This is a genomic window from Ciceribacter sp. T2.26MG-112.2 (assembly GCF_900492205.1).
GTDB classification, from domain to species: Bacteria; Pseudomonadota; Alphaproteobacteria; order Rhizobiales; family Rhizobiaceae; genus Allorhizobium; species Allorhizobium naphthalenivorans_A.
This window is the reverse complement of the sequence record NZ_UEYQ01000006.1, coordinates 57672-167701: the sequence shown is the minus strand read 5'-3', so window position 1 is coordinate 167701 and position 110030 is coordinate 57672. Positions and strand designations below refer to the sequence as shown.

Genomic DNA, 110030 nt, shown 5'->3' with positions numbered 1-110030 from the left:
ATCGACGCCGAGATCGCCGAATTCGTTGATGATCAGCGCGATCTTCTTGCCGCCGGCATTCATCAGCATGTTACGGATGATGGTGGTCTTGCCGGCGCCGAGGAAGCCGGTGATGACGGTCGCGGGGATCTTCTGTTGCAGCATGGTCAACCCTTCATTTTCAGCGGCAAGCCGGCCGCGACAAAATAGACTTCCGCGGCACGCGCCGCGATCTGTTGATGGAGCCGTCCGGCATGGTCGCGGAATTCGCGCGCCATGCGGTTTTCCGGCACGATGCCGAGCCCGACCTCGTTCGATACCAGGATCACCCTCGCCGTGAGCTGCGGGAGAGCCGTGGCGAGTTCGGCCGAGCGGGCCGCGACGTCATGGTTTTCCAGCATCAGATTGGTGACCCAGAGCGTCAGGCAGTCGACCAGCACGACACGGGACGGATCATCGATCCGCTTGAGCTGACCGACCAGATCGATCGGCTCCTCGTGGGTCGTCCAGCCGTCGCCGCGATCGCTCCGGTGTTTCGCTATCCTGTCGCGCATTTCGTCGTCGAAGGCGCGACCGGTCGCGACATAATGGCGGTCAGCCACGCAATCGAGGGCAAGACCTTCGGCAAAGCGCGACTTGCCCGAGCGGGCACCGCCGAGAACGAGAATCGAAGAAGGTTCGCCGGTCATGGCTCAATGCCTGCCGGCAAGAATGGAAAGAATACCGCAACGGCGCTCGTGCAGCGGGAGGCGCAGGCCGCCGGATGAGGGCCTTCGTGGACCGCCAGAGGCGACGCGGCCATCGCAAAACCGGACCGAACGATGCGCGCGCGCACGGAATCCGGGGATTCCGGTCTTCAAATCTGTCGCCACGACAACCTCCGTGCTGGCAACAAGGGGAGCCTCCCCTTTCAAAAGGTGTGGGCTTGATGCCCGGCACGGGTGGCAGGTCTCCTGGCTCGCGGGTCGTGGTGCCAAAGATGCACCGGCGGATCTTCCTTGCCTTCCCGGAGGTAGATGCGGCGCGAAAGGGAGGACGATTCGTAGATGATAGAGGCGTCCGGCCCCGGCTGATCGCGCAGCCCTCCAGTGGCTTTTCCGGCTCAGGCCTCAGCTTGGATCGTCCGCACCACGCGAACCGCCATCCTTCGTCGAGACCTATGCCGGACGGAAGACCCTCGCCGCTCTACAGTCGCGGGGTCGGCTGCGATTTGCGGTCCCGGTCTGGATCCCCGCCGTCGCATTCCCTTTTGCTTCCCGAGCCGAAAATCGCCGGCCCGGAAACCATCCGTAATCTCTGGAATAGGTGGAAGCCGTATCCGAGTCAATCGAACGCTAAAGCCTGTCGCGATCTTTCAGATTCGCTCCGCAGGTTTGAGGTTCTGGCTCTTTTCGCATGTCCTCTTCCCGAAACCGGTGTCCACTTTCGCGAGACATGCTCTGGAACGGCTCAGGGCTAGGGCGCGGTGCAGTTCGCGTCGTTGGCCGGGTCGCAAGGGACGATCGGGGCCGCGCCGCCGAGCTTTACCACGCCGCTGGCACCCTCTTCGATATTCGTTTCGATTGCCCCGGCGGGGATTGCCGGGGGTGCCGGAGGAACTGCCGGGACGGGTTCGGTCAGGATCGCGGCAGAGGGTGCAACGACCGCGGGCGCTTCAGGGGCCAAGGCCGTCTTCAGACGGGTGGATTGCGTGCGCGGCGGCCGGACCACCTTGCGCAGCGACGGCGCGGCAAGCGAGAAGGCGAAGCGCACGCGGCTGGCGATCTCCTCGGCCAGGCTCTCCTCGGCCATCATCGGATCGTTGGTCGGATTATTGACCAAGAAGCTTCCCGTCGCGACCGGATGGCCCGTCTCCACCGAGACGGCGGTGACGGAGAAGCGTGCCGTCTGGAGCTTCCGGCGGGCGTTGAACCCAAAGCCCAACCTTTCGATCCGCACGAGAACGACCACCCGCTCGGCACCGGCCGGCGGCCGTGTCGCGGCGATAGCGGCAGACACCCGCCGATCGACGCCGGCCATGATCCGCGTCGGGACAGTCGCATCGGCGATCACGGTGACGTCGCGCACATGATAGCTGAGCGGCCGCGTGATGGGCCGGCTGTTGGTGAGGGTGCAGGAGGCCAGTGCGCCGAACAACAACAGCGCGAAGCCAAGCTTGAAGAAGCGCGCAAACATGGAAAACCCCGGACGGATGATTCTATTCCGCCAGAGGGTCCCACTTTTATGGTTAGCGGACCGTTAATCCGTGACGCGCAGCGCCTCGAGCATGGCCGCGGCGGCGGCGATTTCGGTGAACCGCTTGGCGCGGCGCGCCTCGGCTTCCGCATCGACGCCCCAGTGCTCGTCGGTCCAGTCCTCGTCGAGATGGGCAAGCGCCCAGACCTCTTCGAGCGTCAGGTGCCGGTCGCGAAGGGCCAGCGTCAGCATGGCCGAGCCGGTGATGGTCGTCATGACATGCAGACAGGACAAGGCCAGCGGCGAGCGCTCCGTCTGAAGTGCCGCGGCGAAGGCGGCCACGGCCTCCGCCGGCTGTTCCTGGTGGATCACGCCCTCGACCAGGATGAACCGGGCCCAATGGGTCTCGGCCAGCCAGGACAGAACCGGATCCCAGCGATCACGCTGGCGGTCGACCAGTTCCTGCGGGCCGTCGGCGCGGTAGCACAACAGATCGCTTCCGCTGTAGCGTACGATATCTTCGAACACCGCCTCGGCCTGGTCCGCCACCGCATCGATCGCCGTATTGGCAAGGCGGGTCGCCGGCATGTCTTCGGGATTGATGGTCTCGCCCTGGGCGCGCCATTCGGCGGCAACCAGTTCGGCGGCAGTGCGGGTCGGAAGCGCCAGAGGCTTCTTGCCCGGCGTCTTGACGGCACGTCCGTCGAGCTTGACGGCAAAGGCATCGCCCTCCGGTTCGACCGTCACCTCCGTATAGAAGCGCTTGGCCTGCGGCTTCTTCATCTGGATCTGCGCCCGGCGCACCGGATCGGCATCGCTCTGTTCGGGGACGAAAACGCTCAACTCGTCGCGCATCGGTATAACCTCAGTGAATGTAAGTCAGGATGTCGGCCGGGCGGTCGACCACCGCATCGGCGCCGGCGGCCCACAATTGCTCGACGCTAGCATAGCCCCAGGACACGCCGATCGCGGTCGCGCCTGCGGCCTTCGCCATCTGCATGTCGTAGACCGCATCGCCGATGACGACGGTATCGGCCGGCACGATGCCCGCCTGGTCGCAGCACTCGCTGACCATGGCCGGGTGCGGCTTGGACGGGCAGTCGTCGGCCGTGCGGAAAACAAAGAAATGGGACGTGAAGCCGTGGGTTTCAAGCACCATGTCGAGACCGCGGCGCGACTTGCCGGTGACCGCGCCGATCAGCACGTCCTCGCGCGCCGAAAGGGCGGCAATCAGGTCTGCAATGCCAGGGAAGAGCGGCTCCTGGAAACCGAGCTCGCCGCGGACGCCGAGAAAGATGTCCTTATAGTGGGCCATCATCGCCACGGCTTCCGGGTCGGCATGCGGCTTGCCGTCGATGCGGGCAATCGCGATGTCGAGGGTCAGCCCGATGATCGCCTTGGTGGCGGCGACCGAGGGCTCGGCCTTGCCGAAATGGCGGAAGGTCCGCACCATGACCTCGTGGATCAGGGCGACGCTGTCGACGAGCGTACCGTCGCAATCGAACAGGACGAGTTTCATTCTGCCTCGCCGTCCCCGTCGGCCTGGTCGAAGCCCAGCAGGTTCCACGTCTGCACCATGTGGGGGGACAGCGGCGCGGTGACCTTCAGGCGCCCGCCGTTCGGATGCGGGATGTCGATGCGGCGCGCATGCAGATGCAATCGCTTCTGGACGCCGCCGGGGAAATCCCAGTTGTGGTCGTCGATGAAATACTTCGGATCGCCGATGATCGGATGGCCGATATGCAGCGCATGAATGCGCAACTGGTGGGTACGGCCGGTATAGGGCTCCATTTCCAGCCAGGCGAGATTCTGCGCGGCGGTATCGATGACGCGGTAGTAGGACACGGCGTGATCGGCGCCGTCCTCGCCGTGCCTGGCGACGCGCATCCGGTCGCCCTCGTCGGTCTGGTCCTTGACCAGCCAGGTGGAGATCTTGTCCTCGTGCTTGCGCGGCACACCCTTGACCAGCGCCCAGTAGGTCTTGTGGGTATCACGCTCGCGGAAGGCGGCGGTCAGTTTCTGGGCCGCACCGCGCGTGCGGGCAACCACCAGGACGCCGGAGGTGTCGCGGTCGAGCCGGTGCACAAGGCGCGGCTTCTCGCCCTTCTTGCTGGTCCAGGCTTCGAGCATCTTGTCGATATGACGGGTCAGGCCCGAGCCGCCCTGCACGGCAAGCCCGGCCGGCTTGTTGAGCACGAACACCTTTTCGTCCTCGTGCAGCAGCATGCGCGACAGAAGCTCGCCATCCTCGGAATGTTTCAGATCATGCGCGCCGATCGGCCCGGCCTTGATCTTGAGGTCCACGTCCAGAGGCGGGACGCGCACCACCTGTCCCGGCTGCACGCGGGCATCGGTCTTCACCCGGCCGCCATCGACACGCACCTGGCCGGAGCGCAGCAGCTTTTGCAACTGGCCGAAGCCGAGGCCGGGGAAATGCACCTTGAACCAACGGTCCAGACGCATGCCTGCCTCGTCGTTCTCCACGGTGATATGTTCGATGCCTGCCATAGCCAATCTTTCGGTCACTGCTGCGGAAAAGCCCGCAGATCTCGTCTTAAGCAGGGCTTTAGAGCATTTCGACCGAAGATGGAAACAGGAAAACCGGTCAGAGCAGTGAACGCATCAGGCCAATGCCGGCGATCGCGGCGGCAATGGAAGCGCCGATGCTGAGGACGAGGTAGATGGTGGCCGCGAGCGAAGCGCCCCGCTCGAACAAGGTGACGGCATCAAGCGCGAAGGCGGAGAAGGTGGTGAAGCCGCCGAGAAAACCGGTGATCAGCAGAAGCCGCAGCTCGGCGGAGGCGCCGAAACGGGCGACGATCAGTTCGGCCAGCACGCCAATGGCAAACGAGCCGGCGACATTGACGGTGAGCGTACCCCAGGGGAAGGACGGACCCATGAGCCTCAGCGCGCCGATGCCGACCAGATAGCGGCAAACGGAACCAAGAGCCCCGCCAAAGGCAACCAGCAGGATGTGATTCATACGTCCTCACTTGCCCGGTCCGCCTATTCGACGAACAAGAAAGAGCCGCCGGCCGAAGCCGGCGGGGAAACGATCAGGCCTTCGCAGCGGCCAGAAACTGCTTGGTGAAGCCTTCGAGCGCCGTCCAGTCGGTGAACTCGTGGATCTGCTTGACGTCGGTCGGTGCGCCTTCGCGCTCGGCCAGGCGTTTGGCCATCCAGCGCTTGAAGAAGTCGTATTCCGTGTAGCGAAGGGCACCGGCCGCATGGTGAACCATGCCCGGCGTCCAGCCGGTCTGCGCCATCAGCGCGTCGGGGAAATGCATGGCTTCCTCCCGCTCTTCGGCAAACTCGCTGCGAATGAAGAGCGAAACCGACACAAAAGCGCTCGGCACGGATTTCAGCCAGTCGCGCTCCCGCTCGACGAAGTCGACGAACGGTGCCGGGTAACGACCGGCGTGGATGGGTGCGCAAAGAATGACCGCCTGCGGATGGTCGACGCCATATTCGGCACCGGTGACCACGTTGAACAGGACGGCGCGATCGCCGCCTTTTTCGATCTGGGCGGCAATCGTTTCGGCAATCTTCTTCGACTGCCCCTCGATGCTCACATAGCCGACGAGAATGATCATGCTTGCTCCCTCCCCCCATCCGTCGCCTGGCTGGCGCCGGGGGCCTGAATGTTGTCTCTCAGAACAATTGCGACGAGCGCAAATTCAGCTGGAAAATGACAGATCGCACCGCAATTGCAAGCGCATCGGCGGGTTCGGGGGGCCTGCTGCACGTAATAATTCAACACTGAACAATATCACATCGCCTCATAGTATTTTAGTAAAACTAGACCTTTCGATTTAAAGAAGCGGAGACCCGCATGGTGTAGCATCGCTCGATCAAATAATGGATTGGTGAAGCCAATGACCCAGGTCGTCACAGTCTCGGCCACGACAGCCGCCTATGCGATGGAGAATTCCAAACCGCCGCAGCGGACCTCGCGCAACGCCTTTGTCGAGGAGAGCACCCGCCTGCTCGCCGAGAAGGCCGCCACCAGCGAGGACTTTCAGCTCAGGGCGCTCGTCAATATAGTGCAGCCGCCGGCGCTGGCGCTCTACTTCCTGACCGCGAGCCAGAAGAACCTGGCCCAAGCCAGTCTCAAGGACACGCTCGAGGCCTACAAGAACTCGGCCGCCTGAGGCCGGATCGGGGACAAGCCACCACATGAAAGGGGCCACGGCGGAAAACCGCCGCGGCCCTCTCGGTATTCCTGCCTGCATTACATGCCCTTGACCGGCCCGATCGGCAGAACGACGTCGACTGTCCCGGCCTTTTCGAAGGTCAGCTTCACGGAGACCTGGCCCCCTTCGACAAAAGGCTCCTTCACGTCCATGAACATCAAGTGCAGGCCACCCGGCTTCAGCTCGACCGTCTCACCGGCCGGGACCGGAATTCCGCCCTTCAGCTGCCGCATGGTCATGACATCGTTCACCACGGCCATTTCATGCAGTTCAACGCGGCCGGAAGCCGGAGATTCGGCGGCGATCAGCACGTCATCGGCCGAACCGGTGTTCTTGATGGTGATGAAACCGCCGCCGACGGGCTGGTTCGGCAGCATGGCTCGGGTGTAGCCCGCCATGAGTTCGATGTCGCCGAGCTTGACGACCTGCATCGTTCCGGGATTGGCGCCAACCATGCCCGTGCCATCCATCGCGCCGTGGCCTTGCATCTGATGGCCTTCCATCTGCGCGACGGCAGCGGACGCAAAGAGGGCGACGAGGGTGAGAGTTCTGAATACGTTCATTTTCGTTCTCCAGCGGTTTCGTGCGTGGCCTTCCACGGCCACGATCTTCCGCGACTTGCTTGATTTCACTTGAAGGCGAGAGTGCAAAATCAGGCAATTGCAGGAGGAGCACGCGCTCGCTGGCGCAGGCTGGTACGGCGTTCAGGAAGGTTTCGCGGCTCCCCCAGCTGATTCTCCAGCGAAGCGAAGCTGCTCAGGAGCCAGGCTCCCTCATCCGGTAGCGGCAACAATGCCGAGGAGGCCAGCAGACATGCTTCGCAGAACTGGCGCACCATCGGATGCTTGGTCGCCGCATCGCCGATGCACATGTCAGCATAAGTGCCATCCGGCAACTGCAGCGAAATCGCCGCATAGGCGGCGGCCATGACCTGCGGCGGCTTGTGGGCGAAGGAAAGCGATAGAAGAGCGAATGCGCAAAGAATGCGCAGCAGACCGCCCCTCATCAACTGTACCTTCGACATCGCATTCCTCCGAACGAGCCGATTCCTTAGCGGCTTTCGGCCGGAAATCAAAGCCCTCGTGTTTGCGGGCGCCCCCTTGTCGCGGATTGGCGCCACCACGTCTTTGATCCTTCGCAAACAGTGACGACCGGCCGGACGCGCCGCTTGCGCGAACGCATGCATGAAGCGGCAGCGACAAATATTTGTTCTCAGGCGACCTTTGCCTCTTGCCAAGCGACCGTTCGGCCCGATAATTGCCGCATCCCTGCAGGGAGAAACCGGTTCACTCCGGTGCCGAAGGAGCAACCGCCCCGGAAACTCTCAGGCAAAAGGACCGCAGGGCGTCGACTTGAACTCTGGAGAGAAACCTTCCCGCCATGGAAGGGTGCGCCGAAGGGATAACAATCTCAGGCAAACGGACAGAGGGGGCTCATGACACCGGCACAACCGTGCCACGACCTTGAGCCGGCGCGCCTGCGCCAAAGACGGAGACGCCCCTTGGACCAGTCCGCCGAACTCCTGAAGACCCCGCTTCACGACCTGCATATCGAACTCGGTGCGCGCATGGTGCCGTTTGCCGGCTATGACATGCCCGTGCAATATCCCGCCGGCGTCTTGAAGGAACACCTCCACACCCGGGCCAAGTGCGGCCTGTTCGACGTTTCGCACATGGGCCAGGTTGAGATCCGTGCCAAGTCCGGCGCTTACGAGGATGCGGCGCTTGCGCTCGAAACGCTGGTGCCGGTCGACATTCTCGGCCTGAAGGAAGGCCGGCAGCGCTATGGCTTCTTCACCGACGAGAACGGCTGCATTCTCGACGACCTGATGTTTGCCAATCGCGGCGACCATCTGTTGGTCGTCGTCAACGCCGGCTGCAAGCAGGCCGACATCGCCCATATGAGGAAGCATATCTCCGACCGGGTCGACATCACCTATCTGGAGGACCGGGCACTTCTGGCGCTCCAGGGGCCAAAGGCCGAGAAGGTGCTGACCGAGCTTTGGGCGGGGCTCTACGCGATGAAGTTCATGGATGTGCGCGAGGTCGCGCTTCACGACATTCCGGCCATCGTCTCCCGCTCCGGCTATTCCGGCGAAGACGGATTTGAAATCTCCGTTCCGGCCGACAAGGCCGAGGAGTTGGCGCGCATCCTGCTCGATCATCCGGACTGCGAGCCGATCGGTCTTGGCGCGCGTGATTCGCTGCGGCTGGAAGCCGGGCTTTGTCTCTACGGCAACGACATCGACACCACGACCTCGCCGATCGAGGCGGGCCTCGAATGGGCGATACAGAAGGTTCGCCGCACGGGCGGCGCCCGCGCCGGCGGTTTCCCCGGTGCCGATCGCATCCTGTCCGAACTGGAAAACGGCACCAGCCGGCGCCGCGTCGGCCTCAAGCCCGAGGGCAAGGCGCCGGTGCGCGGGCATGCCAAGCTCTATGCCGATGCCGAGGGCAAGACGGAATTGGGCGAAGTGACGTCCGGCTGCTTCGGCCCGAGTGTCGAAGGCCCCGTCGCCATGGGCTATGTCGCCGCCAGCCATGCCGAGCCCGGCACGCGGATCCATGCGGAAGTGCGCGGCAAATACCTGCCCGTCACCGTCGCCGCCATGCCCTTCGTCACCCCGACCTACAAACGCTGAACCCATGACCGAGATTGCCCCTCATCCGGCTGCCGCCACCTTCTCCCCGTCCTGACGGGGAGAAGGATGCATGCCGCAAACGCCTGCCCGATCCCCACTCCCCGCCTGCGGGGAGTGGGTCAGGGTGAGGGGCAAATCGCTCGCACCACACCAAGAGAGGAACATCACATGCTGAAATTCACCGCCGAACACGAATGGCTGAAGCTCGAGGGCGATATCGCCACCGTCGGCATCACCACCCATGCCGCCGAACAGTTGGGCGACCTGGTCTTCGTCGAACTGCCGGAAGTCGGCGCGACCTTCGACAAGGGCGCGGATGCCGCCACCGTCGAATCGGTCAAGGCGGCCTCGGAAGTCTATTGTCCGCTCGACGGCGAGATCACCGAGATCAACCAGGCGATCGTCGACGATCCGTCGCTGGTTAACTCCGACCCTCAAGGGGCCGGCTGGTTCTTCAAGCTGAAGCTCAAGACCCCGTCCGACGCCGACGCCCTTCTTGACGAAGCCGCTTATAACGAGCTGATCGCATGACCACGCCGACCGAATTCCAGTTCACCGACTACCAGCCCTACGATTTCGCCAACCGCCGCCATATCGGCCCTTCGCCGGCCGAAATGGACGAAATGCTGAAGGTCGTCGGCTACAGAAACCTCGACGCGCTGATCGACGCCACCGTACCCTCATCGATCCGCCAGGCGGTTCCCCTCACCTGGGAGGCTGCCATGACCGAGCGCGAGGCGCTCGACAAGCTGCGCGAGACCGCAAACAAGAACAAGGCGCTCGTCTCGCTGATCGGCCAGGGCTATTACGGCACGATCACGCCGCCGGTCATTCAGCGCAACATCCTGGAGAACCCCGCCTGGTACACGGCCTATACGCCCTACCAGCCGGAAATTTCGCAAGGCCGCCTCGAAGCGCTGCTCAACTACCAGACCATGGTCTGCGACCTGACCGGGCTTGACGTCGCGAACGCCTCGCTGCTCGACGAGGCAACCGCTGCGGCCGAGGCCATGGCGCTTGCCGAACGCGTTTCGAAATCGAAGGCCAAGGCCTTCTTCGTCGACGAAGGCTGCCATCCGCAGACCATCGCCGTCATCCAGACCCGCGCCGAGCCGCTCGGCTGGCAGGTCATCGTCGGCAACCCATTCACCGATCTCGATCCGGTCGACGTGTTCGGCGCGATCTTCCAGTATCCCGGCACGCACGGCCACATCCATGACTTCTCCGGCCTGATCGCCCGCCTGCACCAGACCGGCGCGATCGCCGCGGTCGCCGCCGACATCCTGGCGCTCACGCTGCTGAAATCCCCCGGCGAGATGGGCGCCGACATCGCCATCGGCTCGACCCAGCGCTTCGGCGTGCCGGTCGGCTATGGCGGCCCGCACGCCGCCTATATGGCGGTCAAGGACGCCATCAAGCGCTCCATGCCCGGCCGTCTCGTCGGCGTTTCGGTCGATGCGCGCGGCAACCGCGCCTATCGCCTGTCATTGCAGACCCGCGAGCAGCATATCCGCCGCGAGAAGGCGACGTCGAACATCTGCACCGCGCAGGTTCTGCTCGCCGTCATGGCCTCGATGTATGCCGTCTTCCACGGCCCCAAGGGCATCAAGGCGATCGCCCAGCAGGTGCACCAGAAGGCCGTGCTGATGGCCAAGGGCCTGGAAAAGCTCGGCTACAAGGTTGAACCGGAAACCTTCTTCGACACCATCACCGTCGAGGTCGGCCACATGCAGGCCCTGATCCTGCGCGCGGCGGTCGCCGAAGGCGTCAACCTGCGCAAGGTCGGCGAAACGCGTATCGGCATCAGCCTCGACGAGCGCACCCGCCCGGCGACGCTCGAAGCCGTCTGGCGCGCCTTCGGCGGCAGCTTCGTCGTCGCGGATTTCGACACCGGCTATCGCCTGCCCAAGGATCTGCTGCGCACCAGCGACTACCTGACGCATCCGATCTTCCACATGAACCGCGCCGAAAGCGAGATGACCCGCTACATCCGCCGGCTGTCCGACCGCGACCTCGCGCTCGACCGGGCGATGATCCCGCTCGGCTCGTGCACGATGAAGCTCAATGCGACGGCGGAAATGCTGCCGATCACCTGGCCGGAATTCTCCGAGATCCATCCCTTCGCCCCCGCAGACCAGGCGCTCGGCTACAAGGAGATGATCGACGACCTCTCGGAAAAGCTCTGCTCGGTCACCGGCTATGACGCGATCTCCATGCAGCCGAACTCCGGAGCGCAGGGGGAGTATGCGGGCCTGCTGACGATCCGCAACTACCACCTGTCGCGCGGCGATACGCACCGCACGATCTGCCTTATCCCCACCTCGGCGCACGGCACCAACCCGGCCTCCGCGCAGATGGCCGGCATGACGGTCGTGCCGGTCAAGGCGCGCGACAACGGCGACGTCGATCTCGACGATTTCCGCGCCAAGGCCGAGCAATATGCCGACACGCTGTCCTGCTGCATGGTCACCTACCCCTCGACGCATGGCGTGTTCGAGGAGACGGTGCGGGAGATCTGCGAGATCACCCACGCCCATGGCGGCCAGGTCTATCTCGACGGCGCCAACATGAACGCCATGGTCGGCCTTGCCCGTCCCGGCGACATCGGCTCCGACGTTTCCCACCTCAACCTGCACAAGACCTTCTGCATTCCGCATGGCGGCGGTGGTCCGGGCATGGGACCGATCGGCGTCAAGGCGCATCTGGCGCCCTTCCTGCCGGGCCATGTGGCGACCGACGGACGTCCGGGCGCGGTCTCGGCGGCACCCTATGGCTCGCCGTCGATCCTGCCGATCAGCTGGTCCTACTGCCTGATGATGGGTGGCGAGGGCCTGACGCAGGCAACCAAGGTGGCGATCCTCAACGCCAACTACATCGCAGCCCGGCTCACCGGCGCCTATGAGGTGCTCTACAAGTCCGAGGCCGGCCGCGTGGCGCATGAGTGCATCATCGACACCCGGCCGCTCGCCGAAAGCTCCGGCGTCACCGTCGACGATGTGGCGAAGCGCCTGATCGACTGCGGCTTCCACGCGCCGACCATGAGCTGGCCGGTTGCCGGGACGCTGATGATCGAGCCGACGGAATCGGAGACCAAGGCCGAGATCGACCGCTTCTGCGATGCCATGCTGGCGATCCGCGAGGAAGCCCGCGACATCGAGGAAGGCCGCATGGACAAGACCGACAACCCGCTGAAGAATGCCCCACACACCGTGGAGGATCTGGTCGGCGAGTGGACGCGTCCCTACACGCGCGAGCAGGCCTGCTTCCCGCCCGGCGCGTTCCGGGTGGACAAGTACTGGTCGTCGGTCAACCGCGTCGACAATGTCTACGGCGACCGCAACCTCGTCTGCACCTGCCCGCCGATGAGCGAATATGCGGAAGCCGCGGAGTAAGCCGCTCAAAACGCACTACGGGAGCGCCGCCCTTGGGGGCGCTCTTCATTTATGGAGACGCGTGGAAAGATCCTGTGATGGAACGGAATGGGCCGACGCCCGTTTTCATCCTGTTCAACACAGGAGAACCGACATGCGCAAGACCCTTATCCTCGCCGGTACAGCGGCACTGATGACGCTCACCGCGTCGGCCAACGCGCAGGAGACCGTCATCATCCGCCAGGACCCGGTCGTCACGCAGTCGACCGTCGTGGTGCCGGCGCCGGTCCAGACCTATGTCATGCAGCGCGAAGTACGCTCCGTGCCCTATGAGGGCGACGTTCTGATCGGCCGCGTGATCGACGACCCGGTCGAACTCTACCCGGTCGACGGCTATGACAATTATTCCTACACGGTGGTCAACGAGCGCCGCGTGATCGTCGACCCGCAGACCCGCCAGATCATCCAGATCGTCGAGTAACAGCCATTAGACATAGATTGTGAAACCCGGCGCGGTCCGCCGGGTTTTTCGCGTCGGCTCGTGAAGCGAGCCAAAGTCGGCGTCATGCAGGTGACGGCCTGCAGTCCCGCTTTGTGTCACATCGGAACACGCTCGCCGATCGGGTCAATCCATAAGGAACCATAGATCTTCAACCTTCGCTCACGGGCAACGCCTATGCTTCGAGGCTGGAACTCCACAAGCGCAGGACACGACAATGAGCCTTTCCGCCGTCATGGGTATTTCGCTGTCGGGCATGCAGGCGCAGACGACGCGTGCGACGGCGACGGCCAACAATATCGCCAATGCGATGACGCCGCGCTATGACCGACTGGAGACCGATTTCTCCAGCGGAGACGCCGGTGGCGTCAGGGCCTCCGTGTCGCCTTCGGGTGCCGCCACCTTCGACGAGGGATCGAATGTCGACCTCGCGCGAGAAGTGGTATCGCTGATCGAAAGCGAGATCGGTTTCAAGGCCAATGCTTCCGCGTTCGAGACCGGCGCCGACATGTGGGACGTGCTGATCAGCATCAAGCGCGATTGAACGGCCACCGGAAGCGGACAGTCGCCGCCTAGCCGCCGGCGAGAGCCCTCACCCCCATGCCAATCGCCACCAAACCAAAGCCGATCAGCACCACGCCGGAGATCCGCGACACCCAGAGGGCAAAACTCTCCGGCAGGCGGTGATGCAGCAGCGCTACCGTGCCGCTCAGAAAGATCCACCAGAGCATGGAGCCGGCAAAGACGCCGGCGACGAGCGATCCCGCCGACCAGCCATCACCTTGCGATGCCAGACCCAGCCCGGCGAAAATCGCGGCAAACGAGAGGATGGTGGCCGGGTTGGTGATGGTCAGCAGGAAGGTCGCGCCCGTGGTGCTGAGGAGATCTCGCGCGCCGACCCTGGCGGCGGTCGCCGGCGGCTTCGGCTGAAAGCTCTTCCAGCCGAGCCAGAGAAGGAAAAGACCGCCGAAGATCTGCAGTGGCACCGATATCGTGTCGAGCAGGATGGCAAAGGCGGCAAAGCCGGCGGCGGCCATCAGCGCATAGGCGCCGTCGGCGAGCGCGGTTCCAAGGCCACCGGCGACGCCTGCCCAGAAGCCGCGCTCCAGCGTACGGGAAATGCAGAGCGCGCCGATCGGCCCGAGCGGGGCGGCGATGGCGAGCCCGAGCAGGATGCCCTTGCCGAACAGGAGAAGGCTCATCCTTCAGACCTCCGCCGGGGTGAAGCCGCGCTCGACGGCGGTCGACAGCGCGATCATGGTTTCGCTACGCGCCAGGAAGCGCCGCGTCTTCAGTTCTCCGAGGAAGGTTTCGACGCCGGCCAGATCGGCCAGGCGGACCTTGAGCAGGTAGGACCAGCCTCCCGTTACGTGATGGCATTCCGCAACGGAAGGATGCGCCGCGACGAAGGCCTTGAAAGCCTCCTCCCCGGCATCGTAATCGAGCCCGACCAGAACGAAGGCAGTCACGCCGAGCCCGAGCGCTGCGTGATCGGCATCGACGGTAAAGCGCTTGATCGCGCCCGAGGCGGTCAGACGGCGGATGCGTTCGTTGACGGCCGACGGCGACAATCCCACGGCCTCGCCGATATCGGCGAGCGAGCGGCGAGCGTCTTCGGCGAGCAAAGCGGTGATTTTCTTGTCGATTGTATCCATGGCCGCAGCATACCCGGCAAACGAAGACAAATCCAGATATTTTGCGTATTTTTGCGGAGCGCCCGCATATCCTGCGCCACCTTGATATGATCGCCGCAAAATAAATGGCCCGGTCGGTAACCGGGCCATTTTCAGACAATGCTCGATCTGCGGATCGCCTAGCCGGCGAGCGCCGTTTCCTGCTTCTGGCGCGCGAGTTCGGCCAGGTCTGCCGCCTTCAGCTCGACCGATTCGCCACAGCCGCAGGCTGACGTCTGGTTGGGGTTGGTGAAGGTGAAGCCCGAGCGCAGTGTGGTCGTCTCGAAATCCATCCGGGTGCCGAGCAGGTAGAGCACGGCCGAGGGCTCGACCCAGACGGTGGCGCCATCGTGCTCGATCATGTCGTCCTTCGGATTTGGCTCCCGCACCAGGTCGATGGTATATTCCATCCCGGCGCAGCCGCCTTTCTTGATGCCGACGCGGACGCCCTTGGCGTCCGGACCGGAATTTTCGACGATCGCACGAACGCGGGCGGCGGCCGCATCCGTCATGGTCATCACCTGAAAGCCCATCTCGTTCTCCTGTCACGACCGGGTTCAAGGCCCGGCGCTTCGAGTCATGTAAATGTAGTGGGCGACTTGGCTTCTATCAATACCAGCCGATGGCGACCTGGGCTTCTTCCGACATGCGGTCCGGGGTCCATGGCGGATCGAAGGTCATCTCGACCTCGACGCCCGAGACACCCTCCACGGCGCTGACCGCATTCTCCACCCAGCCGGGCATTTCGCCTGCCACCGGGCAGCCGGGTGCCGTCAGCGTCATCATGATCTTGACCATGCGATCGTCGTCGATGTCGATCTTGTAGATCAGCCCGAGTTCGAAGATGTCGGCCGGGATTTCCGGATCATAGACGGTCTTCAGCGCGGCGACGATGTCGTCGGAAAGACGGGCAATCTCGTCCTGCGGGATGGTCGACTGGACGATGCCTTCGCGGACGTCCGGCTTCTGTTCGCTTTCGTTGACGCTCATCGACGTATCCTCACGCGAAGAAGGTGCGGGCATGATCGAGCGCATCTGCAAGCGCATCGACTTCCGCACGGGTGTTGTAAAGACCAAACGAGGCCCGGCAGGTCGAGGTGACCCCGAAACGGGCAAGCAACGGCTGGGCGCAATGGGTACCGGCACGAACCGCCACACCGCGACGGTCGATCAGCATCGATACGTCATGGGCATGGATGCCGCCGAGCTCGAACGAAAAGATCGCCCCTTTGCCCGGCGCATTGCCGATGATCCTCAGCGAATTGATCGCCGAAAGCCGTTCATCGGCATAGGCGCGCAGGCTCTCCTCGTGGGCGGCGATAGCCTGCCGCCCGAGGCCTTCGATATAGTCCAGCGCATAGCCAAGCCCGATCGCCTGAACGATCGGAGGCGTGCCGGCCTCGAAGCGGTGCGGCGGGTCGTTGTAGGTGACGGTGTCTTCCGTCACCTCGACGATCATCTCGCCGCCGCCCATGAAGGGCTGCATGGCCTTCAGGCGGTCCATCTTGCCGTAGAGCACGCCGATGCCCGACGGGCCGTAGAGCTTGTGGCCGGTGATCGCATACCAGTCGCAATCGAGATCCTGGACGTCGACCGGCATGTGGACCGCGCCCTGGCTACCGTCGACCATGACCGGAATGCCGCGTGCATGGGCGATGCGGCAGACGTCCTTGATCGGCACGACGGTGCCGAGCGCGTTGGACATGTGGGTGATGGCGACGAGCTTGGTGCGCTCGGTCAGGCACTTCTCGAAGGCTTCGAGGTCGAAGGCACCGTCATCGGTGACCGGCGCCCAGACGAGCTTCGCGCCCTTGCGCTCGCGCAGGAAATGCCACGGCACGATGTTGGAATGGTGCTCCATGATCGACAGGACGATCTCGTCGCCCTCGCCGATATGGGTCATGCCCCAGCCATAGGCGACCGTGTTGATCGCCTCGGTCGAGGACTTGGTGAAGACCAGTTCGTCGATCGAGCCGGCATTGAGGAAACGGCGCACTTTTTCGCGCGCGCCTTCATAGGCATCCGTCGCGGCGTTCGACAGGAAGTGCAGGCCGCGATGGACATTGGCATATTCGTTCGAATAGGCGTGGCTGATCGCGTCGATCACCTGTCGCGGCTTCTGCGCCGAGGCGGCGTTGTCGAGATAGACGAGCGGCTTGCCGTAGACTTCGCGCGACAGGATGGGGAAGTCGCGGCGCACCGCCGCGACGTCATATCCAGCCTGGGCGGAGAGATGATCAGCCATGATTGTCCAGCCAGTCGGTGATGATCTCTTCCAGCGCCTCGACCAGCGCCTCGTCTTCCAGTTCCTCTACCACCTCCGCGACGAAGGCATTGATCAGCAGGCCGCGCGCCTTCTTTTGCGGAATGCCGCGCGCCATCAGGTAGTAGAGGTGATTGTGATCGATGTCGGTCACCGTCGCGCCATGGGCGCACTGCACGTCGTCGGCAAAAATCTCGAGTTCGGGCTTCACCGAGAACTCCCCGTCGTCCGACATCAGCAGCGTGTTGCAGGCCATGCGGGCATCGGTCTTCTGGGCGTCGGGGGCGACCCTGATCATGCCCTGGAACACGCCCTTGGCGCGGTCGAACACCACGCTGCGGACGATTTCCGTCGACGTGGTGTTCGGCACGTCGTGGCCGAGCGTCATGGTGAGGTCGGTATGGGTCTCGCCACCGAGCAGATTGACGGCGCGCAGCTTGAAATCCGAGCCTTCGCCCGCCGTGCGCAGGTGGACTTCCTGGCGCACCAGCTTGCCGCCGGCATTGACGACGAACAGGCGGAACCGGGCATTGGCGCCGAGTTCGACCTTGATCTGGCCGAGATGGGTGTCGTCCGGACCTTCCGTCTGCAGGATGATCCAGGTGACCTCCGCGCCGTCGTCGATCTTCAGATCGGCGACGCTCGAGACGAGGCTTGCCCCTGCCCCATTGCCCAGATGGCGCTCGATTACCGTCGCGCGGCTTTCCTTGCCGAAGCGGGCGGGAAACCGGACATGCACCGGGCCGCTGGAATGAACGCTCTGCAACTCGATCGGCGCGTCAAGGCTGGCGCCGTCTTCGATTTGCAGTTCGATGCCGTCGCGCACGAAGCTGCCGTTCAGACGGCCGATCGTATCATCGCCATCCCGGGCGAAAAGCTTGGCGGCAGCGGAACCGTTCGCCAGGCTGTCGCGATAGGCGGCGGCCTGGACACCGTCCGGCATCGGGCCAAGGTCGGCCCTGCCCTGCACGAGAGAAAGCACGGTGGCGCCGGCAACGACCGGTGCCACCACGGTGGCGGTGGCGGACAGGTCGAGGGCCGGGACACCACGCATCAGCGCCTTGAGGTCGGTATAGTGCCAGGCCTCGATGCGGCGGGTCGGCAGGCCGGCCCGCTTCAGTTCGTCGAACAGGCGGTCACGGGCGACGAGCACGTCGCCATCACCGGGCAGCCCGCCGATCTGGTTCGTATAAGCCTCGATCAACTGGGTTTCGGCCGCCGTCAGGCGGTTCGCTGCTTGCAGTGTCATCGTCGGAACTCCTTTCCGGCCGATCAGGCCGCTTCCCCGATGATGTCGGCATAGCCGTTGGCTTCGAGTTCGAGCGCCAGGCTCTTGTCGCCGGTCTTGATGATCTGGCCCTTGTAGAGGACGTGGACGGTGTCCGGAACGATGTAGTCGAGCAGGCGCTGGTAGTGGGTGATGACGATCACGGCGCGATCCGGTGACTTCAGCGCGTTGACGCCGTCGGCAACGATCTTCAGGGCGTCGATGTCGAGGCCCGAATCGGTCTCGTCGAGCACACAGAGCTTCGGCTCCAGGAGCGCCATCTGCAGGATCTCGGCACGCTTCTTCTCGCCGCCGGAGAAGCCGACATTCAGCGGCCGCTTCAGCATGTCCGGGTTGATCTTCAGCTCGGCCGCCGCTTGCTTGACTCGGCGCATGAAATCCGGGGTCGTCAGTTCGGCTTCGCCGCGCGCCTTGCGCTGCTCGTTCATCGCCACCTTGAGGAACTGCATGGTGGCGACGCCCGGGATTTCGACCGGGTACTGAAAGGCGAGGAAGATGCCCTTCGCTGCCCGTTCGGCCGGGTCCAGCTCGAGGATGCTTTCGCCATTGTAGAGGATGTCGCCTTCGGTGACTTCATAGTCTTCGCGTCCCGACAGGATGTAGGACAGTGTCGACTTGCCCGAGCCGTTCGGGCCCATGATGGCGGTCACTTCCCCGGCCTTGACCGTCAGGTTCAGGCCACGGATGATTTCGGTGCCGTCTTCGGCGATGCGGGCATGGAGGTTTCTGATTTCGAGCATGGTCTTTTCCTGTTTATCAACGCGCGAGCAAGCTCAGCGCTCCATCTGTCATCTATTCAAAAGAGTGCGCGCATATTGGGTAGGATGAAGGCCGAAATCGCTCCGGCCACCAAGCCTATGGCAACGCGCGCGAGCCTGTTCGACACATTCGGTGAGAAGAGGGCGACGCCGCCGCACACAACCGCGTAGTAGATCAGGCCGATCGCATCCATTACCCCACGCTCCCCTCGAGCGAGATGCCGATCAGCTTCTGCGCCTCGACGGCAAATTCCATCGGCAGTTCCTGGATGACCTCACGGACGAAGCCGTTGACGATCAGCGCGATCGCCGCTTCCTGCGGAATGCCGCGCTGCAGGCAGTAGAACAGCTGGTCCTCGGAGATCTTGGAGGTGGTCGCCTCGTGCTCGAACTGGGCGGTCGCGTTCTTCGCCTCGATATAGGGCACGGTATGCGCGCCGCACTTGTCGCCGATCAGAAGACTGTCGCACTGGGTAAAGTTGCGGGCATTCTCCGCCTTGCGGTGGGCCGAAACCTGGCCGCGATAGGTGTTGTTGGAGAAGCCGGCGGAAATACCCTTGGAGATGATGCGGCTCGACGTGTTCTTGCCGAGATGGATCATCTTGGTGCCTGAGTCGATCTGCTGGTGGCCGTTCGACACGGCGATCGAGTAGAACTCGCCGCGCGAACCGTCGCCGCGCAGGATGCAGGACGGGTATTTCCAGGTGATCGCCGAACCGGTCTCGACCTGGGTCCAGGAAATCTTGGAATTCTTGCCGCGGCAGTCGCCACGCTTGGTGACGAAGTTGTAGATGCCGCCCTTGCCTTCCTTGTCGCCCGGATACCAGTTCTGGACGGTGGAATACTTGATCTCGGCATCGTCCAGCGCCACCAGCTCGACCACGGCGGCGTGCAGCTGGTTCTCGTCGCGCTGCGGCGCGGTGCAGCCTTCGAGATAGGAGACGTAAGCCCCCTCCTCGGCGATGATCAGCGTGCGCTCGAACTGGCCGGTGTTCTTCTCGTTGATACGGAAATAGGTCGACAGTTCCATCGGGCAGCGAACGCCCTTCGGCACGAATACGAAGGAACCGTCGGTGAAGACCGCGGTGTTGAGCGTCGCATAATAGTTGTCGGTGACCGGTACGACCGAACCGAGATACTTCTGCACCAGCTCGGGATGCTCGCGGATCGCCTCCGAGATCGACATGAAGATCACGCCGGCCTTCTTCAGCTCTTCCTTGAAGGTGGTGACGACCGAGACGCTGTCGAACACGGCATCGACCGCGATCTTGGAGGTCTGCACGCCGGCCAGGATCTCCTGCTCGCGCAGCGGAATGCCGAGCTTTTCATAGACCTTCAGCAGTTCCGGATCCACCTCGTCGATCGAGGTCGGGCCGGTCGTGCTCTTTGGCGCGGCATAATAATAGAGGTCGTTGAAGTCGATCTTCGGATAATTGACGCGCGCCCAGGTCGGCTCTTCCATGGTGAGCCAACGCTTGTAGGCGTCCAGACGCCATTGAAGCATCCAGTCCGGTTCGTTCTTCTTTGCGGAAATGAAACGGATGATGTCTTCCGACAGGCCCTTGGGCGCCTTGTCGACTTCGATCATCGTCTCGAAACCATATTTGTACTGGTCGACATCGATCTGGCGCACCTGATCGATCGTTTCCTGCACGGCAGCCATTCGCGTTCTCCAATCTTGCCGGATCAAAGGCCGGCAGCTTGTCAACGTATTGAGCGGAAACCCGCCCTTATGTAGTTGCCAGAGGCGTGTTTTTCACCCTGGCGGCAAGGAGAAAAATGGTTATTGCCAATTTTTCCCGGTCTTTCATGCGGCCTCGCCGGAGATTTTCCGGCGCCCCGCGATCTTCGCAAATATCTCGACCGTGCGGTCGATATCGTCTTTCGTCGTCGTCGCCCCGAGCGAGATGCGCAAGGCGCCCGTCCTGGCGTCCTGCCCCATGGCGGTCAGCACGTGGCTGGCGCCGAGTTTGCCGGACGAACAGGCAGCCCCCGCAGAGAGCGCAACGCCCTCCAGATCGAAGGCGATCTGGCCGGTTTCCGCCTTCAGACCCGGCAGGGTGAAGAAACTCGTATTGGCGACCCGCCCGACAGCCTCGCCATGAATGATGAGATCGGCGGCCGCGTTCCGCATGCCTTGTTCCAATCGGTCGCGCAAGGCGCCGATTGCCGCATTTCTGGCCTCGATCCCGGTTCGCGCCCAGACGGCGGCGGCACCGAAACCGGCGATCGCAGCCACATTCTCGGTCCCCGCCCGATGGCCCTTTTCCTGGCCGCCGCCGCGGATCAGCGGGGCGGGCATCAAGGTCTCGCCACGGGCGATCAGTGCGCCTGCCCCCTTCGGTCCACCCAGCTTGTGGGCGGAAAGAATGAGGAAGTCGGCACCGATCTCCTGCACATCGAGCGCGATCCGCCCGGCCGCCTGCACCGCATCCACCAGCAGCAGGCCGCCGTGCCTGTGTACGATCTGAGCGGCGTCGCGGATCGGTTGGATGATGCCGGTCTCGTTGTTGACCGCCATTACAGCCACCAGCGGCAGGCCCTTTGTCGCATCATGGGCCGAAAGCAACCGCTCCAAGGCTTCGAGATCCGTCAGCCCGGCAGCGGTGACCGGAATTTCGCTGATCTGCTCGGCGCCGAATCGTCCACCCTCGCGCACGGCCGGATGCTCGATCGCCGAGACGTATAGCCGGCCGATCGACAGCGGCGCCTTGCCCATGCGGAAAGACGGCGTCAGCACCAGATTGGCGGCCTCGGTGGCGCTCGCCGTGAAGATGACATTGGCGGCCGTGGCACCAACGAGGGAGGCCACTTCGCGGCGCGCCGTTTCGATCACCGCCCTGGCGGCGCGGCCCTCGGCATGCACGGAATTGGGATTGCCCGTCAGAGCGAGTGCATCAACCATGACGGAGCGCGCCGCCTCCATCAGGGGGGCGGTGGCATTCCAGTCGAGATAGATGCGCTCCTTGGCCATATCGGGTCCGTGTCGCGCCCGCTGGCAGCCAGCAAGCGCATTTTCCTTGAAATTTCCGTCGGGCTTGTCCTATGACACCTTCGACCTTGGATGGACAGCCACCCAGTTTCGAACAATTCTAAACTGGGTTTTATGAAAGTTGACTGACTTCGTCAAGTCAGCTGACAGGAATGCTTGTCCAGGAACCACAGAAATTTGCACGGACCGGAGTTTCAATGCCTGAAGTGATTTTCAACGGCCCGGCGGGCCGCCTCGAAGGACGGTACCAGCCGTCCAAGGAGAAAAGCGCGCCGATCGCGATCATCCTGCATCCGCATCCGCAGTTCGGCGGCACGATGAACAACCAGATCGTCTACCAGCTCTTCTACATGTTCCAGAAGCGCGGTTTCACGACGCTGCGCTTCAACTTCCGCGGCATCGGCCGCAGTCAGGGCGAATTCGACCATGGCGCGGGCGAACTGTCGGATGCGGCCTCGGCGCTCGACTGGGTCCAGAGCCTGCATCCCGATTCGAAGAGCTGCTGGGTCGCCGGCTATAATTTCGGCGCCTGGATCGGCATGCAGCTTCTGATGCGCCGGCCGGAGATCGAGGGCTTCATCTCGATCGCGCCGCAGCCCAACACCTATGACTTCTCCTTCCTCGCCCCCTGCCCGTCGTCCGGCCTGATCATCCATGGCGACGCCGACAAGGTCGCGCCGGAAAAGGACGTCCAGGGCCTGGTCGACAAGCTGAAGACGCAGAAGGGCATCCTGATCACCCAGAAGACGCTGCCCGGCGCCAACCACTTCTTCTCCGGCCAGACGGAAACGCTGATGGCCGAATGCGAGGACTATCTCGACCGTCGCCTCGAGGGCGAACTGGTACCGGAACCCGCCGCCAAGCGCATCCGCTGATTGGCGGCCCGCGAACTTCCAAGAGACGCCGGTCGACAGACCGGCGTTTTTTGTTGCACGGATTCTGCCGGCAAGGGGCAGGATCGGCACAACCGGCGTTGACAAAGCACGGCAAGATTGTTCTGACTTGAACAATAGTCACCTGATTTTTCAACACGTCCTCAGATCTGCCAATATGCCCGACGCCCTGTCATTCGATGCGATCGGCTTTGCCGGTGGCGGAAACCGCTGCTACTGGCAGAGCGGCTTTTTCCTGTCGCTGAACCTGCGCTATCCGCAGCGTCCATCCTACTACGTGGCAGTGTCGGCGGGCGCCTATCACTGCGCGATGAACCTGGCCGGTATTGGCGAGCGGGTCCGCAACGCGGCATTCAGCTTCGCCGAACGCAATATTCCGGACCTCGACTGGGCGGCGCTGAAGGAGCGCCGTTCGCCGCTCGTCGTCGGCGGCCTGTACCGGCAGTTCTTGGCAGAGCAGTTCGGCGAGACGGAACTGGCGGCACTCAAGGCCGCGCCGCGAATGCTGATCCAGGTGGCGCGCCCGCCGGACTGGATGCCGGGCGGCCTTGCCGCGCTCGGCTCGATCGCCGCCTACCAGATCGAGAAACGCCTGACCGGCGGCGCCCATTCCAAGGCCGGCCGTTATCTTGGACTGAAACCCGTCTGGATCTCGACCCATGAGATTCCGACCGCCGCCGATCTGGTCGACGCGATGATGGCGACCTCGTCGGTGCCACCCTTCATGCCGGTCGGACGGATCGCCGAGCGCGACCATCTCGACGGCGGGCTGGTCGACAATCCACCGACGATCCGGCTTTCTGAGACCGAAGCGTCGGGCGGCCGGACGCTGCTGCTGACCACGCGCTACGGCCGCCTGCCGCCGGCCTCGCCCAACCGCGTCGCGGTCGGTCCGAGCGAGGACATCCGCGTCAACAAGTTTACGGTTTCGGATGCCGCCGGCCTGAGGCACGCCTTTGAGGTGGGCCTGAGAGACGGCGCGACCTTCGCCAAGACCATGCCGAGACTATTTGACCGCTGACGGCGACCGGGCCTCGGCACGCGCCAGGACACCGCCGGTCACCGGCGCCTTAACCCCCGTGGTGCCGGGGAAGGTAAGCGGCAATCGTTTCAGCGAGCGCACGGCAAGATAGGCCCAGGCCTCGGCCTCCGTCGCGTCGCCGTCGAAACCGGCCTCTTCCGCCGTCAGGACGGTCGCGCCGCCTCGCGCGGCGATCTCGGTCAGGTCGGCCATTATGGTGCGGTTGAGCCGCCCGCCGCCGCTGATGATGTAGGTTTGCGGCGCATGGGGCAAATGCCCCGCGGAACGCAGAATGGCTGCGGCTGTCACATAGGCCAGTGTGCGGGCGCCGTCGTGCAGCCCCGCTTCATCCGATTGCGGCGGGCGAAAATCACTGCGGTCGAGCGAACGGCGCTGGTCGGTGGTGAAGAAGGGATGGTCGAGATAGCGCTCGGCGAGATCCATGAGAACCTGGCCTTCGGAAGCGATCCTCCCGCCCTGGTCGAAGGGCACGCCGGCATTGACCTCCACCCACTGGTCGATCAGCGCATTGCCCGGACCGCTGTCGAAGGCGAGGATTTCCCCCTCGGCACCGATATAGGTGAGGTTGGAAATGCCGCCGATATTGACGAAGCAGATCGGGCGGGCGGCCTGTTTGAGCGAGGCGGCGAGTGCCGCGTGATAGGCGGGCACCAGAGGTGCGCCCTGCCCGCCATGTGCCATGTCGTTGGCACGCATGTCATGGACCACGTCAATGCCGGTTTCCCGCGCAAGCAGCGCACCGTCGCCGATTTGCACGGTCAGCCCCTGGTCCGGGCGATGCAGGACGGTCTGTCCGTGAAAACCGATCACGTCGACCTCACCCGCCGACAGATTATGGGCACCGAGGAAGGCCTTGACCGCCCCCGCGTGACGAAGCGTCAGGTCGTGTTCCAGTTCAAGGAGACTACCCGGACGCGCCGAGCGCTCGGTCATCGTCCTGGCGTCTTCCAATCCCTGCTTCAGGCGATCACGAAAGGCCGGGTCATAGGGAATGATGAGAAATGGCCCTCGCTCGACGAAGCTTTCGCCGTCCGTTTCCAGCATGGCGACGTCTATCCCGTCCATCGAGGTGCCGCTCATCAGTCCGATCGCCCGCATCCTGCCACCCACAAGGTCTCTCCATCGATTCGAATGAATGTCATCAGCGTTATTCATGGCCGAAACGGGTGCACATTTCAAAAAACAATGCTAAAGCCGCCGGCAAATTCCCATTCCCGATACATTCCAGAAGGCCTGAAGGTCATGACGAAGTTCAAGTCCGATTTCCTCCGCACCATGCAAGAGCGCGGCTTCATTCATCAGATTTCCGATGAAAGCGGCCTCGACGACCTGCTCGCCAAGGAAAGCGTGACGGCCTATATCGGCTTCGACCCCACGGCGCCGTCGCTGCATGCGGGCGGCCTTATCCAGATCATGATGCTACACTGGTTCCAGGCCACCGGCCACCGGCCGATCTCGCTGATGGGCGGCGGCACCGGCATGGTCGGCGACCCTTCGTTCAAGGAAGAGGCCCGCCAGTTGATGACCGTCGAGACGATCGAGAGCAACATCGCCTCGATCAAGCGCGTCTTCGCCAATTACCTGGACTACGACAAGGGACCCAAGGGCGGCGCCCTGATGATCAATAATGCCGAATGGCTGCGTTCGCTCAACTATCTGGAATTCCTGCGCGACGTCGGCCGGCACTTCTCGGTCAACCGCATGCTGTCCTTCGACAGCGTCAAGACACGCCTCGACCGCGAACAATCGCTGTCCTTCCTCGAATTCAACTACATGATCCTGCAGGCCTACGACTTCGTCGAACTGGCCAAGCGCTACGACTGCCGCCTGCAGATGGGCGGCTCCGACCAGTGGGGCAATATCATCAACGGCATCGACCTTGGCCATCGGATGGGCACGCAGCAGCTCTACGCGCTGACCTCGCCGCTCCTGACCACGTCTTCGGGCGCCAAGATGGGCAAGTCGGTGAACGGCGCTGTCTGGCTCAATCCGGACATGCTCTCGGCCTATGATTTCTGGCAGTACTGGCGCAATACCGAGGATGCCGACGTTCCGCGCTTCCTCAAGCTCTACACCACCCTGCCGATGGCTGAGATCGGCCGTCTGGCGAGCCTCGGCGGTTCGGAGATCAACGAGGTGAAGAAGATCCTCGCGACCGAGATCACCGCGATGCTGCACGGTCGCGATGCCGCCGAGCAGGCGGCGGAGACCGCGCGCAAGACCTTCGAGGAAGGTGGGCTTTCGGAAAACCTGCCGTCGATTGACGTTCCCACAGCCGAACTCGAGGCCGGCATCGGTCTCCTGTCGCTGATCGTGCGCGCGGGCCTTGCCGCCTCGAACGGCGAAGCCCGTCGTCATGTCCAGGGCGGCGCCGTGAAGATCAACGATGCCGCCGTCAGCGACGAACGCATGGCGATCGGCATGGGTGAGATGACCGGAGACGGCGTGATCAAGCTGTCACTCGGCAAGAAGAAACACATGCTGGTGCGCTCCGTCTGACAGGATGGCGCCGGGCGTTTCCCCGCTCGGCCATCGCCACGGAGTGGCGAGGCGCCACGACATGCTGCGGCCGGCCCGACCAAAAAAAAGACGTCGTCCGGAAAATAAATTTATCGGCCTTCCGACCCGATCAGCGCCTCGCTCCGCACTCTTGCTGTGTGAGGCGCAAATCCGGTCGCACGACAAGCGTCGGCTGCTCGCCATTCCGCAACCCGCGCATCGCCGGCCACCACTCTGTCGGCGCCCCGCGATTTTCTATTTTTCTCTTTTCGATCAGAGCCTTATATCCTGTTTCGCTCCAGCCGACTTGTGCCGGTTCGTTAAAATTCGAGCTAAACTTTCGACAAAATATAATAAAATACAATTTCAATTTTATACTTGTTTTATTCTCGTTCTCCGTTGTTTTGATTAGATTTAACCTCGGTTTTTACTTCGCAATTTTGCGAGAGATCAAAATCTCCCTGTCATTGTCTCCTCAACACGGGGAGACGACCAATGACAACAAAAAGAACTCTGGGTATTGGACTCTTGGCCATCGCAATGTCCGGCGCTCTCGCGCTTCCGGCCATGGCACTGCCGGCAAATATGCGGGTTGTCGGAAAGGCAAATCCGCCGATCGGCCACTATGAATTCTGCAAGACCTATGGCGGCGAATGCGTTGCGGCGAGCCGGGATGGCGGCCCAGCCCAGCTCACCGAAACGAGCTGGAAGACCCTGCTCGACGTCAACTATACGGTAAACAGCTCGATCACGCCGCTGACCGACCAGGACATTTACGGCGTCGAGGAGCGTTGGGCCTATCCGCGTACGGTCGGCGATTGCGAAGACTTCGCGCTGCTGAAGCGCAAGATGCTGATCGATCGCGGTTTCGCCCCGTCCGACCTCCTCCTCACCGTCGTCCTGCAACCGAATGGCGAAGGCCATGCCGTGCTGACGGTGCGCACCGATCACGGCGACTTCGTCCTCGACAACATGCGCAACAAGGTCATGCTGTGGTCCGAGACGGAATACACCTATCTCAAGCGCCAGTCGTCTGACGATCCGGGACGCTGGGTCAAGCTCCAGGACGGCCGGGCTACGGCCGTCGGTAGCGTCAACACGAACTGAGGCCGCCGCCCGACGCGGCAGCCCTCGAGCCCCTGGCCCGGTCCGTCCCCCGCATACCCCGTCCCCGACCGGAGCCAACGAGCCGGTCCCGCCATAAGCGGGGCCGGTTTTTCTTGCGCGCCCTTGCCCTGCCCGCACAGGCCTTAACCGCCCATTAACCATAGTCGCCGAGTGTCGATCTTATCGCGAAGGCGAGAATCGGCGGGGCGCGACGGTCGCCACCCGGAACGATACTGGCCCTTCGTTTGCCGTTGCCTCGGGGGCAGAACCATGGAAGCAACCCGCACCGCGAAAGAAACCGAAGATCAGGCACCTCTGGTCTCCGTTCGATTTCTGATCATTCTGACGGCGGCCGTCACAGCCCTTGCACTTCTGTCTCTGGCCATCAGCCTGCTCGGTGATCGCATCGGCGAACGCTGGTCACTGGCGGGCCACAGCGCCAGTGCCGAGCCTGTCGACGTCTCGATCGGCCTCGATCGCCTGCGTGTTCCCTCCAATGCGATCCGCTTCGAGGATCAGAGAAGGAGCGGCAGATCCGAGCGCCTCGACCTTTTCGTGCTCTGGCCGGAAATGACAGGCTACAGCAGGGAAAACCGCCGGCGTTTCGATGACCTTGCGCACGCAAAATCGCTGATCTTCCTGCAACTGTCGCAAAGCACGATGTCGCGCGACATGTCGGGACGGGTCGATCCCATTTACTCGCATCTCTTCACTGGAACTCCGGAAAGCGGCCCTTTCGGTCTTTCCCTCCATCGGTTCCGGGCCGGCACGGGGTATGATCGCGAAGTCCTCCTGACCGCGCCGCGGCCGGGGCAGGCCGACTACGCGGTGCGCTGCCTGCTGCCAGAACCCGGCGACCTGCCGAGCAATAGCGATTGCCAGCGCGACATTCATGCCGGACGCGACCTGACGGTACTCTACCGCTTTTCCAGCGAACTGCTTTCCGACTGGCAGCAGATCGACAAGGCCATCGAGGTCTATATCCGCGACCGTATCGTCAGCGGACCAACGTCCCCCAATCTGCCAATGCGCGGCAATTCGGCAACGAAAGATTCATTATAAACCTCTTGGTAAGGCTGTTTCCGTACTTTGGTCGGAGTGGTCGCGTGGGGGTGCGTCCGATCCGAAATTCAGCATGTGAAGAGTCTTGCGGTGAAAAATACATTCCGACGCCTTAATCTCGCTTCCCAGATGCGCAAACTGGCAGTTGCCGCCCTGGTATTCGTGACTGCATTGGGCATGAGCGCCTCACTGGCCGCAGCAAAGCCGACCTATGGCGGCATCGTCGTCGACGCGAAGACCGGCAAGGTTCTCTACAGCGAGAATGCCGACAGTCTGCGCTATCCGGCATCGCTCACCAAGATGATGACCCTTTACCTGACGTTCGAAGCTCTCGAAGCGGGGCGGATCCGCCTGGGCGACAAGGTGCCGGTCTCGGCCAATGCCGCCAAGGAGCCGCCGTCGAAGCTCGGGGTCGGCGCCGGTCGCTCGGTCACCGTCGAGCAGGCCATCCTGGCTCTCGTTACCCGTTCAGCCAACGATATTGCCACCGCGCTCGGCGAATTTCTCGGCGGCTCCGAACAGCGTTTCGCGCAGATGATGACCGCCAAGGCCCGCAGCCTCGGCATGACCAAGACCACCTATCGCAATGCCCACGGCCTGCCGAACACGGCGCAGATGACCACCGCCCGCGATCAGGCGCGTCTCGGCATCGCTCTTCGCCAGCACTTCCCGCAGTATTACGGCTATTTTTCCACCCGCAGCTTCAAGTTCGGCAAGCAGACCATCGGCAACCATAATCGCCTGCTCGGCGCCGTGCGGGGCGTTGACGGCATCAAGACCGGTTTTACCCGCGCCGCCGGGTTCAACCTGGTCACCTCAGCCCAGGCGGACGGCCGCTCGATCGTCGGCGTCGTCATGGGCGCGCCCTCGGGTGCCAATCGCAATGCGCGCATGACAAAGCTGGTCCAGGCCTATCTGCCGAAGGCTTCGCGCTCGGGCGGCGGCGACCTGATCGCCAAGATGAACACGTCGGTCGCACCGGCAGCCGCCGCAATGGCCGCCGAAGCCCCGAATATGGCTCTGGGCGTGCCCTCCCTGCCGTCCACCGGACCGCTGCCGGAAGTGCGCTACGAGGCAGCACCCGTCGCTTCGGCCTATGCCGCACCCGCCAGCCCCTCTGCCGCCGCGGCGGCGCTCGACGCCACGCGTGGAGCCGGACCCCAGCCGCTCGGCGCAGGCATGCCTGTCCCGCAGCCGGCCCCGGCCTATATGCCCGACAGCCAGGCCTCGATCGCGCCTGCCAGCGCGCCTCAGCCGGCGGCCCAGCCGGAAGCTGTGGCATCCGCAGACATCGACCAGACGACAACCGCCTCCACCCAGCCCTCCGGATGGGTGATCCAGGTCGGCACCTCGCCGGACCGGGAACAGGCCATGACCCTTCTGCGCAATGCGCAGGACAAAGGCGGAAAGGTATTGCGTTCCGCCACCCCCTTCACGGTCGCTTACAAGACCGGATCCGAGCAGCTCTATCGCGCACGCTTCGGCGGGTTCGGCGACCAGAAGATGGCCGTCAACGCGTGCAAGTCGCTGAAGAAGATAGGCATCGGCTGCTGGGCGGCGTCGCAGTAGCAACCGGTTTTCCACCTCGATTTTTGTATCGTGTACGAGGTATTCGCAATGGCATCGAACGAGAATCACTTCGATCTCGCCCCGACCCAGGACAATAGCGGCAAGGACGGCCGCTACAGCCTGCACCCGCTGCATGAGGCGGCCTATCGCCTCGCCGATCTCGGACTCCAGCGCAAGCGGGGCTCGCGGACCAAGGACCTGATCGGCCTGCTGCTCTGCCATGGCGCCCGCGCCTGGCGCTATTCGCAGCCGGAGGCAAGCATCCATCTTCATGTCTCGACGCATGGCGGCCGTCTTCCCGTCGTCCTGCGTCTGCGCTGAACCTCTCATTCTGGCGCCCGAGGAGGAAACCATGCCGCTCTATTCGCTGGGCAATCTCACGCCCAAGCTTCCGCCCTCGGACCGGTTCTGGATTGCGCCCGGAGCCCATGTGATCGGCCAGGTCGAGCTTGGCGAGGATGTCGGCATATGGTTCGGCGCCGTGCTTCGCGGCGACAACGAGCCGATCGTCATCGGTGCCCGCAGCAATATCCAGGAAGGCGTGATGATCCATACGGACCTGCACTTTCCGGTCATGATCGGCACCGGCTGCACGATCGGCCATCACGCCATCATCCATGGTTGCACGATCGGCGACAATTCCCTGGTCGGCATGGGAGCGACGATCCTCAACGGCGCGAGGATCGGCAGGAATTGCCTGGTCGGCGCCAATGCGCTGGTGACGGAGAACAAGGAGTTTCCCGACAATTCGCTGATCGTCGGCTCTCCGGCCCGGGTCGTGCGCAGCCTCGACGAGGCGGCGGCTGCAGGCCTTGGCCTTTCAGCGGAGAACTACGTGCACAACTGGCAGCGCTTCGCCCGCGATCTCAAGGAAATCTGACATCGCGCTCGCAGGCCTCTTCAGGCTTCAGACCGCACAGGCGGCGCACACGCCCCGCAACTCGATCGTCGTTTTTTCAGCCTTGAAGCGCTTGGACTTGGCCCAGTCCGCCAGCCGATGATCAATGGCGTGGTCGTGGAATTCCTCGACCCGACCGCATGTGTTGCAGATGGCGAAAGCCACCGTGCCATGGGCGCAGCAGTCGCTCTTTTGATGGGCGCAGGCGACGAAGGCGTTGATGCTTTCCAGCCGGTGCACCAAGCCGAACTCGACGAGCTTGTCGAGCGCCCGGTAGACCTGCAAAGGTGCCCGGAACCCCTTGTCGCGCAAAAGGTCGAGTATGCCGTAGGCCGATAGCGGCGCGCCGGTCTGCGACAGCGCATCGAAGACGAGCGACTGGTTCTTCGTCAGTTGCGGCTGGGTCATGGCATCCTCACGAGGCGGAATCGCCGCGCTGCCGGTAGGGCGACGGCAGGAGGCTGAACAGGAACAGAATGAGCGCCGCGACCACGATGGATGGGCCGGACGGCGTGTCATAGGTCAAGGAGCCGAACAGGCCGAGCACCACGGCGACAGCGCCGATCAGCGAGGCGAGGATCGCCATGACCTCCGGCGTCGTGGAAAAGCGCCGTGCGGCAGCGGCCGGGATGATCAACAGCGAGGTGATCAGCATGATACCGACGATCTTCATGGCGATGGCAATGACGAGCGCCATCAGCAGCATGAAGGCAAGGCGGGCGCGCTCGGGATGCAGGCCCTCGGCTTCCGCCAGTTCGGCATTGACGGTCGCGGCCAGAAGCGGCCGCCACAGCCAGGCGATCAGGGCCAGCACCAGCGCGCCGCCGCCCCAGACCACCGCAATGTCGGTGGTGGTCACCGCCAGGATGTCGCCGAACAGGAAGGCGATGAGGTCGATCCGCACCCAGGACATGAAGGCGACGAGGACGAGGCCGATCGCCAGCGTCGAATGGCTGAGTATGCCGAGCAGCGCGTCGGCTGACAGCGCCTGTCGCTTCTGCAGCACCAGCAGCAGCAACGACACCATCGCCGCCACGACGAAGACGCTGACCATGAGGTTCAGCGAGAGCAACAGCGACAGCGCGACCCCAAGCAGGGCCGAATGGGCCATTGTGTCGCCGAAATAGGCCATCCGGCGCCAGATGACGAAGCAGCCGAGCGGTCCCGTGGTGATCGCCAAGCCGATGCCGGCAAGGATGGCGCGCAGGAAGAAGTCGTCAAACATCGCGTGTCCCCGCGGCAGTCACGGCCTTGGGCGTCGGGTGCTCCGCATGGACATGATCATGGTTGGCGTGACTGTGGCCGGCGTGACTGTGGGCGGCGGCGTCATGGGTTGGCGGACCGTGCCCATCCTTTCCATCGCCGGGTCCATGGGAATGGTCGTGCCCCAAATGATCCTGGACCGGATGATCATGCGGGACGCCTCCGGCGTGCTGCGTGGGGGAATGCGCATGGGCGTGATCGCCATGGTCATGGTGATGACCGTCGCCGGCATGGCAATGGTCGGTGATCGTGCCATCCTCATGGCGCACCCGCCCGTCGGGCAGATGGGTGTGATCGTGGTGATGGCTGTAGACGGCGAGCGTGCGACCGGCGGCAGCGCCGAAGAGGCGCATATATTCCGGGCTGCGGCTGACGGCGGCCGGCGTTCCCCGGCAGCACACATGGCCGTTCAGGCAGATGACGGTATCCGTCTCGGCCATCACGACATGCAGGTCGTGCGAGATCAGCAGGATGCCGCAGCCGGCAGAATTGCGGATCGAGGTGATCAGATCATAGAGCGCAATCTCGCCGGCAAAATCGACGCCTTGCACCGGCTCGTCGAGAACCAGCAGGTCCGGCTTGCGGGCGATGGCGCGCGCCAGCAGCGCGCGCTGGAACTCGCCGCCGGAGAGATGCTGGACTTCGGCACCGGCGAGATGGCCGATGCCGACCGAATCGAGCACGGCGGCGATCTCCTTGTCGCTCAACCGCATGGTGAGCGTCATCAACCGCTTGACGGTGAGCGGCATGGTCCAGTCGACCGCCAGCTTTTGCGGCACATAGCCGACGCGAAATCCGGGCTGGCGCTCTACCCTGCCCTCGTCCGGCGACAGCACGCCGATCGCCATCTTGGCGCTGGTCGACTTGCCCGAGCCATTGGGACCGATGAGGGTGACGATTTCTCCGCGCCGGACGGAAAAGTCGACGCCGCGCACCAGCCAGCGGCCGTTGCGCCGGACGCCGGCACCCAGAAGCGTCACAAGGGGGGGCTCAGTCTTCAATGTCAATGCGGTCATGTTCGACCCGAAAATTTGCTGTTGCATGACCCTATGCCACACGTTATAGCATTACGCAATTCATGTAATGTTATTACATAGCAAACACAAGATGGAGCCGCTCCCATGTCGCTTTCCCGGTATCGCCTTTTCGCCTCTGCCGCAGCCCTTTTTCTGACCCCCACCCTGGCGTTTGCCGCCCCTCAGGTCGTTGTCTCGATCAAGCCGGTGCATTCGCTCGTGGCGGCGCTGATGCAGGGTGTCGGCGAGCCGTCGCTGATCGTCGAAGGTACGGCCTCCGCCCATACCTACAGCCTGAGGCCGTCGCATGCCCGTGCGCTGGAGAACGCCGACCTGGTCTTCTGGGTCGGGCCTGGCCTCGAGGCCTTCCTCGAGAAGCCGCTCGACGCCTTGGCGGGCAAGGCGACGGTGGTCGAGCTCGAAGACGCGCCGGGGCTGGTGCGCCTGCCCTTCCGCGAAGGCGGCGCCTTCGAGACACACGAAGACGAAGGTGAAGATGCCCATGCCGGCGGCGAGGATCATGCGGCACAGGACGACCACGATGCCCCTGAGGATCATGCGACCGAAGACCATACCGGCGATGAGCACGGTCATGCGCATGAGCACGAAGGCTTCGACATGCACTTCTGGCTCGATCCGATGAATGCCAAGGCCATGGCCGCCGAGATCGAGAGCGCCCTGGTTACCGCCGATCCGGCCAATGCCGCCCGCTACAAGGCCAACGGCCTGGCCCTTGCGCAGGAGATCGACACGCTCGACAAGGAAATCTTCAGCGCCCTGGCGCCCGTGAAGGACAAGCCCTCCGTCGTCTTCCATGACGCCTACCAATACTTCGAGAACCGCTACAAGGTGCGCATCGCCGGTTCGATCACGGTGAGCCCGGAAACGATGCCGGGCGCCGAGCGGGTCGCCGAGATCCATGCCAAGGTGAAAGAACTTCAGGCAGTCTGCGTCTTCGCAGAGCCGCAGTTCGAGCCCAAGCTGATCTCGGTCGTGACCGAGGGAACCGATGCGAAGGCCGGCAGGCTCGATCCGGAAGGCGGCGCTCTTGATGCTGGCCCTGCCCTCTATCCCGAACTGATGCGCAATCTCGCAAAGTCCCTTATCGATTGCCTGTCGAAGTAAGGGCATAAGGACGGCACCGGGGCGGACCTCGCGGTTCGCCCCTTTTTCCGCCTCCTCATGTAATACTATTACACCAACAGAAAGGTTTGTTCCATGGACAAGCTTCCCGTCACCGTGCTCTCCGGGTTCCTCGGCGCCGGCAAGACCACGCTCCTCAATCATGTCCTGTCCAATCGCAGCGGCCTCAAGGTCGCGGTCATCGTCAATGACATGAGCGAGGTCAACATCGACGCGGCGCTGGTGCGCGGCGGTGAAGCGGCGCTGTCGCGCACCGATGAGCAACTGGTCGAGATGAGCAATGGCTGCATCTGCTGCACGCTGCGCGACGACCTCTTGAAAGGCGTGCGCATCTGGCCGCCCAGAACCGCTTCGACTATCTGCTGATCGAAGCCACAGGAATTGCCGAACCTCTGCCGATCGCCACGACCTTCGATTTCCGTGACGAGGAGGGTTTCAGCCTTTCCGACATTGCCCGCCTCGACACCATGGTGACGGTCGTCGATGCCGCGAATCTGCTGGCCGACTATTCCTCCGTGGATTTTCTCTCCGATCGTGGCGAGACCGCTGCCGAGGGAGACAACCGTACGCTCGTCGATCTGCTGGTCCAACAGATCGAGTTCGCCGACGTGATCATCCTCAACAAGATCGGCATGGCGGCGCCCGAACAGAGGGACGCCGCGCGCAAGATCATCGCCGGGCTCAATCCCGACGCCCGCCTGATCGAGACCGATTTCGGTCGGGTGTCACCGCGCGACATCCTCGGCACGGGCCTGTTCGACATTGCGCGAGCCGAGGCCCATCCGCTGTGGTTCAAGGAACTGCACGGCTTCCGGGACCATGTGCCGGAAACCGAGGAATACGGCATCCGATCCTTTGTCTACAGGGCCCGCCAACCCTTCGATCCGCAGCGGTTGCAGGCCTTCATCGGCCGCACCTGGCCGGGCGTCATCCGTGCCAAGGGCTTCTTCTGGCTGGCGACGCGGCCTGACCATGTGGGTGAACTCAGCCAGGCTGGCGCGATCGTCCGGACCGGGCGGATGGGACTGTGGTGGGCGGCGGTCCCGCGCCGGCGCTGGCCGGATGATCCCGATTTCGAAAGGGCCATGGCTCCCTATCTTGATCCTGTCTGGGGAGACCGCCGCCAGGAGATCGTCTTTATCGGCGCCGATCCGATGGATGAAGACGCGATCCGCGCCGAACTCGATGACTGCCTCCTAGACGCGACCGCCTATAAGCCCGCTGCGTGGAACCAGCTCAAGGATCCCTTTCCGCCGTGGGGATGAGACGGCGTTGGCACGCAGCCGGTCCGGCCATCGCCTCTAGATCCGTCCACGTCTCCGCAAAAGATCCAGCACGATGCGGCTCCCCTCGACGCCGGCGGGCTTCTCGGTCTGAAGCCGTAGCCAGACGAGTTCGAACCCTTCGAGCATGGCGCGTCGCTGCGAGGTGTCGGCGGCAAGCCGCTCGGCCATGCGCAAAAGATTGCCGGGGCGAACATAGTCGTTGAGAAATTCCGGTACGAACGGATAGTCGGCGATGAGGTTGGGGAGCGCCCCGGTCCAGGTCTTGATGCGGTGGCTCAGCATCGTCATCAGCCAGTCGGTCTTGTAGGTCGAGACGACGGGTACCGTCGCCAGCGCCAGTTCGAGGATCACGGTGCCCGATGCGGCAATCGCCGCATCGGCCTCGGCAAATGCCCGCCATTTTTCCTCCTCGCCCATGAGCACGTCGGGCTTGAGAGGCCAATCGGCAATCATCTGCCGCACACGCGCCTCCTGGCGCGTAACGGTCGGAAGCAGGAAGCGGGTCGGGCCGTTGCGTTCGACGAATTCGACCATGGCCTGGCCGAAGATCGGCAGCAGTGTCGCGATCTCCGCGCCGCGCGAACCGGGCAGCAGCAGGATCGTCTTTGCCTCGTCGAGACGCTTGGCCGGCTTACCGGCCCGCGCCGCGCGCGTCTGCAGCAGCTTCTCGTTGGTTGCCAGCCGATGGCCGACAAAATGGGTGGGCGGGCCACCGAGATCGCGCATCACCTGCGGTTCAAACGGCAGCACGGCCAGAACCTCGTCGACAAAGGCGAGCATCGCCTTGGCGCGGTATTCCTTCCACGCCCAGACGCTCGGGCAGACGTAATCGACCACGGGCAGATCGGGCAACGCCTGGCGCACCTTCTTGGCTACACGGTGGGTGAAATCGGGGCTGTCGACGATCAGCAGGAGATCCGGCTTTTCCGCGATAATCGCCTTGGCCGTCAGGCCGATCAGCCGGATGAAACGCGGCAGGCGCGACAGCACCTGGGTGAGGCCCATCACCGACAATTCGGCAAAATCGAAGAGCGAGTTGAGGCCCTGTCGTTCGAGCGCATCGCCGCCAACCCCGACAAGTTCGATCGGGCCGCCATGGCGTTCCTTCAGCGCGACGATCAGGTCCGCGCCGAGCAGGTCTCCCGACACCTCGCCGGCGATGACGGCGATCTTGAGGGGCTTCACACTCATGGCGTTCCTCGCGCAAGCCCGCGATCGACGCCGATGACGAACAGGCCTGCCTCGTTGGCCGCCTTGATCACCGCCTCGCGCTCGATCACCAGCGCCCGACCAGCCTCGACGGCGATGCCGGCCAGCCCGGCGCGCCTGGCATTTTCGATGGTCGAGCGGCCGATCGACGGCAGGTCGGCGCGCACATCCTGCTGCGGCTTGCAGAGCTTGACCAAAACGCCCTTGCGGTGCTGCGAGATGCGCTTCTCCGCCCGCAGATGGGCGACGCGCTCCAGCATGGCGTCAGTTCCCTCGACGCCCTCGAGCGCGACGATGCGGCCGCCGACGGCCACCGCTCCCTGCCCGACATCGAGCCTGCCAAGCGCCTCGGCGGCCTCTGCCCCGCGCGCGATGTCGCGCCAGTCATCGGCGGAGGGTGAAACTGCACCGATCGGCCCCGTCTCGGCCAGTAGGTCGGGGGCAATCTCATGCGCACCAATCACATGGCAACCTTGCGCCTCGATCAGGCCGATCACCATCTTCAGCACGACGTCGTCGCCGCCGGCAAGCAGGGTCTTCACCGCCATGGGCAGCTTCAGCAGCGACTTCAGATTGGCCCTTATCTCGCCGAAGGCCGGCCGTCGCTTGACACCACCGGACAACACGACGCGATCGATCGCGTTGGCCTTCAGCAGCGCCGACAGGCCCGCCATGTCACCGACGCCGATCACTGCCGAATCAAAGCCCTGCCATTGCTGATCGGCTTCATTCTTGAGGCGGAGGATGAAGGGATTCTCGCCGGCTGCCCGTGCGGCTTCTGCGACGTAGAGCGGCAGGAATCCGCCACCGGCGACGATCGCCAGGCGGCCTTTGCGAGCCCCGGTCGGCGCCACGGCGATCAGCTCTTGCCGCGGAACGGCGATGACAGGGCGCGATCGCTCTCGGCCGCGATGAAATCAAGGATTTCAATGACCGGCGGGCAATCGAGATACTCGTCGCGGATAGCGGCGGCATTGACGCGGGCCGAAGCTTCGCCCTCGAAGATCTGCTTGAACGCGCGGCGCACCTGATGGATGACCGAGCGCTCGATACCGGCGCGCGTCATGCCAACGACGTTAAGCCCTCCGAGCACGCCCGGATTGCCGTTCAGCATGCCAAAAGGGATGACGTCGTAGCTCACGGCGGACAGCCCGCCGATAAAGGCCTGGCGACCGATGCGGGTAAACTGGTGCACGGCCGAACCGCCCCCGAGAATCACCCGGTCCTCGACCTTCACATGGCCGGCGAGCATGACATTGTTCGACAGGATGATGTTGTCGCCGAGCTGGCAATCATGGGCGACATGCGAATTGGCGAGGAAGAGGTTGTTGCTGCCGACCACCGTCTTGCCGCCACCCTCGGCGGTTCCGGTGTTCATCGTCACGCCTTCGCGCATCGTGCAGTTGTCACCGATGGAAAGCGTGGTTTCCTCACCCGCATGGTGAATGCTTTGCGGATCGCCGCCAATGACGGCGCAGGCATGAATCCTGGCATTGCGCCCGATCGTCGTGCGACCGGTAACGACGACGTTGGAGAGAAGCTCGCAACCGTCGCCGAGCGTTACCTTCGGCCCGACATGGCAGAAGGGACCGATCTTCACATTCGCCCCGATCACGGCCCCGTCCTCGACGACGGCCATGGGGTGAATGACGGCACCTTGCCCGATCTTGCTCATTTCTCGTCCTTGCGCATGATCATCGCGCCAATATCGGCCTCAGCCGCCAGAGCGCCATCGACCTTGGCTTCGCAATGGAATTTCCAGATATTGCCGCGCTGCTTCTGCTTGACGACATGAAATTCGACGCGATCGCCCGGCACTACGGGCCTGCGGAACCGCGCATTGTCGATGGTCATGAAATAGACGAGGTTGCCGCCGCCGCCCTGTTTGCGCGTACAGATCGCGCCCGCGGTCTGGGCCATGCCCTCGACCAGCAGGACACCGGGCATGATCGGCGATTCGGGAAAGTGACCGGTGAAGTGCGGCTCGTTGGCGGTGACGTTCTTGATCCCGATCGCCGAATTGTCGCCGTCGATCTCGATGATCCGGTCCACCAGGAGGAACGGATAGCGATGCGGCAACAACTTCATGATTTCGATGATATCAACGGAACCAAGTTCGGTCTTTGCCTGATCAGTCATTCTTTCCACTCTTCTGCTTGCGGCTCTCCGACTGGCTCAAGGCAGCCGCCACGTCTTTTAGAAAATCCTTCATCGGTCGGGCCGGAACGCCGCCATAGCGCTCGCCGGCCGGTACGTCGGACAAGACGCCGCTCATCGCGGCGATCTGCGCGCCGTCACCGATGGTAATATGGCCGTTCACGCCACAGGCGCCACCGATCATGACGCCGTCGCCGACCGTGGTGCTGCCGGCAATGCCGACCTGGGCGACGATGCCGCAGTGACGACCGATGCGAACATTGTGTCCGATCTGCACCAGATTGTCGATCTTGGTGCCCTCGCCGATCACGGTATCGTCCATCGTGCCGCGGTCGACCGTCGTGTTGGCGCCGATCTCGACATTGTCCTGTATGATGACCCGGCCGATCTGCACGATCTTCAACATGCCCGCCGGGCCGGGCGCATAACCGAAGCCATCCTGGCCGATGCGGGCACCGTTGTGAATGATGACATTATTTCCGATCAGCGCCGACTGGATCGTCGCACCGCCCGCAATCGTGCAACCGCGCCCGATGCGAACACCCGCACCGATCACAGCACCTGCGCCGATCCGGCTACCCGCACCGATTTCGACATCCGCACCGATGACGGCCATGGGCTCGACCAGCACGTCCGCCTCAAGCCGCGCCGATTTATCCACGAAAGCGGCCGACGAAACACCGGACGCTGAAGGCGTGACTGCGACAGGACGAAGTGCTGCCGGAAACAGCAGCGCTCCGGCCAGCGCAAACGCAGTGGCCGGCGAAGACGACAGAAGAACCGGAATATGCTCGGGGATAAGCGATTTCAGCGCCTTGTCGCACAGGATTGCCGAAGCCTCGCAGGTCTTCAGCTCTTCCTTGCTGCGGCGCGACAGGATGTAACAAATGTCACCCTGCTTAGCCCTATAGACCGGCGCGACCGAGCTGATAACCCGCTCGCCCGCGCCCGCATCCGTCAATTCCGCCCCGATCTGCGCCGCGAGCGACGCAAGGGAGACCCCGTCCTGGGGCGGAAAGAAATGTTTATGCTCCATTAGCCAAAGCCCCAGAACGTCAAACTACCAGCAGCTCTGGACCGCGAACTTAGAACGCATTCGCCATGCTGAAGCGGAAGTTCTGAACCTCGTCGAAGTCTTCCTTGGCGACCGGAACCGCATAGTCGAAGCGCAGCGGGCCGAACGGCGACAGCCACAGAATACCGGCACCAACAGAGGCGCGCAGAGACATGTCGGTCCCCACCGCACCGGCGCTGTTGCCGACATCGTTGCCATAGAGCGTGCCGGCATCAGCAAACACCGTACCGCGGATGTTGAGATCCTGCGGGAAGAGCGGGAGCGGGAAATTCGCTTCAGCCGAGGCGGTGAAATAGGTCGTGCCGCCAAGCGCATCGCCCTCAAGCCGCGGGCCGATACCGCTGCTTTCGAAGCCGCGCAACTCCTTGCCGCCGATCTGGAACTGATCGAACACGTTCAGGTCGCCGCCGGTGGAAACGACATGGCCGGCACTGGCACTCAGCGAACCGATCAGATCGAACTCGTCGGACAAGGTGTGATAATAGCGGAACTTCGCATAGGCCTTGTAATATTCGGAATCACCGCCGAGACCCGCATATTCGTGCGTGAAGCTGGCGTAAATGCCCTCACGCGCCATCAACCGGTCGTCGAGGCTGTTATAAACGATCGAATGGCCGACGATCGACTGCTTCCACGGGCTGTTCTCGATCAGGTCCATATACGGTGCCGAGACGTTGTCGTCCGCCGTGTAAGGCGTATCGTCCGCGCCATAGGCGCCGTCTTCGGTATACTTCAGTTCCTTGTAGGTATAGCGAACCGTCGTCGCCAACTCTTCGGTGATCGGCGCCGTCACACGCAGCGTCGCGCCGGTTTCCTCGTAGTTGTAATCGGAATTGCTGCTGGTCTCGCTGCGGAACACGTCGAAGCCCGCGGCCAGACGATAGCCGAGGAAATAGGGCTCGGTGAACGAGAAGTTATAAGTGCGCGCGTCATCCAGACCGCCGCCAACGGCGACACGGATGAACTGACCGCGACCGAGGAAGTTCTTTTCCTCGACCGAGGCTTCGAGCACGAAGCCATCGCCACCCACCGAATAACCGGCGCCGATGCTGAACGAACCGGTCGGCTGATCGACGACGTCGACCACGACCACGACGCGGTCGGACGCGCTGCCGGGGGCCGTCGAGATGTTCACGGTCGTGAAGTAGCCCAGAGCCTCGAGGCGGCGCTTTGCACGGCTGATCGTTTCCTGGTTGAAGGCATCGCCTTCGGAAATATCGAACTCGCGGCGAATGACATAGTCACGCGTGCGGGTGTTGCCGCGGATTTCGATCCGCTCGACATAGGCGCGTTCGCCCTGGTCGACCAGATAGGTCACACCGATCGTGTTGTTCTCGAAATTGCGGTCACCGCGCGGCACGACGCGCGCAAACGGATAACCCGCCGCCGAGACGCGTTGCGAGATCGCTTCCATCGACTTCTGCACGTCACGGGCGCTGTAGGTATTGCCCGCACGGGTTTCGACCAGGCGCTCGAGCTCCGCACCATCAATACCCTCGACGGTCGATTCGACGGCTATATTGCCGAACTTGTAGCGCTCACCCTCGTCGACGGTGATCGTGATTGCATATTCATTGCCCGTCTCGTCGAGCGTCACGTCCGAGGAAATCACACGGAAGTCGGCATAGCCGTGATTGTAATAGAACTGGCGCAGCGCTTCTTCGTCAGCGCGCAGCTTGTCCTCATTGTAGACGTCCTTGCGGGTCAGGAAGGACAGCATGTTGGAACGCTTGGTCTGGATCAGCGCGGACAGACGGCCATCACCATACGCATTGTTGCCGACGAAGTTGATCTTGTTGATCTTGGTGCGATCACCCTCGTTGACGACGAAGGCGAGATTGACGCGGCCTTCAGCGACCGGAACGACCTGGGTCGTCACCTCGACGTCGCTGCGCCCGATGCCGGCATAGGCTTCCTTGATCCGCTCGATGTCGGCCGAGATCAGGCTTTCGCTATAGGGACCCATCGGCTGCGTCTGAACAACGCCGCGCAGCTTGTCGTCCTTGAGCTTGCGGTTGCCGTTGAACACGACCTGGTTGACGAGCTGGTTCTCACTGACGTTGACCACCAGCGTGCCGCCGGACACGGAAATGCGCACATCCGAGAAGAAACCGGTCGCGTAGAGCCGCTTGACCGACTCGTCGATGTCGACATTGGAGAAACTCTGGCCGGGACGGATGGTGATATTGGAGCGAACCGCATCCACACCGACGCGCTGGGCACCACGGACATCGATACGCTGGATCACCGCAGCCTCGGCAACAGCCGCAGACGCGAGAACAGCCATGCCTGCGCCCGAAGAAACAACACCAGCAGACAGCGCGATCGCCGATACCGCGTTCAAAAATCTTGAACCAGCCTTCATGTGTATTCTCAACCTTCTTCCATTGTCCCGCAGTCGTTCCCGACTCCGGCCCGTGTGTGGTTTTACCGGCTTTTACCCTACAAGCAAGTACGGACGTTAAATTCTATTTACTTCATTTGCAGCCGTGGCCCAATCGCCACTATGAGTTTGAAACATCGTAAACAAATCCTTTTCGCCGGAGCAAGCCGAAACGCTAGCCGATTAACCGGCTGATATCATTCCATGTTGCGAACACCATCAGCGACAGGATCATGGCCAGACCGACCCGGAAAGCAATCTCCTGCGCGTTCTGCCCGACTGGCTTCCCGCGAATTGCCTCCAGCGCGTAGAGGACCAGATGGCCGCCGTCAAGGACCGGAACTGGCATCAAATTGAGAAGCCCCAGCGAAACCGAGAGAACGGCCGCCAGATTGAACAGGGCCACGATGCCGAGGGTCGCCATCTGGCCCGAAGCCTGCACCACCCGAACCGGTCCGCCCAGCTGATCCGCGTTCATTCGTCCGGTAAAGAGATTGGACAGGTAGTCGAACGTCCCGGTTACGATATGCCAGGTCTGCAAGCCCCCCTCGCCCACCGCCTGCAGCGGCGTCAATTCGACGATGCGGAAATTGCCGCTCTGCTGATTGGTGACGATGCCGATCTGACCCACTTCCATCTCGTTACCGAAGCGGTCGGTGGTCACGGTGCGCCGCGGCACCATGTTGAGATCGACCTCGCTTTCGTTGCGGCGCACGGTCACGACGACCGGCATTTCCGGCCGCATGCTGATGTAGCGCACCACCTCATCGAAGGTCTCGATCCGGTCCCCGTCAAGCGCGACCAGCACATCGCCGGGCTGCACGCCGGCCTCGAAGGCCGCACTGTCGGCCTTGACCTCGGCGACGACCGGATCGGCGACAGGCTTGCCCTGGGTGGCGAACAAGACGGCGAAGATGGCAATTGCTGCGAGGAAATTGGCGATCGGGCCGGCCGCGACCGTGACGGCGCGCTTCCAAAGCTTGGCGCCGGCCAGCGTCTGGGCGCGCTCGGCCAGTGACATCTCGGCCAGTTCATCGCCATCGGCAAGGCTTGCCGCGTCGGCATCGCCATAGAAACGCACATAACCGCCGAGCGGGATGGCGGAGAGCTTCCACCGCGTCCCGTGGGTGTCCGTATAGCCGACGATCTCCGGCCCGAAGCCGATCGAAAACGCCAGAACCCGGATCCCGGACCAGCGCCCGGCCAGATAGTGTCCCATCTCGTGCACGAAGACGAGCAGCGACAGAACGACCACATAGGGAAGGATGTAACCGGCAAGAAAGCCGAAGAAGGCGGTCAATTGATCCATCATTCGATCCTGTTCATGGTGCCTTTCGGTCGTTCAGAGACCGAAGAGAAAAGCACCGAGCGAGTCGACAGCCCCCATGCCGACCGCGGAGAAACCTATCGCAAGAAAGAATACAGCGAAACAGGCAAAGACAAGTGCGTCAACCCGGTCCATGACGCCGCCATGACCGGGGATGAGATGACTGGAATCCTTCACGCCGAAACGCCGCTTGATGAAGGATTCGAACAGGTCGCCGATCTGGCCGGCAACCGACAGGAACAAGGCCACAAGGGGCACCCACAGGCCGTTCCACTGGAAGAAGGACAGCGCCACGGCGACACCGCCCAGGACGCCGGCGATCGTCCCGCCGATCGCACCGGACCAGGTCTTGCCGGGAGAGATGCGCGGCGCAAGCTTCGGACCGCCAATGGCGCGGCCGACGAAATAGGCCAGGATGTCGGTCGACCAGACAACGGCAAAGACGAAGATCGTCGCGGCAAAGCCGAGCTGATCGTCGCCGCGGATCGCCGCAAGCGAGACCGCGCTCAAGCCCGAATAGAAGATGCCGCCGGCCTGCCACCAGCTCCAATTGCCGACGAGCGCCGGCAGGGTCGCGGTCAGGACCAGACCGGCGAAAAGCGGAACCGTCAGATCCGGCTCGCCGAACAGCATGTTGGCGACGATCGCAGCCATGGAGAACCAGCCGAAGGCATGGCCACGCATGCTGCGCTCGCCAAGCTTGGTCATCGATGACCATTCATAATAGACGAGCAGTCCGATCGCGCCGGCAAGAATCCTGAAAGCCAGACCGCCGAACCAGGTTGCCGCCAGGACGACGGCGACCATGACGATGGCGGAATAGATGCGGAGGGTGAGTTCCCGGCTCATGATCGCGCCTTAGGACCCGAGCGCCACGGCTTTGGCCGACAGGCCGCCAAACCGCCGGTCACGCGCGCCGAAGCGCTCCAGCGCCGCAAAGAACACTTCGCGACTGAAATCGGGCCAGAGTTCCGGCACGAACATCAATTCGGAATAGGCGGCCTGCCACAGCAGGAAGTTCGACAGCCGTTCCTCGCCGCTGGTGCGGATGATCAGGTCGGGATCGGGAATGTCACTGGTGTCGAGCCGCTCGTCGATCATCCGCGCATCGATGTCCGACACCTTGAGGCGGCCGGCGGCGACGTCCGCGGCCAGGCTCGAGGCGGCGCGGGCGATCTCGTCGCGGGCGCCGTAGTTGAAGGCGATCACGACGGTCAGGGCCGAATTGCCACGGGTCGTCTCCTCGGCCTCGAGCAGCAGCGAGCGGATGTCGTCGCGCAGATTGGCCCGATCGCCGATGATGCGGATCCGGACGTTCTCGCGATGCAGTTCGGCCAGGTCCCGCCGGATGAAGGTCTTGAGAAGGCCGAAGAGGTCGTTGATCTCCGATTCCGGACGGCGCCAGTTCTCCGAGGAAAAGGCAAACAGCGTCAGGTAGCGAATGCCCGCCTCGGCTGCTGCCTTCACCGTTTCGCGCACCGCCTCGACACCCTTGCGATGACCGAAGGTCCGCGGAAGCCCGCGCGCACTTGCCCATCGACCATTGCCATCCATGATGATGGCAACATGCTCGGGTGCGGCGCGGTTCTCAGCTGTCGACATATTCGGTCCGGTTCAAGGCATCCTGGGCGGGCAAACGAAACGCGCATGCTAGATCTGCATGATTTCCTTTTCCTTCTCGGCGAGCAAGCGGTCGACATCCGAAATCGTGTCGTCGGTCATCTTTTGCACTTTCTCGGAGGTGGCGCGGCTTTCGTCCTGACCGATTACGCCGTCCTTCTCGGCCTTTTTAAGGCCGTCCATGCCATCACGGCGCACATGGCGAATCGCCACCTTGGCCTTTTCGGCATATTCGTGGGCGATCTTGACCAGCGACTTGCGGCGCTCCTCGTTCAGTTCGGGAAGAGGAATGCGCAGGTTCTGGCCGTCGACGATCGGGTTGAGGCCGAGATTGGCCTCGCGAATGGCGCGGTCGACGGCATTGACCATCGACTTGTCCCAGACGGAAATGCCGAGCATGCGCGGCTCCGGCACGGTGACGTTGGCGACCTGGTTCAGCGGCATGCGCGAACCATAGGCTTCGACCGTCACCGGGTCGAGAATGTTGGCCGAGGCGCGACCCGTGCGCAGCGACGCGATGTCGTGCTTGAACGCGTTGATCGCGCCATCCATGCGGCGCTTGATGTCGTTGAGATCAATACCTTCGCTCATGATGAACTCCTTTTTCGCTGAGCCTGGGGACCGCAAGACCGGTCGCCTGCCCTCAATTGTCGCTGACGATGGTCTTGCGCCCACCGCCGGATAGGATCTCGCCGAACCCACCCTTCTCATGGATGGAAAAGACGATGATCGGAATGGAATTTTCCCGCGCCAGGGCAACGGCCGCGACATCCATCACGGCGAGACCCTTGTCCAGCACCTCGCTGTGGGTCAGCTGATCGAAGCGCGTCGCGGTCGGATCCTTTTTCGGATCGGCCGAATAGATGCCGTCGACCTGCGTTCCCTTGAAGATCGCCTCGGCGCCGATTTCGGCGGCGCGCAAAGCGGCGGCGGAATCCGTGGTGAAGAAGGGGTTGCCGGTGCCGCCGGCGAAAATCACCACGCGGCCCTGCTCGAGATGATGCAGGGTGCGCAACTGGGTGAAGCTCTCGCAGATTTCCGGCATGGCGATCGCCGAGAGAACGACCGTGTCGATGTCGAGCTTGCGCAGCGAGGTGGCAAGCGCCAGCGCGTTGATCACGGTTGCCAGCATGCCCATGTGGTCGCCGGTCACACGGTCCCCGCCCTTGGATGCGACGGCCACGCCGCGGAAGATGTTGCCGCCGCCGACAACCACTCCGACCTCCACGCCCATGGCGCGGGCCTCGGCGATGTCACTGGCAATGCGGTCGGCAACCGCGACGTCGATACCGAAGCCCTGGCTGCCCATCAGGGCTTCGCCGGAGGCTTTGAGAAGGACGCGCTTGTAGAGTGGCTTGGAAGTCATGCTGTATCCTCGGATAATTCTGAAGCCGGATACACGAAGGGCACCGCGTTGTCACGCGATGCCCCGACTTTTCCCTAACAAGGTCGATCGATGAAAAGGCGATCAGCCCTTGGCGACGGCTGCCACTTCCGCAGCGAAATCGCTCTCTTCCTTCTCGATGCCTTCGCCCAGCAGCAGGCGGGCCATGCCGGTCACTTCGATCGGCGCGCCGGCTTCCTTTTCGGCTTCCTTGATGGCGGCGCCGACGGTCAGGTCCGGATTGACGACGAAGGCCTGGCTCAGAAGCGCGACTTCTTCGAAGAACTTGCGCATGCGGCCGTCGACCATCTTTTCGATGATCGCGTCCGGCTTGCCCGAAGCGCGCGACTGCTCGATGAAGACGTTGCGTTCGCGCTCGGCAACCGTGGCGTCGACTTCTTCCGCGCGGATGGCGAGCGGGTTGGTGGCAGCGATGTGCATGGCGACCTGGCGGCCGATGGCGGTCAGGACATCCTTGTTGCCGGTCGACTTGAGGGCGACCAGCACGCCGAGCTTGCCGAGACCGTCGGAAACGGCATTGTGGACGTAGGTGGCGACAACGCCGTCCTCGACCGACAGCAGCGCGGCGCGACGCAGGGTCATGTTTTCGCCGATATGGCCGATGGCGTCCTTGATGGTGTCGGAAACGGACTTGCCGGTTGCCGGATAGTTGGCAGCAGCGATCGCATCGACAGTACCGTCGGTCGAAAGCGCAACCGAAGCAACGCCGCGAACCAGTTCCTGGAAGGCATCGTTGCGGGCAACGAAGTCGGTTTCGGAATTGACTTCGACGACGACGGCCGAGGTGCCGGCGCCGGCGATGCCGATAAGGCCTTCAGCCGCGGTGCGGCCCGACTTCTTGTCGGCCTTGGCGATGCCCTTGGCGCGCAGCCAGTCGATCGCGGCTTCGATGTCACCGTTGTTTTCGGTGAGCGCCTTCTTGCAATCCATCATGCCTGCGCCGGACTTTTCGCGCAGTTCCTTAACCAGTGCTGCAGTGATTTCAGCCATTATGTGCCTCTTGTCTGTTCAGGCGGTGCCAGTCATCCGCGAGATTCCTGGACTGCACCCTGTTTGGGGGACGAAATGTACCCGGAAATATGACAGCGTGATGAAGCAAAGCCACCACGGACATGGTCGTCGCCTTGTCCGTCCGGCACTGCTCGACGCCGGACATCAAAGGGACAAGGCCGCCTGTCAGCCCTTGGCTTCCAGGCGGCCGTTCCCAATCGGGAAAGCCGGCCGGCCCTCAAAGGACCGGCCGCGCGGCGCGATCAGGCGCCGGCTTCTTCTTCGAGTGCCGGCTCGATCGGAGCTTCGGCGGCGGCGCCGATGTCACGACCCGAGGCGCCCTGCTGGCGAGCGATGCCGTCGATGGCGGCGCGAGCGATCAGGTCGCAGTAGAGCGAGATGGCGCGCGAGGCGTCGTCGTTGCCCGGGATCGGATAGTCGATCAGGTCCGGATCGCAGTTCGAGTCGATGATGGCGACGACCGGGATGCCGAGGCGCTTGGCTTCGTCGATCGCGATCTTTTCCTTGTTGGTGTCGATGATGAACATCAGGTCCGGGGTGCCGCCCATGTCGCGAATACCGCCGAGAGCCTTTTCAAGCTTCTCGCGTTCGCGCTCGAGGTTCAGGCGCTCCTTCTTGGTGAAGCCGGACGCATCCGAATTCAGGATCTCGTCGAGCTTGCGCAGGCGAGCGATCGAGTTCGAGATCGTCTTCCAGTTCGTCATCATGCCGCCGAGCCAGCGCGAATTGACGTAGTACTGGGCCGAACGCTTCGCCGAGTCGGCGATCAGTTCGGACGCCTGGCGCTTGGTGCCGACGAACAGGACGCGGCCGCCGCGAGCGACGGTGTCCGACACGACCTGCAGGGCGCGCGACAGCATCGGAACGGTCTGGGCCAGGTCGATGATGTGGATGTTGTTACGATCGCCGAAGATGTACGGCTTCATCTTCGGGTTCCAGCGATGAGTCTGGTGGCCGAAGTGAACACCAGCTTCAAGAAGCTGACGCATGCTGAAATCAGGCAATGCCATGCCTTTTTCTCCTTTTCCGGTTGAACCCCCGCGAGACAAACAGCACCTTTTTCAAGGATGCCACCGGCGGAACCTTCCGGATGTCTCCCGGTCGATCCCAAGTCTCGCGTGTGGAATGCTGGTGGCCTTATAGCGACTCTTTCGGAAAATCAAGGCATTTCCGGCAGAAATCTGGTTCGACCCGGGCTTGGCGGATATTCACCGGCACTCGCCCGAGCCGAGCACTTCCAGCTTGGTCAGCTTGCCGGTGAGAACGAAATCGCCGTAGTCGAGCGTCAGGTCGCGGGAGATACCGTTCTCGTAGAGCTTGAACGACTGTGTGTAGATCGGCAGCAGGTCACCCGAAGCCTTTTCGTCGAAATAGGCGATCGACACCGGCCAATAGGCCTCGGCCGCCATCGCTCCGGCCGACTTGTCGGCGGCCTCAAGGGAGGTCGGAGTGTGCGCGCGGCCGACGACGGTGGTGGTCAGATAGCTCTTGTCGCCGTCCTCGGACCCGTCGAAGATACGGGCTTCGAACAGGGACTTGCCCTTGCGGGCGTTCGCGATCACATCCATCATGTGCGCGGTGGGAAAGCGGCTGTCGGCAAGTTCGACCGCACGAGGCTCGGGCTCCTCGATTTCGATCCTGACCTTACCATCCTCGTCCTCCGCGGCGCCGCTCACATCCTTGTCCAACTGGTCGTCGGTGAACGACTTGGTCTCGAAGCGGAATTTTCCGGCTGCCAGATCCTCGAAGGTCATGCTCTGCTGATCGGTGACGCGGATCTGCTCACCGGTGTCGATGCGGGTGACGAAGCGGAAATTGGTGGTGAAGCCCTGGCATTCGGAGCCGCTGAACTCATAGACCATGCGGCCACGCATGCCCTCGATACCGGACCGTTCCGAGGCCTGCTTGAGCTGGATGTCGTAGACCGCCCGGTGCGGCACGAGACCGCCCGCCCCCGCCGCACTGGCAATGGCTGCCGAAAGGCCGACGGCGGAGCCCGCAACCACGACCACGGCTAAGCTCGAACGAAACATCGACATCCTCCTGTTGCACATGGCGGCGATGTTATAAGAACAGATCCGGCAAAAGCGAGACAAGCTTTTGATGGGAACGCGATTCTTTCAACAATTTTACGCAGACCGGGAACCGAACATGTCCGATACGATCGACGGCCGCCTCAACGCCATGGGAATCACACTACCCGAGGCGGCAGCCCCTGCCGCCAACTATGTGCCCTATGTCATCAGCGGCAACCTTCTTTATCTGTCCGGCCAATTGCCGATCGAAGGCGGCAAGATCGCCGTCACCGGCCTGGTCGGCAGCGACGTTGCGCTCGCCGACGCGCAGCGGGCCGCCGAACTCTGCGCCATCAATATCCTCGCCCAGACGAAGTCGGCCCTGTCGGGCGATCTTTCCCGCATCGTGCGCGTCATCAAGCTCAACGGCTTCGTCGCCTCGGCTCCGGGCTTTACTGAACAGCATCTCGTCATCAACGGCGCATCCAACCTGATCGCCGGCGTGCTCGGCGATGCCGGCAAGCATGCGCGCGCCGCCGTCGGCATGGCCGCGCTTCCGCTCAATGCCGCCGTCGAGATCGACGCGATCCTGGAGATCGCCCTGTGAGTGACGTCAGCTGGATCAAGGACGTTCCGGTCGCCCATCGCGGCTTCCACGACCAGAACAAGACGGTATGGGAAAACACGCTCTCGGCCTTCCAGCGCGCCATCGATGCGGGCTTTGCCATCGAGTGCGACATCCAGCTGTCGTCGGACAGTGTGCCGATGGTATTCCACGACCATGACCTGCAGCGGCTGTGCGGACTTGCCGGCGCGGTGCGTGAGCGCACGGGCGGCGAGCTTGGTCTGCTGTCGGTTGGCGGCACGGCCGACAAGATCCCGTCGCTCAAGAAGATGCTGGCCCTGGCCAAGGGTCAGGTACCGTTGGTGATCGAGCTCAAGGGCATTGATGCGGAGCAGGACGACGGCCTGGCGGAGGCCGTGCTCGAGGTGCTGGAGGGCTATCAGGGCAAGGTCGCGCTGATGAGCTTCGACTACTGGCTGCTGCGGGACCTCAAGAAGCTCGACTGCCCCTACCCGGTCGGATTGACCGCGGAAGGTGTGAAGCCGGAACAGCTCGCAGCCCACGAAGAGGCCATGCAGCTCGGCCTCGATTTCATTTCCTATTGTGCCCCTCACCTGCCCAACAGCTTCGTGGCGGCGCAGCGCGAGCGCGGAATTCCGGTGATAACCTGGACCGTCAGGGATGAAACCATGCGCGCGCATACCTATACTCATGCGGACCAGATGACCTTCGAGGGTTTTGATCCCCGCGAGGTGGCCATCGCCAGCGCATGATGGGAGCCGCATGCCAGGAGACGTGACGATCCGGGTCGAAAGATCCCTTGCCGGAATTTCTCCTGAACGCTGGGCGAGCCTCGGCGGCGCCAGACGCGGCGCGGACGGCTATAACCCGTTCACCTCGCACGCCTTCCTGTCGGCGCTCGAGGAGTCCGGCTCGGCCGCGGCCGAAACCGGCTGGCTCGGCCATCACCTGCTCCTGGAAGACTCAGCCGGCCACCTGCTCGGCGCCATTCCCTGCTATCTGAAAAGCCACAGCCGCGGCGAATATGTCTTCGACCAGGGCTGGGCCGACGCCTTCGAGCGGGCCGGCGGCCGCTACTATCCGAAATTGCAGAGCGCCTTTCCCTTCACCCCCGCGACGGGGCCGCGGCTGATGGTGGCCGAGGGTTGCGATCCGACGGAAATCCGGCCGCTGCTGGCTGCCGGGCTGCGGCAGGTGGCCGACGAGCTCGGCGTCTCCTCGGCGCACGCGACCTTCATTCCCGAGGGCGAATTGCCCGCCTTCATCGGCGGCGGCTACCTGCATCGCACGGACCAGCAGTTCCATTTCCTCAATCCCGGTTACCGCGACCACGACGACTTCCTCGACACGCTCGCCTCGCGCAAGCGCAAGGCACTGAAGAAGGAACGGCGGGCGGCACTGGAGAACGGCATCGAAATCGACTGGCTGACCGGGTCGGATTTGACCGAAGAGATCTGGGACCAGTTCTTCGCCTTCTACATGGATACCGGCAGCCGCAAATGGGGCAAACCCTATCTGACGCGGACCTTCTATTCGCTGATCGGCGAGCGCATGGCCGACGACATCCTGCTGGTGATGGCAAGACGCGAAGGGCGCTATGTGGCGGGTGCCATCAATTTCATCGGCGCGGATGCGCTCTACGGCCGGCACTGGGGCTGCATCGAGGATCACCCCTATCTGCATTTCGAGGTCTGCTATCATCAGGCGATCGACTTTGCGCTGTCGAAGGGTTTGAAACGCGTCGAGGCGGGTGCGCAGGGCGAGCACAAGCTGGCGCGCGGTTACCAGCCGATCACGACCCATTCGGCGCATTACATCGCCCATCCGGGGCTGAGGCGTGCCGTCGCCGACTATCTCGAGCATGAGCGGCGCGAGGTCGAGCAGATGGCCGAGATCCTCGGAGAGCATACGCCGTTTCGCCGCGGCGAGCGCCAGCAACGCGACTGCGAGAGCGACGAATAGGCCGCTTGATCCTTTCCCGCCGGCTGCCTTAACTACGGCAAACCACAGGAGATTCCCGATGACCAACCCCGCCTATGATCCAGACAACATCTTCGCCAAGATCCTCAAGGGCGAGATTCCGTCGGTGAAGCTCTACGAAGACGACGACACGCTCGCCTTCATGGATGTCATGCCCCAGGCGACCGGTCATCTCCTGGTCATCCCCAAGGCCGCCTCGCGCAACATGCTCGACGCCGATCCGGCGGTGCTTTCGAGGCTGATGCCGGTGGTGCAGAAACTCGCCATCGCCGCGAAAGAGGCATTTGACGCAGACGGCGTGTCCGTCGCCCAGTTCAACGAAGCGGCGGCCGGCCAGACCGTCAACCACCTGCACTTCCACATCATTCCGCGGCAAGAGGGCGTGCCGCTCAAAGCCCATGCCGGCAAGATGGAGGACATCGAGGTGCTGAAGGCGAATGCCGAGAAGATCAAGGCGGCGCTGTGACAACCACCCTCCCCTCGAGGGGGAGGGTCGGAGCGAAGCTCTAGGGTGGGGCGATGTCGCGACCACACGGCCGATCGCTCGGCTCTCAAGATCACCCCACCCGCGCGTTCCGCGCGACCTCCCCCATCAAGGGGGAGGTGTCGGTGACGGCGAACGCGGAAGCGTTCCGCCCCTTATTCGGGATTGCGGTAGCCGTTCCGCTCCGGGAAGGGCCAGGTTTTCAGCAGGTCCATGTCCGGCCGAAAGATCTCGACCTTGAGCGGATAGCAGACAGCGACGTCGCTCGAATGCTTGGCGCTGCAATCGCCGCCCGGGCAAGCGGACAGCCCGCCCAGCAAGTCGATCTCGGCGAAGAACTCGATGTAGTCGCCGGGCCGCACCGGGCTCGCCTTCATGAAATACTGGTGGGTGTCGGCGGTAAACCCGGTGCACATGAAGACGTTCAGCACGTCATGCACGAAGGGTTCGGCCTCGGCGAACGACATGCCCTTGGTGCCGGCCAGTGCGCGGGTCAGGTTGGAATGACAGCAGTGGTGATAGTCGCCGCCCAACAAGAGCCGGTTGGTATAGGGATCGCAGCGCGTGCCGATCACGTCGTGGACGCTGCCGCCAAACTCGTCGAAGCCGTACCAGCCGAGCGTGTCGTGGGTGACCGTCGCCATCGGACGAAGATTGGGAAGGGTACTCCACAGACGGTTGCCGGTGGTCACATGGGTGGCGTGCAATGCGCGTGTCTTGCCGGAAAAGAAGCGCTCGGTGAGGTCGTTGGCGTTCCACAGGTTGAGGTCGCCGACCTGTGGGCCGTCGATGCTGAGGATGCGGAAGAAATGTCCCTTCGGCACGGAAAACGTGGCGCCCTCGCGCGGCGGGACGGTCACCTCGTCCACCTTGGTCAGCGTCTCGCGGGTGCGTCGCAGCGTTGCCATGTCCGGCACAGGCAGCGTCTCGACGGGATAGCAGACCACGGGCTTGACGGCGCGGCGCTCGGCGGCATCGGCCGGAGCGGTGACTGAGGGTATCGAAGACATGGGTGGTTCCTGTGTTTGCGGTTCCGTAGGATGACAGGTCTATAGATCGACGACGGCTGCCGTGCGCGTCCAAATGCGCCGTCGCCCTTACCGCGCGACGCTGGCGCTCATAGCGCTGCCAGCCCGAGTGACAGCAGCGCAAGCGACACGACGACGCCGACAATGACGCGCTGCCCGGCGGCGAGAAAGGCGACGAAGCCGAGGCTGGCGGCGGCGAGCCGGAGCCAGAGCGGCGAATCCGCCAGGCTGCCGGTCGGAAATACGATCAGCTTGGCGGTCACCGCCATGACCAGGGCCGTGGCGACCGCCCTCACCCAGTTCAGCGCCTCCGAGCCTTCGGCCAGCCGGTTGCCGGCGATCACGCCGAGCCAGCGCCACAGATCGGTGGCGAACCAGCCGGCGAACAGGATGATCGCATAGGGCCAGAGGTCGGCTGCGGTCATGGCGCGTCTCCACCGCCTGGCGGGACGGCCCCGCGTCGACGCACGACAAGGCGGTCGATGAGGTAGGCAAGCGTTCCCCCGCCGATCCCCGCAATCAGAATGTCGAAACCGGGTGCGACCACCGCCAGGAGCGGACCGGCGACCACTCCGATGACGAAGGCAATCTTGACCACGGAATGGCGGGCCGAGGCCCAGATCGAACCGACGAAATAGACCGGCGTCAGGAAGAACAGAACCCCGGCAACGGCAGGCGGAAAGGTGGAGACGATCCCGTAGCTCAAGCCTACCAGGATGGTGTTGGCCGAGACCAGCGTCAGGCCGAAGCCGGCGAAATAGGCGACGCGCGCCTCGCGCGGCACATCCTTGAGGTGCCCCATGGCGAAGACCCAGGCGGTGATGGCGACGAAATGCGACAGGACCAGCAGGAGCCAGGTCGGCGTGCGGGCGCCACGCAGTTCCGGAACGAGCGAAGCGACCATCGGCATCATCCGGATCGATGAAAGTGTTACAGCAAGAAACATCGCCAAGATATTGGCACCGCTCGCCATCATGCCGATCAGGATCATCTTTGCCGGCAATGCCCAGATCATGGCGGTCATGAACATTGCCTCGCCACGGCTCACCCCGGATTCGAGGGCAAAGGCGCTGAAACCGACAAACGAGGTCATCAGGATGAAGGCTGGAAGGGAAAAGATGCCGCGCGCGCCCTCGAGGAACCAGCGAAACGAAGCGGTATCGGCAGGGGATGCGGGCATGAACGGATCCGGCGGATGAAGGACGCGGGCGTGCGGAGCGAATCTGAAGGGTCGTAACACGACTTAGGACGTATACAGCGGATCGAAGGTCTGAGACAGGGACTTCTTGGTCCCTCAAGCCGTCAGCGCATGCCGTCCGGACCGCCGCTGACCGCTATCATCAGCCAGGCATTGCCTCGTCGCTTGTAGACCTCGGTCCATCGACCACCGACATGCTGTGCCGACCCGGCGGCCGATTCGACATCGGCCTCATAACTGTAATGCACAACACCTACCTCGTGGTCGAACACGCTCACTTTCAGCGGCTTCAACCGATAGCGCAGCACGCGCGGCGTCTCCGGCCCGACCGATGCGACAGCCGCCTCGTAATCGTGTGGTGTCTCCAGGCCTGTCACCCAGCCCGAATAATCGCGATGCAGGAGCTTGCGGATGGGTGCCGTTTCTCGACGACGGGCGATTTCCCAAAGTTCCGTCACATGGTCCCAGAGGTCGCGCTCTTCATGCGAAAAATGCTGCGCTTCCCGGTCGTCACTGTCCATCCGGCCATCCCTGCCCCGTCTGCCCTCTTTTTGAGTCTATCGTCGGGCCGACACGGCCCGCAAGCCTCACGGCATGGTTTCACCGGCAGATCACAGAAACGTCAACCGTTTAACGACAAAACCCCTCGCAGCGATGCCGCGAGGGGTCGATTTCCAGCATATGAAACGAGCGTGGCGCGGGCGTATCTCCCGAGGCCACCAATGCCTATTTCTTCTTCGGCACCTTCGGCACGGAACTGCGCTTGGCAGAAGCCTTTTCCTCCGCCGATCCAGCCTTGGCCGCACCTGCCTTGGTTGCCGATTTCGTCTTGCGGGGCTTGGTTGCGCCCTCCGCTTCGGCTTCGACCAGTTCGGCTTCGGGTTTCGGCTTCACGGGGGCGGCCTCTGCCAGGGATTCGAGATCGAGCACGTCCGCGCCGTTCTCGTCCTTCTTGACGCCGACCTTGACCACGCCGCCCTTCTTCAGTTTGCCGAACAGAATCTCGTTGGCGAGTGGCTTCTTGATGTGCTCCTGGATGACGCGCGCCAGCGGCCGGGCGCCCATCTTCTCGTCATAGCCGCGCGAGGCCAGCCAATCGATCGCGGCTTCCGACAGGTCGAACGTGACGTTGCGCTCCGACAACTGGGCTTCCAGTTGCATGACGAACTTCTGCACCACCTTGTGGATGACCTCGGTCGGCAGCGGTGCAAAGGCGATCGTCGCGTCGAGACGGTTGCGGAATTCCGGCGTGAACAGGCGGTTGAGCGCCTCCTCGTCCTCGCCGGTGCGTTTGGACGAGCCGAAGCCGATCGCCGCCTTGGCCATTTCGGATGCGCCCGCATTGGTCGTCATGATCAGGATGACGTTGCGGAAATCGATCTTCTTGCCGTTGTGGTCGGTGAGCGAGCCATGGTCCATGACCTGCAACAGGATGTTGAAGATGTCCGGATGGGCCTTCTCGATTTCGTCGAGCAGCACGACCGAATGCGGATGCTGGTCGACGCCGTCGGTCAGAAGACCGCCCTGGTCGAAGCCGACATAGCCCGGAGGTGCGCCGAGCAGACGCGAAACCGTGTGCCGCTCCATGTATTCCGACATGTCGAAGCGCAGCAGTTCGACGCCGAGCGAGGCGGCGAGCTGCTTGGCGACCTCGGTCTTGCCGACACCGGTTGGGCCGGAGAAGACGTAGGAGCCGATCGGCTTGTTCGGCTCGCGAAGGCCGGCACGGGCCAGCTTGATCGCGGTCGATAGCGCCTCGATCGCCGCATCCTGGCCGTAGACGACCGAACGCAGTTCCTTTTCCAGATTGGCGAGAACCATCTCGTCGTCCTTGGATACGGTCTTGGCCGGTATGCGGGCCATGGTGGCGATCGTCGCCTCGATCTCCTTCTCGGTGATCAGCTTGCGGCGCTTGGAGGCCGGCAACAGCATCTGCGCCGCACCGGTCTCGTCGATCACGTCGATCGCCTTGTCCGGCAGCTTGCGGTCGGAGATGTAGCGGGCCGAGAGTTCGACCGCCGACTTGATCGCCTCATTGGTGTATTTCAGCTTGTGATAGTCCTCGAAATAGGGCTTGAGGCCCTTCATGATCTCGATCGCATCCTCGATCGTCGGCTCGTTTACGTCGATCTTCTGGAAACGACGAACCAGCGCCCGGTCCTTTTCGAAGAACTGGCGATATTCCTTGTAGGTGGTCGAGCCGATGCAGCGGATCGCGCCGGAAGACAGCGCCGGCTTCAAAAGGTTCGACGCGTCCATCGCCCCGCCCGAGGTGGCGCCTGCGCCGATCACCGTGTGGATCTCGTCGATGAACAGCACGGCGCCCGGATAGTCCTCAAGTTCCTTGACGACCTGCTTCAGGCGCTCCTCGAAGTCGCCGCGATAGCGCGTGCCGGCGAGAAGCGTGCCCATGTCGAGCGAGAAGATCGTCGCATCCTTGAGCGCGTCGGGAACCTTGCCCTCGACGATGCGCTTGGCCAGCCCCTCGGCGATCGCCGTCTTGCCGACGCCCGGATCACCGACATAGAGCGGATTGTTCTTGGAACGGCGGCACAGCACCTGAATGGTGCGGTTGACCTCGCTGTGGCGGCCGATCAGAGGATCGATCTTGCCGTTCCTGGCCTTGTCGTTGAGGTTGACGCAATAGGCCTTCAAGGCCTCCTGCTTGGTCTTTGCATTGCCCTCGTCCTGCTCGCGTGCCTGCTTGGCTTCGCCCTCGCTTTCATCCGCGCCTCGCGGCGGGCGGGTCTGGGCGGAACCCGGACGCTTGCCGATACCATGGGAGATGTAGTTCACGGCATCGTAGCGGGTCATTTCCTGCTCCTGCAGGAAGAAGGCCGCGTGGCTTTCGCGCTCGGCGAAGATCGCGACGAGCACGTTGGCGCCGGTCACTTCCTCGCGACCGGAGGACTGGACGTGGATGACGGCGCGCTGGATGACGCGCTGGAAGCCGGAGGTCGGCTTGGAATCCTCGTCATAGCCGGTCACCAGATTGGCGAGCTCGTTGTCGACGTATTCGATCACCGTCTTGCGAAGGGCATCCAGATTGACATTGCAGGCACCCATCACGGCGGCGGCATCCGCATCGTCGATCAAGGCCAACAACAAGTGCTCGAGCGTGGCATATTCGTGATGCCGCTCGTTGGCAAAGGTCAGTGCCTGGTGCAGTGCCTTCTCGAGGCTGGGAGAGAATGTTGGCACGTCAGTTCCTCACTTCTTTTCCATGACGCATTGAAGCGGATGCTCATGCTGCCGGGCGAAATCCATGACCTGGCTCACCTTGGTCTCGGCGACTTCGTAGGTGAAGACGCCGCATTCCCCGACACCATGATTGTGCACGTGCAACATGATGCGGGTGGCTGCTTCCCTGTCCTTCTGGAAGAACCGCTCCAGTACATGGATCACGAATTCCATCGGGGTATAGTCATCATTGAGAAGCAGGACGCGGTACAGGTTTGGTTTCTTCGTCTTGGGCTTGGTACGCGTGATCACCGAGGTGCCACGATTGGCGTTGTCCCCGTCCCGCTGGCTTTGCATGAAGACCGGCTTGGCGATCATTTAAGTTCATTCTCCAATTGTCCGGCCGATCTGCCGAAGACGCAACGCGACGGACAAACACTCAGCTCAGTAAGGTAGTTCATAATTCGGTGATTTTAAGCCCCCCTTTGCACAGCGCAAACAGAATTGCGCGAGGTGTCCGCAGAGCAGGGTCAAAAAGATGCCCAAGCCTTATACGAGCCGGCACAAATGGCAAGACCGGCCGCGCGAGTGCGCGGCCGGTCTTGCGGCATTCTTGATCTGTCAGGCCGGTATCAGGCAGCCGTCGGCATCGACATGCCGGTCCCCTTGGCAACCGGGGCCTCGAACGGCTTGTAGACGGTCTTGGCGAGATCGGCGTACATTTCGCTCATCTTGGTGGCTTCGGCGACGAAGCTCTCGTAGGACGACTTGAGGAAATTGGTCTGCAGCTCGAGAGCGGTCTCGATGCTCTTGGCGCCCGACAGCGCTTCCATATGGGAAGCGACGTCCTGGAACGACTTCTTCGAATACTCGGAGGCTTCGGTCGTGATGGCCTGGAAACCCTTGGCCACTTCCGAATAGTTCTTCAGCATGGCGTCCATGGCTTCCTTACCCTTCTTGTTGGCGTCGTCGAAATTGATCATGCCACTCTCCTTCCGGTCCGTTCATTCGGTGCCCAACTACATAGCAGTTGCACAAAAACAGTCAAGTGTTTTGTGCGATGCGATATCGCGCCCAGGTTGCGAATGAAGGCAATAGAAAGGCCGACCGGACGACGGTCGGCCCTGTTTCCTTGAAAAGGAAAACATATATCAGTCAGCCTGCAACCACCGGCTTAGAGGTCGACGTCGAGGATCGCCATCGAAAAATTGTAGGACAGATCGCCGTCCTCGTCGTCACGGAAAACCACGCCGAGAAACTCGTCGCCGACGTAGACTTCGGCAGAGTCATCCTTGCGGGGGCGAGCCTTCACCACCATGCTCGGGTTGAACATCCGCTTGAAATAGGCGTCGAGCTTCTTGATTTCTTCGGGTTTCACGATCCAGTCTCCATCGGGGATTCAAATTCGGCCGCTTGTCGCATGCGCCGTCCGCCGCTGTAAAGACGCGAAAGCCCATTCTTTGCCAAGCATGGCACCCCGACAACGGCGCGGGACCCGGATAGGTCCGCGCAGTCGTCGGAAAATCAGTCGGCGGCCAGCATCTGGTCCATGGAGCGTGCGGGCTCCGCGCAGCCCGCCTCGCCGACGACACGCGCCGGAACGCCGGCCACGGTGCAACCGCGCGGTACAGGCTTCAGCACCACCGAACCGGCGGCGATGCGCGAGCAGCAGCCGACCTCGATATTGCCGAGCACCTTGGCGCCCGCGCCGATCAGCACGCCGTCGCCGATCTTCGGGTGGCGGTCCGCGCCCTCCTTGCCCGTGCCGCCGAGCGTGACGCCATGGAGGATCGAGACATTGTCGCCGATCCGTGCGGTCTCGCCGACGACGAGGCCGGTCGCGTGATCGAGGAAGATCCCCTTGCCGATGCGTGCGGCCGGGTTGATGTCGGTCTGGAAGACACTCGAAGCCCGGCTTTGCAGGTAGAGCGCAAAGTCGCGGCGGCCGTGGTTCAAAAGCCAGTGGGCCAGGCGATGGGTCTGGATCGCGTGAAAACCCTTGAAATAGAGCACCGGCTCCATGAAGCGGATGCAGGCCGGGTCGCGATCGTAGACCGCCTGGATATCGACGCGCATGATCGAGCCCCATTCCGGCCAGTCGCGCAGCATCTCGTCGAATGTCTGACGCAGCAGGATGGCCTGCAGATCGGGATGATCCAACCGTTCGCAGATCCGGTAGATGACGCAATCCTCGAGCGAACGGTGGTTGAGCACCGTGGAATAGAGAAAAGCCGCCAGCAAAGGATCGAAGTCGGCTGCGGCGCGCGCTTCGCTGCGCAGACTGTCCCAGATCGGATCCATCGACTGCACTGGCTCTCTCTTGAGGATTTCGCTTTTTGCGGCCATTGCCGGTCTCCTCGTTTCCTGTTCGAGCGCATTATATAGTCGATCCGTGAATCAACACAAATGGGCCTTCCAAATGAAACGCATCCATGATTTCGCCGCCGGGAAGATCCGTGCCGCCAGCCAGGCCGGAACGGGCCTGCTGTTGATCGACAATCCGGACCGCAAGAATGCCGTGACCGCGGCGATGTGGCGGGCCATCCCGGAAGCGATGCACTGGCTGTGCGGCGAGGGCGAGGCAAGGGTCATCGTGCTGATGGGCGCCGGGACCACGGACTTTTGTGCCGGTGCCGACATTTCCGAATTCCCGACGGTTCGCAAGGACACGGCGACCGCTCGCCTCTACGAGAGCGAAAACAGCAAGGCCTTTTCCGCAATCCGCAACGCCCGCGTGCCGGTGATCGCCGCGATCCGCGGCATCTGCTATGGCGGCGGCTTCGGCCTTGCCGCGGCTGCAGATCTGAGGATCGCGGCGGAGGGAGCCGCCTTCGCCGTGCCGGCGGCGCGTCTCGGCCTCGCCTACCCGGCCGATGCGGTTCAGGACTTCATCCGGACGCTCGGTGCGCAAATGGCCGGAAAGGCCCTCTACACCGGCTTGCCCATGTCGGTGAACGATCTGCTTGCCGCCGGTTTCCTGCTCGACATGACGACGGCCGAGGGTCTGGAACCGGCCGCACTGACGCTGGCCGAAACAATCGCCGCCAATGCACCGCTGTCGGTTCAGGCCTCCAAGCTCGCGCTGCGCGCCGCGAGCCAGCAGGACGATGACTTGCTGCGCGAGGCGGAGGTCATCGGCGCCGCCACCTTTGACAGCGCAGACTATGCCGAAGGCCGCAACGCCTTCGCCGAGAAACGCCGGCCGCAATTTACCGGCCGCTGACAGCCACCTGCGAGCCTGAACGCCCGCCTCAGCCGGCCTTGATCCCACGGTAGAAGTCGAGCACCGCCCGCTTGAACACCTTGTCGCCGACGGCGAGCATATGGTCGCGGTTCGGAATGTCGATCGCTTTGGCATCCGGCATAAGGGCGGCCAGTTCGGCGGCCGAGCCGGCAATGTCATCCTTGGTGCCGACCGCGATCAGCGTCGGAACGTCGACCTTGGCGATATCTCCGCGCTCGACCAGCACGCGCGAGGTCTTGATGCAGGCGGCCAGGGCGAAGCGGTCGGAATGGGTCTGGTCGGCGAAGGCCCGGAACATCCGGCCGCGCGGGTGGGTGACGTCCGACAGCTGCGGCGCCAGCAACGCGTCCGCGATCGGATCCCAATCGCCGACGCCGTCGCACAGGCCGATCCCGAGGCCACCGAAAACCAGCGAGCGGACGCGATTGGCGTGTTCGATGGCAAAAAATGCCGAAATCCTCGCCCCCATGGAATAGCCCATGACATGCGCCTGCTCTATGCCGAGATGGGTCAGAAGCGCGGCTGCATCACCGGCCATCAGCGAGGGGTGATAGGCTGCGGGGTCGTGCGGCCGGTCGCTGGCGCCATGGCCGCGATTGTCGAGGGCGATCACGCGGTAGCCCGCCTCCCCCAGGGTCTTCAGCCAGCCCGGATAGACCCAGTTGACGCTGGCAGTCGAAGCGAACCCGTGGATCAGCAGGACCGGATCGCCCGCCGGATCGCCTTCGTCGAAATAGGCGAGTTGCAGACCGTCATGATAGAAGAGCGAGAAAGGCGGGGCATCGAGATTCATGGGTCTGTCCTGTCGGCCGCGGAATAATCGGCATGGGTTTTGTCCCACAGTATAAATTGTCGGCGATGGGTCAAACCCGGTCGCTCGATTTTCTGTGGGCGGCGGGGGCGTTTGGCTCTACACTTTCCGATCGAAGGACGATATGGTCCGCCGCGTTGAATGGCAGAGCGGAGACGAACATGGCCGGGCACAGCATTCCCCATTTCCAGAACGACGGCGGTCACCAGGTGATCGAGATCGGCGTCAAGGAATTCATGTGCACCGGCGCTTCCGCTCCCTTCGACCATCCGCACATCTTCATCGACATGGGCCATGACAACGAGAAAGTCTGCGCCTACTGCTCGACGCTCTATCGCTTCAATCCTTCGCTCAAAGCCGAGCAGACCAACCCGCCGGGCTGCGTCTATCACGTCAAGGCAGCGTAACCGGCGCTTCGCCTGATCGGATAGAACATGTCGATCAAGACCGCCGCCATCATCGGAGCCGGGGTGGCGGGTCTTACGACCGCACTCGCCATGGCGCGTCATGGTATCCGCACCGACATCATCGAGCAGGCTGCGCAACTTGGCGAGGTCGGCGCGGGCCTGCAGATCTCTCCCAACGCCTCGTATATTCTCGGCAAACTCGGCGCTCTCGACGAGATCGAGAACCATTGGCTGGAGCCTGACGCGGTGCGCCTCGCCTCCGGCGTGACGCTGAAGCCGCTCGCCACCGTGCCGACCGGCAGCTTTGCACGCAAGCGCTGGGGTGCGCCGTATGGCGTTTTGCATCGCTCCACCCTGCAGCAGGCGCTCTTGCGGCAAGTCCTGCACAATCCTCTTTGCCGACTGCATCTCGGCTGCCGGCTCGATCTGCCGGACCACACGACGATCGAGCGCCTGACCGGGCGGCAGCCGGACCTTCTCGTCGGGGCGGACGGTGCCTGGTCCTGCATGCGCAAGCTGGTCAAGGACAGTCCGAAGGTCAGTTTCTCCGGCAATGTCGCCTGGCGCTTCACCATCGCGGCGGAAGCCGCTCCGGCCTTTCTCGACCCGTTGAACGTCACCGCCTATCTCGGCCCGAATTCGCATCTCGTCGCCTATCCGCTGAAAGAAATCGACGGCTTCAACATCGTCGCGATCGCGGCCGGACTGGACCCCGGCGAGACCTGGAGCGCGGAAGGAAGCGCGGGACAACGCGCCCTGCTGCTGCGCCAGTTTGCCGGCTGGAACATCGAGATCTGCACCCTGCTCGCCTCGATCGAACGAGCAACCTTCTGGCCGCTCTACGAGACCTCGGACGGCCACTGGCAGAATGGCCGCGATACCGTGCTGATCGGCGACGCGGCGCATGCGATGATGCCGTTTTCCGCGCAAGGGGCCGCCATGGCGATCGAGGACGGATTCGAACTGGCCGGAGAGGTGGCCGGCTCACTGCCCCTGCGCGAGGCGCTTTCCCGCTTCGAGGCGTCCCGCAAGGCGCGTGCTGGCAAGGTTCGCCATCGCGGCGCGTTCAACAGGTTCGCCTATCACGCCCGCGGCCCGATCCGGCTCGGTCGCGACCTCGTCCTGTCGCTGCGTTCCCCGGAGAGCCTCGCCGGCGATCTCGACTGGCTCTACGGGTATCGCACCCGGGGCTGACGATAAGACCGCCGGCTAGACGGCGGCGGTAGCCTTGAAGCCCCGTTGCAGGTCGGCAAGGATATCCTCGACATTCTCCAGCCCGATCTGCAGGCGGATGACCGGGCCTTCGCTCGGCGCCTTGCGGATCCTCCGGTCTTCGAGATTGACCATCACCGCCAGGCTCTCGAAGCCGCCCCAGGAATAGCCGAGGCCGAACAGTGACAGTTCATCCAGGAAGGCGCGAGCCTTCGGCTTGAACTTTTCCGGCGCATCGGCGGCGAGCACGAAGGAGAAAATGCCGCTCGCCCCCTTGAAGTCGCGCTTCCAGATGGCGTGGCCGGGGAAGCTCGGCAGCGCCGGATGCAGCACGCGCGCCACGTCATCGCGGCCCTCCAGCCACTCGGCCACCGCAAGGGCACTGCGGCCATGGTGCTCGAGGCGCAGGTTCATCGTCCTCAGTCCGCGCAGGATCATGTAGGAATCGTCGGGCGATCCGCAGATGCCGAGCGTGATATTGGCTTCTCTCAAGCGATCCCAATGCGCCGCATTGGCCGAGACCGTACCCATCAGGATGTCGGAATGGCCGGAAGGATATTTGGTCGCGGCATGGATGGAGATGTCGACGCCGAAATCGAGCGGCCGGAAATAGAGCGGCGTGGCCCAGGTATTGTCCATGGTCACCACGCAGCCATGCTTGTGGGCGACATCGGCAATGGCGCGAATGTCCTGCATTTCGAAGGTATTGGAGCCCGGCGCCTCGGTATGGACCAACTTTGTGTTCGGCCGGATCAACGACTGAATGCCGGCGCCGAGCTCCGGATCGTAATATTCGACCTCCACGCCGAGCCGCGTCAGCATGGTGTCGCAGAAATGGCGGCAGGGCGAATAGACCGAATCGACGATCAGCGCATGATCGCCGGCCGAGAGGAAGGCAAGGAAAGGCACCGTGATGGCGGCAAGCCCCGTCGGAACGAGGATGGTGCCGGCCGAACCCTCGAGCGCGTCGATCGCCTCGCACAGCGCGTCCGTCGTCGGTGTCCCGCGCGTGCCGTAGGTGTATTTCTGGGCGCGCGTCTCCATGGTCTTCACGTCGGGAAACAGCACGGTCGATGCGTGCACGACCGGCGGATTAACGAAGCCATGGAAGCTCGACGGGTCGTGGCCGATGTGGCAAAGCTTCGTATCCGTGCCGGCGCCGGCCAGCATGTCTTTCCTGTCCTTCATGAAACCTTGGGCCTTCTGATTGCGAGGTATGAAGCGGCGATTTTTGAAGGCGGCAGGCTTGGCGGTCAAGCCGAGATTTGTCACCCGGCCATTGTCCGGAGCGCCATTCAAAGCGCTTTTGCCCGAACCGTTTTTAATCATCGAATGACCGAAAACAGTGATTCGTGCCTGTTTTTCCAGCTGATTTAGCAATTTGCCGCTTTTCGCCGCAATTTGCGGCGTCAAGACTTGACCGTCGATCCATTTAAGACTGTGATAGCCGAGTTCGCGCCGGGAGGGCAGCGAGCCGGCTCGCTGCACCGAAGACATGGACGCGGCGGTCGAGAGCAAAAGACAACGGAAAAAAGGTTGGGAAAAATGAACAAGAATCTCCTGTCAGCCGCACTCGGCGCTGCAGTCCTGGGAATGGGCGCGTCGGCTGCATTTGCTGGCACGCTCGATGACGTGAAGGCCAAGGGTTTCGTCCAGTGCGGTGTCAACGGCTCGAACCTCGCCGGCTTCGGCGCACAGGATTCCTCGGGCAACTGGACCGGTCTTGACGTCGATCTCTGCAAGGCTGTTGCCGCTGCCGTGTTCGGCGACGCGACGAAGGTGAAATTCACCCCGCTTTCCGCCAAGGACCGTTTTCCGGCCCTGCAGTCGGGTGAAGTCGACATGCTGGCCCGCAACACCACCTGGAGCACAAGCCGCGATTCGCAGCTCGGCTTCGACTTCCGCGCCGTAAACTATTATGACGGCCAGGGCTTCATGGTGAAGAAGGAACTCAACGTGAAGTCGGCGCTCGAGCTCAATGGCGCCTCGATCTGCGTTCAGTCCGGCACCACCACCGAACTCAACCTCGCCGACTACTTCCGTGCCAACAACATGGAATTCAAGCCGGTCGTGTTCGAGGCCCAGGATGAAGCCGACGCCGCCTACAATGCCGGCCGCTGCGACGCCTATACCACGGACGCCTCGGGCCTCTATTCGATCCGCCTGAAGATGGCTAATCCGGATGATCACCAGGTTCTGCCAGAGATCATTTCCAAGGAGCCGCTTGGCCCGGCCGTGCGTCAGAATGATTCCAAGTGGCTGGATGTCGTGACCTGGGCACACTTCGCCATGGTTGCCGCCGAAGAATTCGGCATCACCCAGGCCAATGTCGAGGAAATGAAGAAGTCCGAGAACCCGGACATCAAGCGCTTCCTCGGCGAAGAAGCCGACTCGACCCTCGGCGCCGACCTCGGCCTGCCGAAGGACTGGGCCACCCAGATCGTCAAGGCCGTGGGCAATTACGGTGAGAGCTTCGAGCGCAATGTGGGCCAGGGTTCTCCGCTCAAGATCGACCGCGGCCTGAACGCTCTGTGGACCAAGGGCGGCCTGCAGTACGCTCCGCCGATCCGCTGATCGACAGCTTGAAAACGGGAAGGCGGAGAAATCCGCCTTCTTCTTTCAGACGATAACACCCGGCGAAAAGGGTGGATGAAAGACAGGGGAATTATCGATGGCTGTCACCGATGCCCGTACCCAGGGCGGCGACGACCGTCCGAAGGTGTCGCTAATCTACAATCAGGCCTTCCGACGCGCCGCCTATCAGGCACTCACACTGGCTATCATCGCCTGGGTGATCTATTTCGCCTGGAACAATGCCGCGCAAAATCTCGCCCGCGCCAACATGACCTCGGGTTTCGGCTTTCTCAACAGCCGCGCCGGCTTTGACATATCCCAGGCCCTGATCGCCTATTCGAGCGATTCGACCTATCTGCGTGCGCTGCAGGTCGGCCTCATCAATACACTGGTCGTCGGCTTTTTCGGCATCATCACGGCGACCATCGTCGGACTGCTGGTCGGCATCGGCCGGCTGTCGCACAACTGGCTGATTGCCCGGCTGTCGACCGTCTATGTCGAGATCTTCCGCAACATTCCGCCGTTGCTGGTCATCTTCTTCTGGTATCTCGGCGTGCTTGCCCTGCTGCCGGCGATCCGCACGATCTTCGAGCATGTGAAGGACAATCCAGACGCCGTCTTCTTCATCTCGAACCGCGGCATCTACATGCCCGCCCCGGTGTTCGGCGATGGCTTCGTCTATGTCGCCGCGGCATTTCTCGCCGGCCTGATCGGCGCCATCCTCTACACGATCTGGGCCAACCGTCGCCAGTTGGCGACGGGGCTGCGTCCGCCCGTTCTCTGGGTCAATCTGGCGCTGATGGTCCTATTGCCCCTCGCCGTCTTCCTCGCGGTCGGCGCACCATTGTCGTTCGACTACCCGATCCCGGGGTCGTTCAACATGCGCGGCGGCATGGTCATCGGGCCGGAATTCCTGGCGCTCTATCTCGCCCTGTCGCTCTATACGGCATCCTTCATCGCCGAGATCGTGCGGGCCGGTATTCGCGGCGTTCCCAAGGGGCAGACCGAGGCCGCCTATGCGCTCGGCCTGCGTCCCGGCCTGACGACCCGCCTCGTCGTCCTGCCGCAAGCCCTGCGCATCATCATTCCACCGCTGACGTCGCAATACCTGAACCTGATCAAGAACTCCTCGCTGGCGGTCGCCGTCGGCTATGCGGACCTGGTGGCCGTGGGTGGCACCATCCTCAACCAGTCCGGCAAGGCCGTCGAGATCATCGCCATCTGGATGATGATCTATGTCACCATCAGCCTCGTGACCTCGTTGTTCATGAACTGGTTCAACGCAAAAATGGCCCTGGTGGAGCGCTGACATGAATACCGAGACCGCCTTTGTCCGCCACACATTCCTGCCCGCGGAAGCCGCGCCGCAGAAATCGTCTTCCGTCGTCGGCTGGCTGCGGAAGAACCTGTTCGCGTCGATCAGCGACACGATCCTCACCCTGATTGCCATCGTGGCGCTCGTCACCTTCCTGCCGGGCATCATCGACTGGCTGTTCATCTCGGCGGTGTGGACCGGCGCCGACCGCTCGGTATGCACCACGGCCGTCCAGGGCGGCATCCAGCCCGAGGGCTGGAACGGCGCCTGCTGGGCCTATGTCAGCGACCGCTTCGTCCAGTTCATGTTCGGCTCCTATCCGCGCGGAGAATTGTGGCGCCCGCTGCTGATTGCCCTGCTGTTCGTCGCGCTGCTTATTCCGTTCCTGATCCCCAAGGCTCCGCGCAAGGGGCTGAATGCCCTGTTGCTGCTGGTCGGCCTGCCGATCGTTGCCTATGTGCTGCTGCTCGGCGGCTGGTTCGGCCTGTCGCATGTCGAAACGCCGCTATGGGGCGGGCTCATGGTCACCATGATCCTTTCCTTTGTCGGCATCGCGGTCTCGCTGCCACTCGGGATTCTCCTGGCACTCGGCCGGCGCTCGCCGATGCCGATCGTCAGGACGCTGTCGGTCGCCTTCATCGAACTCATCCGCGGCGTGCCGCTGATCACGGTGCTGTTCATGGCGAGCGTGCTTCTGCCGCTGTTCCTGACGCCGGGCAACAATATCGACAAGTTCCTGCGCGCGCTGATCGGCGTGTCGATCTTTGCCTCCGCCTATATGGCGGAAGTCATTCGCGGCGGGTTGCAGGCCATTCCGAAGGGGCAGTACGAGGCGGCGGATGCGCTGGGCCTCAGCTACTTCCACAAGACGGCCTTTATCATCATGCCGCAGGCGATCAAGCTCGTCATTCCGGGCATCGTCAACACCTTCATCGGGATCTTCAAGGATACCTCACTCGTCACCATTATCTCGATGTACGACCTTCTCGGCATCGTGAAGGCATCGTTCGGCGATTCGGGCTGGCAGACTCCGGTCACGCCGCTGACCGGTCTGATCTTCGCCGGTTTCGTTTTCTGGATTTTCTGTTTCGGCATGTCACGCTATTCAGGATTCATGGAACGGCACCTCGATACCGGCCACAAGAAATAACATCAGGGGAAAACAATGGCTGAAGTCCAACCCACCAAGATGACCGTCTCGGACACCGATGTCGCGGTCGAAATCGTCAACATGAACAAGTGGTACGGGGATTTCCATGTGCTGCGCGACATCAACCTGAAAGTGATGCGTGGCGAGCGCATCGTCATTGCCGGTCCATCGGGCTCCGGCAAGTCGACGATGATTCGTTGCATCAACCGCCTGGAAGAACACCAGACGGGCCAGGTCTTCGTCGACGGCATCGAATTGACCAATGACCTGAAGAAGATCGACGAGGTGCGCCGCGAAGTCGGCATGGTGTTCCAGCACTTCAACCTCTTCCCGCACCTGACCATCCTGGAAAACTGCACGCTGGCGCCGATCTGGGTCCGCAAGATGCCGAAGAAGAAGGCGGAAGAAATCGCCATGCACTTCCTCGAGCGGGTCAAGATCCCGGAACAGGCCAACAAGTATCCGGGCCAGCTGTCCGGCGGCCAGCAGCAGCGCGTGGCGATCGCCCGCTCGCTGTGCATGAGCCCGAAGATCATGCTGTTCGATGAACCGACCTCGGCGCTCGACCCGGAAATGATCAAGGAAGTGCTCGACACCATGGTGGGGCTGGCCGAAGAAGGCATGACCATGCTGTGCGTCACCCATGAAATGGGCTTTGCCCGCCAGGTCGCCAACCGGGTGATCTTCATGGACCAGGGCCAGATCGTCGAGCAGAACTCTCCGGCCGAGTTCTTCGACAATCCGCAGCACGAACGCACCAAGCTCTTCCTCAGCCAGATCCTGCACTAGGACCTGTCCTCGACACGCAGAAGCCCGCGCCGGGAGACCCCGCGCGGGCTTTTTCCATGGTGTTACAGCGTAATGGCGCTGTGGTGTTCCTCAGTGGCGAGGCTTGGCAGGTCGGTCCGTCTCGCCAGTCGCCAGGCTTACGGGCACCAGGACTGCTGCGGGCCGAAACGCGGCCGGGCCAGCCCCTCCGCCACCAGGGTCGCGCCGAGCGAACGGCCGTTGCGCGTGACCACGCGCATGGCCGGGCCCGTCGTGGGCACGTTCTGGCCCTTCAACTGCGAAAACTCGAAGCTTCCGGCATTGAGCAGGTCGCGCAGCCGCACCTTGGCGGCAAAGCCCTTGTCCCGCTCCTGCTGGCATTTGGCGTCCTCGGTCGCCGGCGCCACCACGTCGGCGAGCACGATGCGCCCCTTTCGGAACCAGAAGCTGTCGCCGGAGACGACGCAGTTGTCGAGGCCGGAGGTTCCGCAGAAATAGAACTTGCCGGTGAAGCCCTTGCCGTCCGACGAGGCATCACCCGGACGGCCTCCAGGCAAGGGAACAGCAACCGGCGACACGCCCGGCGCGGTGCCGACCGGGGCCGGCGGGACCGGACCACTGTCGCGCCTGTCGACCGGTTTCGCCGGCTGGGCGGGCTTCGCATCCGCTTTCACACGCGGCGTTGCCGCGCCACCGCCAGGCGCGTTCTCTGCCGGCTTGCCGGAGGAGCTATGGGCGGTTTTCGGCAGGTAGGCCGCGATCATCCGGGGCAGCTTTTCGCGATTGTCATAGGCGGCGATCGCACCGGCGACCAGGACCAGCGCCACGACCCACGGCCAGAGGCCGCCGCCGCCCGACGACTTCTTGCGCGCCGTGCTGCTGCGCTTGCGCGGCTTTCGCCTCGTAGTGGTGGAACGTGCCATGAAAAACCCTCGCGTCGACGGCTGCCGATCACCTCAAATGGGATCACCGCCAGCCGCATGACGGCGCGAGCGGACCAGCCGAGCCGCGCCGAATCATGCACCCGCAGCGATAGCCGATTTGACCATGGAAATGCCAGTGGGTCTTGCGCCTGACCGACGACGGCGACCCTTTCGGCACGGGGTTGTCACCCATGTCTTAGGTACGCGATGTTACCTATGTGTCAGGAATGGACAATGTAAGGTTTGGCGACCCCTGCAGGACTCGAACCTGCGACAACCTGCTTAGAAGGCAGGTGCTCTATCCAGCTGAGCTAAGGGGCCTTGTCGATGAAGGACCAATCGACGGGCGAGGTTTGCCGGGCCGGAGCGGTCCGACGCGAGCGATGGTCAGTGCGTCCAGGGCTGCAGGCGGCTGTACTTGAAATTGTCGGTGTAGGAGACGACCTGGCGCTTGGCTTCCTTCGGCGGGATGACGCGATAGTCGATACCTTCGCGCTTGGCATAGGCCTCGGCCTGTTCCTGCGTCTCGAACAACAGCTTCAGCTGCTGACGGGTGTCGGCCGAGGTCGTGTAGCCCATCATCGGATCGATCTTCTTCGGAATGGCCTGGTCGAATTCGAGGCTCCACACTTGCGTCTTCGCCTTGCCGGACTGCATCGCGGTCTTTGCCGGGCGGTAGATCTTTGCAGACATGTCGCATCCAACTCCAAAGTGACGGCCAGGCGTTACCCTGCCCCGTCTGGTTCCTGGTACCAGCCACGGCAGAACGCCGCGGCGAAATCCTGTTTCCAAGCCGTTGACAACCGGCTTCAGAAGCTCCGGCGCAATGCCGGATGACCGTTCCCGTCGTAGCGACGATTGCGATCATTTTCAAGCGGAACCTCCAGCCAGCCGGCGCAAAGAACAAGAGCGCCGCGCCTTGCCGGCGAAGCGCTCTGTGAATGCGACCGGGGCCATGGAGACGGCGATCCTCTCGACGCATTCAGCCACCCCACGGCAATCCAGCCGCGGCCAGTGCGATCGGGTCCATACCCGGCTAGTCGGTGCACTTGTCCTTGTCCGCCGCCGACGCGGCCGCCGTTTCTTCGCCCTGCTGCTGGGCGGCGACGTCCTGGTTGGAGGTCGCGAGATCCTTGTCGGTTGCCAGCGGCATGGTGTTGCCATCCTTCTGCACGCCGCCGGAGGCGCCAGCCTGGGTATCGGTCGAGCCCTCGAGGGGAACATGGGTTCCGTCCTTCGAGATGCCCGCCGCGGCCGTGCCGTCGACGGAGCCCGTCACTTCGGGGCAAGCCGCGATTCCCGGACCCGCCACAAAGGCCGCCATGCCGACGGCAGCGACCATGGTTGTGAGTTTTGTCATGGTTCTATCCTCCCTGTTGGATCAAGGAGGAACGCGACGGGAAGGCGATCGGTTCCGGAAACCGCGGGTGCGAACGGGCGCGGACGCAGTCAGTCGAAGCCTGGCCCGGTGCGGACAGGCGATGTCGATGACAGTTCAGTGGCGATAAAATTGGGAGGTTTGCTGTGCCGGATTGGGACATCGGCACCGCTTGCAATGGTCGGAGTGGAGAGATTCGAACTCCCGACCCTCTGGTCCCAAACCAGATGCGCTACCAGGCTGCGCTACACTCCGTCTTAGCAATGGGAGCGGAATACACGGTTCACCCGTGAGCCGCAACAGCAAAAAGGCGCTTTCCAGGCCGGCGTCGAATTCGCCCCGGCGCCATCAGTCGGACGGGCCGCCCGGAGGACGCAGCTCGACAATCGCGCCCTCGGCTATGCCGAGCGCTGTGGCCTGCCCCCCGCGGATCTCGAGCACATACCGCACCGGCGCCCCCGACGGGATGATCGTCTCGGAGAACGGCGTGGTCCGGCTGGCGATGCGCTTCACCAGACCGCTCTCATCGATAAAGACCATGTCAAGCGACAGTGGCGTGTTCCGCATCCACATCATCACGTCGCGCGTCGTGCCGAAATCGAAGATCATGCCCTGGTGGTCACCCAGTTCTTCACGGAACATCAGGCCGTGGGCGCGCTGGTCGGCTGTGATCGCCCATTCGACGTCAAGCGCGATCTCCTTGCCCTCGACCGTGCGGATCGTCAGCATGGACCGGTCGAAATGCGGCGCCTGGGCTGCGGCCGGCCCGGCGAGCGCCCACAAAAAAAGCGCCACGAAAGCGCTTTTGATCATTTCCCTCATCGCCCGAGACCTCAATGCGCCAGGACCGAGGGGCCCGGATTGTCGGGGTGGATCTCGGCGGCCATCAGGCCCTTGTCGCCCGGTCCGAAGCGCACCAGAACGGTCTGTCCCGGACGAAGCTCGGTCAGGCCGAAGCGGCGCAGCGTTTCCATGTGGACGAAAATGTCCTCGGTGCCCTCGCCGCGCGTCAGGAAGCCAAAACCCTTGGTGCGGTTGAACCATTTGACCAGCGCCCGCTCCAGGCCGCTGGTCGCCGTCACCTGCACATGGGTGCGCACCGGCGGGAGCATCGAGGGATGCACCGCGGTCGACTGGTCCATCGAGAGAATGCGGAAGGTCTGGTAGCCGCGATCGCGCTTCTGAACGAGCGCGACGATGCGCGTGCCTTCGAGAATGGTCTGATAGCCGTCACGCCTCAGGCAGGTCACGTGCAGCAGCACGTCCTGCATGCCGTTGTCGGGCACGATGAAGCCGAAACCCTTGGCGACGTCGAACCACTTGACGACACCGGTGATCTCCATAAGGTCGACGGCTTCGCTGGACAGGTCCTCGAACCCAGCGAGCCCTTTCGGTGTAATCCTGTCCGCCATTTCCCAAAGCCCCTCGAAACGCGTCACATTGCAGAGTTAATTGATTCTTGAAGTTAAGATTAACATTCGAGCAATGGATCTACGCAAGTCCTAGTTTGACATATACCCAAATGCTTTTTGCCCTTGCAGGCTTGCTCGAAACTGTTGCCTGCTCCATATCCCTGCCATTCTCAGGAGGACCTTCATGCGTTATCTTCACACCATGGTTCGCGTCAAAGATCTCGACGCCTCGCTCGACTTCTACTGCAACATTTTCGGCCTGACAGAATTTCGCCGGATGGACAGCGAAAAGGGCCGTTTCACCCTGGTCTTTCTCGCTGCCCGCGACGACCTCGACCGGGCGCGCGGCGAAATGGCGCCCTGCCTGGAGCTCACCTACAACTGGGATACGGAAGACTATGCCGGTGGCCGCAATTTCGGCCATCTCGCCTATGAGGTCGATGACATCTATGCCATCTGCCAGAAACTGGTGGACCATGGCGTGATCATCAACCGGCCACCGCGCGACGGACACATGGCGTTCGTCCGCTCACCGGACGGGATCTCCATCGAGATCCTGCAGAAAGGCGAAAGCCTCGCCCCGGCCGAGCCGTGGCTTTCCATGCCGAACACCGGCGCCTGGTAAGCCCCTCTTCCCGCTTCGCGCAAGATTGAGGCGCTAGACATTGAAGCACCGAGAGTCCGCCGGCATCCGGCGGACGAAAAGCGCGACCCGGCACCGGCCCGGGATTGCGTGCGTCATCCCTATCGTGTGCAGAGGTCCGCCAGTGTCGCGCAACATCCCATTCATCAGCGGCCGCCTGTTCGCCCGCGTCGCCGCTCCGGCGATCGCCGCCCTCATGCTCGCCTCCTGCCAGACCACGGCGCAGGATAGCGCGGCCCAGGGCGATGCAATCCCCATGGAAGCGGCAGGCAACACCCCGACCAAGCCCGCACCGGCCAAGAAGGCAACCGGGGTCTACACCGATCCGCTGGTGGCGAGCGCCGCCGGGTCGAGCAACCGGCAGGTAGACTCGCCTGTTTCGTCTGGTGACGGCTCGCTTGCCGCCTATGCTCCCTCCCCGACGCCCAGCGATCTCGGCGAACTGACCATGCAGGCGACCAGCGTCAATGCCAGCCGCAACAGTCTCTTCTCTCCGGCACCGGTTGTGGCCGAGGAATCGCTCGGAGCCCCACCCGCAAATACGCCAGCAACCACACCGGCCGACACCCAGGCCATGGCGCTTGCCGAAAGCGGCCGCGGCACCTCGACCAGCATCGTCGTTCCGTCCGAGCTTCCGACGCGCCAGGTCAATCCGATGAGCAAGAGCCTGTTCAGTGCCGAATTGCGCCAGCCCCGGCCGGCCGTCATCGAGGAAGCCGCCCTACCGGCAGCATCCTCGGGCGAGCCGCCGGTCTATGCGGCGGGGGAACTGCCGGTCTACGACAATCCCGCCTCGGCCGTACAGCCGGTCGTCGAAAACGAACAGCAAGCCGCCGAGGCAGCGGAAGCTACGGCAGTGGACGCGGAGCCCGAGCAGCCGAAGAAGCGCACGTGGCTGACATCGCTCAAGGCGATGATCGGCCAGAAGAAGGACTAGGCAATCCGCACCGCACCGTTCCTTGCCTGACCGACTTACGTGTTGGCCAACTGAGGGGCGGCTGCGGCCCCGTCAGCCCTGCACGAGGATGGCAGGCTTTGCGAGACATTCTCCAAGTGGCTGGTTTCGTTGTCCAATCGCGTTTCACCGCGCCTCGAAAAGGGCTCTGTCACATTTTTTGCAAAAAACAGAAATTGGCGCTTGCGGGAATAAAATCACCTGACTATAAGGGCGCCACGGAGCGCACGCGCCCTTCGTCTATCGGTTAGGACACCAGATTTTCATTCTGGGAAGAGGGGTTCGACTCCCCTAGGGCGTGCCACTCCTCCGTACTATTTCTCCCCCCAAATGCAAGAATATGAGCGTCGCTTCCGGCGTGTCGTCCCGCGCCTTTTCCGGTCGCTCGATGGTTTTCCACAGGCCAATCTTTTTCAAAATTGGAATGGAAAAACAGCAAGATTCCGCTTGCGGCTTTTCCGGGCCCTGACTATAAGGGCGCCACCACGAAGCGCAGGCGCCCTTCGTCTATCGGTTAGGACACCAGATTTTCATTCTGGGAAGAGGGGTTCGACTCCCCTAGGGCGTGCCACTTCACCTTACGTTATCCCACATCATTCCGTTAGGTCAGAACGCCTTGGCTGCGTCGAGCACACGCATCTGCACGCGGCGCGTTCCCTGCCAGTGATCGGCGCTGAGCGTACCCGCGACATGGACCTGCGTGCCTCGGCCGTTGAGCAGGAAGTCGCCGAGCGCCGTCTCGGCGGCGCGAAAGGCAATACCTTCCAGCCGGGTGCCGTCGGCCGCCTCGAGCGTCACCTTCACATGGGTCGTTCCGACCGGCCGGGCATCGCGCAGGCGATGGGCAGGCACGGCAAAGATCGGTTGCGGATGGCCGGAGCCGAAGGGGCCGGCCGCCTCCAACTGATCGATCAGCGCAATGGTCGCGCCCGAGGCGCCGAGCGCGCCGTCGATCTTCAGCGTCTGGTTGGCGGCAAGCGCCCCCACCTGTTCGGCGGAGGCTTCATCGAAGAAGGCCCGCAGACGCCCGAGATTGGCCCGCTCGACGGTGAGACCCGCCGCCATGGCGTGGCCCCCACCCTTCACCAGAAGCCCCGAATCGACTGCGGCCCGCACCATACGGCCGATGTCGAAACCGTTGATCGAGCGGCCGGAGCCGGCGCCCTTGCCGTTGAGGTCGAAGGCGATTGCGAAGGCCGGGCGCTTGAACCTTTCCTTCAGCCGGGCGGCGAGCAGGCCGACGATTCCCGGATGCCAGTTGTCACGCGCGGTGACGATGACGGAGGCCGTCTGGCCGTCGCCATACTCGGCGAGTGCCTCGGCCTCGGCTTCGGCCAGCATGACCTGCTCCATCGCCTGACGCTCGCGATTCAGTTCGTCGAGTTTATGGGCGATCTCTTCAGCCTCGCCGGCATCGTCCAGCGTCAGCAGCCGGCTGCCGAGTGCTGCGTCGCCGATGCGCCCGCCGGCATTGATGCGCGGGCCGACGAGAAAGCCGAAATGATAGGGCGTGACCGGCCCGCCTATGCCGGCGACGCGCAGAAGCGCGGCAAGGCCGGCATTGTTCTGGTGGCGCGCCGCGATCAGACCCTTGGTGACATAGGCACGGTTCAGTCCCTTCAACGGCACGACGTCACACACCGTCGCCAGTGCCACCAGGTCGAGCCAGACCAGAAGATCGAGCGAGCGGGCCTGCGGATGGCCATTCTGGCGCAGCACGCGCAGGGTGGCGACAAGGACAAGGAAGACCACGCCGGCGGCACAGAGATGCCCCTGCCCCGACAGATCGTCCTCGCGGTTCGGATTGACCAGGGCGAGACAAGGCGGCATTTCGTGCCCCATCTGGTGATGGTCGATCACGACGACGTCGATGCCGCGTTCCTTCGCCACCGCCAGCGCCTCGAGGCTGGTCGAGCCGCAGTCGACCGTGACGATCAGTCGGGCGCCACGATCGATCAACTGGCCGATCGCCGCCGGGTTCGGTCCATAGCCCTCGAATATGCGGTCGGGAATGTAGATTTCCGAATCGATGCCGAAATGGTTCAGAAAACGCCAAAGCAATGCGGAGGACGCCGCACCGTCGACGTCGTAGTCACCGAAGATCGCCACGCGTTCGCCGCGGCGGATCGCTTCGACCAGCCGTTCGGCCGCCGCCTCGCAATCCGTCAGCCGGTAGGGGTCGGGCATCAGGCTACGGATGGAAGGTTCGAGAAAGGCAGGCGCGTCGTCGACTGCGACGCCCCGTCCGGCCAGCACCCGCGCCACAAGCTCTGGCATGCCGTGAAGCTGGCTCATCGCCAGAGCCCGGTTCTGCCCGGCCTGGTCCAGGCGCGACACCCAGCGTTGCCCGGAGACCGAGCGATCAACGCCAAGAAATGCGCGCGGGACGGGATCTACGGGTTCTTCCATGCTGTCTGCGGTCCATTGCATCTGCCCCCTTTCTACAGGTCCGCAGGCAAATGACCAGCCCTGCCTGAGGCAGGCGTCACGCTATGGCACTTGTGGACGTCAAGGCACAGGTAATCGGACAAGCCTGACCAAGACCGGGCATTCACGCAAGGAACCAGGCGACGGCGAGAAAAGGCACGGTCATCAAAGGAACATAGAGAAGTATGACGGCCCAGTTGCGCGCACCCTCGTATTCCTCGTCATCCACGCCCCAGCGATCATGGCTCGCCCTGCCCGCGCCGTGCCCCAAATCACGTTCTTCCACTGGGATCATCAAGCTCCTCCCCGAACCCGATTCCACCGATGCAATAACGTAACCACCTCTCGCACAAGATGCGAGTGGCTCGTTCGGGAAAAAATGGGTGGAGAGAGATGCCATGAATGGCCGGCGCGGCGGTGCCGGCATCGTAGCCGGCACCGAAAAGCGTCAGATCAGGCCGTCTTCGGACGCTCGATGCGGATGACCTGCGGTTCACCGACGAGATAGCCCTCGCCCTTGATGGCGCTGACGGCCTTGCGCACGGCATCTTCCATCGTCGCGTGGGTGACGAGGATGATGGTCACCGGCGCATCGGCCGCGGCATGTTCCGACCGCTGGACGATCGATTCCAGTGAAATATTGTTGTCGGCCATCTTGGTCGCGATGCTGGCGAAGACGCCGGTGCGATCGACCACCGTCAGGCGAATGAAATAGCCGCCCTCGTGGCTGCGCATCTGTGCCTGGCGATAGGGCTCGAGCAGATGGGCCGGGCGGCCGAGCACGGGAACCTGCTGCATGCCCGGACGGCTCTTGGCAATGTCGGTAATGTCGCCGAGCACGGCAGACGCCGTGGCATTGCCGCCGGCGCCGGGTCCGACCATCAGCAGTTCGCCGAGAATGTCGGATTCGAGCGCCACGGCATTGGTCACCCCGTCGACCTGGGCGATCACCGAATCGAACGGCACCATGGTCGGGTGCACGCGCTGCTCGATGCCGGTCTCGGTGCGCTGCGCGACGCCGAGCAGCTTGATGCGGAAGCCGAGATCGCGGGCAGCGTGAATGTCGTCGATCGAGATGTTGCTGATGCCTTCGAGGTAGATGTCGTCGGCGGAAATCTGGCTGCCGAAGGCGAGCGTGGTCAGGATCGACAGCTTGTGCGCGGTATCATTGCCCTCGATGTCGAAGGTCGGATCGGCTTCGGCATAACCGAGACGCTGGGCTTCCTTGAGGCAGGCCTCGAAGGTCAGGCCTTCCTTCTCCATCCGGGTCAGGATGTAATTGCAGGTGCCGTTCATGATGCCGTAGACGCGGGAGAAATGGCTGCCCGTCAGGCTCTCGCGCATCGCCTTGATGACCGGAATGCCGCCGGCGACCGCCGCTTCGTAGTTCAGCAGCAGGCCCTTGTCCTCGGCAAGCTTGGCGAGTTCCACGCCGTGGCGGGCGAGAAGCGCCTTGTTGGCGGTCACCACGTGAAGCCCGCGCGCAAGGGCTTTGCGAACCGACTGGTCTGCCGTGCCCTCGGCGCCGCCGACCAGTTCGACGAAGACGTCGATATCGCCCTTTTCCGCCATCTCGACCGGATCGTCGAACCAGGTGATGCCGCTCAGGTCAACGCCGCGATCCTTGCTGCGATCGCGCGCCGACACCGCCATGATCTGGATGGCGCGGCCGCAGGACACGGCCAGTTCGTTGCTGCGCTGTTGGAGGATACGGACGAGCGAGGCACCGACGGTACCGAGCCCCGCAATGCCAATTTTAAGGGCATCAGCCATAAATCAATCCTGACGTTTGAAAATCAAAGGCAGGCGGCCGCGAACGGGCCGCCCGGGAAAACTCAGCGGTGCGCGTTGAGCGGAATGACGTTGTGCATCGTCTCGTCGGCGCTCGACATGAATTTCTTGATGTTGCGGGCCGCCTGGCGGATGCGGTGCTCGTTCTCGACGAGCGCGAGCCGGACGTATTCGTCGCCCATTTCACCGAAGCCGATGCCCGGAGCAACCGCCACATCGGCCTTCTCGACCAGCAGCTTGGAGAATTCTAGGCTGCCGAGCGAGCGGAACTTTTCCGGGATCTTCGCCCAGGCGAACATGGTCGCCGCCGGCGGCGGCACTTCGAAACCCGCCTTGCCGAAGCTCTCGACCATCACGTCGCGGCGGCGTTTGTAGATGGAGCGCACTTCTGCGATGTCCGTGCCGTCGCCGTTCAGCGCGTGGGTTGCGGCGACCTGGATCGGCGTGAAGGCACCGTAATCGAGGTAGGACTTGACGCGGGCCAGCGCCGCAATCAGCCGTTCGTTGCCGACGGCAAAGCCCATGCGCCAGCCGGGCATGGAAAAGGTCTTCGACATCGAGGTGAACTCGACCGCGACATCGATCGCGCCGGGCACTTCCAGTACGGACGGCGGCGGGGTGTCTTCGAAGTAGATTTCCGAATAGGCGAGGTCCGAAAGCACGATCAGCTCATGCTTCTTGGCAAAGGCGATGACGTCCTTGTAGAAATCGAGGCTGGCGACCCGGGCTGTGGGGTTGGACGGATAATTGATGATCAGCGCGATCGGCTTCGGGATCGAATGGCGCACCGCCCGCTCGAGCGGCGGGAAGAAGGTTTCGTCCGGCTCGACCGGGATCGAGCGGATGACGCCGCCGGTCATCAGGAAGCCGAAGGCATGGATCGGATAGGTCGGGTTGGGGCAGAGCACCACGTCGCCCGGCGCTGTGATCGCCTGGGCCATGTTGGCAAAGCCCTCCTTCGAGCCGAGCGTCGCAACGACCTGGGTGTCGGGGTTGAGCTTGACGTTGAAGCGGCGGGCATAATAGGCCGCCTGGGCCCGACGCAGGCCGGGAATGCCCTTGGACGAGGAATAGCGATGGGTGCGCGGGTCCTGGACCACTTCGCAGAGCTTGTCGACGATCGCCTGCGGCGTCGGCAGATCGGGATTTCCCATGCCGAGGTCGATGATGTCCGCGCCTCCGGCTCGCGCGCTCGCCTTCAAACGATTGACCTGTTCGAAAACGTATGGCGGCAGACGCCGGACCTTGTGAAATTCTTCCATCTTCAACCCCTGGAACCGCACGGACATGACCGCGGCAGGCGGGTTCGTTTTGCCTGGTGAAAGCCGCCCCGCAACGAACCGCATAACCGGGACGGCCCAACTGTAACGCATGCGGCATGGTCACCGCAAATCCTGACGCAATTGCGCCTCAGGGACTGAAGCGATCCGCAGCGGACCCTCCTGCCCCTATATGCTGCTTTGCGTAAAAAGCAGGACAAAGGCAAGCGCTATTTGGCGATCTGCGCCTGCGCGTCGGCGCCGTGTTCGGCCGCGAGTTTGCGCAATTGCAGAAGCCGGCGCTGATACTCGGCCTCGGAAATGGTGCCGGCCTTGCGCGCCGAACCGAGCGCGGAAAGTCTCGCCTGCAGATCGGCCGCCTCCTCGTTGCCCATCTGCACATTGGCGGCCGTCAGCGAACCGGAGAAGTCCGGGTAACCGTCGGCCGAGCGCACCGGGGCGGTTGCCGGCGCATCCGGATCGGCGACGGTCACCTCTATGCTCGCCGCGCGGGCGGGCGCCACCACGGACGGCTCTGCCGGGGTCGTGCAGCCCGAAAGCGCCGCCACAAGCCCGAACACGGCCAGGCCGCTTGTGCTTCGCATTGACCCCATTGCCCAACTATCAGCGATCATTATCGAATCCAGACGCCGGGAACTTGCCCGGCAGGTTCAAGCCATCGTCTCGTCACATGGTCTATGTCAGACTATGCTTTCGTAACTATGGAACTTGTAGTCGTTTTCAGGCAGGATGCGCAATTGCAAAAGACGCCGAGAAAATGATCCTGGGGAGGACGGTTTGACCAGCAGAAGCGAAGAGGCAGGACCGGGCGGCGCAAAGGCGGCGGGCTTCGATCCCAAACTGATCGAGCCTTATGTCGTCAAGGACCCGCAAGCCTTGACGCTCAACGTGGCAAAGGCGCTGGAAAACCTCGGCAAGGCAGCCTCGACCTGGCTGGCCCCCCGCGAACGCGGGGAAGTCGTCGACCCGGTTTCCGAACCCATGGCCGAAATGGTCAAGACCATGTCGAAGGTATCGGAATACTGGATGTCCGACCCGAAGCGAACGCTGGAGGCCCAGACCCAGTTGCTCGCCGGTCTCTTCGGCATGTGGACCCAAACACTGTCGCGATTCTCGAGCGAGGGCGAGGCCCAGCCGCCGCAGCCCATCAAGGACAAACGCTTCGCCGACGAGGACTGGCAACGCAATCCGTTCTTCGACTTCCTGCGGCAGGCCTATGTCATCCTGTCGGACTGGGCGGAAAAGATGGTCACGCAGGCCGAGGGCCTCGACGAGCACACCCGGCACAAGGCCGAGTTCTACATGCGCCAGATCACCGCTGCGCTGTCGCCCACCAATTTCGTCATGACCAACCCGCAGCTCTATCGAGAGACGGTGTCGAGCCACGGCGCCAACCTGGTCAAGGGCATGCAGATGCTTGCCGAGGACATAGCAGCCGGCGGAGGCGATCTGAGGATTCGCCAGACCGACACCAGCAAATTCAAGGTCGGCGAGAACATGGCGGTGACGCCGGGCAAGGTGATCGCCCAGAGCGAGATCTGCGAGGTCATCCAGTACGAAGCCGCGACAGAAACGGTACTGAAGCGCCCATTGCTGATCTGCCCGCCGTGGATCAACAAGTTCTATATTCTCGACCTCAATCCACAGAAATCCTTCATCAAGTGGTGCGTCGAACAGGGTCACACCGTGTTCGTGATCTCCTGGGTCAATCCGGACGAGCGGCATGCGAACAAGGATTGGGAATCCTATATCCGCGAAGGCGTCGATTTCGCGCTGGACACCGTCGAAAAGGCGACCGGCGAAACGGAAGTCAATGCGATCGGCTATTGCGTCGGGGGAACGCTCCTGGCGGCGGCACTGGCGCTGCATGCCCAGGAGGGCAACAAGCGGATCGCCAGCGCCACGCTGTTCACCACCCAGGTCGATTTCACCTATGCCGGGGACCTCAAGGTCTTCGTCGACGAGGGGCAGATCGGCAGCATCGAGGACCGGATGAAGGCCTCGGGCTATCTCGACGGCTCGAAGATGGCAGCCGCCTTCAACATGCTGCGCGCGTCCGAACTCATCTGGCCCTATTTCGTCAACAACTACCTGAAGGGCCAGGATCCGATGCCCTTCGACCTTTTGTACTGGAACTCCGATTCGACCCGCATGGCGGCCGCCAACCACTCGTACTATCTGCGCAACTGCTATCTCAGCAACACGCTGAGCCAGGGCAAGATGGAGCTCGCCGGCAAGACGCTGTCGCTCAAGGACATCAAGATCCCGATCTACAATCTCGCCACCCGCGAGGATCATATCGCGCCGGCCAAGTCGGTCTTCGTCGGCTCCAAACTGTTCGGCGGCCCCGTCGAATACGTACTGTCGGGCTCGGGCCACATCGCCGGCGTCGTCAATCCGCCCGACAAGCAGAAATACCAGTATTGGACCAATGGCGCGGTCAAGGGCGCTTACGAAGACTGGGTGGCCGGGGCCAAGGAGACGCCGGGTTCCTGGTGGCCGCACTGGCAGCGCTGGATCGAGGCGATGGACGAGGAGCGGGTTCCCGCCCGCATTCCCGGCGGCGGCGCGCTCAACGCCATCGCCGATGCGCCGGGAACTTACGTGTTGGCACGGGTGTAGACGCACCGCCGGTCACCACGACGCGGCGGCCGGCAAATTCCGTCGGATCGCCCCGGAAGCGCTGGTGAACCGTCATGCGCCGATCTCCAGCCGGCCAATGCTGCCGCCGGTGAGCGTGAAGCGGTACCGCAGGGTGATTGGGCTTCCCGGAAAGGTACCCGAGACCTCGGCATACACGACGACCGTGTCGCCCTCGACGACAAAGTCGCGGACGACGGACCTGTCATTGTAGCGGGCCCGCGTCTCCTCCATCCAGCTGCGGATGGCCTGCCTGCCTTGGTAGGCGCGGTTTTCGTCGCTCACCACCGCGTCCTCGGCAAAACCGGACAGTGCGGCGGCGAAGTCGCCGGAATTCTTGCCGGCGAAATAATCTTCGACCGGTCTGGGAAAATTCTTTGGCATGATATCTCTCTCATCTTCGATTGCGTTGAGAGCCTGCGCGCTTGCTCGACAACCAAGATGGCCATAAGCTGGCGATATGACAAGAACCGACGAAAATGTAAGGTACTCACCTAAAAGTAAGGATAGGTATCCGACCCCCAGCGCCGGGGCTGCGGGCGTGGAGAACGTGCTTCGCATGCTGGAGGGGCGCTGGAAGCTGGTGATCCTGTTTCACCTGTTCGGCGGCAAGGTCCTGCGCTTCTCCGAGCTGGAACGCCAGACGCCGGGCATCTCGCAGAAAATGCTCATCCAGCAACTGCGCCAGATGGAGGCGGACGGCATAGTCCGCCGGATCGTATACCACCAGGTCCCGCCCCGGGTGGAATATTGCCTGACCGAATGGGGGCAGACCTTGTGCCCGGCGCTGGATGCGCTGCTCACCTGGGCGGAGAACAAGCCGGAGAGCACCGAACCGCTCCCGACGCCAGACGGCACGGCCAGCCCGCCCCGATGATCTTCGACCCGCCTCTCGTCCCTGCCCGCCTCGTCCGCCGCTACAAGCGCTTCCTGTTCGATGCCGTGCTCGACGACGGCCGCGAGATCACCGGCTTCTGTCCGAATACCGGGTCGATGCAGGGCCTGACGGCGCCGGACTCGCGCATCTGGCTCTCCGAGCACGACAGCCCGAACCGCAAATATGCCCATGCCTTCGAGTTGATCGAGGCGGAGGGCACCGTGGTCGGCGTGCATGCGGCGATCGCCAACCGGCTGGCGGAAGAGGCGATCCGGAGCGGTCTGGTGTCGGATCTCGCCAGCTATCCGGTCCTTGCCCGCGAACAGCGCTACGGCGCCCGATCACGGATCGACTTCCTGCTCTCGGCACCCGATCGCCCCGCCGCCTATGTCGAGGTTAAGAACGTGCATTTCATCCGCCGGCCAGGTCTCGCGGAATTTCCGGATACGGTGACGATGCGCGGCGCGCGACACCTGGAGGAACTGATCGAGATCGTCCGGGGTGGGCAAAGGGCCGTGATGCTCTACCTGGTGCAACGCGAGGATTGCGACGCCTTGCGCATCTGCGCCGACCTCGACCCGGTCTATGCGCGCAATTTTGCCCGCGCGATCGCGGTCGGCGTCGAGGCCTATGCGGTGAAATGCAGGGTCACGCCGTCGGAAATCGTGCCGCTCGAGCCGATCGCCATGGACGAACCCGGTCCTGCTGCATTATGAACGACAAACACAGCCTTTTCCACGATCGAAAGCGGATGAATGGTAACCTATATCGAAGCGGCGACCGCCCCGCTCAAGAACACCGGCGCGATCAGGCTCTATGGGCCTGAAGATTTTGCAGGCATGCGCAAGGCCTGCCAACTGACGGCCCGCTGCCTCGATGAACTCGTGCCGATGGTCAAGCCCGGCGTCACGACCGACGCCATCGACCGCTTCGTCTTCGAATTCGGCATGGACAACGGCGCCCTGCCGGCGACGCTGAACTATCGCGGCTATACCAAGTCGGTCTGCACCTCGATCAATCACGTCGTCTGCCACGGCATTCCCAACGACAAGCCGCTGCGCGAGGGAGACATCGTCAATATCGACGTGACCTATGTGCTCGACGGCTGGCACGGCGATTCGAGCCGCATGTATCCGGTGGGCGAGATCAAGCGCGCCGCCGAACGGCTGCTGGAAGTGACCTATGAATGCCTGATGCGCGGCATCGCCGCCGTGCGCCCCGGCGCCCGGACCGGCGCGATCGGCGAGGCGATCCAGACCTATGCCGAAGCCGAGCGCTGCTCCGTGGTGCGTGATTTCTGCGGCCATGGCGTCGGCCGGCTGTTCCACGACAGCCCGAACATCCTGCATTACGGCCGCGCCAACGAGGGGCCGGAACTGAAGGAAGGCATGATCTTCACCATCGAGCCGATGATCAATCTCGGCCGGCCGCATGTGAAGGTGCTCTCCGACGGCTGGACGGCGGTGACCCGCGACCGGTCGCTGACTGCGCAGTACGAGCATGCCGTCGGCGTCACCGCGACGGGTTGCGAGATTTTTACCCTGTCGCCGGGCGGCTTCGACCGGCCGGGTCTTCCGCCGCTCAAGGGCTGAACATGGCAAAGCCCCCTCCTCCCGCCCCCCTCGACAGCGAAGACGAACCCGCCTTCGACCTGCAAGGGGCGGACGGAGGGGCCGGAGGTGAAGCGGGTGACGAACGCGGCTTCTTCGCCGAGCAGGCAACGAAATCCGGCGGATTGAAAAAACGCTCCGCCGTCAGCGAAACGGTCGAGACGGCGGATGCGCATTATCACGGCCATCGCGACCGTCTGAGAGAGCGCTACCGCGAGAGCGGTGATACCGCGCTCGCCGACTACGAAATCCTTGAACTCCTTTTGTTTCGCCTCATCCCGCGGCGCGACACCAAGCCGATCGCCAAGGCGCTGATCGCCCGCTTCGGATCGCTGGCCGGCGTCTTCGGCGCCCAGCCGGCGCTGCTGCAGGAGGTCAAGGGCGTCGGCGAAAACGTCGCGCTGGAACTCAAGCTGATCGCCAGCGTCGCCCAGCGCATGCTGAAAAGCGAAATCCGTGGCCGCCAGGTGCTGTCCTCCTGGTCCTCGGTCATCGACTATTGCCACACGGCGATGGCCTATGAATCGACCGAGCAGTTCCGCATCCTGTTCCTCGACAAGCGCAATGCGCTGATCGCCGATGAGGTGCAGGGCCGCGGCACGGTCGACCATACGCCGGTCTATCCGCGCGAGGTGGTCAAGCGGGCGCTGGAACTCTCGGCCACCGCCATCATCCTCGTCCACAACCATCCCTCCGGCGACCCCACCCCGTCGCGCGCCGACATCGACATGACGAAGATGATCGTCGACACGGCCAAGCCGCTCGGCATCACCGTCCACGACCACATCATCATCGGCCGCGACGGCCATGCGAGCCTGAGGGGGCTGAGGCTGATCTGAGGGGGATCATCGGTTTCGACAGGGCGGAGGATGATTGCGCCAACAGAGCCGTCGTGGAGTTTCAGCGCGCAACGATCCCATCCATGAATACCCCAACCAAATGAGCGATGTGCGCGTGCGATGAACTGTCCTGCTCGGTAGCGAGCGATATTGCGGTCGCTACGCAGACGATGTCGTTGAAGCTGATATCAGGTCGAATAGCCCCCGCCTCCTGTGCGGCATGCAGAAGTCGGGCACCTTCCTCACTGGTAGCGAGACATCCGGGAGTTCCAATCTGTAGAACCGTCCCGAGAGACGCGGCAAAACCTCGATACACATTCGAATACCGGACGAGTTCTTCAAGGTAGGCGCGCAAGGCGTCCGCGGGTTCGAGACCAACTGCTCTGACACGGCTCGTCTCAGCAAAAGCGGAGAAGCGGGCGCTGTACGTCGCGGCGAGCAGATCCTCACGACTGGGGAAACGGCGATAAAGCGTCCCGATCCCAACTCCGGCGCGCTTTGCGACCTCGTCCAATGAAACGCCCGCGCCCCGCTCCATAAAGACTTCCTCGGCTGCAGCAAGGATTCGCTCCTTGTTCAGCTGCGCATCGGCGCGCAACGGGGTTTCGTCAACCAAAAAAATCCTCCTCATCCTGACTTGCAAGTGGAGGATATCTCCATATAGTAAGTGGAGCAATCCTCCACTTACTATGAAAGCGAGCGAATGGCATGACGAGGCGATTTGAAGACAAGGTCGTGGTGATCACGGGCGGAACGGACGGCATAGGCTTGACCACGGCCAAGCTATTCGCAGCAGAAGGTGCCCATGTGTATGTCACGGGACGCCGAAAAAAACGCCTGGACGAGGCGCTGGAGGAAATCGGCAACGGCGCTGTCGGCGTTCAAGGCGATGTCAGCGATCTGGCAAGTCTCGACAGGCTCTATGCGGAAGTAGAGCGTGATCAAGGTCGCGTGGATGTGGTCTTCGCAAATGCCGGCGTGTCGGAGTCCGCCCCGATCGGCGCCATTGAAGAGGATCATTTCGATCGCGTCTTCGGCATCAACGTGAAGGGCACGGTCTTCTCCGTGCAAAAGGCTCTGCCCCTGATGTCTGCCGGTGGTGCTATCGTGTTGACCGGATCCGGGGCGGGAGCCAAGGGCTTTGCCAACCTCTCCATCTACAGCGCTACAAAGGCCGCAATCCGCTCGTTCGCACGAACATGGACGACCGATCTCAAAAGCCAGGGCATTCGCGTGAACGTCGTATCACCCGGCATGGTCCTGACACCGGCGATGCAGACCTATCTTCAGAACAATGCCGGCGCCGAGGAATGGATGCAGCAAACCATTCCGTTCGGCAGGCTCGCCCGGACCGAAGAGATTGCCAAGGCGGTGTTGTTTCTCGCATCGGAGGAAAGCAGCTTCGTTGGCGGCGAGGAGCTATTCGTCGATGGCGGCTTCGTGGCAGTCTGAAAACTCGTATCCGTCCTGAGCCGCCGCGAAAGTTTCGAGCGGTTTCGCCGCAAGACGCCTCGCCAAAGTCGGAGTTTCGCGGCGGAACTTTCACGGCGCCCGTTGACCGCTTCGGACCGTAAGCAACCTTGACCGCTCCCACTCCCCCCAAACGCAAAAAGGCCGCCCCACCGGGCGGCCTTTCCACATGTCCGTTCAACAATCCGAAGCTTACTCGGCGTCGCCCTCAGAAGCCTTCTTCTTCGGAGCAGCCTTCTTCTTCGGAGCGGCTTCTTCGCCGTCAGTGGCGTCGTCAGCCTTGGCGGCGGCCTTCTTCTTCGGGGCAGCCTTCTTGGCCGGCTTGTCGCCTTCTTCGGCTTCGTCGTCGGCCAGCAGCTCTTCCTTGGAGACCTTCTTGTCGGTCACGTCGATTTCGGCCAGCAGCTTGTCGATGACCTTTTCTTCGAAGATCGGAGCGCGCAGCGAAGCGGAAGCGCCGGGCGTGTTGCGGAAAAAGTCGAGGATCTGCTTTTCCTGGCCCGGGAACTGCTGCAGCTGGGCGTAGAGCGCGCGCTGCATTTCGTCCTCGGTGACTTCGACGCCACCCTTTTCACCGATTTCCGAGAGAACGAGGCCGAGGCGGACGCGGCGCTCGGCGAGCGTGCGGTATTCCGTGCGGGCTTCTTCTTCGGTCGTGTCTTCGTCGGCAAAGGTCTTGCCCGACTGGGCGAGATCGGTGTTGATCTGGCGCCAGATGTTCTCGAACTCGGCGTCGACGAGCTTGGAGGGCGTGTCGAACTTGTAGAGTTCGTCCAGTTGGTCGAGGATCTGACGCTTGACCTTCTGGCGGGTGACGTTGCCGTACTGGCTCTCGATCTGGCCGCGGACGATTTCCTTCAGCTTGTCGAGCGATTCGATGCCGAGCTTGGAGGCGAGTTCGTCGTTGAGTTCGATCGCGGCAGGGGCTGCCACTTCCTTGACGGTGATGTCGAAGGTGGCTTCCTTGCCGGCGAGGTTGGCGGCCGGATAGTCGGCCGGGAAGGTCACGGTGATGACCTTTTCATCGCCAGCCTTCAGGCCGACGAGCTGGTCTTCGAAACCGGGGATGAAGCGGTTCGAACCGATGACCAGTTCGGCATCTTCGTCCTTGCCGCCGTCAAACGGGACACCGTCGACCTTGCCGAGATAATCCATGGTGACGCGGTCGCCTTCGGCGGCCTTGCCCTTCTTGGCTTCGAAGGTGCGGGCATTCTCGGCGATCTTCTCGATCTGCTCGACGACTTCCGCATCCGAAACCTCGACCACTTCGCGGGTGACCTTGATGCCGTCGACCGACTTCAGCTCGATCGGCGGGATGATTTCGTAGGACAGCGTGAATTCGAGGTCGGCCTGGGCAGACAGGATCTTGTCGGCTTCGGCCTCGTCCTCGGTCATGGCGATTTCCGGCTGGGTCGCGGACTTCTCGCCGCGCTCCGACAGGATCGCCGACGGCTTGTCGCGGATGATCTCGTTAACCAGTTCTGCCATGATCGACTTGCCGTACATCTTCTTCAGGTGACCGACCGGAACCTTGCCCGGACGGAAGCCGTTGATGCGGACCTTGTCCTTGGTCTCGGCCAGGCGCTCGTTCATGCGAGCTTCCATGTCCTTGGCCGGGATGACGACCTTGATTTCGCGCTTCAGCCCTTCAGCGAGCGTTTCGATAACCTGCATGTTCTTACCTTCATGTCGTGGCGGCCGTGCTCGGACAGCCGGTTGTTTCCCTGAGCACGACGCCGGAATCTTCTGTTCCCGGACGTGGCTGCGGCGCAGTCTTCAAGCATTCCTGCCAGGCAAATCGGTGAAAGGAGTGGCGGGATCGTCCCCGGTCCGCCTCGCACCGCCCCGCTCGGCAAATCTGGTGCGGGTAGAGAGACTTGAACTCCCACGCCTTGCGGCACCAGAACCTAAATCTGGCGTGTCTACCAATTTCACCATACCCGCGTCCAAAGAAAATGCATGCAGCCGTTGCGCATGCCCCTCCGGAGCGCGCGTCTCTATATCACCCGTTTTTGCCCGCGCAAAGGAAAAATGACGGTTCTGGCGGCGGCTTCCCGAGGAAAGACGGCAGGAACGGAGCCCGCGGCGCAGGGCCATCGGAACGGCTTACCCCGAGGATCCCGACCGTGTGGTCATCGCGGCCAGGGGCACGTTTCCCGCGGCATCACGGAAGGTATATCCAAAATTGCTGCTTTACATTCCCGGTGAGATGCGCTTTTCGTCATTAAAACGTCACAATCACCCATCGCGAAGCTCGGCAATGTCATCTCCCCTGACCTGCATCGTCTATTCCAGCATAGCGCTCAATACATGGACGAAACGCTGTCGCATCGATGGGCGGCTCTACGACGTCCATCTCGGAAAATGGATGTTCTATAATCCCGCACTACAGGAGAAATACTTTCATGTGCGGGCGGGCAAGATCGATTCGACAGCCCGCAGCCGGCCAAGCGTTCGCCAACTCACGGAAATGGCGGAGGATCAACTAAGTGGGCGCTACCCCATATCCGTGTGGAAGGAGGCGCTGGCGACCCCGATCTCCCGCCGCCTCGCCGAAATCTGGATTGCCGCCAAGCGGCTTCACCGCAACGGTCTCGGCCCCGAGCCCGGATCGCTGGTCGTCGCCTCCCAATACAAGCGTAATTTCCGCAGCTATGGGCCAACGGCCGGCCTGAAGATCGGCGATGCGCGGCTTCTTGCGCCGCGCGACCCGGTGACGCAGGAGGAGATGATCGCCGCCGGCGTCCAGCCGGACCGCTATCTGAGCTGCGTGCGGCAGACCATCAATGGATATGTCTCCGATCTATGTTCGGTGGTCGGCGTCGTGCCGATCGACGCGGAGGACGAGGTTCGCGAACTGGCCGAGCATATCGATGGCCTGCTGAACGGCAGCGCAGCGAACTGAGCCGTCATCAGAGTGGACGATTGCGCATCAAGGCCGACCAGCGCGGCCAAAGTTCACTCGCCACCGGAACGAGCACCCCGCGCTAGAGCATTTCCCGCGAAAACGGGGCGCTTTCGATGTTCTATCTCTTTGTTTTGACGCAAATCCGGACGCAAAACCTCTTCGCACTTTTGCTGGAATTGCTCTAGTAAAGCGGCTCATCGTAGAGCGCCACGCCGCCCATGCGCAATTCGCGAATCTGGCTCTGCCCGCCCTTGCCGACGCGTGCGACGACCGCCACTTCCCCAGCATTGCGCGCCGTTTCGATATCGTAGCCCTCGCCTTCCGGCACATAGAAGCGCTCGATGCCGTAGTCGACCCTGAGGCTTGCATCGGCGCTGGCCGCAAGTTCACCCGCGCCGTAATAGCGGAAGCGCTGCGTCTGGAGGATGACGCTGCCTTCCTGCGGTGCAAGCGCGCCGAAGGCGGCCTCGGCGACGGTCCAATAGCCGTCGCTTCCCGGCCGCAGCCGCACCTGCATCGTCTGCCAGCCGGCATCGAGCGGACGTTCGCCCGTGATCACGGCGACCGGGATGGTCGATATGTCATAGGCAAGAACGACATAGTCGCCGCGCAGCAGATCGCGCGGATCGACCGGCGCGGTCTTGAGCAGGATCTCGTCTCCCGATCGCAGAACCCCAGCACGGCTTTCGATCATCGCACCGAGAATGGCGGTCTGCAGCACGCAGAGGCCAAAGGCAATCGCCAGATAGCGCAGTCTTGATCGTCTCGACCCTTGCTCGCTCATGCCCGATCCTCCGAAATCCGTGTGGCAAACAGCCTTTCCAGCCGCACCACGACCATTGCCAGAACCGCGACAACCAGGCCCGCCAGCAGGAAGAAGGCCGAGGTGCCGAGCATGGAATCGATGGTGACGAAGGAAAGGTAGAGCACCTCGCCGGCGAAAACCGCATAGGCGAGATAGCGCACAGCGCCGTTGTCGCGCCCGTCGAGCGCAAGCGCCAGGAGGGTGACGGCGATGGTGACGATCCCCAGCAGGGCCAGACCGGCGCCATCGGTCCATTCAAGGTGCAGCAGCCCGAGCCCGAGCAGGGCCAGCACCAGTGAATAGAAGGCCGGGCCCGCGCCCAGGCCGCCAAGGATCCGAGAAACCGGCGACATAGGCAACGTTACGGCGACGAAAGCTGCAAGTCCGACCGCGGCGAAGGCAACCGCCGTTCCCACCTCCGGCCAGAGCGAATAGAGCCAGCCGCACCAGCCGAGCAATAGGAGATAGATGAAATGCCGGGCCCGCTCGGCCCCGGTCCAGGCGCTCAACAGCCCGATGACGAGGCTCGAGAGCACCGGCCACCAGCCATAGAGCCCATGCCATTCGCCCTCGAACAGATCGAGAAAGGCGCCGAAGGCGGAAAAGGACAGAAGCCCGGCCATGACCGTCAGCGCGGCCGATCGGAACGCCGCTGCCGAGAGCACGGTCATGGCGAACCACAGCAGCATGGCGTCGAACGCGTCACCCGACAGGTGGTAGAGCTGGCCGATCAGCGAAATCGCCCCGCCGAAGCAGGCCGCACCCAAGACCAGCAAGGCGCCGCCAAGGCGATCCGCACCGCGGGCGAAGCAAATGGCCGCAAGGCCATAAAAGATCCAGATCAGCGCAACGATCCCGCCGATCTTCACCAGCCGCGGGATCTCCTGCCAGTTGGCGGCGATCAGCAACAGAATGGAAGCGGCGATCAGCACGGCGGCCAGGATCATCAGAACGCCGCCAATGCTGAAGGACGAACGGCGAGAATCAAAGTCGCGCAACAAGGCGTCGGCCACATCCTGGCCGATCAGCCGCTTCTCCACCCAAAGCGCCAAATCCCGCTTCAATCGTCCGCGATACATGCAACCCTCCGCCCCACGGGGCCGCTCGGCGAAGCCCAATGCGCCCTTCCGGTTCTGGCTGCCATTCTTGAGCCGAGCGCCGGCAAAATACAATCCGGGCCGCCGACCAAGTTGGGACCAACGGCCTGGGCCCCACCATGCACTTTGCGCATGGCTTCCATGATGATATTGCACTGCACAAGATCGATTTTTCCGCTATTGTCAATTTCAACAGAGCGCGGACGAAATGACTTCGACCCGCTCAAGCGGTGGACATCCCACCGATACGACCTTCGACCCTGCGCACTCCTCCTCCCAGCGCAGCGTCGATTTGACTGACGACACTCCTCCTCCCAGTCGTCAGTCTGTCAAAATGACGCTCACCGGATCCTCCTCCCCCGGTGAGCGTTATTTTTTGTCTTCACTCCACCGCAGCCGCCAACCCACATGATCCTGCGGGCGATTTCCGAGCCGGCCGGCGCTCGAGCGCCTGGCGAATTCTTGATCAACGCCACCGCCCCTCGATCCATGGCCTATGCAACTGCCGCATAGGAGTCATACGACTCCGTCACTTCAAGTCTTTCGCACCGCAGCATATATAACATTCATCAGATTCAGGCCGGCACCCCGATGGGAAGCCGCGAAACAAGAGGCAAGACCATGAACATCGCACGCTCGCTCAACAACTGGCGCAAGTACCGTCAGACCGTCACCGAACTCGGACGCATGTCGGACCGGGAACTGCGCGACCTCGGCATTGGTCGCGAAGATATTCGCCGGGTTGCACGGCACGCCGTCGCTGGCTGATCGCCATCCCAGATGATGACAAAAGGCTCCTTCGGGGGCCTTTTTTGTTGCCTGTCCGGACGGACGATTGCCTACTTCCTCGTCTCTGCCACATAATTCGCCATTCCATGCACAATTGCATAGCAGTCGCTCATAATTTGCACTGCACAATATTGTTTTACGGGCGTATAAAACGCTCAATCGCTGAGGTGGAGGAAACCACGAGATCAGCGCAAGAGATTCACCCGAGGAAACGACCATGAACCCGATCCGCATTGCCAAGAACTGGATGAGCTACCGCCGCACGATGAACGAACTGGGCAACCTGTCCAACCAGGCCCTGTCCGACATCGGCATCACCCGCTACGAAATTCGCAACATCGCCGCTCGCTCCTTTCGCTAATCGCGAAGGTTGAGCTTTCTGGCGGCGGGAACGGCACCTTCGGGTGCCGTTCTTGATTCCGGGCTGCCCCGCGGTCTTCCCTCTGCCTGCTTGCAGCAGGCCGGAAAGGATTGGCCCTTCGCCCACCCCGTGATAAGCAGCACGCCATGATGAAAAGCACTCTTCTCCCCATTCATGTCGTCGGCGGCGGGCTTGCCGGATCGGAAGCCGCCTGGCAGGCGGCCGAGGCCGGCGTTCCGGTCATTCTCCACGAAATGCGCGGCGTGCGTGGCACCGACGCGCACAAGACAGACAGTCTTGCCGAACTGGTCTGCTCCAATTCCTTCCGCTCGGACGACGCGACCGCCAATGCCGTCGGCGTCATTCACGCCGAGATGCGGCTTGCCGGATCACTCATCATGGCCTGCGCCGATAAACACCAGGTGCCGGCCGGCGGCGCACTGGCCGTCGACAGAGACGGCTTTGCCGAGGCGGTGAGCCAATCGGTCGAGGCTCATCCTCTGATTACCGTCGTGCGTGAAGAGATCACCGGCCTGCCGCCGAAAGACTGGGGCTCGACAATCATCGCCACCGGCCCGCTGACGTCGCCCGATCTCGCCGAGGCGATTCGCGCGGAAACGGGCGAGGACGCCCTCGCCTTCTTCGACGCGATCGCGCCGATCGTCTATCGCGACTCGATCGACATGGACATTTGCTGGTACCAGTCACGCTATGACAAGGTCGGGCCCGGCGGCACAGGCAAGGACTACATCAACTGCCCCCTCGACGAAGCGCAATACAATGCCTTCATCGATGAGCTGATTGCCGGCGACGCGGTCGGCTTCAAGGAGTGGGAAGGCACGCCCTATTTCGATGGCTGCCTGCCGATCGAGGTCATGGCCGAGCGCGGCCGCGAAACCTTGCGCCACGGCCCGATGAAGCCTATGGGCCTCACCAACGCCCACGATCCGACCGTCAAGCCCTATGCGGTAGTGCAATTGCGCCAGGACAACGCACTCGGCACGCTCTACAATATGGTCGGCTTCCAGACCAAGCTGCGCTACGGCGCGCAGGCGGAAATCTTCCGCATGATCCCGGGCCTCGAAAATGCCGAGTTCGCCCGCCTCGGTGGCCTGCACCGCAATACCTATATAAATTCCCCTGTCCTGCTGGATCCGACGCTGGCGCTGAAAAGCCGGCCGGAACTTCGCTTTGCCGGCCAGATCACCGGCTGTGAAGGCTATGTCGAGAGCGCCTCGATCGGACTCCTCGCCGGTCGCTTCGCCGCCGCCGAGCGCAAGGGTGAAATGCCCGTCCCGCCGCCGCAGACGACCGCCATGGGCTCGTTGCTCAACCATATTACCGGGGGCCATCTCGTCAGCGACGAGGAGCCCGGCAAGCGCTCCTTCCAGCCGATGAACATCAATTTCGGGCTGTTTCCGGACCTCGCTCCGGGGTCGATCGTCAAGCCGGAGGGCATCAAGCGCTTTCGCGGCAAGGACAAGACGATCATGAAACGGCAGTTGATGGCCGCCCGGGCGCTCGACGACTGCAAGGCCTGGCTGGCCCGCGAACACGCCTGAGACGATGACGGAACAGGCCGTGGCGGCTCAGGCCGTCGGGATCGCCCCGGCCGGGGCATCCCGCTCGGCATTGCCGACATAGTTGCCAAGCAGCCAAAGCGAGACCTCCGCCGCCTCGACAGGCGTCGCGAAGGTGAACTCACCATTGTGGAAAGGCGCATCGAGAAACTCGATGGCAAAGCCCCGGCCGTTCGGCAGGTCGCGCACGCGCACCGTTCCGGGCTCGATCAGATGGCAGGCATAGTGGCTGCGCATGTTGCGCATGAGCCCGGCCTTGTTGTCGTGCAGCCGCACGAACACGGCGCGTCCGTCCTCGGTGGCATGCAGACTCCGGATCGCCTCGTTGGGAAAGGCACGGCCGAATTCGACGATCGCCAGGCCTGAGTCGTGGAGATCATCCTCATTGGCCTGCTTTGCCATGCGCGTCGAATAGTAGGCAAAGACAGCCACCAGCAGGAAAATAACGATCCAGGTAATCGACGCCACGCCTTGCCTCCCGCTTTGGCCGGACATCCGCCGACACGTTCTTCATCGGAGGACTTAACAGCCGAGCCTTGCGCGAATGTGGCGCGTCAGAAGCGACCGATCAAGGTGGCGCGCAGCAGGCGCAACTGCCGGCGCCATTGCGGCTCCCGCAAATCGCCGTCAAACACCGCCCAGCCTGCTTTCCGCGCTCGAATGAGGACGGTCTCGGACAATGCCACCGGCAGGTAAGCCGGAACGAGGCTCTTCGGCGGTGGCCCCGCCTCGCGCGCCTTGCGCAGATGATCCATGCCCAGCCCGGCAAAGGCCTCTATCGCGGCCGAAATCCGTGGCTTGTCGTCACCGGCCAGGAAGCCGTCGCGATCGAGCCCGACCGCCGAAAGGATCTCCAGCGGCAGATAGAGCTGGCCCCGCGCCCGATGAACCGGCATCAGCAGAAGGCTTCCGGCAATCGCCTGCGCGACGCCCGCATGGCCGGCGATCGTCGCCGCATCTGCCGCAGCCTTCGGATCGAGCACCAGGCTGACAAGCTGAATGAGCGCTGCCGCCGTCTCCCCGGCATAGCCCTCGAACATCCCGGTCGTCTCCATCGGGTCGTCGTAGAGATCGAACAGGCGGGCCTCGATCATGGCGGTCAGCGCGGTCAGGGGAAGCTGATGCTGCCGGATGGTCTCCAGGAGCGCTGCGGCAATGGGATTGGCCTCGGTCGAACCATGGGCGGCGCCCGCGAGCAGATCACGCCAGTATTGCAGACGCACCTCACCCGGCAGGGGCTCGCGCACGAGATCGCGGATGCGGGCGATCTCGGCATTGAAGGCATAGAGCGACGCCACTGCATCGCGCCTCAAAGGCGGCGTCAACAGGCAGGCGAGATAGCGGTCGCGATCGGTATCGCGCAGTCCCGACATCTCGAGGATGCCCTTTGCTGTCTCAACCTTGCTCAACGACGTCTTCCCGGTTCAAACGGCGATCAGGGCAGCCGCCACCGCTCGCTGCTCGGCGAGCATGATGTTGTAGGTCCGCACTGCGGCTCCCGTTCCCATCGGATCGCTGGCAATGCCCTTGGCCTTCAGCGCGGCCTTGAGTTCGGCCGGAAGCGGGCGCAATTGCTTACCCGTGCCGACCAGCAGCACCTCAATCTCGGCGGCATCCTCCAGCACGCGGCGGAAGTTCTCGACCGTCAACGGCATGTCCCCGTCCATCTCCCAACCATAGATCCCGGAAGGGAGCATCAGCAACGAACCGCGATGCGACATGTCGGCGAAGCGGAACCCGCCATTGCCGTAGGAATCGATCGGGGCGCGCCCGGGAAAATGGGCAGGCCTGACGACGATCCCCTTGCCGGACGGCGAGAACGACGACATCGGCCTTAAGCCTCGACCTTGCCCGAAACCGGACGGGCGGCCTCGACTTCCGCATCCCGCTCCTGGAAAGTCTCCGGACGCAGCTTGAAGGCGATCAGCACCGGACCGGCAATATAGACCGACGAGAAGGTACCGATCACCACGCCGAAGATCATCGCCAGCGTGAAGGACGCGATGACCTCGCCGCCGAAGAAATACAGAGCGATGAGCGCCAGCAACGTCGTCGAGCCCGTCAGAACCGTGCGCGACAGCGTCTGGTTGACCGAGATATCGATCAGCACATCGAGCGGCATCTTCTTGTAGCGTCTCAGGTTTTCGCGCATTCGGTCGTAGACGACCACGGTGTCGTTGAGTGAATAGCCGATGATCGTCAGGATCGCCGCAATACTGGTCAGGTTGAACTCGATACCGAGGAAGACGTAGAGGCCGAGCGTCAGGATGACGTCGTGCAGCGTGGCGATGATCGCGCCCAGCGCAAACTGCCATTCGAAGCGGAACCAGATATAGACCAGAATGGCGAGCAGCGATGCCCCAACCCCAATGGTCGCGCCCCAGGTGAGGTCGGCCGAAACAGCCGGACCGACGACTTCCACCCGGCGGAATTCGTAGGCCTCCTCGAGTTCGCCGCGAACCATGGTGATCGCCGATTGCTCGGCATTCTCGCCGCCTTCCTGAGCCTGGATGCGGATCAGAACGCTGGCGGGATCGCCGAAGCCCTGGGCCTGGACCTCTCCCAGATTGAGTTCGCTCAACCGGTCGCGGATATCGGAAATATCGGCCTCGCCCGAACGCGCCTTGACCTCGATGATCGAGCCGCCTTGGAAGTCGATGCCGAGGTTCATGCCAACGGTCGTGAAGCCGACCAGCGAGATGAGCGACAGCGCGCCGGCCACCGCGAAGGTATAGCGACGGATCGCCATGAAACGGATGTTCTGCGCGTCGAACATGCCCGTGCGGATGCCCTTCGGCAGGTGCTTCGGACGCTGCCAACGGAACCAGACGGCCATCAGCCAGCGCGTCATGGTGAAGGCGGTAAAGACGGTGGTGACGATACCGATGGCGAGGGTGACGGCAAAGCCCTTGACCGGGCCGGAGCCGAGGAAGAACAGCACGGCGGCGGCAATCAGGGTCGTCAGGTTGGCGTCGACGATGGTTGCGAAGGCCTTGTTGAAGCCGACCTCGATCGACTGGACCAGCGATCTGCCACTTTTGGCCTCCTCGCGGATACGCTCGTAGACGAGGACGTTGGAGTCGACCGCCATGCCCATGGTCAGGACGATACCGGCGATGCCCGGCAGGGTGAGCGTCGAGCCGAGCAACGACAACAGAGCCAGGATCATGACGATATTGGCCGCCAGCGCGATGTTGGCCATCACGCCGAAGGTTCCGTAGAAGCCGAGCATGAAAAGCACGACGAAGATCGCGCCGATGCCGCTGGCAAGGACGCCGGCATTGATCGAGTCCTGACCGAGGCCCGGACCGACGGTACGCTCCTCGACGACGGTAAGGGTCGCGGGCAGCGCGCCGGCGCGCAGCAGCACGGCGAGATCGTTGGCGCCCTCGACGGAAAAATTGCCGGAAATCTGACCGGAGCCGCCGATGATCGGCTCGCGGATGACGGGGGCAGAAATGACCTGATCGTCGAGCACGATGGCGAAGGGACGGCCGACATTCTCCTGGGTCGCCTGGGCAAAGCGCTGGGCACCCCTGCTGTCGAAGCGGAAGGTGACCACCGGCTCGTTGGTCTGCTGGTTGAAGCTGGCCTGCGCGTCGACGAGATTTTCGCCCGACACCAGAGAGCGCTTCTCGATGAGATAGGGCACCGCCGGGTCGTCGACCGAATAGAGCACTTCGGCAGTCGCCGGCGGTCGGCCGTTGATCGCTTCCTCGACCGGCATGCTCATATCGACCATATGGAAGGAAAGCTTCGCGGTCTGGTTCAGCAGCGCCTTCAGGCGCTGCGGATCGGTCAGGCCCGGCACCTGGACGATGATCCGGTCATTGCCCTGGCGCTGGATCAGCGGCTCGGTCGTGCCGAGTTCGTCGACACGTCGGCGCACGACCTCCATCGACTGGGTGAGCGCCGAGCCGGTGCGGTACGCGATCCCCTCATCCGTCAGGTTGAAGCGCAACAGGGTGCCGTCTTCCTGGAGCGTGACTTCCTGAATGGTGCCACCAGTCAGGCCGCCGACACTTACCGGCTCGGACAGCGACGACAGCGCTTGCTTGGCCGCCTCGACCTTGTCCGCGTCGGTGATGCGGACCTGGACCTGCTGGCCGACGCCGGAAAGGCCGGTATAGCGGATGCCGGCTTCACGCAGCGCGGCGCGAATGTCGCCCACCGTCGTTTCCAGCCGCTCCTTCACGATGTCGGCCTGCTCGATCTTGAGCATGATGTGGGAACCGCCCTGCAAGTCGAGGCCGAGCGTCACCTTCTTGGTCGGCATCCACGACGGGAAAGCTTCAAGCTGCTCATCGCTGAAAAGATTGGGCACGGCCACCAGGATACTCACCAGGACGGTGAACCAGATGAAGATTGTCTTCCAGCGCGAAAAATACAGCATGAAACTCTCGAAGTCGGATGGTTTCCATCGAAAAGAAAAGCAACCGGCAAGGCCGGTTGCAGAGTGTTCTCAGCGATCAGGCGGCAGCGTCGGTCTTGACCGGCTCACCCTTGACGCGCACTTCGGCGATGTAGGTGCGCAGCGCGCGAACCTTGACGCCTTCGGCCAGTTCGACCTCGACCTCGTTGTCATCCACGACCTTGGTCACCTTGGCGATGATGCCGCCGCCCAGCACGACCTGATCGCCGCGACGGATCGAGGCCAGCGTCTCGGCGCGCTTCTTCATCTGCTGGCGCTGCGGACGGATCAGCAGGAAGTACCAGATCAGCATGAGCGGGGCGAAGAGGAACAGCATTTCGAGGCCGGAACCGAATGCACCGCCGGCGGCAGCACCGTCCTGAGCGAAGGCTTGCGTAATGAACATGGAATAACTCCCTAGACTGCGATGATCGCGGGCAGCCTCGCCCCCCGCTTCAGGTCGCCGGAATATAGTGCCGGGACTTGTGAATGCAACAAAAACAGCGGCGGCCAGTACCGTTTTACAGCCTCTTACCCTTTCGGCTCACAAAAGGCCATGCTACCGCCGGCGAAATGCCGCCCGGCGCCGTGGCGGCGCCATGTCGAGGAGGTCACGATGTCCGAAGAAGCAAACCAGATCCTGCTTGCAGAACTGCGCCGCCTGACCGCGGCGGTCGAACGCCTCGCCGGGCCGCCGCCGGCGGAGAACGACTGGACAGCAGCCGACTGTTTCGTCTGGTCGCCGGCCCGCAGCCATCTCCAGCCGATCAGGCGGCCGAACCGCGTGGCGCTGTCGCTGATCCGCGGCGTCGACCACGTGCGCGACATCCTGCATGAAAACACGCTGCGCTTCGCCGAAGGCTATCCGGCCAACAATGTCCTTTTGTGGGGCGCGCGCGGCATGGGCAAGTCTTCGCTGGTCAAGGCCGTGCATGCCGATATCCGTGCGCAAACCGGAATTTCGCTGAAGCTGGTTGAAGTCCACCGCGAGGACATCGCCACGCTGCCCGCCCTCCTCGACCTGCTCAAGGACACGCCGCATCGCATCATCCTGTTCTGCGACGACCTGTCGTTCGACCATGACGATACGGCCTACAAGTCGCTGAAGGCGGCGCTTGACGGCGGCATCGAGGGGCGGCCGGACAATGTCCTCTTCTATGCGACGTCCAACCGCCGGCATCTCTTACCGCGCCACATGATGGAAAACGAGCAGTCGACGGCGATCAACCCGTCGGAGGCGGTCGAGGAGAAAGTCTCGCTCTCGGATCGCTTCGGCTTGTGGCTCGGCTTCCACAAGTGCAGCCAGGACGACTACCTGACGATGATCGACGGCTATGCCGCGCATTTCAAACTGCCGTTGGACCGCGAAGACCTGCACCACCAGGCGCTCGAATGGGCGACCACGCGCGGCGGACGGTCGGGCCGGGTGGCCTGGCAGTACATCCAGGACCTCGCCGGCCGGCTTCGCATTTCAATGGACCGCGCCTGAAACGAGAAAAGGCCCGGGGATACCGGACCTTTTCACCACATGCCTGGAACGCACAACCTAATCCAGGAAAGTCATCGGGTTGACCGGGGTCGCATCCTTGCGAACCTCGAAATGCAGCATCGGGCGCTTGGCGCTGCCGCTCATGCCGGAGGTGGCGAGCTGCTGGCCGCGCTGGACCTTCTGGCCGCGCTGCACGGAAAGCCCGTCGGCATGGCCGTAGACCGTGACCGTTCCGTCGTCGTGGCGCACGAGAACGGTATTGCCAAGTTCCTTCAACCCGTTGCCGGCATAGATGACCACGCCGTTCTCGGCCGCCTTGACCGGCGTTCCCGCCGGAACGGAGATGTCGATACCGTCATTGCGCTTGCCGTCGACATTGGCGCCATAGCCGGCGACGACCGCGCCGCGGACCGGCCAGCGATACTTGCCGATGCCCGTCGTTTCGGGTGCCTCTTCCTTCGGATCGACCGAAGCGACCTCGCTGACCGACTGAGTCGCGGCCGGCGCCTTGTAGGCTGCCGGAGCATTGCCCTTCGGGTCAGCCTTGCCGGCGGGGATGGTCGCCGTCTTGACCGGATCGGTTGCAGGCGCAGTCGACGCCACCTGGGCCGGATCACCACCGGTGGGAATCTTCAGTGTCTGGCCGATGCGAATATTGGCCGACGTCAGGCCGTTGGCCGCCTTCAGCCTGTCGATCGGCGTACCGGTCGCCTTGGCGATCTTGTTGAGGGAATCCCCTGCCTTGACCACGTAGGTGCCGGGAGCAGCACCCTCGCCCGCACCGGCGACAGCCTTACCGGTAGCGCTCGAGGCGGGGCCCTGCAACTTCTCGCGAGAAGAGGGAGCCGTCGGCAGGACCGCAACATTCTGTTCCGGCGATTGAGGCAGGGTCGGCTTCTTGCCGCCATCGGGGAGAACCGAGGCATCTGCCGCCGCGCGGGCCGCATTTGCCTGGCCGACCGGGCTCGGGATCAGCACCAGCTGACCCGTGGCCGCGTCGCTTGGATGCGTCAGGCCATTGGCTTTTAGAATTTCCCGTTCCGGGACGCCGTAGCGGCCGGACAGCGTCGAAATCGTCTCGCCGCGCTTCAGCGTCACGCGTGCCGCGTTCGCCGTGCTCCAGGCCGGGGCCGTCCTGGTCGTGCCGGTGGTCAGCGCATCGCCGGCTGCGGGAGGCGCAAGCATCGCGGTCTGCTGCTGTGCGGGTGCCGAGGGGAAGGGCTGACCGAGGGCTGCGGCGCGCTCGGCAGACTTGGTGGTGCCCGCCCCTGCCGGAGCCGCGAGCTCGCCGCGCTGGACGGCGACGGGTGCAGCGGCTGCACGGGCTGCCGAGGACGGAGCGTAGGCCGGCTGGCTCGGATAGGGCTGATTGACCGCCTGCTGACGGCTGGAATAGTCCGCCTGGGCCGCCGGCTGCATACCGCCGACATCGGCCGATGGCATGGGGCTGGCAACGACGTTGCGGCGCGGAATGGACGCCGTCGTCAGACTGTCAGTGGAGAATACGGAACTAAACCGCGACGCATCCGAGCTGCAGCCGGTCGCAGCGCTGGCAAGCAAGATCGCCACAAGGATACGGGTGACAGACGGTCCGGATTTCGGCGATACACTCATACGCATAACTCGACCCACTTATTACGCAACTTGATGTGGCTATGATTAAAGCGCGTTAGTGTTACTGGCCGGTTAATCGAAGAGAATCGCCGTGAACTATTTTCGAGAAGTCGAACATTCGCAGGCGCACCAAGGCCCCGTACGACGGTGTCAAAGGAAGGATGCGAGCCTGGGGACGAGCGGCAGGTAAGGAACCTCGAACAGGTCTTCGCGGTCGAAGCGGCTTCCCGTCTTGGTCAGACGCATCATCACGCAGGTCTCCTCGCCGGTCATCAGGGGCGCGAGCAGCACGCCGCCGGATACCAGCTGGTCGGCCAGGAAGCGCGGCATGGTGGGAAAAGCCGCGGTGGCGACAATGCGGTCGAAGGTTCCCTCGCCCGTCAAGCCATTGCTGCCATCGGCCTGACGCAGCACCACGTTGCGAAGACCCAGACCGTCCATGCGGCTCTGGGCGGCGGCAATCAGCGTCTTGTATCGGTCGATCGACATGACGCGCTCGCACAGACGGCCGAGTACGGCGGTCATGAAACCGCTGCCGGTGCCAATCTCCAGTACGCGCTGGCCGGGCTTGACATGGAGTTGGGCGAGCAGCCGCACTGCAAGGTCGGCACCCTCCATGAAGGCGCCGCAATCGATCGGAATGGAGCGGCTGGAATAGGCCTGTTCGGAGAACTGCGGCGGAACGAAGAGCGAGCGTGGCGTCTGCTCGACAGCGGTCAGGAGATCGAGATCGGATATCCCTTCCGCCCGCAGCCTGAGAACCAGCGCGGCAAAGCCCTCCTTCTCCAGCATGCCCGGCTTCAATCGGCCACTCCGAAGCCAAGCGCCCGGGCAATGCTGTCCTGGGCGGCATAGTCCGTCATGTCGAGCTTCAGCGGCGTGACGGAAATCTTGTCTTCCTTCAGTGCCTGCAGATCGGTTCCTTCGCGGAACTTGCTGCCGCGATCGCCGAATCGCAGCCAGTAATAGGGAAAGCCGCGGCCATCGGCGCGTTGTTCGACCTCGAGGCCAAAGTCGAGCTTGCCCTGGGACGTCACCTCGATCCCCTGGACGTCGGCCGGTGCGCAGCGCGGGAAGTTTACGTTGAGGAAGGTCCCCGGCGGCAGATCGGCCTTGACCAGCTGTGCCAGAAGCTTCGGCGCGAGCGTTTCGGCCACTTCCCAGGGAATGACACGGCCGCCATTGTCATATTCATAGAGCTGGCTGAGCGAAATCGAGCGGACACCCTGCAGCGTGCCCTCTATCGCACCGGCGACCGTGCCGGAATAGGTCACGTCGTCGGCGACGTTTCCACCGGCATTGATACCGGACAGGACGAGGTCCGGCTTTTCCGGCAGGATCTCGCGGATCGCCATGATCACGCAATCGGTCGGCGTGCCGCGCAACACATAGCGTTTCTCGTCGATCTTGCGCAGCCTGAGCGGCTCCGACAGCGTCAGCGAGTGCGCAAGCCCGCTCTGGTCGGTCTCGGGCGCAACGATCCAGACATCGTCGGAGAGCGTACGGGCGACCCGTTCGAGAACCGCCAGGCCCTCGGCGTGGATGCCATCGTCATTGGTCAGGAGAATACGCATGAAAACTCTGCCTCAAGCCGCTTTTTCGATCTTCTTCAGGCCACCCATGTAAGGCAGCAGAACGTCTGGAACGGTGATCGAACCGTCGTCGTTCTGGTAATTCTCCATGACCGCGATCAACGCCCGGCCGACCGCCGTACCCGAACCGTTCAGGGTGTGGACGAAGGTCGTGCCCTTGCCGTCCTTGCCGCGATAACGAGCGTTCATGCGCCGCCCCTGGAAATCGCCGCAGACCGAGCAGGACGAGATTTCGCGATAGGTGTTCTGCCCCGGCAGCCAGACCTCGAGGTCATAGGTCTTGCGCGCGCCGAAGCCCATGTCGCCGGTGCACAGCGTCATTGTGCGGAAATGCAGGCCGAGGCGTTTCAGCACTTCCTCGGCGCAGGCGGTCATGCGCTCGTGCTCGTCGATCGCGCTGTCGGCATCGGTGATCGAGACGAGTTCGCACTTCCAGAACTGGTGCTGGCGCAGCATGCCGCGCGTGTCGCGACCGGCCGAACCTGCTTCGGAGCGGAAGGACGGGGTGAGCGCGGTAAACCGCAGCGGCAGCTTGTCCTGCTCGAGGATTTCGCCGGAGACGAGGTTGGTGAGCGTCACTTCGGCCGTTGGGATCAGCCAGCGCCCGTCCGTGGTCTTGAACAGGTCCTCGGCGAACTTCGGCAACTGTCCGGTGCCGTACATCGCCTCGTCCTTGACCATCAGCGGCGAGGAGACTTCGGTGTAGCCGTGCTCGCTGGTGTGCAGGTCGAGCATGAACTGGCCGATCGCTCGCTCCAGCCGGGCCAATGGGCCGGTCAGGACCGTGAAACGCGAACCGGAAAGCTTGGCGGCGCGTTCGAAATCCATGTAGCCGAGCGCTTCGCCGAGCTCGTAATGCTCCTTGGCCGCATGGTTCCAGCCGGGCTTTTCGCCGACGACGCGCCTGACCACATTGTCGTGCTCGTCCTTGCCGACCGGCACGTCGTCGAGCGGAATATTGGGAATGCGCGACAGCTGGTCGGTGAGCTCCGCCGTCAGCTGGCGTTCCTCTTCTTCCGCCGTCGGCATGATGTCCTTGAAATGGGCGATCTCGGCCTTGAGCTTCTCGGCGAGGTCCATGTCCTTCTTGCCCATGGCCGCGCCGATCTCCTTGGAGGCGGCATTGCGGCGGGCCTGCATGTCCTGCAGCGACTGGACGACGGAGCGGCGTTTTTCATCCAGCGCGATCAGGCTGGCGGCCAGAGGCTCGGCACCGCGCTTGGCCAGAGCGGCATCGAGGGCTTCGGCATTGTCGCGGATCCATTTGATATCAAGCATCGTCGTTCCAGGTCATCTCTCGTGATCGTCGGATCGGACCTGGCGGGCGCCCTGTCCGGCCCCATGGATGCATGCTCGGGAGTGGAGGAGGACGAACGGCGCGATTTACGCGCTGTCCTGCTCGCCCGCCTCGTCCGCGACAACCGAAGTCTCGGCGGCCCGGCGACGCTCCACGAGTCGCGCAGCATAGATGGCTACCTCGTAGAGAAGGATCGTGGGCAAAGCAAGACCGATCTGGGAGATCGGATCGGGCGGGGTCAGCACCGCGGCGACGACGAAAGCGACGACGATGAAGTACTTGCGCTTGTCGGCCAGCCACTGGCTTTCGAGGATGCCGACACGCGCAAGAAGCGTGGTGACGACCGGCAGCTGGAAGACCAGGCCGAAGGAGAAGACCAGCGTCATGATGAGGCTCAGATATTCCGAAACCTTCGGCATCAGCGAGATGGCCACCTCGCCCTCACCCGGCGCCTGCTGCATGGCGAGGAAGAACCACATCACCATCGGCGTGAAGAAGAAATAGACGAGCGCGCCCCCGAGCAGGAAAAGGATCGGCGATGCCACCAGGAACGGCAGGAAGGCCGCCCGCTCGTTCTTGTAGAGACCGGGCGCGACGAACTTGTAGATCTGTGCCGCGATCACCGGAAAGGCGATCACGACGGCACCGAACATCGCCACCTTGACCTGCGTGAAGAAGAATTCCTGCGGCGCGGTGTAGATCAGTTCCGCCTTGGCCAGATCGAGGCCTGCCCACTGCACCGCCCACTTGTAAGGGACGACCAGGATGTTGAAGAGCTGCTTGGCGAAGGCAAAGCAGCCGATGAAGGCGATGAAGAACGCACCCAGGGCCCAGATCAGGCGCGAGCGCAGTTCGATCAGATGCTCGACGAGCGGCTGCGGCTTGTCTTCGATGTCGCCGCTCATGCGGGCTCCTCGTTCTTCGGCTTGCGGGGCTTCTTCGGCGTCGTCGGCTTGGCTGCGGCGGTCTCGACCGTCGCGGGCTTTGCCCGGCTCGCCTTGGCCGGCGTGGCCGCAGTCGTCGATTTCGCCGGCTTGGCGACAGGGCTGTCTGCGGACGATACCGGTTTTTTGGACTTGCTCGCTGCCTTGCTCGGCGCAGCGACCTTCACAGGCTCCGGAGCCGCAGCAGGCGCGGGATCAGCCATAGGCTGGGCGAATTCGTTCGGCACCCCGGTCAGCGGCGACGGCATTTCCGGCAAGGGCGCCGGATGGACCGCGGGCTCGGACGGTGCAATGCCGGCGGCGGCCTTGGCATCCGCCGTCGTCGCCTTCTTCAGGTCGGCCTTGATCTCGTCGCCCACCTGGCGCAGCGGGTTGATCGCGTCGCGCAGCGCATTCTTCGGATTGAGGCTGCGAACCTCGTCGACCGACTTGCGCAGGTCGTCGAGTTCCGCCTCGCGCAGCGCCTCGTCGAACTGGGCTCGGAATTCACCTGCGGTACGACGCAGCCGCGACGTCATCTTGCCGAAAGCGCGGATCATCGGTGGAAGGTCTTTCGGACCGACCACGACGATCAGGATCACCGCGATGACGAGCAACTCGGTCCAGCCAATATCCAGCATTCAACGGGCTCCTGAAGCCTTGCTTTGCGGGGAACGCGCGTCGTGGACAACGCACTGCTTGTCCCCTTGCCCGCCCGCCGTATCCTGCGCTTCGACATGCAGAGCGCAGAACAACGAGGCAGACCGGCCGCCTCACGGGCGGCCGATTGAGGGTTTACTTCGTTTCATCGGCCTTGTGATCGACGGACTTGCCCGGCGCAGCCGTGTCGGTCTCGTCGTCGCTGATGCCCTTCTTGAAGCTCTTGATGCCCTTTGCGACGTCACCCATCAATTCCGGAATCTTGCCGCGGCCGAACAACAGAAGAACAATGGCCAAGACGATCAGCCAGTGCCACATGCTAAAAGAACCCATACCCGTCACTCCGTGTGTTTCGTTTCCCCGATGTAAGGGGTTTCAGAGTCTTTTTCAAACACCAAAATGTCCTGCGGATTGACCGAGATTGTCGCATCCCTCACACCCGGCGGCAGGATGTCTGCGCGAATGCGCGCACGCACCGGGCGCTCGCTGCCGGGAATCGCCAGTTCCAGCAATTCGACCACGCCGAGAAAGCGGCGTGAAACGACGCGCGCCGGGATCACGCCGCTATCCGCGCTTACGCCGACACCGGACAGCCTAACCGCGATCGAGACCTCCCTGCCCTCGGCCATGCCGTTGACTTCGGCGACCCCGAGCGGCGTCGACACGTGGCCATTGCGCACCACGCCGGAAAACTCGTTGATCTCGGAGAAGAAGGCGGCGGCGAACAAATCCTTCGGTCGGCGATAGAGGTCGTCTGACGTGCCCACCTGCACCAGTTTGCCGTCGCGTAGCAGCGCGATCCGGTCGGCCATGCGCATCGCCTCCTCGGCATCATGCGTGACGACGACCGCGGTCGCGCGGGTCTCCCGCAGGATCGCCAGCGTATCGGCACGGATCGTGTCCTTCAGCCGCGAATCAAGGCCGGAAAAGGGTTCGTCCATCAGCAGCACGCCCGGACGCGGCGCAAGCGCCCTGGCCAGCGCCACGCGCTGCTGCTCGCCGCCGGAAAGGGCATGCGGGTATTTCTGCGCATAATGGGAAAGCCCGACCCGCTCCAGCGCCAGCATCGCCTCGGCGGTTCCTTCACGCGCCGGCATGGCGGTCAGCCCGAATCGCACGTTCTCGACCACGCTCATATGCGGAAAGAGGGCAAAATCCTGGAACATCAGCCCAATGCCGCGCTGTTCCGGGGGTATGAAGACCGAGGGACCGGCCACTTCGCGGTCATTGAGGAGCAGCCGGCCGGACGATTGCGCCTCGATGCCGGCCGCGATCCTCAGCAGCGTCGTCTTGCCGGAGCCGGACGGTCCGAGCAGGCAAAGAACCTCACCGGGCTCGGCGGTCAGCGACACGCCCCGAAGCGTCTCGCGCCCGTGATAGCCGTGGCGGATTGCCTCGAAGCTCAAACGCGCTGCGAAGGTCACACCGGCGGTTCGCCTCGAATTGTCGGTCTGCGTCGTCTGCGCGCCCATTCCACTGCCCGAATGGCCGATGATCGCGGATGCGTGGCGGCGAGGCGCCCGGTGCATCCGGACACCGCCCGGTTACCATTTAAAACCTGAAGCTATTCGTCCGCTTCTCCGCCCGGTGTCAAGAGGCCAAGCTCTTCGAGATCGAGCTGGGTGATCGGATCCTCGTCTTCGGCGAGTTCGTCGCCCATGAGCGGCAGGGGGATGTTGAAATTCGCCGGAATACGGCCCGACAGCAGCCCCGCCCCCTTCAACTCCTCGAGACCCGGCAGATCGCGCAGCTCCTCGAGGCCGAAATGGTCGAGGAAATCGCGGGTGGTGCCGAGGGTGACCGGACGGCCCGGCGTGCGGCGGCGGCCGCGAAAGCGCACCCAGCCGGCCTCCATCAGCACGTCGAGCGTGCCCTTGGACGTCTGCACGCCGCGGATATCCTCGATCTCGGCGCGGGTCACCGGCTGGTGATAGGCGATGATGGCCAGCACCTCGAGCGCGGCGCGCGACAGTTTCTTCACCTCCGCCTCGTCCTTGCGGATGGCAAAGGAAAGGTCCGCCGCCGTGCGGAAGGCCCAATGGTCGTCGACCTGCACGAGATTGACCCCGCGCGGAGCATAGTCCTCCTTCAACCGGCGCATGATCGCGCCGACATCGATGCCGCGCGGCACACGATCGGCGATGAAGTTCTCGGAGACCGGTCCTGCGGAGGCGAAGACCAATGCCTCGGCGATCCGGACCGCCTCGCGCTCGGCGCGAACCGCCGCCGGATCGCGCTCCTCCGGGCTCTCGCCATCGTCGCTCTCCAGGAAGAAGTCCTTGTCCCTGATCTCCGCCATGGCCTTACTCCACCGCCGCCAACTCGCCGGCCCGCGGGCCGCCGCGCAGGTAGATCGGCTGGAATGCCCCCTCCTGGCGGATTTCCAGCCGTCCCTCGCGCACGAGTTCAAGCGAGGCGGCAAAGGCGCTGGCGATCGCGCTCACCCGCTCGGCGGGGGTCGTCAGATAGCGCAGAAGGAAATGGTCAAGCGCCGTCCAGTCGCCGATCTC

General features: G+C 63.1%; 117 protein-coding genes, 5 tRNA genes, 2 pseudogenes and 3 riboswitches (2 of these 127 cut by a window edge). Of the genes and pseudogenes, 42 read left to right on the top strand and 82 right to left on the bottom strand.

Annotated elements, in window-relative coordinates; genetic code table 11:
• The 8 genes from cobW to DYZ14_RS12175 form a co-directional block, all read right to left on the bottom strand.
• Positions 1 to 144: the 5' end (the start) of a cobalamin biosynthesis protein CobW gene (cobW, locus tag DYZ14_RS12210; protein ID WP_154720930.1), read on the bottom strand. It extends 930 nt beyond the left edge of the window; only the first 144 of its 1074 coding nucleotides appear in the window; its start codon is at positions 142 to 144; its stop codon lies off the left edge, out of view.
• Between the two features lie 2 nt (positions 145 to 146).
• Entirely contained in the window at positions 147 to 668 is a 522-nt protein-coding gene (gene cobU, locus DYZ14_RS12205; protein WP_154720929.1) for a bifunctional adenosylcobinamide kinase/adenosylcobinamide-phosphate guanylyltransferase, read from the bottom strand.
• A 237-nt stretch (positions 669 to 905) separates the two neighbouring features.
• A riboswitch (cobalamin riboswitch) is annotated at positions 906 to 1282 on the bottom strand.
• 152 nt (positions 1283 to 1434) lie between these two features.
• A complete protein-coding gene (locus tag DYZ14_RS12200; protein ID WP_154720928.1) occupies positions 1435 to 2154 on the bottom strand; it encodes a hypothetical protein in 720 nt (239 codons plus the stop codon).
• 63 nt (positions 2155 to 2217) lie between these two features.
• A complete protein-coding gene (locus DYZ14_RS12195; RefSeq protein WP_154720927.1) occupies positions 2218 to 3009 on the bottom strand; it encodes an ATP12 family chaperone protein in 792 nt (263 codons plus the stop codon).
• A 10-nt stretch (positions 3010 to 3019) separates the two neighbouring features.
• Complete coding sequence (locus DYZ14_RS12190; protein WP_154720926.1) at positions 3020 to 3673, bottom strand: HAD-IA family hydrolase; 654 nt, start codon at positions 3671 to 3673, stop codon at positions 3020 to 3022.
• Positions 3670 to 4662 carry an RluA family pseudouridine synthase gene (locus DYZ14_RS12185; RefSeq protein ID WP_154720925.1) on the bottom strand — a complete coding sequence of 331 codons (993 nt, stop codon included), beginning with the start codon at positions 4660 to 4662 and terminating at the stop codon, positions 3670 to 3672. Before DYZ14_RS12185 ends, DYZ14_RS12190 begins: the two co-directional genes overlap by 4 nt.
• Before the next feature lie 97 nt (positions 4663 to 4759).
• Positions 4760 to 5137: a fluoride efflux transporter CrcB gene (crcB, locus tag DYZ14_RS12180; protein WP_154720924.1), complete on the bottom strand. Its 378-nt coding sequence runs from the start codon at positions 5135 to 5137 to the stop codon at positions 4760 to 4762.
• Positions 5138 to 5210: 73 nt separating this feature from the next.
• On the bottom strand, positions 5211 to 5747 hold the full coding sequence (locus DYZ14_RS12175) for a flavodoxin domain-containing protein (RefSeq protein WP_154720923.1): 537 nt from the start codon (positions 5745 to 5747) through the stop codon (positions 5211 to 5213).
• 282 nt (positions 5748 to 6029) lie between these two features.
• On the opposite strand from DYZ14_RS12175, the gene DYZ14_RS12170 reads away from it, so the two are divergent.
• Complete coding sequence (locus DYZ14_RS12170; protein WP_115670086.1) at positions 6030 to 6305, top strand: hypothetical protein; 276 nt, start codon at positions 6030 to 6032, stop codon at positions 6303 to 6305.
• 80 nt (positions 6306 to 6385) lie between these two features.
• Here the strand turns inward: DYZ14_RS12170 and DYZ14_RS12165 are convergent.
• Positions 6386 to 6778: pseudogene (locus tag DYZ14_RS12165) on the bottom strand (copper chaperone PCu(A)C); the annotation flags it as partial.
• Between the two features lie 221 nt (positions 6779 to 6999).
• Entirely contained in the window at positions 7000 to 7371 is a 372-nt protein-coding gene (locus DYZ14_RS12160) for a hypothetical protein (RefSeq protein ID WP_154720921.1), read from the bottom strand.
• Between the two features lie 237 nt (positions 7372 to 7608).
• Positions 7609 to 7697: riboswitch (glycine riboswitch) on the top strand.
• Between the two features lie 2 nt (positions 7698 to 7699).
• Positions 7700 to 7783: riboswitch (glycine riboswitch) on the top strand.
• 65 nt (positions 7784 to 7848) lie between these two features.
• Here DYZ14_RS12160 and gcvT point away from each other — a divergent pair.
• The 5 genes from gcvT (at position 7849) to DYZ14_RS12135 (ending at position 13402) form a co-directional block, all read left to right on the top strand.
• Entirely contained in the window at positions 7849 to 8988 is a 1140-nt protein-coding gene (gene gcvT / locus DYZ14_RS12155) for a glycine cleavage system aminomethyltransferase GcvT (protein ID WP_195949933.1), read from the top strand.
• A gap of 168 nt (positions 8989 to 9156) precedes the next feature.
• Positions 9157 to 9519 (top strand): glycine cleavage system protein GcvH, encoded by a 363-nt coding sequence (gcvH, locus tag DYZ14_RS12150; RefSeq protein ID WP_154720919.1) that lies wholly within the window; start codon positions 9157 to 9159, stop codon positions 9517 to 9519.
• A complete protein-coding gene (gene gcvP / locus DYZ14_RS12145; protein WP_154720918.1) occupies positions 9516 to 12380 on the top strand; it encodes an aminomethyl-transferring glycine dehydrogenase in 2865 nt (954 codons plus the stop codon). Before gcvH ends, gcvP begins: the two co-directional genes overlap by 4 nt.
• A 133-nt stretch (positions 12381 to 12513) precedes the next feature.
• A complete protein-coding gene (locus tag DYZ14_RS12140) occupies positions 12514 to 12840 on the top strand; it encodes a DUF1236 domain-containing protein (RefSeq protein WP_154720917.1) in 327 nt (108 codons plus the stop codon).
• A gap of 235 nt (positions 12841 to 13075) precedes the next feature.
• Complete coding sequence (locus DYZ14_RS12135; protein WP_154720916.1) at positions 13076 to 13402, top strand: flagellar basal body rod C-terminal domain-containing protein; 327 nt, start codon at positions 13076 to 13078, stop codon at positions 13400 to 13402.
• A gap of 28 nt (positions 13403 to 13430) precedes the next feature.
• Here the strand turns inward: DYZ14_RS12135 and DYZ14_RS12130 are convergent, their stop codons facing one another.
• The 10 genes from DYZ14_RS12130 to DYZ14_RS12085 form a co-directional block, all read right to left on the bottom strand.
• Positions 13431 to 14060 (bottom strand): LysE family translocator, encoded by a 630-nt coding sequence (locus DYZ14_RS12130; protein WP_154720915.1) that lies wholly within the window; start codon positions 14058 to 14060, stop codon positions 13431 to 13433.
• A 3-nt stretch (positions 14061 to 14063) separates the two neighbouring features.
• A complete protein-coding gene (locus DYZ14_RS12125; protein ID WP_154720914.1) occupies positions 14064 to 14513 on the bottom strand; it encodes an Lrp/AsnC family transcriptional regulator in 450 nt (149 codons plus the stop codon).
• A gap of 158 nt (positions 14514 to 14671) precedes the next feature.
• Entirely contained in the window at positions 14672 to 15064 is a 393-nt protein-coding gene (gene sufA, locus DYZ14_RS12120) for a Fe-S cluster assembly scaffold SufA (protein ID WP_154720913.1), read from the bottom strand.
• A gap of 76 nt (positions 15065 to 15140) precedes the next feature.
• Positions 15141 to 15521 carry an SUF system Fe-S cluster assembly protein gene (locus DYZ14_RS12115; RefSeq protein WP_154720912.1) on the bottom strand — a complete coding sequence of 127 codons (381 nt, stop codon included), beginning with the start codon at positions 15519 to 15521 and terminating at the stop codon, positions 15141 to 15143.
• A gap of 10 nt (positions 15522 to 15531) precedes the next feature.
• A complete protein-coding gene (locus DYZ14_RS12110) occupies positions 15532 to 16776 on the bottom strand; it encodes a cysteine desulfurase (RefSeq protein WP_154720911.1) in 1245 nt (414 codons plus the stop codon).
• Positions 16769 to 18043: a Fe-S cluster assembly protein SufD gene (sufD, locus tag DYZ14_RS12105; RefSeq protein WP_154720910.1), complete on the bottom strand. Its 1275-nt coding sequence runs from the start codon at positions 18041 to 18043 to the stop codon at positions 16769 to 16771. The genes DYZ14_RS12110 and sufD overlap by 8 nt, the downstream gene beginning before the upstream one ends.
• Before the next feature lie 23 nt (positions 18044 to 18066).
• Positions 18067 to 18822, bottom strand: a complete 756-nt coding sequence (sufC, locus tag DYZ14_RS12100; protein WP_154720909.1) for a Fe-S cluster assembly ATPase SufC — start codon at positions 18820 to 18822, stop codon at positions 18067 to 18069.
• A 56-nt stretch (positions 18823 to 18878) separates the two neighbouring features.
• On the bottom strand, positions 18879 to 19034 hold the full coding sequence (locus DYZ14_RS12095; protein WP_154720908.1) for a hypothetical protein: 156 nt from the start codon (positions 19032 to 19034) through the stop codon (positions 18879 to 18881).
• Entirely contained in the window at positions 19034 to 20503 is a 1470-nt protein-coding gene (gene sufB, locus DYZ14_RS12090) for a Fe-S cluster assembly protein SufB (RefSeq protein ID WP_154720907.1), read from the bottom strand. Before sufB ends, DYZ14_RS12095 begins: the two co-directional genes overlap by 1 nt.
• 144 nt (positions 20504 to 20647) lie before the next feature.
• Positions 20648 to 21814 (bottom strand): cysteine desulfurase family protein, encoded by a 1167-nt coding sequence (locus DYZ14_RS12085; protein WP_154720906.1) that lies wholly within the window; start codon positions 21812 to 21814, stop codon positions 20648 to 20650.
• Between the two features lie 215 nt (positions 21815 to 22029).
• Here DYZ14_RS12085 and DYZ14_RS12080 point away from each other — a divergent pair, with 215 nt between their 5' ends.
• Positions 22030 to 22707 (top strand): alpha/beta hydrolase, encoded by a 678-nt coding sequence (locus tag DYZ14_RS12080; RefSeq protein WP_028735059.1) that lies wholly within the window; start codon positions 22030 to 22032, stop codon positions 22705 to 22707.
• A gap of 175 nt (positions 22708 to 22882) precedes the next feature.
• Positions 22883 to 23746: a patatin-like phospholipase family protein gene (locus tag DYZ14_RS12075; protein WP_154720905.1), complete on the top strand. Its 864-nt coding sequence runs from the start codon at positions 22883 to 22885 to the stop codon at positions 23744 to 23746.
• Here the strand turns inward: DYZ14_RS12075 and DYZ14_RS12070 are convergent.
• Positions 23732 to 24877: an anhydro-N-acetylmuramic acid kinase gene (locus tag DYZ14_RS12070; protein WP_232365519.1), complete on the bottom strand. Its 1146-nt coding sequence runs from the start codon at positions 24875 to 24877 to the stop codon at positions 23732 to 23734. The two genes, DYZ14_RS12075 and DYZ14_RS12070, sit on opposite strands and share 15 nt — an antisense overlap.
• Positions 24878 to 25009: 132 nt before the next feature.
• On the opposite strand from DYZ14_RS12070, the gene tyrS reads away from it, so the two are divergent.
• The 6 genes from tyrS (at position 25010) to DYZ14_RS12040 (ending at position 30884) form a co-directional block, all read left to right on the top strand.
• Positions 25010 to 26266, top strand: a complete 1257-nt coding sequence (gene tyrS, locus DYZ14_RS12065; RefSeq protein ID WP_154720903.1) for a tyrosine--tRNA ligase — start codon at positions 25010 to 25012, stop codon at positions 26264 to 26266.
• A gap of 495 nt (positions 26267 to 26761) precedes the next feature.
• Positions 26762 to 27373: a transglutaminase-like cysteine peptidase gene (locus DYZ14_RS12060; protein ID WP_154720902.1), complete on the top strand. Its 612-nt coding sequence runs from the start codon at positions 26762 to 26764 to the stop codon at positions 27371 to 27373.
• A 270-nt stretch (positions 27374 to 27643) separates the two neighbouring features.
• Positions 27644 to 28435 (top strand): hypothetical protein, encoded by a 792-nt coding sequence (locus DYZ14_RS12055; protein WP_154720901.1) that lies wholly within the window; start codon positions 27644 to 27646, stop codon positions 28433 to 28435.
• 177 nt (positions 28436 to 28612) lie between these two features.
• Complete coding sequence (locus tag DYZ14_RS12050) at positions 28613 to 30004, top strand: D-alanyl-D-alanine carboxypeptidase (protein WP_232365525.1); 1392 nt, start codon at positions 28613 to 28615, stop codon at positions 30002 to 30004.
• Between the two features lie 48 nt (positions 30005 to 30052).
• Positions 30053 to 30325, top strand: a complete 273-nt coding sequence (locus DYZ14_RS12045) for a hypothetical protein (protein ID WP_115670107.1) — start codon at positions 30053 to 30055, stop codon at positions 30323 to 30325.
• Positions 30326 to 30356: 31 nt separating this feature from the next.
• Entirely contained in the window at positions 30357 to 30884 is a 528-nt protein-coding gene (locus tag DYZ14_RS12040; RefSeq protein WP_154720900.1) for a gamma carbonic anhydrase family protein, read from the top strand.
• Between the two features lie 27 nt (positions 30885 to 30911).
• Here the strand turns inward: DYZ14_RS12040 and DYZ14_RS12035 are convergent, their stop codons facing one another.
• The 3 genes from DYZ14_RS12035 to DYZ14_RS12025 are packed head-to-tail and all read right to left on the bottom strand — an operon-like array spanning position 30912 to position 33181.
• Positions 30912 to 31310 carry a Fur family transcriptional regulator gene (locus tag DYZ14_RS12035; RefSeq protein ID WP_154720899.1) on the bottom strand — a complete coding sequence of 133 codons (399 nt, stop codon included), beginning with the start codon at positions 31308 to 31310 and terminating at the stop codon, positions 30912 to 30914.
• A 7-nt stretch (positions 31311 to 31317) separates the two neighbouring features.
• On the bottom strand, positions 31318 to 32127 hold the full coding sequence (znuB, locus tag DYZ14_RS12030; RefSeq protein ID WP_154720898.1) for a zinc ABC transporter permease subunit ZnuB: 810 nt from the start codon (positions 32125 to 32127) through the stop codon (positions 31318 to 31320).
• On the bottom strand, positions 32120 to 33181 hold the full coding sequence (locus DYZ14_RS12025; RefSeq protein WP_154720897.1) for an ATP-binding cassette domain-containing protein: 1062 nt from the start codon (positions 33179 to 33181) through the stop codon (positions 32120 to 32122). The genes znuB and DYZ14_RS12025 overlap by 8 nt, the downstream gene beginning before the upstream one ends.
• 105 nt (positions 33182 to 33286) lie before the next feature.
• Here DYZ14_RS12025 and DYZ14_RS12020 point away from each other — a divergent pair, with 105 nt between their 5' ends.
• Together DYZ14_RS12020 and DYZ14_RS12015 are read left to right on the top strand one after the other, a co-directional pair.
• Positions 33287 to 34306: a zinc ABC transporter substrate-binding protein gene (locus DYZ14_RS12020; RefSeq protein ID WP_154720896.1), complete on the top strand. Its 1020-nt coding sequence runs from the start codon at positions 33287 to 33289 to the stop codon at positions 34304 to 34306.
• Between the two features lie 93 nt (positions 34307 to 34399).
• Positions 34400 to 35589: pseudogene (locus DYZ14_RS12015) on the top strand (GTP-binding protein).
• Positions 35590 to 35625: 36 nt separating this feature from the next.
• Here the strand turns inward: DYZ14_RS12015 and lpxB are convergent.
• The 14 genes from lpxB to DYZ14_RS11945 form a co-directional block, all read right to left on the bottom strand.
• Entirely contained in the window at positions 35626 to 36801 is a 1176-nt protein-coding gene (gene lpxB / locus DYZ14_RS12010) for a lipid-A-disaccharide synthase (RefSeq protein WP_154720895.1), read from the bottom strand.
• A complete protein-coding gene (locus tag DYZ14_RS12005; protein ID WP_154720894.1) occupies positions 36798 to 37673 on the bottom strand; it encodes an LpxI family protein in 876 nt (291 codons plus the stop codon). Before DYZ14_RS12005 ends, lpxB begins: the two co-directional genes overlap by 4 nt.
• A 5-nt stretch (positions 37674 to 37678) precedes the next feature.
• Positions 37679 to 38494, bottom strand: coding sequence for an acyl-ACP--UDP-N-acetylglucosamine O-acyltransferase (gene lpxA, locus DYZ14_RS12000; protein WP_154720893.1), 816 nt, complete (start codon positions 38492 to 38494; stop codon positions 37679 to 37681).
• The gene (gene fabZ / locus DYZ14_RS11995) at positions 38491 to 38958 is read right to left on the bottom strand and encodes a 3-hydroxyacyl-ACP dehydratase FabZ (protein ID WP_115670114.1); all 468 of its coding nucleotides are present in this window, start codon (positions 38956 to 38958) and stop codon (positions 38491 to 38493) included. Before fabZ ends, lpxA begins: the two co-directional genes overlap by 4 nt.
• The gene (gene lpxD / locus DYZ14_RS11990) at positions 38951 to 40012 is read right to left on the bottom strand and encodes a UDP-3-O-(3-hydroxymyristoyl)glucosamine N-acyltransferase (RefSeq protein WP_154720892.1); all 1062 of its coding nucleotides are present in this window, start codon (positions 40010 to 40012) and stop codon (positions 38951 to 38953) included. Before lpxD ends, fabZ begins: the two co-directional genes overlap by 8 nt.
• A 49-nt stretch (positions 40013 to 40061) precedes the next feature.
• Positions 40062 to 42416, bottom strand: coding sequence for an outer membrane protein assembly factor BamA (gene bamA, locus DYZ14_RS11985; protein WP_154720891.1), 2355 nt, complete (start codon positions 42414 to 42416; stop codon positions 40062 to 40064).
• A gap of 193 nt (positions 42417 to 42609) precedes the next feature.
• Entirely contained in the window at positions 42610 to 43743 is a 1134-nt protein-coding gene (gene rseP, locus DYZ14_RS11980) for an RIP metalloprotease RseP (RefSeq protein WP_154720890.1), read from the bottom strand.
• 33 nt (positions 43744 to 43776) lie between these two features.
• Positions 43777 to 44610 carry a phosphatidate cytidylyltransferase gene (locus DYZ14_RS11975; protein WP_154720889.1) on the bottom strand — a complete coding sequence of 278 codons (834 nt, stop codon included), beginning with the start codon at positions 44608 to 44610 and terminating at the stop codon, positions 43777 to 43779.
• Positions 44611 to 44619: 9 nt separating this feature from the next.
• Positions 44620 to 45363: an isoprenyl transferase gene (locus tag DYZ14_RS11970; RefSeq protein WP_154720888.1), complete on the bottom strand. Its 744-nt coding sequence runs from the start codon at positions 45361 to 45363 to the stop codon at positions 44620 to 44622.
• A gap of 48 nt (positions 45364 to 45411) precedes the next feature.
• The gene (gene frr / locus DYZ14_RS11965) at positions 45412 to 45972 is read right to left on the bottom strand and encodes a ribosome recycling factor (RefSeq protein ID WP_115670120.1); all 561 of its coding nucleotides are present in this window, start codon (positions 45970 to 45972) and stop codon (positions 45412 to 45414) included.
• Positions 45973 to 46024: 52 nt separating this feature from the next.
• On the bottom strand, positions 46025 to 46747 hold the full coding sequence (pyrH, locus tag DYZ14_RS11960) for a UMP kinase (protein WP_115670121.1): 723 nt from the start codon (positions 46745 to 46747) through the stop codon (positions 46025 to 46027).
• A gap of 102 nt (positions 46748 to 46849) precedes the next feature.
• On the bottom strand, positions 46850 to 47776 hold the full coding sequence (gene tsf / locus DYZ14_RS11955; RefSeq protein ID WP_154720887.1) for a translation elongation factor Ts: 927 nt from the start codon (positions 47774 to 47776) through the stop codon (positions 46850 to 46852).
• 263 nt (positions 47777 to 48039) lie between these two features.
• Positions 48040 to 48807, bottom strand: coding sequence for a 30S ribosomal protein S2 (gene rpsB, locus DYZ14_RS11950; protein WP_115670123.1), 768 nt, complete (start codon positions 48805 to 48807; stop codon positions 48040 to 48042).
• Positions 48808 to 49005: 198 nt separating this feature from the next.
• Entirely contained in the window at positions 49006 to 49830 is an 825-nt protein-coding gene (locus tag DYZ14_RS11945; RefSeq protein ID WP_154720886.1) for a cell envelope integrity EipB family protein, read from the bottom strand.
• Between the two features lie 118 nt (positions 49831 to 49948).
• Here DYZ14_RS11945 and DYZ14_RS11940 point away from each other — a divergent pair, with 118 nt between their 5' ends.
• The 4 genes from DYZ14_RS11940 to DYZ14_RS11925 are packed head-to-tail and all read left to right on the top strand — an operon-like array spanning position 49949 to position 52844.
• Positions 49949 to 50419 (top strand): RidA family protein, encoded by a 471-nt coding sequence (locus DYZ14_RS11940; RefSeq protein WP_154720885.1) that lies wholly within the window; start codon positions 49949 to 49951, stop codon positions 50417 to 50419.
• Entirely contained in the window at positions 50416 to 51150 is a 735-nt protein-coding gene (locus tag DYZ14_RS11935; protein WP_154720884.1) for a glycerophosphodiester phosphodiesterase, read from the top strand. The genes DYZ14_RS11940 and DYZ14_RS11935 overlap by 4 nt, the downstream gene beginning before the upstream one ends.
• 10 nt (positions 51151 to 51160) lie before the next feature.
• A complete protein-coding gene (locus tag DYZ14_RS11930; RefSeq protein WP_154720883.1) occupies positions 51161 to 52360 on the top strand; it encodes a GNAT family N-acetyltransferase in 1200 nt (399 codons plus the stop codon).
• Positions 52361 to 52418: 58 nt separating this feature from the next.
• Positions 52419 to 52844, top strand: a complete 426-nt coding sequence (locus tag DYZ14_RS11925; RefSeq protein ID WP_154720882.1) for an HIT family protein — start codon at positions 52419 to 52421, stop codon at positions 52842 to 52844.
• Positions 52845 to 53017: 173 nt separating this feature from the next.
• On the opposite strand, the gene DYZ14_RS11920 is transcribed toward DYZ14_RS11925, so the two are convergent.
• The 9 genes from DYZ14_RS11920 to cysE form a co-directional block, all read right to left on the bottom strand.
• Complete coding sequence (locus DYZ14_RS11920; RefSeq protein WP_154720881.1) at positions 53018 to 53872, bottom strand: urea carboxylase-associated family protein; 855 nt, start codon at positions 53870 to 53872, stop codon at positions 53018 to 53020.
• A gap of 107 nt (positions 53873 to 53979) precedes the next feature.
• Positions 53980 to 54315 (bottom strand): AzlD domain-containing protein, encoded by a 336-nt coding sequence (locus DYZ14_RS11915; RefSeq protein WP_154720880.1) that lies wholly within the window; start codon positions 54313 to 54315, stop codon positions 53980 to 53982.
• Positions 54312 to 55070, bottom strand: a complete 759-nt coding sequence (locus DYZ14_RS11910) for an AzlC family ABC transporter permease (protein ID WP_154720879.1) — start codon at positions 55068 to 55070, stop codon at positions 54312 to 54314. The genes DYZ14_RS11915 and DYZ14_RS11910 overlap by 4 nt, the downstream gene beginning before the upstream one ends.
• A gap of 122 nt (positions 55071 to 55192) precedes the next feature.
• Positions 55193 to 55609 (bottom strand): nuclear transport factor 2 family protein, encoded by a 417-nt coding sequence (locus tag DYZ14_RS11905; RefSeq protein ID WP_154720878.1) that lies wholly within the window; start codon positions 55607 to 55609, stop codon positions 55193 to 55195.
• Positions 55610 to 55814: 205 nt separating this feature from the next.
• Positions 55815 to 58289 carry an ATP-dependent Clp protease ATP-binding subunit ClpA gene (gene clpA / locus DYZ14_RS11900; protein WP_154720877.1) on the bottom strand — a complete coding sequence of 825 codons (2475 nt, stop codon included), beginning with the start codon at positions 58287 to 58289 and terminating at the stop codon, positions 55815 to 55817.
• Positions 58290 to 58298: 9 nt separating this feature from the next.
• On the bottom strand, positions 58299 to 58646 hold the full coding sequence (clpS, locus tag DYZ14_RS11895) for an ATP-dependent Clp protease adapter ClpS (RefSeq protein ID WP_115670135.1): 348 nt from the start codon (positions 58644 to 58646) through the stop codon (positions 58299 to 58301).
• A gap of 254 nt (positions 58647 to 58900) precedes the next feature.
• Positions 58901 to 59251 carry a phasin family protein gene (locus DYZ14_RS11890; RefSeq protein WP_154720876.1) on the bottom strand — a complete coding sequence of 117 codons (351 nt, stop codon included), beginning with the start codon at positions 59249 to 59251 and terminating at the stop codon, positions 58901 to 58903.
• Between the two features lie 191 nt (positions 59252 to 59442).
• Positions 59443 to 59646: a DUF3126 family protein gene (locus DYZ14_RS11885; RefSeq protein ID WP_154720875.1), complete on the bottom strand. Its 204-nt coding sequence runs from the start codon at positions 59644 to 59646 to the stop codon at positions 59443 to 59445.
• Between the two features lie 146 nt (positions 59647 to 59792).
• Positions 59793 to 60614 (bottom strand): serine O-acetyltransferase, encoded by an 822-nt coding sequence (cysE, locus tag DYZ14_RS11880; RefSeq protein ID WP_115670138.1) that lies wholly within the window; start codon positions 60612 to 60614, stop codon positions 59793 to 59795.
• 73 nt (positions 60615 to 60687) lie between these two features.
• Between cysE and DYZ14_RS11875 the strand changes: the two genes are divergently transcribed.
• On the top strand, positions 60688 to 61491 hold the full coding sequence (locus DYZ14_RS11875; protein WP_154720874.1) for an enoyl-CoA hydratase-related protein: 804 nt from the start codon (positions 60688 to 60690) through the stop codon (positions 61489 to 61491).
• A gap of 28 nt (positions 61492 to 61519) precedes the next feature.
• Here DYZ14_RS11875 and DYZ14_RS11870 read toward each other — a convergent pair whose 3' ends face one another.
• Entirely contained in the window at positions 61520 to 62305 is a 786-nt protein-coding gene (locus DYZ14_RS11870) for an alpha/beta fold hydrolase (RefSeq protein WP_154720873.1), read from the bottom strand.
• A gap of 179 nt (positions 62306 to 62484) precedes the next feature.
• On the opposite strand from DYZ14_RS11870, the gene DYZ14_RS11865 reads away from it, so the two are divergent.
• Positions 62485 to 62730: a zinc-finger domain-containing protein gene (locus DYZ14_RS11865; RefSeq protein ID WP_154720872.1), complete on the top strand. Its 246-nt coding sequence runs from the start codon at positions 62485 to 62487 to the stop codon at positions 62728 to 62730.
• Between the two features lie 27 nt (positions 62731 to 62757).
• Complete coding sequence (locus tag DYZ14_RS11860) at positions 62758 to 63924, top strand: FAD-dependent monooxygenase (protein ID WP_154720871.1); 1167 nt, start codon at positions 62758 to 62760, stop codon at positions 63922 to 63924.
• A gap of 15 nt (positions 63925 to 63939) precedes the next feature.
• Here the strand turns inward: DYZ14_RS11860 and DYZ14_RS11855 are convergent, their stop codons facing one another.
• Positions 63940 to 65130 (bottom strand): cystathionine beta-lyase, encoded by a 1191-nt coding sequence (locus DYZ14_RS11855; protein ID WP_154720870.1) that lies wholly within the window; start codon positions 65128 to 65130, stop codon positions 63940 to 63942.
• A gap of 357 nt (positions 65131 to 65487) precedes the next feature.
• On the opposite strand from DYZ14_RS11855, the gene DYZ14_RS11850 reads away from it, so the two are divergent.
• The 4 genes from DYZ14_RS11850 to DYZ14_RS11835 all read left to right on the top strand — a co-directional run bounded on the left by DYZ14_RS11850 (position 65488) and on the right by DYZ14_RS11835 (position 69770).
• Positions 65488 to 66516: an amino acid ABC transporter substrate-binding protein gene (locus DYZ14_RS11850; RefSeq protein WP_154720869.1), complete on the top strand. Its 1029-nt coding sequence runs from the start codon at positions 65488 to 65490 to the stop codon at positions 66514 to 66516.
• Between the two features lie 97 nt (positions 66517 to 66613).
• The gene (locus DYZ14_RS11845) at positions 66614 to 67825 is read left to right on the top strand and encodes an amino acid ABC transporter permease (protein WP_154720868.1); all 1212 of its coding nucleotides are present in this window, start codon (positions 66614 to 66616) and stop codon (positions 67823 to 67825) included.
• Position 67826: 1 nt separating this feature from the next.
• Complete coding sequence (locus tag DYZ14_RS11840; RefSeq protein ID WP_154720867.1) at positions 67827 to 68981, top strand: amino acid ABC transporter permease; 1155 nt, start codon at positions 67827 to 67829, stop codon at positions 68979 to 68981.
• Between the two features lie 15 nt (positions 68982 to 68996).
• Positions 68997 to 69770 carry an amino acid ABC transporter ATP-binding protein gene (locus DYZ14_RS11835; protein WP_115670146.1) on the top strand — a complete coding sequence of 258 codons (774 nt, stop codon included), beginning with the start codon at positions 68997 to 68999 and terminating at the stop codon, positions 69768 to 69770.
• Positions 69771 to 69907: 137 nt separating this feature from the next.
• Here the strand turns inward: DYZ14_RS11835 and DYZ14_RS11830 are convergent, their stop codons facing one another.
• The 7 genes from DYZ14_RS11830 to DYZ14_RS11800 all read right to left on the bottom strand — a co-directional run bounded on the left by DYZ14_RS11830 (position 69908) and on the right by DYZ14_RS11800 (position 73462).
• Positions 69908 to 70672, bottom strand: a complete 765-nt coding sequence (locus tag DYZ14_RS11830) for a nuclease (protein WP_154720866.1) — start codon at positions 70670 to 70672, stop codon at positions 69908 to 69910.
• Positions 70673 to 70916: 244 nt separating this feature from the next.
• A tRNA-Arg gene (locus DYZ14_RS11825) sits at positions 70917 to 70993 on the bottom strand.
• Between the two features lie 66 nt (positions 70994 to 71059).
• On the bottom strand, positions 71060 to 71365 hold the full coding sequence (locus tag DYZ14_RS11820) for an ETC complex I subunit (RefSeq protein WP_154720865.1): 306 nt from the start codon (positions 71363 to 71365) through the stop codon (positions 71060 to 71062).
• 343 nt (positions 71366 to 71708) lie between these two features.
• Entirely contained in the window at positions 71709 to 72032 is a 324-nt protein-coding gene (locus DYZ14_RS11815; RefSeq protein WP_154720864.1) for a hypothetical protein, read from the bottom strand.
• 196 nt (positions 72033 to 72228) lie between these two features.
• Positions 72229 to 72305: transfer RNA gene (locus tag DYZ14_RS11810), tRNA-Pro, on the bottom strand.
• Positions 72306 to 72398: 93 nt separating this feature from the next.
• A complete protein-coding gene (locus tag DYZ14_RS11805) occupies positions 72399 to 72845 on the bottom strand; it encodes a DUF192 domain-containing protein (RefSeq protein WP_232365518.1) in 447 nt (148 codons plus the stop codon).
• A 38-nt stretch (positions 72846 to 72883) separates the two neighbouring features.
• Positions 72884 to 73462 (bottom strand): cold-shock protein, encoded by a 579-nt coding sequence (locus DYZ14_RS11800; RefSeq protein WP_115670233.1) that lies wholly within the window; start codon positions 73460 to 73462, stop codon positions 72884 to 72886.
• 184 nt (positions 73463 to 73646) lie between these two features.
• Between DYZ14_RS11800 and gloA the strand changes: the two genes are divergently transcribed.
• The 4 genes from gloA (at position 73647) to DYZ14_RS11780 (ending at position 75631) form a co-directional block, all read left to right on the top strand.
• A complete protein-coding gene (gene gloA, locus DYZ14_RS11795) occupies positions 73647 to 74087 on the top strand; it encodes a lactoylglutathione lyase (RefSeq protein ID WP_154720862.1) in 441 nt (146 codons plus the stop codon).
• Positions 74088 to 74229: 142 nt separating this feature from the next.
• Entirely contained in the window at positions 74230 to 75042 is an 813-nt protein-coding gene (locus DYZ14_RS11790; protein WP_154720861.1) for a hypothetical protein, read from the top strand.
• A gap of 247 nt (positions 75043 to 75289) precedes the next feature.
• A tRNA-Glu gene (locus tag DYZ14_RS11785) sits at positions 75290 to 75364 on the top strand.
• 192 nt (positions 75365 to 75556) lie between these two features.
• A tRNA-Glu gene (locus tag DYZ14_RS11780) sits at positions 75557 to 75631 on the top strand.
• A 35-nt stretch (positions 75632 to 75666) separates the two neighbouring features.
• Here the strand turns inward: DYZ14_RS11780 and recJ are convergent.
• From recJ to DYZ14_RS11755, 5 genes are all read right to left on the bottom strand, one after another.
• The gene (gene recJ, locus DYZ14_RS11775) at positions 75667 to 77469 is read right to left on the bottom strand and encodes a single-stranded-DNA-specific exonuclease RecJ (RefSeq protein WP_154720860.1); all 1803 of its coding nucleotides are present in this window, start codon (positions 77467 to 77469) and stop codon (positions 75667 to 75669) included.
• Between the two features lie 142 nt (positions 77470 to 77611).
• A complete protein-coding gene (locus tag DYZ14_RS11770) occupies positions 77612 to 77782 on the bottom strand; it encodes a hypothetical protein (protein WP_154720859.1) in 171 nt (56 codons plus the stop codon).
• 158 nt (positions 77783 to 77940) lie between these two features.
• Positions 77941 to 79260, bottom strand: coding sequence for a homoserine dehydrogenase (locus DYZ14_RS11765; RefSeq protein WP_154720858.1), 1320 nt, complete (start codon positions 79258 to 79260; stop codon positions 77941 to 77943).
• A gap of 62 nt (positions 79261 to 79322) precedes the next feature.
• Positions 79323 to 80540 carry an LL-diaminopimelate aminotransferase gene (locus DYZ14_RS11760; RefSeq protein WP_115670235.1) on the bottom strand — a complete coding sequence of 406 codons (1218 nt, stop codon included), beginning with the start codon at positions 80538 to 80540 and terminating at the stop codon, positions 79323 to 79325.
• Positions 80541 to 80767: 227 nt separating this feature from the next.
• Entirely contained in the window at positions 80768 to 81142 is a 375-nt protein-coding gene (locus DYZ14_RS11755; RefSeq protein ID WP_232365517.1) for an SHOCT domain-containing protein, read from the bottom strand.
• A 145-nt stretch (positions 81143 to 81287) separates the two neighbouring features.
• Between DYZ14_RS11755 and DYZ14_RS11750 the strand changes: the two genes are divergently transcribed.
• Complete coding sequence (locus DYZ14_RS11750; protein ID WP_154720856.1) at positions 81288 to 83180, top strand: PHA/PHB synthase family protein; 1893 nt, start codon at positions 81288 to 81290, stop codon at positions 83178 to 83180.
• A gap of 72 nt (positions 83181 to 83252) precedes the next feature.
• On the opposite strand, the gene DYZ14_RS11745 is transcribed toward DYZ14_RS11750, so the two are convergent.
• A complete protein-coding gene (locus DYZ14_RS11745) occupies positions 83253 to 83582 on the bottom strand; it encodes a nuclear transport factor 2 family protein (RefSeq protein ID WP_195949931.1) in 330 nt (109 codons plus the stop codon).
• Positions 83583 to 83658: 76 nt separating this feature from the next.
• Here DYZ14_RS11745 and DYZ14_RS11740 point away from each other — a divergent pair, with 76 nt between their 5' ends.
• Genes DYZ14_RS11740 through radC form a run of 4 tightly spaced genes read left to right on the top strand, consistent with a single transcriptional unit; the run spans position 83659 to position 86524 of the window.
• Positions 83659 to 84075 carry a winged helix-turn-helix transcriptional regulator gene (locus DYZ14_RS11740; RefSeq protein ID WP_154720854.1) on the top strand — a complete coding sequence of 139 codons (417 nt, stop codon included), beginning with the start codon at positions 83659 to 83661 and terminating at the stop codon, positions 84073 to 84075.
• Positions 84072 to 84791 (top strand): DNA/RNA nuclease SfsA, encoded by a 720-nt coding sequence (gene sfsA, locus DYZ14_RS11735; RefSeq protein ID WP_154720853.1) that lies wholly within the window; start codon positions 84072 to 84074, stop codon positions 84789 to 84791. Before DYZ14_RS11740 ends, sfsA begins: the two co-directional genes overlap by 4 nt.
• A gap of 39 nt (positions 84792 to 84830) precedes the next feature.
• A complete protein-coding gene (gene map, locus DYZ14_RS11730) occupies positions 84831 to 85667 on the top strand; it encodes a type I methionyl aminopeptidase (RefSeq protein WP_154720852.1) in 837 nt (278 codons plus the stop codon).
• Positions 85668 to 85669: 2 nt separating this feature from the next.
• A complete protein-coding gene (gene radC / locus DYZ14_RS11725; RefSeq protein ID WP_154720851.1) occupies positions 85670 to 86524 on the top strand; it encodes a RadC family protein in 855 nt (284 codons plus the stop codon).
• Positions 86525 to 86585: 61 nt separating this feature from the next.
• Here the strand turns inward: radC and DYZ14_RS11720 are convergent, their stop codons facing one another.
• Positions 86586 to 87140, bottom strand: coding sequence for a TetR/AcrR family transcriptional regulator (locus DYZ14_RS11720; protein WP_154720850.1), 555 nt, complete (start codon positions 87138 to 87140; stop codon positions 86586 to 86588).
• A gap of 92 nt (positions 87141 to 87232) precedes the next feature.
• Here DYZ14_RS11720 and DYZ14_RS11715 point away from each other — a divergent pair, with 92 nt between their 5' ends.
• A complete protein-coding gene (locus tag DYZ14_RS11715; protein ID WP_154720849.1) occupies positions 87233 to 87976 on the top strand; it encodes an SDR family NAD(P)-dependent oxidoreductase in 744 nt (247 codons plus the stop codon).
• A gap of 210 nt (positions 87977 to 88186) precedes the next feature.
• On the opposite strand, the gene tig is transcribed toward DYZ14_RS11715, so the two are convergent.
• Positions 88187 to 89668, bottom strand: a complete 1482-nt coding sequence (tig, locus tag DYZ14_RS11710; RefSeq protein WP_154720848.1) for a trigger factor — start codon at positions 89666 to 89668, stop codon at positions 88187 to 88189.
• A 185-nt stretch (positions 89669 to 89853) separates the two neighbouring features.
• Positions 89854 to 89938: transfer RNA gene (locus DYZ14_RS11705), tRNA-Leu, on the bottom strand.
• A 316-nt stretch (positions 89939 to 90254) separates the two neighbouring features.
• Between DYZ14_RS11705 and DYZ14_RS11700 the strand changes: the two genes are divergently transcribed.
• Positions 90255 to 90899 (top strand): hypothetical protein, encoded by a 645-nt coding sequence (locus DYZ14_RS11700; RefSeq protein WP_154720847.1) that lies wholly within the window; start codon positions 90255 to 90257, stop codon positions 90897 to 90899.
• Between the two features lie 184 nt (positions 90900 to 91083).
• On the opposite strand, the gene DYZ14_RS11695 is transcribed toward DYZ14_RS11700, so the two are convergent.
• Together DYZ14_RS11695 and DYZ14_RS11690 are read right to left on the bottom strand one after the other, a co-directional pair.
• The gene (locus DYZ14_RS11695) at positions 91084 to 91686 is read right to left on the bottom strand and encodes a GDYXXLXY domain-containing protein (RefSeq protein WP_154720846.1); all 603 of its coding nucleotides are present in this window, start codon (positions 91684 to 91686) and stop codon (positions 91084 to 91086) included.
• Complete coding sequence (locus DYZ14_RS11690; protein WP_154720845.1) at positions 91683 to 92786, bottom strand: DUF2157 domain-containing protein; 1104 nt, start codon at positions 92784 to 92786, stop codon at positions 91683 to 91685. The genes DYZ14_RS11695 and DYZ14_RS11690 overlap by 4 nt, the downstream gene beginning before the upstream one ends.
• A gap of 639 nt (positions 92787 to 93425) precedes the next feature.
• Between DYZ14_RS11690 and DYZ14_RS11685 the strand changes: the two genes are divergently transcribed.
• From DYZ14_RS11685 to trmFO, 3 genes are all read left to right on the top strand, one after another.
• A complete protein-coding gene (locus DYZ14_RS11685) occupies positions 93426 to 93572 on the top strand; it encodes a DUF1127 domain-containing protein (RefSeq protein ID WP_115670237.1) in 147 nt (48 codons plus the stop codon).
• Positions 93573 to 93810: 238 nt separating this feature from the next.
• Complete coding sequence (locus tag DYZ14_RS11680; RefSeq protein WP_115670166.1) at positions 93811 to 93954, top strand: DUF1127 domain-containing protein; 144 nt, start codon at positions 93811 to 93813, stop codon at positions 93952 to 93954.
• Between the two features lie 146 nt (positions 93955 to 94100).
• A complete protein-coding gene (trmFO, locus tag DYZ14_RS11675) occupies positions 94101 to 95516 on the top strand; it encodes a methylenetetrahydrofolate--tRNA-(uracil(54)-C(5))-methyltransferase (FADH(2)-oxidizing) TrmFO (protein ID WP_154720844.1) in 1416 nt (471 codons plus the stop codon).
• Positions 95517 to 95543: 27 nt separating this feature from the next.
• Here trmFO and DYZ14_RS11670 read toward each other — a convergent pair whose 3' ends face one another.
• The 5 genes from DYZ14_RS11670 to yajC all read right to left on the bottom strand — a co-directional run bounded on the left by DYZ14_RS11670 (position 95544) and on the right by yajC (position 100351).
• Complete coding sequence (locus tag DYZ14_RS11670) at positions 95544 to 96002, bottom strand: hypothetical protein (protein WP_154720843.1); 459 nt, start codon at positions 96000 to 96002, stop codon at positions 95544 to 95546.
• 86 nt (positions 96003 to 96088) lie between these two features.
• On the bottom strand, positions 96089 to 96907 hold the full coding sequence (locus DYZ14_RS11665; protein WP_154720967.1) for a phytoene/squalene synthase family protein: 819 nt from the start codon (positions 96905 to 96907) through the stop codon (positions 96089 to 96091).
• A gap of 51 nt (positions 96908 to 96958) precedes the next feature.
• Entirely contained in the window at positions 96959 to 97363 is a 405-nt protein-coding gene (locus tag DYZ14_RS11660; RefSeq protein WP_154720842.1) for an Mth938-like domain-containing protein, read from the bottom strand.
• Positions 97364 to 97368: 5 nt separating this feature from the next.
• On the bottom strand, positions 97369 to 99927 hold the full coding sequence (gene secDF / locus DYZ14_RS11655; protein ID WP_154720841.1) for a protein translocase subunit SecDF: 2559 nt from the start codon (positions 99925 to 99927) through the stop codon (positions 97369 to 97371).
• A 76-nt stretch (positions 99928 to 100003) separates the two neighbouring features.
• The gene (gene yajC / locus DYZ14_RS11650) at positions 100004 to 100351 is read right to left on the bottom strand and encodes a preprotein translocase subunit YajC (protein ID WP_154720840.1); all 348 of its coding nucleotides are present in this window, start codon (positions 100349 to 100351) and stop codon (positions 100004 to 100006) included.
• 210 nt (positions 100352 to 100561) lie between these two features.
• Here yajC and DYZ14_RS11645 point away from each other — a divergent pair, with 210 nt between their 5' ends.
• A complete protein-coding gene (locus DYZ14_RS11645) occupies positions 100562 to 101434 on the top strand; it encodes an ATP-binding protein (RefSeq protein ID WP_154720839.1) in 873 nt (290 codons plus the stop codon).
• Positions 101435 to 101491: 57 nt separating this feature from the next.
• Here DYZ14_RS11645 and DYZ14_RS11640 read toward each other — a convergent pair whose 3' ends face one another.
• The 10 genes from DYZ14_RS11640 to DYZ14_RS11595 all read right to left on the bottom strand — a co-directional run.
• Positions 101492 to 103054 (bottom strand): LysM peptidoglycan-binding domain-containing M23 family metallopeptidase, encoded by a 1563-nt coding sequence (locus DYZ14_RS11640; RefSeq protein WP_154720838.1) that lies wholly within the window; start codon positions 103052 to 103054, stop codon positions 101492 to 101494.
• Between the two features lie 144 nt (positions 103055 to 103198).
• Entirely contained in the window at positions 103199 to 103840 is a 642-nt protein-coding gene (locus tag DYZ14_RS11635; RefSeq protein WP_154720837.1) for a protein-L-isoaspartate(D-aspartate) O-methyltransferase, read from the bottom strand.
• Positions 103841 to 103848: 8 nt separating this feature from the next.
• Complete coding sequence (surE, locus tag DYZ14_RS11630; RefSeq protein WP_154720836.1) at positions 103849 to 104622, bottom strand: 5'/3'-nucleotidase SurE; 774 nt, start codon at positions 104620 to 104622, stop codon at positions 103849 to 103851.
• A gap of 12 nt (positions 104623 to 104634) precedes the next feature.
• Entirely contained in the window at positions 104635 to 105918 is a 1284-nt protein-coding gene (gene serS / locus DYZ14_RS11625) for a serine--tRNA ligase (RefSeq protein ID WP_154720835.1), read from the bottom strand.
• Between the two features lie 105 nt (positions 105919 to 106023).
• Positions 106024 to 106842: a twin-arginine translocase subunit TatC gene (gene tatC, locus DYZ14_RS11620; RefSeq protein WP_115670176.1), complete on the bottom strand. Its 819-nt coding sequence runs from the start codon at positions 106840 to 106842 to the stop codon at positions 106024 to 106026.
• On the bottom strand, positions 106839 to 107501 hold the full coding sequence (gene tatB / locus DYZ14_RS11615; RefSeq protein ID WP_154720834.1) for a Sec-independent protein translocase protein TatB: 663 nt from the start codon (positions 107499 to 107501) through the stop codon (positions 106839 to 106841). The genes tatC and tatB overlap by 4 nt, the downstream gene beginning before the upstream one ends.
• Positions 107502 to 107655: 154 nt before the next feature.
• Positions 107656 to 107853 (bottom strand): twin-arginine translocase TatA/TatE family subunit, encoded by a 198-nt coding sequence (locus DYZ14_RS11610; protein WP_154720833.1) that lies wholly within the window; start codon positions 107851 to 107853, stop codon positions 107656 to 107658.
• 5 nt (positions 107854 to 107858) lie between these two features.
• On the bottom strand, positions 107859 to 108992 hold the full coding sequence (locus DYZ14_RS11605) for an ABC transporter ATP-binding protein (RefSeq protein WP_154720966.1): 1134 nt from the start codon (positions 108990 to 108992) through the stop codon (positions 107859 to 107861).
• Between the two features lie 92 nt (positions 108993 to 109084).
• Positions 109085 to 109819, bottom strand: coding sequence for an SMC-Scp complex subunit ScpB (gene scpB / locus DYZ14_RS11600; protein ID WP_154720832.1), 735 nt, complete (start codon positions 109817 to 109819; stop codon positions 109085 to 109087).
• Positions 109820 to 109823: 4 nt separating this feature from the next.
• A protein-coding gene (locus DYZ14_RS11595) for a segregation and condensation protein A (protein WP_154720831.1) crosses the window boundary here: on the bottom strand, positions 109824 to 110030 show its end. 657 nt of this gene lie beyond the right edge of the window; 207 of the gene's 864 nt are visible here — the last part of the coding sequence; its start codon lies beyond the right edge, outside the window — the gene reads right to left on this strand; its stop codon occupies positions 109824 to 109826.

Bases quoted from the DNA above. Each gene is read 5' to 3' on its own strand.
- cobU (WP_154720929.1), bottom strand. From the start codon at position 668: ATGACCGGCGAACCTTCTTCGATTCTCGTTCTCGGCGGTGCCCGCTCG.
- DYZ14_RS12200 (WP_154720928.1), bottom strand. From the start codon at position 2,154: ATGTTTGCGCGCTTCTTCAAGCTTGGCTTCGCGCTGTTGTTGTTCGGC.
- DYZ14_RS12195 (WP_154720927.1), bottom strand. From the start codon at position 3,009: ATGCGCGACGAGTTGAGCGTTTTCGTCCCCGAACAGAGCGATGCCGAT.
- DYZ14_RS12190 (WP_154720926.1), bottom strand. From the start codon at position 3,673: ATGAAACTCGTCCTGTTCGATTGCGACGGTACGCTCGTCGACAGCGTC.
- DYZ14_RS12185 (WP_154720925.1), bottom strand. From the start codon at position 4,662: ATGGCAGGCATCGAACATATCACCGTGGAGAACGACGAGGCAGGCATG.
- crcB (WP_154720924.1), bottom strand. From the start codon at position 5,137: ATGAATCACATCCTGCTGGTTGCCTTTGGCGGGGCTCTTGGTTCCGTT.
- DYZ14_RS12175 (WP_154720923.1), bottom strand. From the start codon at position 5,747: ATGATCATTCTCGTCGGCTATGTGAGCATCGAGGGGCAGTCGAAGAAG.
- DYZ14_RS12170 (WP_115670086.1), top strand. From the start codon at position 6,030: ATGACCCAGGTCGTCACAGTCTCGGCCACGACAGCCGCCTATGCGATG.
- DYZ14_RS12160 (WP_154720921.1), bottom strand. From the start codon at position 7,371: ATGTCGAAGGTACAGTTGATGAGGGGCGGTCTGCTGCGCATTCTTTGC.
- gcvH (WP_154720919.1), top strand. From the start codon at position 9,157: ATGCTGAAATTCACCGCCGAACACGAATGGCTGAAGCTCGAGGGCGAT.
- gcvP (WP_154720918.1), top strand. From the start codon at position 9,516: ATGACCACGCCGACCGAATTCCAGTTCACCGACTACCAGCCCTACGAT.
- DYZ14_RS12140 (WP_154720917.1), top strand. From the start codon at position 12,514: ATGCGCAAGACCCTTATCCTCGCCGGTACAGCGGCACTGATGACGCTC.
- DYZ14_RS12135 (WP_154720916.1), top strand. From the start codon at position 13,076: ATGAGCCTTTCCGCCGTCATGGGTATTTCGCTGTCGGGCATGCAGGCG.
- DYZ14_RS12130 (WP_154720915.1), bottom strand. From the start codon at position 14,060: ATGAGCCTTCTCCTGTTCGGCAAGGGCATCCTGCTCGGGCTCGCCATC.
- DYZ14_RS12125 (WP_154720914.1), bottom strand. From the start codon at position 14,513: ATGGATACAATCGACAAGAAAATCACCGCTTTGCTCGCCGAAGACGCT.
- sufA (WP_154720913.1), bottom strand. From the start codon at position 15,064: ATGGGCTTTCAGGTGATGACCATGACGGATGCGGCCGCCGCCCGCGTT.
- DYZ14_RS12115 (WP_154720912.1), bottom strand. From the start codon at position 15,521: ATGAGCGTCAACGAAAGCGAACAGAAGCCGGACGTCCGCGAAGGCATC.
- DYZ14_RS12110 (WP_154720911.1), bottom strand. From the start codon at position 16,776: ATGGCTGATCATCTCTCCGCCCAGGCTGGATATGACGTCGCGGCGGTG.
- sufD (WP_154720910.1), bottom strand. From the start codon at position 18,043: ATGACACTGCAAGCAGCGAACCGCCTGACGGCGGCCGAAACCCAGTTG.
- sufC (WP_154720909.1), bottom strand. From the start codon at position 18,822: ATGCTCGAAATCAGAAACCTCCATGCCCGCATCGCCGAAGACGGCACC.
- DYZ14_RS12095 (WP_154720908.1), bottom strand. From the start codon at position 19,034: ATGGATGCGATCGGCCTGATCTACTACGCGGTTGTGTGCGGCGGCGTC.
- sufB (WP_154720907.1), bottom strand. From the start codon at position 20,503: ATGGCTGCCGTGCAGGAAACGATCGATCAGGTGCGCCAGATCGATGTC.
- DYZ14_RS12085 (WP_154720906.1), bottom strand. From the start codon at position 21,814: ATGGCCAAGGAGCGCATCTATCTCGACTGGAATGCCACCGCCCCCCTG.
- DYZ14_RS12080 (WP_028735059.1), top strand. From the start codon at position 22,030: ATGCCTGAAGTGATTTTCAACGGCCCGGCGGGCCGCCTCGAAGGACGG.
- DYZ14_RS12075 (WP_154720905.1), top strand. From the start codon at position 22,883: ATGCCCGACGCCCTGTCATTCGATGCGATCGGCTTTGCCGGTGGCGGA.
- tyrS (WP_154720903.1), top strand. From the start codon at position 25,010: ATGACGAAGTTCAAGTCCGATTTCCTCCGCACCATGCAAGAGCGCGGC.
- DYZ14_RS12060 (WP_154720902.1), top strand. From the start codon at position 26,762: ATGACAACAAAAAGAACTCTGGGTATTGGACTCTTGGCCATCGCAATG.
- DYZ14_RS12055 (WP_154720901.1), top strand. From the start codon at position 27,644: ATGGAAGCAACCCGCACCGCGAAAGAAACCGAAGATCAGGCACCTCTG.
- DYZ14_RS12050 (WP_232365525.1), top strand. From the start codon at position 28,613: ATGAGCGCCTCACTGGCCGCAGCAAAGCCGACCTATGGCGGCATCGTC.
- DYZ14_RS12045 (WP_115670107.1), top strand. From the start codon at position 30,053: ATGGCATCGAACGAGAATCACTTCGATCTCGCCCCGACCCAGGACAAT.
- DYZ14_RS12040 (WP_154720900.1), top strand. From the start codon at position 30,357: ATGCCGCTCTATTCGCTGGGCAATCTCACGCCCAAGCTTCCGCCCTCG.
- DYZ14_RS12035 (WP_154720899.1), bottom strand. From the start codon at position 31,310: ATGACCCAGCCGCAACTGACGAAGAACCAGTCGCTCGTCTTCGATGCG.
- znuB (WP_154720898.1), bottom strand. From the start codon at position 32,127: ATGTTTGACGACTTCTTCCTGCGCGCCATCCTTGCCGGCATCGGCTTG.
- DYZ14_RS12025 (WP_154720897.1), bottom strand. From the start codon at position 33,181: ATGACCGCATTGACATTGAAGACTGAGCCCCCCCTTGTGACGCTTCTG.
- DYZ14_RS12020 (WP_154720896.1), top strand. From the start codon at position 33,287: ATGTCGCTTTCCCGGTATCGCCTTTTCGCCTCTGCCGCAGCCCTTTTT.
- lpxB (WP_154720895.1), bottom strand. From the start codon at position 36,801: ATGAGTGTGAAGCCCCTCAAGATCGCCGTCATCGCCGGCGAGGTGTCG.
- lpxA (WP_154720893.1), bottom strand. From the start codon at position 38,494: ATGAGCAAGATCGGGCAAGGTGCCGTCATTCACCCCATGGCCGTCGTC.
- fabZ (WP_115670114.1), bottom strand. From the start codon at position 38,958: ATGACTGATCAGGCAAAGACCGAACTTGGTTCCGTTGATATCATCGAA.
- lpxD (WP_154720892.1), bottom strand. From the start codon at position 40,012: ATGGAGCATAAACATTTCTTTCCGCCCCAGGACGGGGTCTCCCTTGCG.
- bamA (WP_154720891.1), bottom strand. From the start codon at position 42,416: ATGAAGGCTGGTTCAAGATTTTTGAACGCGGTATCGGCGATCGCGCTG.
- rseP (WP_154720890.1), bottom strand. From the start codon at position 43,743: ATGGATCAATTGACCGCCTTCTTCGGCTTTCTTGCCGGTTACATCCTT.
- DYZ14_RS11975 (WP_154720889.1), bottom strand. From the start codon at position 44,610: ATGAGCCGGGAACTCACCCTCCGCATCTATTCCGCCATCGTCATGGTC.
- DYZ14_RS11970 (WP_154720888.1), bottom strand. From the start codon at position 45,363: ATGTCGACAGCTGAGAACCGCGCCGCACCCGAGCATGTTGCCATCATC.
- frr (WP_115670120.1), bottom strand. From the start codon at position 45,972: ATGAGCGAAGGTATTGATCTCAACGACATCAAGCGCCGCATGGATGGC.
- pyrH (WP_115670121.1), bottom strand. From the start codon at position 46,747: ATGACTTCCAAGCCACTCTACAAGCGCGTCCTTCTCAAAGCCTCCGGC.
- tsf (WP_154720887.1), bottom strand. From the start codon at position 47,776: ATGGCTGAAATCACTGCAGCACTGGTTAAGGAACTGCGCGAAAAGTCC.
- rpsB (WP_115670123.1), bottom strand. From the start codon at position 48,807: ATGGCATTGCCTGATTTCAGCATGCGTCAGCTTCTTGAAGCTGGTGTT.
- DYZ14_RS11945 (WP_154720886.1), bottom strand. From the start codon at position 49,830: ATGTTTCGTTCGAGCTTAGCCGTGGTCGTGGTTGCGGGCTCCGCCGTC.
- DYZ14_RS11940 (WP_154720885.1), top strand. From the start codon at position 49,949: ATGTCCGATACGATCGACGGCCGCCTCAACGCCATGGGAATCACACTA.
- DYZ14_RS11930 (WP_154720883.1), top strand. From the start codon at position 51,161: ATGCCAGGAGACGTGACGATCCGGGTCGAAAGATCCCTTGCCGGAATT.
- DYZ14_RS11925 (WP_154720882.1), top strand. From the start codon at position 52,419: ATGACCAACCCCGCCTATGATCCAGACAACATCTTCGCCAAGATCCTC.
- DYZ14_RS11920 (WP_154720881.1), bottom strand. From the start codon at position 53,872: ATGTCTTCGATACCCTCAGTCACCGCTCCGGCCGATGCCGCCGAGCGC.
- DYZ14_RS11915 (WP_154720880.1), bottom strand. From the start codon at position 54,315: ATGACCGCAGCCGACCTCTGGCCCTATGCGATCATCCTGTTCGCCGGC.
- DYZ14_RS11910 (WP_154720879.1), bottom strand. From the start codon at position 55,070: ATGCCCGCATCCCCTGCCGATACCGCTTCGTTTCGCTGGTTCCTCGAG.
- DYZ14_RS11905 (WP_154720878.1), bottom strand. From the start codon at position 55,609: ATGGACAGTGACGACCGGGAAGCGCAGCATTTTTCGCATGAAGAGCGC.
- clpS (WP_115670135.1), bottom strand. From the start codon at position 58,646: ATGATCGCCAAGCCGGTCTTCATGCAAAGCCAGCGGGACGGGGACAAC.
- DYZ14_RS11890 (WP_154720876.1), bottom strand. From the start codon at position 59,251: ATGATCAATTTCGACGACGCCAACAAGAAGGGTAAGGAAGCCATGGAC.
- cysE (WP_115670138.1), bottom strand. From the start codon at position 60,614: ATGGCCGCAAAAAGCGAAATCCTCAAGAGAGAGCCAGTGCAGTCGATG.
- DYZ14_RS11875 (WP_154720874.1), top strand. From the start codon at position 60,688: ATGAAACGCATCCATGATTTCGCCGCCGGGAAGATCCGTGCCGCCAGC.
- DYZ14_RS11870 (WP_154720873.1), bottom strand. From the start codon at position 62,305: ATGAATCTCGATGCCCCGCCTTTCTCGCTCTTCTATCATGACGGTCTG.
- DYZ14_RS11865 (WP_154720872.1), top strand. From the start codon at position 62,485: ATGGCCGGGCACAGCATTCCCCATTTCCAGAACGACGGCGGTCACCAG.
- DYZ14_RS11860 (WP_154720871.1), top strand. From the start codon at position 62,758: ATGTCGATCAAGACCGCCGCCATCATCGGAGCCGGGGTGGCGGGTCTT.
- DYZ14_RS11855 (WP_154720870.1), bottom strand. From the start codon at position 65,130: ATGAAGGACAGGAAAGACATGCTGGCCGGCGCCGGCACGGATACGAAG.
- DYZ14_RS11850 (WP_154720869.1), top strand. From the start codon at position 65,488: ATGAACAAGAATCTCCTGTCAGCCGCACTCGGCGCTGCAGTCCTGGGA.
- DYZ14_RS11845 (WP_154720868.1), top strand. From the start codon at position 66,614: ATGGCTGTCACCGATGCCCGTACCCAGGGCGGCGACGACCGTCCGAAG.
- DYZ14_RS11840 (WP_154720867.1), top strand. From the start codon at position 67,827: ATGAATACCGAGACCGCCTTTGTCCGCCACACATTCCTGCCCGCGGAA.
- DYZ14_RS11835 (WP_115670146.1), top strand. From the start codon at position 68,997: ATGGCTGAAGTCCAACCCACCAAGATGACCGTCTCGGACACCGATGTC.
- DYZ14_RS11830 (WP_154720866.1), bottom strand. From the start codon at position 70,672: ATGGCACGTTCCACCACTACGAGGCGAAAGCCGCGCAAGCGCAGCAGC.
- DYZ14_RS11820 (WP_154720865.1), bottom strand. From the start codon at position 71,365: ATGTCTGCAAAGATCTACCGCCCGGCAAAGACCGCGATGCAGTCCGGC.
- DYZ14_RS11815 (WP_154720864.1), bottom strand. From the start codon at position 72,032: ATGACAAAACTCACAACCATGGTCGCTGCCGTCGGCATGGCGGCCTTT.
- DYZ14_RS11800 (WP_115670233.1), bottom strand. From the start codon at position 73,462: ATGGCGGACAGGATTACACCGAAAGGGCTCGCTGGGTTCGAGGACCTG.
- gloA (WP_154720862.1), top strand. From the start codon at position 73,647: ATGCGTTATCTTCACACCATGGTTCGCGTCAAAGATCTCGACGCCTCG.
- recJ (WP_154720860.1), bottom strand. From the start codon at position 77,469: ATGGAAGAACCCGTAGATCCCGTCCCGCGCGCATTTCTTGGCGTTGAT.
- DYZ14_RS11770 (WP_154720859.1), bottom strand. From the start codon at position 77,782: ATGATCCCAGTGGAAGAACGTGATTTGGGGCACGGCGCGGGCAGGGCG.
- DYZ14_RS11765 (WP_154720858.1), bottom strand. From the start codon at position 79,260: ATGGCTGATGCCCTTAAAATTGGCATTGCGGGGCTCGGTACCGTCGGT.
- DYZ14_RS11760 (WP_115670235.1), bottom strand. From the start codon at position 80,540: ATGGAAGAATTTCACAAGGTCCGGCGTCTGCCGCCATACGTTTTCGAA.
- DYZ14_RS11755 (WP_232365517.1), bottom strand. From the start codon at position 81,142: ATGCGAAGCACAAGCGGCCTGGCCGTGTTCGGGCTTGTGGCGGCGCTT.
- DYZ14_RS11750 (WP_154720856.1), top strand. From the start codon at position 81,288: ATGCGCAATTGCAAAAGACGCCGAGAAAATGATCCTGGGGAGGACGGT.
- DYZ14_RS11745 (WP_195949931.1), bottom strand. From the start codon at position 83,582: ATGCCAAAGAATTTTCCCAGACCGGTCGAAGATTATTTCGCCGGCAAG.
- DYZ14_RS11740 (WP_154720854.1), top strand. From the start codon at position 83,659: ATGACAAGAACCGACGAAAATGTAAGGTACTCACCTAAAAGTAAGGAT.
- sfsA (WP_154720853.1), top strand. From the start codon at position 84,072: ATGATCTTCGACCCGCCTCTCGTCCCTGCCCGCCTCGTCCGCCGCTAC.
- map (WP_154720852.1), top strand. From the start codon at position 84,831: ATGGTAACCTATATCGAAGCGGCGACCGCCCCGCTCAAGAACACCGGC.
- radC (WP_154720851.1), top strand. From the start codon at position 85,670: ATGGCAAAGCCCCCTCCTCCCGCCCCCCTCGACAGCGAAGACGAACCC.
- DYZ14_RS11715 (WP_154720849.1), top strand. From the start codon at position 87,233: ATGACGAGGCGATTTGAAGACAAGGTCGTGGTGATCACGGGCGGAACG.
- tig (WP_154720848.1), bottom strand. From the start codon at position 89,668: ATGCAGGTTATCGAAACGCTCGCTGAAGGGCTGAAGCGCGAAATCAAG.
- DYZ14_RS11700 (WP_154720847.1), top strand. From the start codon at position 90,255: ATGTCATCTCCCCTGACCTGCATCGTCTATTCCAGCATAGCGCTCAAT.
- DYZ14_RS11695 (WP_154720846.1), bottom strand. From the start codon at position 91,686: ATGAGCGAGCAAGGGTCGAGACGATCAAGACTGCGCTATCTGGCGATT.
- DYZ14_RS11690 (WP_154720845.1), bottom strand. From the start codon at position 92,786: ATGTATCGCGGACGATTGAAGCGGGATTTGGCGCTTTGGGTGGAGAAG.
- DYZ14_RS11685 (WP_115670237.1), top strand. From the start codon at position 93,426: ATGAACATCGCACGCTCGCTCAACAACTGGCGCAAGTACCGTCAGACC.
- DYZ14_RS11680 (WP_115670166.1), top strand. From the start codon at position 93,811: ATGAACCCGATCCGCATTGCCAAGAACTGGATGAGCTACCGCCGCACG.
- trmFO (WP_154720844.1), top strand. From the start codon at position 94,101: ATGATGAAAAGCACTCTTCTCCCCATTCATGTCGTCGGCGGCGGGCTT.
- DYZ14_RS11665 (WP_154720967.1), bottom strand. From the start codon at position 96,907: ATGTCGGGACTGCGCGATACCGATCGCGACCGCTATCTCGCCTGCCTG.
- DYZ14_RS11660 (WP_154720842.1), bottom strand. From the start codon at position 97,363: ATGTCGTCGTTCTCGCCGTCCGGCAAGGGGATCGTCGTCAGGCCTGCC.
- secDF (WP_154720841.1), bottom strand. From the start codon at position 99,927: ATGCTGTATTTTTCGCGCTGGAAGACAATCTTCATCTGGTTCACCGTC.
- yajC (WP_154720840.1), bottom strand. From the start codon at position 100,351: ATGTTCATTACGCAAGCCTTCGCTCAGGACGGTGCTGCCGCCGGCGGT.
- DYZ14_RS11645 (WP_154720839.1), top strand. From the start codon at position 100,562: ATGTCCGAAGAAGCAAACCAGATCCTGCTTGCAGAACTGCGCCGCCTG.
- DYZ14_RS11640 (WP_154720838.1), bottom strand. From the start codon at position 103,054: ATGCGTATGAGTGTATCGCCGAAATCCGGACCGTCTGTCACCCGTATC.
- DYZ14_RS11635 (WP_154720837.1), bottom strand. From the start codon at position 103,840: ATGCTGGAGAAGGAGGGCTTTGCCGCGCTGGTTCTCAGGCTGCGGGCG.
- surE (WP_154720836.1), bottom strand. From the start codon at position 104,622: ATGCGTATTCTCCTGACCAATGACGATGGCATCCACGCCGAGGGCCTG.
- serS (WP_154720835.1), bottom strand. From the start codon at position 105,918: ATGCTTGATATCAAATGGATCCGCGACAATGCCGAAGCCCTCGATGCC.
- tatC (WP_115670176.1), bottom strand. From the start codon at position 106,842: ATGAGCGGCGACATCGAAGACAAGCCGCAGCCGCTCGTCGAGCATCTG.
- tatB (WP_154720834.1), bottom strand. From the start codon at position 107,501: ATGCTGGATATTGGCTGGACCGAGTTGCTCGTCATCGCGGTGATCCTG.
- DYZ14_RS11610 (WP_154720833.1), bottom strand. From the start codon at position 107,853: ATGGGTTCTTTTAGCATGTGGCACTGGCTGATCGTCTTGGCCATTGTT.
- DYZ14_RS11605 (WP_154720966.1), bottom strand. From the start codon at position 108,992: ATGGGCGCGCAGACGACGCAGACCGACAATTCGAGGCGAACCGCCGGT.
- scpB (WP_154720832.1), bottom strand. From the start codon at position 109,819: ATGGCGGAGATCAGGGACAAGGACTTCTTCCTGGAGAGCGACGATGGC.